This is a genomic window from Phytopseudomonas daroniae (assembly GCF_004327285.1).
Classification (GTDB): domain Bacteria; phylum Pseudomonadota; class Gammaproteobacteria; order Pseudomonadales; family Pseudomonadaceae; genus Aquipseudomonas; species Aquipseudomonas daroniae.
In genome coordinates, this window is sequence record NZ_QJUI01000017.1 from 1 (window position 1) to 115,343 (window position 115,343).

Genomic DNA, 115,343 nt, shown 5'->3' on the forward strand with positions numbered 1-115,343 from the left:
GAGCTCAAACAATGGTGGCCCGGAGCACCTGATGCTCCCTTGCTGAGGCCTGATACATAGATGCAACCGGGTTTCTCTGTTCAAAGCGGGTTGACAGGTAAAGGCGAGTCCATACATAGGATGGGTGAAACCCATCAATCGCCGATGGGTTTCACCTACGCGGCCCGATCCGTCCACTGCTCTGCGATCGCAATGGTGGATGAAAAGAGCGTCAGCTACGCGCCCCGATCCACCCTACGGCCGCTATCGCCTTGAAATGCTTATGGCGCTGGAGCGCTAACGTGGGTTGCGGGGAATTTCCAGGCCCAGGCTCTCGCGCAACGTGCTGCCTTCGTACTCACGGCGATAAACCCCGCGTTCCTGCAGAATCGGCACGACCTGTTCGGTGAAGCGGCGAAATTGCTCCGGGTGGCCGATGTAGATATTGAAGCCATCCAGCGCCTGGGCCTCGAACCAGCGAATCATTTCGTTGGCCACGGTTTCGGCAGAGCCGACGAAGCCGTTTGGCCTGAGTGTCAGGCCGTTGGCGACCGCCTGGCGTAGCGTCCAGCCCTTGCTCACGGCCATGTCGGTAGCGGCCTTGGCGGCGGTGTAGAAGCTGCTGCGGGCGTATTCCAGAGCCTGCACCGGGAACGGTGCATCGAGGTCGTACTGGCGGAAGTCATGCCAGCCGAAGGAGCGACCGAACTCGGCCAGGGCCTGGTCGAAACTATGGTCGACGTCGTGGTAATGCCGCTCGATCTCGCGGGCCTGCTCGTCGGTATCGCCGATGTAGATCTGCGCGCCCGGCAGGATGATGATCTCATCGGGATTTCGCCCCTGGCGCTGCGCCCGTTCCTTGATATCGCGATAGAACGCCTGGCCCTTCTCCACACTCGGCGTGTGGGTGAACACCACGTCGGCGATGCTCGCGCCCAGGTCGCGACCCTGTCGGGAATCGCCGGCCTGGAAGATCACCGGTTGGCCCTGGGGCGAACGCTGGATGTTCAGCGGGCCCACCACCGAGAAATGCTCGCCCTTGTGGTGCAGCGCATGCAGTTTGCTGCGGTCGAGGAACTGACCGGTTTCGCGGTTGCGTGGCAGGGCATCGTCCTCGTAGGACTGCCACAGCTTCTGCACCACCTGTACATGCTCCAGGGCACGACCATAGCGGGTGTCGTAATCGTAATGCTCGTCGCGTCCATAATTGCCGGCGGTACCGGCATCGCCACTGGTGACCACGTTCCAGCCGGCGCGACCCTTGCTGATCAAGTCCAGCGAGGCCAATCGGCGGGCGACGTTGAATGGCTCGTTGTAGGAGGTGGTCAGGGTGCCGACCAAACCGATATGCCGAGTGCTCACCGCCAGTGCCGAGAGCAGCGTGAGCGGTTCCAGCCGGTTGAGGTAATGCGGTGGCGAATCCGCGGTGATGAACTGGCTGTCGACGATGAAGATCAGGTCGAACAGCGCAGACTCGGCCTGCCGGGCCAGGTCGATGAACCAGTCGATGTTCACGCTGGCGTCCGCGGGAATCGCCGGATCGTGCCAGAGATTATGTCGCCCCGGCCCACCGACGCCCATGGGCACCGCACCAAGCTTTATCTGTCGTTTGCTACTCATATAGCCCATCCCAAAAGCCCTTTCACAGCCCTCATTAAATACTTATTACTGATATTTAAAAACATATTAGATAAGTAAATTACATAATTAGCTTAGAACCAGAAAGACTTTCACAGCAATTCCTTAGAGGGATAAGGTCAACCCCAGACCGACCCCTTTCCTGGTGGAGGCCGTCTTCCACGACCAATACCAGGAGCCTGTTCTGCTATGACCACCCGCCTTCCACTACTGCTGTCTGCCGACGTGCTGGTCATCGGCGGCGGCCTGGCCGGCACCTGGGCAGCGGTGGCAGCAGCTCGTGAGGGCGTACGGGTGGTGCTGGCGGAAAAGGGCTATTGCGGCACCAGCGGCGTGACCGCCACCGCTGGCCCCGGCCACTGGTGGGTACCGCCGGAGCAGCGTCAGGCAGCCATCGACAAGCGCGTGGCGAGTGCAGCCAGGCTGGGTGATGCGGGCTGGATGGCACGTATTCTGGAAACCACCTGGCAAACCCTGCCGAGCCTCGACCGTCTCTACGACTTTCCACGCAACGAGCGTGGTGAAAAACAGTATCGCGCCCTGCGTGGCCCGGAATACATGCGTGCCATGCGCCAACTGGCGGTGGAGCATGGCGTCACCCTGCTCGACCAGAGCCCGGCCCTGGAACTGCTGAAGAACGATCAGGGCGAACTGGCCGGCGCTCGCGGCCTGCAACGCCAGCAACAGCGTGAATGGCAGGTGCAGGCGCCCGCCGTGGTACTCACCACCGGTGGCTGCGCCTTCCATTCACGCCTGCTCGGCAGCCAGAACAACACCGGCGACGGCTACCTGATGGGCGTGGAAGCCGGCGCCGAGCTGTCCGGCATGGAGTTCTCCAGCTACTACTGCATCGCCCCGGCGAACAGCACCATGACCCGCTCGATGGTCTACACCTTCGGCCGCTACTTCGATGCCAGCGGCCGTGAACTGGCGATCGCCCAGGGCCCGGATTTCAACCAGTCACTGGCGCGCGCATTGCTCGAAGGGCCGGTGTACTGCCGGCTCGACCGCATTCCCGAGGACATCCGGGCACGCCTGCCGTATGTGCAGCCGAACCTGATGCTGCCGTTCGACCGCAGCGGCATCGACCCCTACCGCGACAAGTTTCCCGTCACCCTGCACGGCGAAGGCACCATCCGTGGCGTCGGCGGTTTGCGCCTGGTCGACAGCGACTGCCAGACACGCCTGCCCGGCCTGTTCGCTGCCGGCGATGCTGCCAGTCGCGAGGCGGTGACCGGAGCGATATCCGGTGGTGGCGCAGTGAACTCCTCCTGGGCGCTGTCCTCCGGACAATGGGCCGGACGTGGCGCCGCGAACCATGCGCGGCAGCACCCCGGCCATACCTCAAGCATCCACGGCACCGCACGTGTCGGGCTGTTGCCCATCGGCATCGACCGCGACGACAGCACCGAGCTGATCCGCGCGGTGCAGAACGAAATGCACCCCTACGACAAGAACCTGTTTCGCAGCGGCGAGCAGCTGCAGCGCTCGCTGAACGCGCTGGACAATGCCTGGGATCGGCTGCGCGAGCAGAGCCGTGCCAGCGATACCGGCGCCCTGCTGCGCTGGCGAGAAACGGCGGCGATGCTCGCCACCGCCCGCTGGTGCTACGGCAGCGCTCTGGCGCGCAAGGAAAGTCGCGGTATGCACCAGCGCAGCGATGCCCCGGCACAATCCACCCGCTTCGATCTGCACCTGCACAGCGGCGGGCTGGATGCGCCCTGGGTGCGCCGCGTGCCGCTGCCGATGAGCACCGCTCCCCGTGCGGAGATACCGGCATGATCGAACTGATCCTCAGCGACCGTTGCGACGGCTGCAATCAATGTGTCGCCGCCTGCCCCAGCGACGTGCTCGCGGTCGGCGCCGATGGCACGCCCGTCATCGCCCGCCAGGCGGATTGCCAGACCTGCTTCATGTGCGAGCTGTATTGCAGCAGCGACGCCATCTACGTGCACCCCGACAGCGAACACGCCGTCACCCTCGACCCCGAGCAGATCCGCGCCAGCGGCCTGCTTGGCCAGTACCGCCGCGACTCCGGCTGGAACGAATGGGCAAATGACCCGCGTTACGCCAACCAACACTGGCGCATGGAAGAAATCTTCGCCCTTGCCCGTAGCCAAGCCACAGCCAACGAAATTTAAAGGAGACACCACATGTTGATCCGTACCCTTATCGCCAGCGTCCTCGGTAGCAGCCTGCTACTGGGTGGTTACGCCAGCGCCGCCGACCTCGAACCGCTGCGCGTCGCCAACCAGAAGTCCGGCATCAAGTTGCTGCTGCAGGCAGCAGGTGAACTTGATGACGTGCCCTATACCATCGACTTCTCCGAATTCCCCGCCGCCGCACCGCTCGGCGAAGCGCTGAACGCCGGAGCCGTGGATATCGGCGGTCTGGGCGATGCGCCCTATGTGTTCGCTCTTGGTGCCGGGGCTCCGCTGAAGGTGGTGGAGATCATCAAGCGCGATGGTCGCTACACCACGTCGATCCTCGTGCCCAAGGACTCGCCGCTGAAGACCGTGGCGGATCTCAAGGGACAACGCATCGTCACCAACCGTGGTTCCGTCGGCCACTTCCTGGTGATCAAGGCGCTGCGCGAAGCGGGCCTGAAAACCTCGGACGTGACCTTCGTCAACCTGCTGCCCACCGACGCACGCAGTGCTCTGGAAAGCGGCGCAGCGGATGCCTGGTCGACCTGGGATCCCTACACCACCATCGCCATTACCCAGAATGACGCGCGCATTCTGCGCGACAGCAACGACCTGCTCACCAACCATTTCTACCTGGCCGCCACACAGAAAGCCGTCGATGGTAAACGCCCGCAACTGGAAGACTTCGTCAAGCGCGTGGAGCGTGCCTTTCTCTGGGCCAACGACAATCACCAGGCCTATGCCGAAGCCCAGGCTCGGGTAACGGGCCTGCCGGTCGCGGTGCATCTGGAGTCCGTCCAGGAAACCACCCACTCGCGCGCCGAGATCACCGATGAAGTCATCAGCAACCTGCAGCAGGTCTCGGACATCTACCTGGAAGAAGGCGTACTGACCCGCGCCGTGGATGTATCCCAGGGCTTCGACCCGAGCTTCAACGCCGCCCGTGCCGAACAACCGGGCAAAGCGGTTGCCCAGGCGCAACCTCAGTAAACCGACAGGAGAAACTTCCATGAGCAAACGACAGATCAAGCTCGGTGCCATGATTCATGGCGTTGGCCACGGCTGGGGCGAGTGGCGCCATCCGAACGCCCTGGCCGATGCCAGCGTGAACTTCGGCTACTACAAGCAGCAGGCCAAGCTGGCCGAGGGCGCCAAGTTCGACTTCGCCTTCATCGCCGACAGCCTGCATATCCACGCCAAGTCCAGCCCGCACTACCTCAACCGCTTCGAGCCGCTGACCATCCTCTCGGCGCTGGCTGCGGTCACGGAAAACATCGGCCTGGTGGCGACCGTCACGGTCAGCTACACCGAGCCGTTCCAGGTGGCGCGCCAGTTCGCTTCCCTCGACCACATCAGCGGCGGCCGCGCCGGCTGGAACGTGGTCACCTCGTGGCTCTCCGGCACCGCCGACAACTTCGGCAAGGCCGAGCATCCGCCGCATGCCGTGCGTTATCGGATCGCCCGCGAGCACGTGAACGTGGTCAAGGGCCTCTGGGATTCCTGGGAAGACGACGCCTTCACCCGCGACAAGGAAAGCGGCGAATTCTTCGACCCGGACAAGCTGCATACCCTCAATCACCAAGGCGAGTTCTTCAAGGTCAAGGGCCCGCTCAACATCCAGCGCTCACGCCAGGGCCAGCCGCTGATTTTCCAGGCCGGCACCTCCGACGACGGCCGCAACTTCGCCGCGCAGAACGCCGATGCGATCTTCGTCAGCCCCGAATCGTTCAGCGAAGCGCGGGCCTACTACCAGGATCTCAAGCAGCGCGCCGCCAAGGCCGGACGCAACCCGGACGAGCTGTTCATCCTGCCCGGCATCCGCCCGATCATCGGCCGCGATGCCGAGGAAGTGGAAAGCCGCTACCAGCAGGCCGTCGACCTGGTCAGCATCGAAGACGCCATCGTCGCCCTCGGCCGGCCGTTCAACGACTACGACTTCACCGGCCATGACCTGGACGCGCCCTTCCCCGACCTCGGCGACCTGGGCAGCAACAGCCACAAGGGCTCGTCGGATCGCATCAAACAACAGGCCCGCGAAGAGAACCTGACCCTGCGTGAAGTCGCCCTGCGCTTCTCGCGGCCACGACGCGATTTCGTCGGCACCCCGGAGGAAGTGGCCAACGCCCTGCAGGACTGGTTCGAAGATGGCGCCGCCGACGGCTTCATCGTCAACTCGCTGCTGCCCGACGGCCTGCAGTACTTCACCGAATACGTGGCGCCGCTGCTACAAGCGCGGGGCCTGCTGCGCCGCGAATACCAGGGCCAGACCCTGCGTGACAACTTCGGCCTGGCCGTCCCCGCCAACCGCAACACCCTGCGCCGCGTACAAGGAGAAGTGGCATGAGCGAATCCCTCAACCATCTGCTCGCAGAATTGCATGCCGAGCGCGTGCGTACCTGGGTGCCCGAGGCGCTGAAAGTGAATATCGACCAGCGTCAGAAACTGGTCGACGAGGCGCGCCATGAAACCTTCGTCAAAGCCGGCGACAGCGTCGAGCCGTTCGAGCTGCTCAAGGTCGAAGGCGGCACCCTGAGCCTCGAACAACTGGTCGCCAACGGCCCCGCGGTGCTGGTGTTCTTCCGCTTCGCCGGCTGCCCGGCGTGCAACATCGCCATACCCTACTACGAGCGCAACCTGCAGCCGGCGCTGCGCGAACGCGGCGTGCCTCTGCTGGCAGTGAGCCCGCAGGTGCCGGAGCGCCTGGTGGAAATTCGCGACAAGCACCAGTTGACCCTGCAGGTGGCCAGCGACAGGGACAACCAACTGGCCAGACGCTTCGGCGTGCTCTACGAATTCGACCAAGCCTCGCGCCGGGCCTCGCTGAGCAAGGGGGCGGGCATTGGCGAGGTCACCGGCACCGGTACCTGGGAACTGCCGCAGCCAACCGTGGTGGTGATCGGCAGCGACCGCCGCGTGCACTTCGCCGAAGTCAGCCCGGACTGGCTGGTACGCAGCGAGGCACAGCCGATCATCGATGCGGTGGATACCCTGCTCGAGCAACAAAACCTTCTGACCAAAAGCGCCTAGACAGGCACGACAGCAGCTACCAGCCGGGAACGCTGGCGCACCACAGACAGGATTCCAGTCACCCACCACGAGCCTGCGCCAAGCGCCCACAGGCTCGCGGGAGACTTCTTTTACTCAGTGAAGGAAGTTGTAGATGAATGCGTTCCCCCTCGCTCGACCGGGCAGATACTCGCCCACGCTTCTCGGCCTGCTGATCTGCAGCATGGCCAGCCAACTGCAGGCTGCCGAGTCGGACACCGTGCTCGGCACGGTGTCGGTGATCTCTACCGGCAACCGCAGCAACACCCTGACCGTGGCCGATAGCCCCTCGCCCATCGACATCATCAGCGGCGATCAGATCCGCAAGACCGGCAAGGCCAGCCTGCGTGAAGCACTGGGCCGCATCGTGCCGTCGTTCAGCGCCCCAGCCCAGGCCGGCGGCGGCACCTCGTCATCGGTGCGGCCAGTGTCGATCCGCGGCCTCAGCGGCGATCACCTGCTGGTGCTGGTCAACGGCAAGCGCCGGCACAACACCGCCGTCTACAACAACTTCGCCCGCATCGCCAGCGGTAGCGTGCCGGTGGATCTCGACCTGATCCCCACCTCGGCCATCGAGCGCATCGAACTGCTGCGCGATGGTGCCTCCGCGCAATACGGATCGGACGCCATCGCCGGTGTGCTGAATATCATCCTCAAGAGTCAGGACAGCGGCGGCAGCGCCAGCGTGACCGTCGGCCAGCAGGAAGACAAACCCGGCGACCTGACCCAGACCGGTATCAACAGCGGCTTTGCCCTCGGCGACAATGGCGGCTTCTTCAACACCTCACTGGATATACGCCTGCAAGGGCCGTCCTATGCTGCCGGCGATGCCCAGGGAGCCTGGTATTACCCGGTACTCAATGGCGAACCGGTGCCTTTCGGCACGCCAGGTGCACAGCCTGATCCTCGCGAGGAATCGGTCGGCCGTCTGTTATCGAAGGGCTACGGGCGCTCCAACCGCGACGAGGTCTACAACCTCTCGTACAACGCCGAACTGCCCATTCATGACGATCTGACGCTGTACTCCTTCTCGACCTACAGCGACCGTAGCATCGTCGACACTCGCGGCAGCTACCGCGCCACCGCCTTGTCCTCAATCCCGGAAATCTTTCCCGATGGTTTCAATGCCCAGCGGCTGATCGACGAAAAAGACTTTCAGTTTGCATTAGGCGGCAAGGGCGACTTGGCTGGCTGGGGTTATGACCTCTCCACCACCTACGGCAAGGACGATGTGCGCCTTGGCGCGCAGAACACCCTCAACTCATCGCTTGGCCCAAGCAGCAAGACGTCGTTTTACCTGGGCGATCTGAAGTTCGAGCAATGGACGACCAACCTGGACGTCACCCGCCCCTTTGAAATCGGCCTGCCCAAGCCGTTGCAGCTATCGGCAGGCATCGAGCACCGCTGGGAAAAATACCTGCAGACCGCAGGCGAACCGGACTCCTACCGTGACGGCGGCTATGCCTACCCCGTCGGTCACCCGCGTGCCGGGCAACGCCCCCTCGCTGGCTTGCAATCCTTTACCGGTACTTCGCCTGCCGACGCCGGCTCGCTGGATCGCGATAGCTACGCCTTCTACATCGATGCCGGCAGCAACCTGACCGAACGCCTGTACACCAGCGCCGCACTGCGCTTCGAGCATTACGACGACAGCTCCGGCAACACCGCCAGTGGCAAGCTGGCCACCCGTTACGAACTGGCCCCGGGCCTGGCCCTGCGCGGCACCTTCAACACCGGTTTTCGCGCGCCGTCGCTGGCCCAGCAGACCTTCTCGGTCACCCAGAATACCAGCGTGCGCCTGGCCGATGGCACTACCCAGAGCCTGCTCGCACGCTACCTGCCGCCCAGCAGCGTTGCCGCCCAGGCACTGGGCGCCAAGGATCTGGAACCGGAGAAGTCGACCAACTTCAGCCTCGGCATTTCCTGGGAGCCGACGCGCAACGCCCGCATCACCCTCGACGCCTACCGCATCGAAATCAAGGATCGTATCGTCAAGAGCGAGATCATTCGCGACAGCGGCACCTCCACGGTGATCCGCGACACCCTCGCCTCCCTCGGCATCAACGACCTGTACTCGGCGCAGTACAACATGAACGGCGTCGACACCCGTACCGACGGCGTCGATCTGGTCAGCGAACTGCACAGCGATTACGGCCGTTTCGGCCAGGTGCGCTGGTCGGCGCTGTACAGCTACAACCGCACCACCATCCGCGATATCAAGCAGAACGGTACGGTCAGCAACCTGCTCGGTAGCGACTACGTGATCTTCGGCCACCAGGCACAGACCGACCTGACCCAGGGAAGCCCGCGCGACAAACTGGTATTGGGCAGCAACTGGCGCATCGGCGATTTCATCACCGACCTGCAACTGACTCGCTACGGCAAGTACACCGAAGCTGGCGCTACAGCCGCAGCGGATCGGCAGTTCAGCGCCAAGTGGATCACCGACCTCGACGTCACCTATCTGCTTACCGACAACCTGTCCGTTTCCCTTGGTTCCAACAACCTGTTCGGCGTACGCCCTGACAGGCAGACCCCAACCCCAACGGTTACCGGCCTGGGCACAGCCAACCCCACCGAGATCAACAACCCGGACGAATACGGCGCATTCAGCCCGTACGGCCTCAACGGCGCGTTCTATTACGCGCGCCTTTCCTACGACTGGTAACAAAAAGAGGACAGCACCATGCCCGCAGAAAACGTCGTCGCACTCACCGAAACCCTCAAGGTCACCCCGCTGGAGCCGACCGTCGGCGCCGAAATAAGCGGTGTAGACCTGAGCAAGCCACTCTCCCCGCTGCAGCGGGACGAGATTCACGCCCTGCTGCTCAGGCACAAGGTGATTTTCTTCCGCGACCAACACATCAGCAGCGAACAGCAGATCGCCTTCGCCGCTCAGTTCGGCGAGCTGTATGAGCACCCGACCACCCAGAAGCAGGACAGCAACAAGCCCCAGGCGCACCTGATTCTCGCCAGCCAGGCCAAGGAAGCCTACGGCGATGCGCGCAAGGGTCGCTGGCACACCGACACCAGCTGGATGCTCAAGCCCACCTACGGTGCGGTGCTACGTGCCGTATCGCTGCCAGAACTGGGCGGCGACACAGTGTGGGCCGACGCCGGCCTGGTCTACCGCGGCCTGTCCGACGAACTCAAGGCACGTATCGACAACCTCTACATTACCCACAACTTCAAATCCTCGCTGGACAGGGTCGGCTATCACTACCCGATCCTCGCCCACCCGCTGGTACGCACCCATCCGGAAACCGGCGAAGACGCCCTCTTCATCAACTTCTCCATGTCGCCCCAGGTGATCGGCTGGTCGGTCGAGGAAAGCCGTGCCCTGGTCGCCGAGCTGCTCAAGGAATTCAGCAACCCGGAGTACCAGGTGCGTTTCAAATGGACACCGGGCACCATCGCCTTCTGGGACAACCGTGCCCTGCTGCATTACCCGGTCTACAACTACGGCGACTTCGACCGGGTGATGGAACGCGTACTGATCGCCGATGACGACATCCCCCACCGTGTGCGCAAGCAGGCGGCGGTCTGATGGCACGGCAACTGCACCTGGCGCTGTTCGTCAGCCATGCCGGCTCGCATCTGGCGGGCTGGCGTCTGCCCCAGGCCGAAGTCGGCAATGCCCTGGATATCCGTTATTACCAACGCCTCGCCGAACAGGCCGAAGCGGCCAAACTGGACATGCTGTTCGTCGCCGACAAACTGGCCCTGGACGACATCCACGGCGGCTCGTTCGATGCTGCGGTGACCTGGCGCCCCAGCGGTTCGCCGGAACCGCTGGCACTGCTGTCGGCGCTCAGTGTGCTGACCTCGCACATCGGCCTGGGCGCCACGGTGTCCACCAGCTATCACCAGCCGTTCCATGTCGCCCGCCAGTTCGCCACCCTGGATCACTTCAGCGGTGGCCGCGTTGCGTGGAACGCGGTGACTTCGGTGAACGACGGCGAAGCGCGCAACTTCGGCCTCGAGCAGCACCTTAGCCATGCCGAACGCTACACCAAGGCCGCCGAATTCCTCGATGTGGTGCGCACCCTCTGGGACACCTGGGAAGACGATGCTCTGCTGGTCGACAAGGCCAGCGGCCGCTATGCCGATGCCAGCAAGTTGCATTACGCCGATCACCAGGGGGACTGGTTCAAGGTGCGCGGCCCGCTCAACTTGCCGCGCCCACCGCAAGGTCATCCGGTGCTGATCCAGGCCGGCGTGTCGTCGGCGTTTCAATCCCTGGCCGCGCGCAATGCCGAGGTGGTCTTCCCGGTGCAATCGACGCTGGAAAAGGCCAAGGCGTTCTACCGCGAATTCAAGGCGCAGGTGGTCGCCGCCGGGCGCCAGGTCGACGACGTCAAGGTGCTGCCCGGTCTCTACCCGATCATCGCCGACACCGACGAACAGGCGCAGGCACTGGCCAATGAGCTGGACGAACTGATCCTGCCGATCGCCGGCCTGGCCTTCATGTCGGCGAGCATGAACTACGACCTTGCCCAGCATGATCCCAAGGCACCGGTACCGGATATCCGTGCGCACATCCGCGGCAGCAAGGGTCGCTTCGATGGGGTGATCGGCAACGCCATCGAAGCCGGCTGGACGCTGGAACAGCTCGGCCGCTGGTACGCCTCCAGCCTGGCCTTCGCCAAGTTCATCGGCTCGCCACAGACGGTCGCTGACCAGATGCAGCAATGGCTGGAACAAGACGCCGCCGACGGCTTCGTGATCATGCCGCCGTACATGCCCGGTGGCGCCGAACGCTTCCTCGAACAGGTAGTACCGGAGCTGCAACGGCGTGGAATCTTCCGCCGCGAGTATCAGGGCAGCACGCTGCGTGAACACCTGGGCCTGCGCTCACCGAGCTCGTCCCACTCTCCATCCATAAGCAACACCAGGAGCACACCGTGAGCCAATCCCATGGCCAATTGAAACTCGGCCTGCTGTTCAATGCGCCTGGCAATGACCCGGCCAGCACCAGCGCCGATGAGCGGAACCAGGCCCGGCAGACCGGTCTGGCGCACTACATCGAAACCACCCTGGCGATGGAGCGAGCCAGGTTCGACTTCGTCATGGTCGCCGACGTTGCCTTCCAGGAAACCGCCCACCCACAGGTACCGCGCCCCGAGCCGATCACCCTGTTCGCGGCTCTGGCCGGTGTTACCCGGCACATCGGCCTGGTGCCCACGGTATCGACCACCTTCACCGCGCCGTTCAACCTGGCCCGGCAGATGCTATCGCTGGACAACCTCAGCGGCGGCCGGGCGGCCTGGAACGTAGTGACCTCCAGCGCCGGCGAGCGCAACTTCGGCAACCAGCCGCTGCCCCTGCACAGCGAACGTTACCGTCGCGCCCTGGAGCACGTCGAGGTGGTGCGCAAACTCTGGGACTCTTGGCAGGACGATGCGCTGGTCAACGACCACGGCCGGCACATCGCCGTGGACGCCGGGCGCATTCACCGCATCGCTCACCAGGGCGAGTTCTATCAAGTCGAAGGGCCACTGAATCTATCCCGTTCGCCCCAGGGCCATCCGGTGCTGTTCCAGGCTGGCTCGTCCGCCGACGGCAAGGCCTTTGCCGCTCATTTCGCCGAGGCCATCTATACCGCTCAGCACAGCATTGCCGAGGGCAAGCAGTTCTACGACGATCTCAAGAGCCAGGTGCGCCACTTGGGCCGCGATCCGGCGCACATCAATATCCTGCCCGGCCTGAGCACGGTGATCGCCGATTCGGACGAAGCCGCCCGGCGCCTCAACGAGCAGATCCTCGACAACCTCGGCCCGCAAGCCCTCGATGCCCTGGCCAAGCAGCTTGGCGGCATCGACCTCAGCGACCTGGAGCCGCACCACACCATTCCAGCCGAGCGCCTGCCCGCAGTGCTGTCGGTCGAGGGCCGGCAGAGCCGCTACGAGGTGTTCCGCCAGCACGCCGTGGAACAACGCTGGACGCTGCGCCAACTACTGGAACTGCAGGCCGGCTCGGCTGGCCATGGACGCATCGTCGGCAGCCCCGAGCGAGTCGCCGATCACATCGAACGCTGGTTCCTCCAGGGCGCGGCCGACGGTTTCATCGTCATGCCCGGCCAGGGTCTGGAGGGCGCTCTGATTTTCGCCGAACAGGTGGTGCCGATCCTTCAGCGCCGTGGCCTGTTTCGCAACGAGTACCAGACCGACACCCTGCGCGGCCATCTGGGTCTGCCCATTCCTCGCAGCCGCTACAACCGCGATACCGAGCTCGCTGATCAGAAAGCTGGTGTTCCCGCGCAAAGCGCCCAGTGACTCATCGCCCTACCAATACGCCCCATAACCAGAAAGAGCCCTTGCATGCACACCTATACGCAGTCTGCGAGCCTTGCCCGCAAGCACCTGGCCGTGTCGATCAGCGCCGCTCTCATGAGTCTGATCTCCCACGGTTCGGCCAATGCCGCCAGCACCACATCGACAGAAGATGAAAACACCACCCTTGAAACCGTGGTGATCGAGCAGAAAAAACTCACCCCCACTGCAGAGGCCGAGACTCGGCTGCGCAACATTCCCGGCGGCGCCAGTGTGGTCAGTGGCGAGGAGCTGGAGAAAGGTCGCGCCGCGCCCCAGGACATCTTCGCCTATCAACCGGGCGTATTCGTACAGAATGTCGGTGGCAACGACGGCATCCACGTCTCCATCCGTGGTTCGGGCATTCTCTCCAACGTCGGCAACATGCCGCTGGGCATCAAGTACCTGGTCGACGGCCTGCCGTTGACCGGCCCAGGTGGCGCCTCTTACGAACTGTTCGAGCCGCTGGGCCTGGATCACACCGAAGTACTGCGAGGCGCCAACGCCTTCGAATACGGTGCACTTTCTCTCGGCGGTGCGGTGAACTTCGTCAGCCGCAGCGGCTACACCGCGCCCGGCACCCGCCTGCACCTGGAAGGCGGCAGTTTCGGCTATCACAAGTCGCAGATCGCCACCGGCGGCGTGATCGGCGATGCCGACTACTACATCAACATCACCGAATCGCGGCGCGACGGCTTCCAGGAACAGACCTTCAAGAAATCCGAAGGCTTCAGCTCCAACTTCGGCTACCGCTTCAATCCTAACCTGGAGAGCCGCGTGTTCCTGCGCTATCGCGAGGAATACCACGAAGCCTCCGGCGCACTGACCCGCACGCAATTACGCGACGACCGCAAGCAGACCAGCGCCGCCTTTCGCATCGGCCGCAACCTGGTCGACAAGTACGGCTCGCTCCAAGTCGGCAGCCGCACCACCTGGCAGATCGACGATACCTCCAGCCTGGAATTCGGCGTCGGTTACTACAAGATGCCGCAGCGTCTGAATACCTATAGCGCCGCACCCAGTTCTTCGGACTACCGTGACCTGAGCGCCACCGTGCGCTACCAGCGCAACGACGAACTGTTCGGCCTGGACAGCGAAACCACCCTCGGCTGGTTCCAGACCCGGCAGACCACTGGCCGTACCGACACCTACCGCCGCAACACCGACGGAACGCTGACGCGCACCAAGTACAACCGCTACAAGGGCTCGCTGGACAACGTCTTCGCCCTGGGCAATACCCTTAGCCTGACCCCCGATGTGAAGCTGCTCAGCGGCCTGTCGGCGATCCAGGTCAAACGCGACGTGTCCATCGAACAGAGCGCGGCGCCGATCAACACCGGCCAGTCCGGCGATGTGGATTACGACAAATGGAGCCTGGCGCCGCGCCTGGGCGTGACCTGGCAGGCCACCCCCGAACTTCAGTTGTTTGCCAACGTCAGTCGCTCGCTGAACCCGGCCGCTACCTGGCAATACTCTCCTTCGACCTACGCCACCAACCTCAACTACGTCAAACCGCTGGTGGATCAGAAGGCCAATACCGTGGAGTTCGGCCTGCGCGCCACCGGCGAAGGCTACGATGCCAGCCTGGCTATCTACCGCGCCTGGGTGAAGGACGAACTGCTGACCGTCGAACTGGCCCCGGCGACCGGCACCAGCGCCGCCCTGACCAGCGCTTTCAACGGTAGCCCGACCATCCACCAGGGCATCGAGGCAGGGCTGACCAACACCCTTTGGGCCAACGCCGGCGACCAGATTCTGCTGCGCCAGGCCTACACGTTCAACGACTTCCACTTCCGTGACGACAGCGTGTTCGGCAGCAATCAGTTGCCCGGCGTGCCGCGCCACTATTACCAGGCCGAGTTGCGTTACGAGCAGGCCAGTGGTTTCTCCGCCGGGCTCAACCTGACCGCCGCCTCGAGCTACTACGTGGACTTCGCCAATACCTTCAAGGCCAGCGGCTACGCCCTGCTCGGTGCGCGCCTGGGCTATGCGCCGAGCAAGCAATGGTCGTTGCTCCTCGACTTGACCAACCTCACCGACAAGACCTACGCCTCCGGCACCGCCACCGTCTACAACGCCCAGGGCAACGACGTGGCGGTGTTCTACCCCGGCGATGGCCGTGCGGCCGTGGCTGGCGTGAACTACACCTTTTGAGCGTAATGACCATGACCCGACAATTGAAACTCGGCGCTTTCCTCTTCGCTCCCGGCAACCACGCCGGCGGCTGGCGCCATCCCGACGCGCAGCCGCAAACCGACATGGATTTCGCCGCCTACCTGCATCTGACCCAAGTCGCCGAGCGCGGCAAGTTCGACACCGTATTCTTCCAGGACACCAGTGCGGTACCAGGTGACACTCTGGCCGACGGTGGTCGTACCGGCTTCGCCCGGGCGGTGTACCTCGAACCGGTGTCACTGATCGCCGCGCTGGCCAGCGTGACCCGCAACATCGGCCTGATCTCCACGGCGACCACCACCTACAACGAGCCGTATCACATCGCTCGCAAGTTCGCCTCCATCGACCATATCAGTGGCGGGCGCGCCGGCTGGAACCTGGTGACCTCGCAGATCGAGGACGAGGCCGGTAACTTCGGCCGCGACCACCACCTGCTGCACGCCAAGCGCTACGCCCGCGCCGAGGAATTCCACGACGTGGTACGCGGCCTGTGGGACAGCTGGGAGGACGACGCCCTGGAACGTAACAAGGCAGATCGTTATTTCGATCCGCAGAAGGTGCATCGCCTCGACCACCAGGGCGAACACTTCCGTGTACGCGGCCCACTGAACGTGGCGCGCACTCCCCAGGGCCACCCCATCGTGTCCCAGGCCGGAGCCTCGGAAGCCGGCCGCGAACTAGCTGCACGCACCGCCGACCTGGTATTCACCGCCGCCCTCACCCTGGAAGAAGCCCAAGCCTTCTACCGCGACGTGAAAGCCCGTACACGCAGGCATGGCCGCAACCCCGAGCACATCAAGATCATGCCAGGTCTGCTGCCCATCGTTGGCCGTACCGAGGAGGAAGCCAAGGCCAAGTACCAGCAACTCATCGACCTGCTGCCAGCGGATCTGGGCATCAAACCCATCGCCCGCCTGGCCGGCGACCTGGATCTGTCGCAGTACCCACTGGACGGCCCACTGCCCGACCTGCCGGCGAACAATTCTGCCATCGGACGGCAGAAGCTGCTGGTCGACCTGGCGCGCCGGGAGAATCTGACCATCCGCCAACTGGCCCAGCACTTCGCCTGCGCCGGTGGTCACCGGGTGGTCTACGGCACGCCGGTAACCATCGTCGACCAGATGCAGGAATGGCTGGAAAACGAGGGTGCCGATGGCTTCATCATCCAGTTCCCGTTCTTCCCCACACCGCTGGAAGACTTCGTCGAACTGTTGGTTCCCGAACTACAGCGGCGTGGTATTTACCGCCAGGAATACGAGGGCACAACGCTGCGTGAGAACCTCGGTATTCCACGTCCTGTTCACCCCGCGCAACATCGCGCACCCGAAGCATTACGGTGATCGTCATGCAGACACTCATACGAACTTCCATTGCAGCATTGCTCACATTCTCGCTCGGCGCCTGCGAGCAGACCGAGCCTCCCACCAGCAGCCAGTCGGCAAACCCGCAGAGCGATCTGTCCAAGGTCGTGCTGCGTGTCGGCGCGCCGAACAAGATCGGCAACCGTCCCTATCTGGAGGTGGCCGGGCAACTCGAGGACGTGCCCTACCGCATCGAATGGTCGGAGTTCTCTGCAACCCCAGCGCTGCTCGAAGCCCTGCGCGGCGGCAACATCGATATCGGCGGTAACGGCGGCGCCACGGGCATCCTGTTCGAGGCGGCCAACAACAACGCCAGCGGGGTCAAGGTGGTCGCTGCCGGCCGTCCCGTGGCCGCGGGTGCGGATGAAACCGGTGGCGCCATCCTGGTGCGCAAGGGCGCGCCCTACCGCTCCGTCAGCGACCTGAAGGGCGCGCGAGTATCGATAATGAAAGGTACCGGCACCCAGTACCTGCTCGGCCAGGCTCTCGAAAAGAACGGTCTCAACGCCAGCGACATCGAGCTACTGCATCTGACCAACGACGCGGCGCTTGCTGCGCTTCTGGCTGGTCATATCGATGCCTGGGGTACCTGGGATCCACAAGCCAGCGTGCTGCAATCGCATCCAGATCTACGTCTGATGGGTTGGTTGGGCAGCCGCGAGGATACCTACACCATTCAGTATGCTTCGGCGCAAGCTCTGGACGATCCGAGCAAGCGCGCTGCTATCGATGATTTTCTCCAGCGTCTGGCGCGTTCCACGGTCTGGGTTGCCGCACACCCGCAGGACTGGGCGAAGCTGAGCAGCCAACTGGCACGCGTGGACGAAAAGGTGATGCTGCAGATTGCGCGCAAGACGCAGACCGAATATGGCCTCGATACCGCTCGGCAGGATGTGCTGCAAGCCTCTTTCCAACGTGAAGCCGAGTTCTGGCATACGCTCGGCGTCACCGACAGAACGCCCGATATAGACAGTCTGTTCGACACTGGTTTCAACCCGAGCATGATCGCCGCAACAGAGGCTGCAAAGCGGCAATTGACGGGAGCCAGGGCAGATACGCCAGGCATACGGCCAGTGGCACATAGCGACAATTAGTAAAGCGTCATAGCAAGCAGCGTAGAAAGCAGCAGTGCCCTGCGCTGCTTGCGGAGTGACGACCCCACGTGTGAGCTCACTTGGCGAGGTCATTGCTGCAAACGCAAAAATAAAGTCATATAAATATTATAAGTATATTTTTATACGTTCTTTGCATGTTTATAAAGGCTTTTCTAGTATCCGGTCATTGCCCTGACGTGCATCCAGATGCCGCGCTCATCAAAGCGGCACCCCACCGAATGAACAGGAGTTCCCCGCAATGAGTCTCGAATTTATCGGCCTGATCGGCCCGCAGGAAGGCAGTGAGTCGCAAGCGCCCCGTGGCCCCGTCGTCGACGTGGAGTTCATCAAGGCTTTCGCCCAGGCTCAGGAGTATGGTGGCTTCGACAAGGCGTTGCTGGCAGTCAACACCAGCGCAGCGGATTCGATGATCCTGGCCAGCTACGTCGCGGCAGTGACCGACAAGCTGGGCCTGCTGGTCGCCCACCGCCCGGGCTTCCAGGCACCGACCTTCGCTGCCCGCCAGTTCGCCACCCTCGACCACCTGAGCCGTGGCCGCGCCTCGATCAACGTGATCACCGGCGGCGACAGCGGCGACCTGCAGCGCGATGGCGACTTCCTCGACAAGGACGCCCGCTACGCGCGTACCGAGGAATACCTGGATATCTTCCGCAAGGTCTGGACAAGCACCGAACCTTTCGATCACCAGGGCGAACACTACCGTGTCGAGGACAACCTGACGCTGGTCAAGCCGGTGCAGAAACCCCATGTGCCGATCTACTTCTCCGGCGCTTCGGATGCTGCCTTCGAAGTCGCCGCCAAGCACGCCGACGTGTACATGATGTGGGGCGAGCCGCTGGAGCAGGTTCGTGAACGCATCGCCAAGGTGCGTAAAGCTGCGGCCAGGTATGGCCGCGAGAAACACATCCGCTTCAGCCTGTCGTTGCGGCCGATCCTCGGCGCTACCGAGGACGAAGCCTGGGCACGTGCCGAGCGCATTCTGCAGGACGCTCGCGAGCTGATCCATCTGCGCCAGAACAAGCGACGCGACAAGAATTTCGGCACCAGCAACTCGGGCTCCTCGCGCCTGGTCGAGCTGGCCGGCCAGCGCAAAGTGCACGACAAGCGGCTATGGACGGAAATCGCCGCACTGAGCGGCGGTGCCGGCAACTCCACGTCTCTGGTCGGTACACCGGATCAGGTTGCCGATGCCGCGCTGGACTATTACAACGCCGGCATCACCACCTTCCTGTTCCGCGGCTTCGATCAACTGCGCGACGCGGTCGAGTATGGCCAGGATCTGCTACCGCGCATCCGTGCGCTGGTCGAGCAGCAAGGCAGCGCCAAGAAGGTTCAGAACGCCTAGGAGCCAGTGGCGGAAAAGACGCTACAAGGCGATAGCCGCCTTTCGTAGGGTGGACGACGCTTCACCTACGCGGCCCGACCCGTCCACCGCTCTGCGATCGCAATGGTGGATGAAAAGAGCGTCATCCACCCTACGGAGTGAGCGGCCGCTTCCGCCACATTGCAGCCGTACAGCCACATAGACAACTGTTGTGCCTCTCCTCCACCAACCATGGGCATCCGGTGCCCATGGGCCTTACTGCTCGGTTGCGGGCAAAGGATCGACCCATGACGCAACGACAACTGCATTTCGGTGCCATTCTCACCGGTGTGGGTACTAGCCAGCAGGAATGGCTGAACCCGGAAATTCCCGGCGACGCCAGCATCGACATCGACTGGTACAAGCAGCAGGCACGCGCAGCCGAGGCGGCCAGGTTCGACTTCGTGTTCATCGTCGACAGTCCGTACATCACCCCGCAATCCGCCCCGCACTTTCTCAACCGCCTGGAACCGCTGACTCTGCTCTCCGCCCTGGCTGGCGCGACCGACAGGATCGGTCTGGTGGCGACCCTGACCACCTCCTACACCGAGCCCTTCAACGTCGCTCGCCAGTTCGCCTCGCTGGATCAGATCAGCCATGGCCGTGCCGGCTGGAACGTGGTCACCACGGGCCTGGAGGGCGCCGCCGGCAACTTTGGCCGCGAGCGACATATCGACCATGCTGAACGCTACCGTCGCGCCCATGAGCACGTCGCGGTGGTACAGGGCTTGTGGGACTCCTACGAGGACGATGCCTTTCCACGCGACAAGGTCAGCAAGCACTTTCTCGATCCTGCCAAGCAGCACCGCCTGGATCACCAGGGCGAGTTCTTTTCTGTCACCGGGCCACTGAACATCTCCCGCTCGCCCCAGGGCCAGCCAGTGATCTTCCAGGCTGGCGTGTCCGAGTCCGGTCGTGGCCTGGCCGCCACCATTGCCGAAGGCATCTTCGCTGGCGTGGACAATTTCGAGGATGCCCGCGAGTACTACGCCGACATCAAGCGTCGCACCGCCGAAGCCGGCCGCAACCCCGATCATGTGCTGCTGTTCCCGGGCATCGAACCGATCATCGCCGACACCGATGAGCAGGCTCAGGCCATCCAGCGAGAACGCAAGGGCGAGCTGGATCTGCACAAGGCGCTGGTGCAACTGGGCCGCCCGTTCAACTACCACGACTTCAGCCAGTACGACCTCGATGCGCCCTTCCCGGAGCTCGGTGACCTGGGTAGCAACGGCTATCGCGGCCATGCCGAACGCATCAAGCGCGTGGCCCAGGAACAGAACCTGACGCTGCGCCAGGCCGCACTGCGCTTCGGCCAGCCCTACTCCAGCTTCGTCGGCTCGCCGCTTACGGTGGCCAACGAAATCGAACGCTGGTTCCGCGAAGGTGCCGTGGACGGCTTCAACATCCACGTCGGCGCACCGAGCGAATTCGCCCGTTTCACCAACGAAGTGCTGCCGATCCTGCGCGAGCGCGGCCTGTTCCGCGATGACTACGCACACCGCACGCTACGCGGTCATCTGGAGCTGCCGATACCCACGAATCGATACACACGATCCCCCAGGGTGCCCGAACGCATCGAGGAGCCAGCATGACTGCATCCACTTCCTCTTTTCAGGATCTTTGGCAGCAACGCTACGGCGGCGCAAGCGAGCCTGCCGCGCTATTGGCCAACCCGGTGATCGAGCACCTGCTCGCCCACCGTAGCGTACGTAGTTACCTTGAGCGGCCATTGCCAGCTGGCACCCTGGAAACGCTGCTGGCCGCAGCGCAATCGGCAGCTACGTCATCCAACCTGCAGGCCTGGAGCCTGCTGGCAATCGAAGACCCTGTGCGCAAGGAACGTTTGGCCACCCTGGCCAACGATCAGGCGCATATCCGCAAGGCGCCGCTGTTGCTGATCTGGCTGGCCGACTTCTCGCGAGCACAGCGCATCGCCGAGCAGCGCGATGTGCACTTGCAGGCGCCGGCCTATCTGGACAGCCTGCTGGTCGGCAGCATCGATGCCGCGCTGGCCGCGCAGAATGCCGTGGTCGCCGCCGAGTCGCTGGGCCTGGGCACCGTCTACATCGGCGCCTTGCGCAACAACCTGCAGGCGGTGATCGACGAGCTGCAACTGCCGCCCCTGGTATTTCCGGTGTTCGGCCTGTGCGTGGGTTACACCGATCCGCAGCAGCCAGCGGCGATCAAGCCACGCCTGCCCCAGGCCGTGACACTGCACCGCGAGACCTACCGCACCGAGGGCGAGCCAGAGCAGATCGCCGCCTATGAAGGAACCGCCGCAGCCTTCAGCCGCGCTCAGGGCCAGAACACGCCGGGCTGGAGCGAGCAGGTGATCAATCGCCTCAAGGGCGTGGAGTCCCTGCACGGCCGCGAGCGTATCAGCCATACATTGAACGAACAGGGCCTGGCGCTTCGTTAGTCGAGACCGCCCTCTATGAAGGCGCAAGCAGCCCTTCGTAGGGTGGACGACACTTGCCTACGCGGCCCGATCCGTCCACCGCTCTGCAACCGCAATGGTGGATGAAAAGAGCGTCATCCACCCTACGTCCGCTTACGCTTTATAACGCCCTTTGCCCTGTTCGAAACTTGAGTCCTGACAGCCAAACCACAAAAATCGTGAGTCCCCATGACCGTACTCGTTCTGGAAAAACCCCTCAGCGACACCGTCGACGCCGTCGATTTCAAGCTGGCCATGCGCAGCACCGCCGCCTCGGTGAACATCATCACCTGCGCTGGCGGCGATGCCGATTACGGGCTGACTGCCACCGCCTTCAGTTCGGTGACGGCCGACCCGCCCACCGTATTGATCGCCGTGAACAGCGGCGCCAGCATCTACCCGCATCTGATCCGGCAGAAGCGCTTTTGTGTCAACGTGCTGAGTGCCGACGCCGTGGATGCCGCCAATGATTTCGCCGGCCGCCTGCCACCAGAACAGCGTTTCAGCAAGCACGCCTGGCGCCGACTGGACAGTGGCAACCCGGCGCTGCTGGCCAGCACTGCTGGCTTCGATTGTCGAATCAGCGATTTCCACCATGTTGGCACCCACCTGGTGGCGATTGCCGAGGTGCTGGACTGCTGGCACAGCGATCAGGAGCCGTTGCTCTATTCTTCGGGCCGCTACGGCCGCTTCTCCTGAGCGGCGCGGGGGACAAACACCCCGATGTCGAGGCGCCGCGCCCGGTAAACAGCGGCGCGCCCAGCACCGTGGAGAACGACGCGACGTTCGACCGCAAAGTGCCGATGATCATCGGCTGCGCCTTGTTCATGGAACTGCTCGACTCCACCGCCGTGCTCACCGCGCTGGCGGAGATCGCCGAGGATTTCGGCGAGTCCAGCGTGCACATGAACCTGATCGTCTCCCTGTACCTGCTGGCCGTGGCGATGTTCATTCCCATCAGCGGCTGGCTGGCAGAGCGTTACGGCCCACGGCGTCTGTTCATTGTCGCCATCGCGTTGTTCATCATCAGCTCGCTGGCTTGTGCGCTGTCCACCTCGCTGCTGCAGCTTTCCCTGGCGCGCTTCTGCCAGGGCACCGCGGGGGCAATGATGGTGCCGGTCGGACAGATCATTCTGCTGCGCTGGATCAGCAAGGCCAACCTGATGCGCGCCATGGCCTTTCTCACCATGCCGGCGTTGCTGGGGCCGATGGTCGGGCCGCCACTGGGCGGCTTGCTGGTGACGACCCTGTCGTGGCACTGGATCTTTCTGATCAACCTGCCCATCGGCCTGCTGGGGATCGTGCTGATCCTTCGGCACATCCCGGACTACCCCGGACAGAAACGCCAGCCGCTGGATCTTGCCGGTTTTCTGCTCAGCAGCCTGGCACTCGCCAGCCTGGTACTGGCCTTCGAATCCCTCGGCCATGGCCGCTCGCTGGAGTGGTTCTGGTCATGCGCGCTGCTGGGCAATGGTCTGTTGTTCGGCCTGCTCTACACCCGTCATGCCCGGCGCTCGTCGGCACCTCTATTGGACTTTTCGCTGCTGCGTATTCCCACCTTCGGCATCGTGATGTGGGGCGGCACGCTGTTTCGCCTGGGCAGTGCTTCGCTGCCGTTTCTGCTGGTGCTGCTGTTCCAGGTCGGTTTCGGCCTCAGCGCCCTGGAAGCCGGTCTGCTGACTTTCGCCGGGGGCGCCGGTGCGTTGCTGATCAAGTTCATCTCCGTACGCCTGGTGCGGCGCTTCGGCTTTCGACGCATCCTGCTCTGCAATGCCGTCATCGGCGGCCTCTCGGTTGCGATCTGTGCGCTCCTGCAGGCCGATACTCCGGCACTGCTGGTGATCCTCATGCTGTTCGTCGGCGGCCTGTCCCGCTCCCTGCAGATGAGCACCATGGGCGCGCTGACCTACGCCGACATCAGCAGCTGTCGCGCCAGCAAAGCCAGCACCCTGTCCGCCATGGCGGTACAGCTGGGCATGAGCCTGGCGGTGTGCATCGCCGCCCTGCTGCTCGGGCTGATTCAGCGCGTACGTGGCCATGAAATGCCCAGTATCGAGGATATCGGCCTGACCATGGCGCTGGTCAGCCTGCTGTGCCTGTCCTCGGCTTTGCTGTTCCGGCGCCTGGATCGGGACTCGGGCATGGCGGTAACCAAAGGTTGATCCAGGACGGATCGGGAAGTCGCTGAAGAAGACAAAACATAATTAATATTACGCATCTTATATGCATACAACATAAAAATATTTAGATACTCGCTGCATTCCCCCTAGTATTCAGATCCGCCCTGCCGGCAGGTCTGCCAAGCAGCTTCCCGTCGGACTCATCCACTGGCCATCAGGAGCCTCTCATGCCGGCACGTCAACTCAGATTCGGCGCCATCCTCACCGGCGTCGGCAGCACGCAGAACGACTGGAAGCACCCGGATCTCAAAGGCGACGAAAGCGTCGATATCAACTGGTACCGGCGTCTTGCGCAACAGGCCGAGGCCGCCAAGTTCGACTACGTGTTCATCGTCGACAGCGTCTACATCACCCCAGACACCACACCGCACTTTCTCAATCGCCTGGAGCCCCTGACGCTGCTCTCGGCAGTCGCCGGCGCGACCGAGAAGATCGGCCTGGTCGGCACCCTGACCACCTCCTACAACCACCCGTTCAACGTCGCTCGCCGCTTCGCCTCGCTGGATCTGATCAGCAATGGCCGCGCCGGCTGGAACGTGGTCACCACCGGCCTGGAAGGCGCCGCCGGCAACTATGGCCGCGAACAGCATTTCGACCATGGCGAACGCTACCGCCGTGCCCACGAGCATGTCGCCGTGGTCAAGGGGCTGTGGGATTCCTACGAGGACGACGCCTTTCCCCGCGACAAGGCCAATGATCGCTTCCTCGACAAGAGCCGCCTGCATGCGCTCGACCACGAAGGCGAGTTCTATTCGGTCGCCGGGCCGCTCAATATCGCCCGCTCCAGGCAGGGCCAGCCGGTGATCTTCCAGGCCGGTATTTCCGAAGCCGGGCGCCACCTGGCCGGCGAAATCGCCGAAGGTATTTATGCCGGCGTGGATAATTTCGAGGAAGCACAGGCCTACTACCGCGACATCAAGCAACGGGCCAAGGCCGCCGGGCGTAATCCTGACCATGTATTGCTGTTCCCCGGTATCGTGCCGATCATCGCCGACACCGATGAAGAGGCACGGCGCATCGAAAGAAGCCTCAATAGCGAGCTGGATCTGGACAAGGCGCTGGTGCAACTGGGGCGTCCGTTCAACTACCACGACTTCTCCCGGTACGATCTCGATGCGCCCTTCCCCGAGCTGGGCGATCTCGGCAGTAATGGCTACCGCGGCCATGCCGAGCGCATCCAGCGTATTGCCCGTGACAAGGGCCTGACCCTGCGTCAGGCGGCACTGTATTTCTCGGAGCGCGCTTCGCCCTTCGTCGGCACCGCCCAGCGCGTGGCCGACGAAATCGAGCGCTGGTTTCGCGAGGAAGCCGTGGACGGCTTCAACATCCGCGTCACGGCCCATAGCGAGTTCGCCAAGTTCACCGACCAGGTATTGCCTTTGCTGCGCGAACGCGGGCTGTTTCGCGATGACTACCAGCACGATACCCTGAGAGGCCACCTCGGTCTGCCGGTACCGGGCAACCGGCATACCCTGGCACGTCAGCAATCCACCGTGGGCGAACGCACACCGGTGGCCTGAACCGCCCACCACAGAGGAGCAATGCACGTGCATTACCGTTCACTGGGTAAATCCGGCCTCAAGGTTTCGCCGCTGTCGCTGGGCACCATGATGTTCGGCGGCGCCACCGACGAAACCGAATCGCGCCGCATTATCGATCAGGCGCGGGACTTGGGCGTCAACTTCATCGATACCGCGGACGTCTACAACGCTGGTATTTCCGAGGAAATCACCGGTCGTGCGATTGCCGCCGACCGCGCCAACTGGGTGCTGGCCAGCAAGGTCGGCAGCCCACGCTCATGGTCGCATGCAGCCAACCAGGGGCTGAGCCGCAAATCCATTTTCGATGCGCTGGAAGGCAGCCTGCGTCGCCTCGGTACCGATTATCTGGATCTCTACTACCTGCACCGCGAGGATCACGACACACCGCTGGAGGAAACCATTTCCGCCATCGGCGACCTGATCCGCCAGGGCAGGATTCGCTATTGGGGCGTTTCCAACTTCCGCGGCTGGCGGCTGGCCGAAGCGGTGAACATCGCCCGCCGCCTCGGCGTCGACGATCCCGTGGCCAGCCAACCGCTGTACAACATCGTCAACCGTCAGGCGGAAACCGAGCAATTCACGGCGGCGCGCTACTACGGCCTCGGCGTGGTTCCCTACAGCCCGCTGGCCCGCGGCGTGCTCAGCGGCAAGTACCAGCCCGGCAGCGAGCCGGATGCCGGATCGCGTGCGGCGCGACAGGACAAACGCATCCTGGAAACCGAATGGCGCCAGGAATCACTGGCCCTGGCCCAGCAGGTCACCGCCCATGCACAACGCCGCGGCAGCGACCCGATCAGCTTCGCCATCGCCTGGGTGCTGGCCAATCCGCAGGTCAGCGCCGCCATCGTCGGGCCGCGCACGCTGCAGCAATGGCAGAGCTATGTCGGCGCCCTCGAACTGCGCCTGGATGGCGAGGACGAGGCATTCATCGACAGCCTGGTCACACCCGGCCACGCCTCGACCCACGGCTTCAACGACCCGGCCCATTTCGTCAGCGGGCGGCACTGATCGCCCGCACAGGAGTACTTAATGCACAAGCGCACACTCGGCCGTACCGACCTCGACGTCAGCGTCATCGCCCTTGGCACCATGACCTGGGGCGAACAGAACACCGAGGCACAGGCCTTCGAACAGATTCGTCTGGCCAAGGATGCCGGGGTCAACTTCCTCGATACCGCGGAAATGTATCCGGTACCGCCCAACGGCAAGACTTACGGCAGCACCGAAACCATCATCGGCAACTACTTCCGCCGCTTCGCTGACCGCAGCGACTGGGTGCTGGCCAGCAAGGTCGCCGGCCCAGGTCGCATGGAGCACATCCGCGATGGCAATCCGCGCCTCGATCGCCAGAACATCATCGCCGCCCTGGATGCCAGCCTCGACCGCCTGCAGACCGATTACCTCGACCTCTACCAACTGCACTGGCCGGATCGCAAGACCAACTTCTTCGGCCAGCTCGGTTTCAGCCACGACCCGGACGACCAGTCCGTCGCCATCGAAGACACCCTCGAGGTACTCGACGAGCTGGTCAAGGCCGGCAAGATCCGCCATATCGGCCTGTCCAACGAAACGCCCTGGGGCACAGCACGCTTCCTGCATCTGGCAGAAACCCGCGGCTGGCCCCGCGCGGTGTCGATCCAGAACCCTTACAGCCTGCTCAACCGTACCTTCGAGATCGGCCTGGCGGAAATCGCCCTGTGCGAGCGGATCGGCCTGCTCGCCTATTCGCCGCTGGCCTTTGGTGTGCTTTCCGGCAAGTACCTGGATGGTGCGCGCCCGGCGGGCAGCAGATTGGCGCTATTCGATCGCTTCCAGCGCTACAACAACCCGCAGGTCGAGCATGCGGCAAAAGGCTACGTTGAGTTGGCTCGCGAACGCGGCCTGGATCCGGCGCAACTGGCACTGGCCTTCGTCACCTCACGACCTTTCGTGACCAGCAACATCATCGGTGCCACCACCCTGGAGCAGTTGCGCAGCAACCTGGCCAGCGTGGAGCTGCAACTCGATGACGACTTGCTCACGGCCCTGGAAGCCATCCACCGCAACCAGCCCAACCCCGCGCCCTGAGCCTCGGGCGTGGGTTTTCTGGCTCACGCCTCTTACAACCTGTTCACATCGCTCAAGCTGGAACCCTGCTTGAGCGATGTGACGCCAGAAGGCGAAAGTAGCCGGTCGGTGACCCGCGTTGAACCATGGATCACGGCCTTCGGCCCCGGATTACGCCTGCGGCTAATCCAGGCTACGTTCGGGCCATGGATCCCGTAGGATGGGTGAAACCCATCAATTTGCCGATGGGTTTCACCCATCCTACGGGCTGGCGGATGAAAAGAGCGTCATCCACCCCTACGGCCGCTTGCGCCTTTTTTCGGTCGTAGATGAGCCTGACCTTGGCGCTGGCAAAGAAAAGCACTATCCGTTGCTGCATCACTGCACGCCGTATTGGGGAATTTTTCCGTCAAAGCAGCGTATGGTCATAGAGGATCGCCGTGCCCACACCGATCAACACCAGGCCGCCGATGATCTCGGCCTTGTGGCCAATGGCGGTGCCGATCACACGACCGAGCATCACGCCGATCGTTACCATGATCATGGTCGCCAGACCGATCGCCAGCGCGGCGATCCAGATATTGACCTCGACGAACGCCAGGCCTACACCCACGGCCAGCGCATCGATACTGGTGGCGAACGCGGTCACCGCCAGTACCCAGAACGAATGCGAGTCAGGTTTTTGCGGAGCTTCATCCGCCTCGGGGCGCAGGCCAGCGTAAATCATGTGCAGCCCCAGCAGCAGGAGTAACACGAAAGCGATCCAGTGATCCCACTCCTCGACGAAACTGGCCGCAGCCTGGCCAATGAACCAACCGACCACGGGGGTGATGCCTTCGATGACACCGAAGATCAGACCGGTGCGCAGGGCATCGATGAATCTGATTTTGTGCAGACTGGCGCCCTTGCCGATAGCAGCGGCAAAAGCATCGGTGGACATGGCGAAAGCCAGGAGGATGAGGGAAATGGGATTCACGGTTACGTCTCGGTCGGGCTATGAGTCAATGACGGATACACGCGCCCGACCTTAGGCACGTATCTGTCATTGGTCTCACCAACCGAACGGTGTTCGTACCACGGCTGCTGCCGAGAATGTTGATACGAACGCTCCTGAGCGGACTCAGAAGCAGGCTACTCCCCAAAGAGGCCCGCACTTTACCCAAAAGCGTGCGCCAAAAAAACCACTTTTTCTGCCGGGAAAAGCAGCCTCCCTTACGGACTCCAGGAGCCCAGCGGAAGGGGCAACGAATATCTGCCAGTCGTAAAACAGGGGCCGAACAACGGATCCGCGGCCCCAAAGAGCGGCTCAGCGAGAGCCGCCATCCGCAAAAAATTCCCGGAATGAACTCAGCCAGCGCCGCACCGGCAATCTGGCCGCTCTGCAAGGCAGCGACCAGATCGGCCTCGTTGACCAGCTTGCCGCGGGCGATATTGATCAGGTAACCAGACTATTCGTCGTGGATCAGCCACGGCCAACGAAGGGCATATTGGTGGCCATCACGGTCATGTTCAGCACGTTGGCCGAAAGCGGCAGCGCGGCGATGTAACGCACGGCATCGGCAACGTGCCTGACGTCGACCATGGGTTCGACGGCGATCTCGCCATTGGCCTGGCGTACGCCCTTGGTCATGCGCACCGACAGCTCGGTCAGGGCATTGCCGATATCGATCTGGCTGCAGGCGATGCTGAATTCACGGCCATCCAGTGCCAGGGATTTGGTCAGCCCCAGTACCGCGTGCTTGCTGGTGGTGTAGGCACTGCTGTGGGGCCTCGGCGTATGTGCCGAGATCGAGCCATTGTTGATGATTCGGCCGCCTTGTGGCGTTTGCCGGCGCATCAGGCGGAACGCGCCACGGGCGCAGAGAAAGACACCATTGAGGTTGGTGTCGATGACGTTGCGCCACTGCTCGACATCCAGCTCGTCGAGGGTCACGGCGGGCGTATTGACGCCAGCGTTGTTGAAAATCACGTCGAGCCGCCCGTAGACCTCCTCCACGGTGGCGAACAAGGCATCGACACTGGCTGGATCGCGTACATCGGTAGGCACCGCAATGGCGTCCTGCCCACGGCTGCGTGCGGCCTCGACCAGGGCCTGCAGCGGCTCGGGCCGACGCCCTGCCAGCACCAGAGAAAAGCCATCGACCAACAGAACCTCGGCAACGGCCTTGCCAATGCCGCTGCCGGCACCGGTTACCAGGGCGACTTTCTTCAGGGTTTCATGGGACATGTGTTTTTCCTCCAGAGAGCCTGTTCACGATCTCGCGAAGCAGAGCCCGAAATTGACCGATAAGACGTTATAAGGCGGTAGCAGCCACAAGCTTCAAGCGGCAAGTTAAAAGCGGCTCGGAGCGCTCCATTGCTCTTGCTTCTATCTTGTGGCTTGTGGCTTGTGGCTCAATGGCCGCTTCCGCCTTTTTGCGCTCGTACATGAAATGTCTGCAGGTGACACGCAGCAGATCGTGAACAGGCTCAATGGCCGATTGCCAACGCGCATTTCCAACTCGGTGACACCCTTGATCCCGGCATTGATCACATCGCCAGGGCTCAGGGCGGCACTGGCCGGCTTCATGAAAAATACCGGTGCGTCCGGTCTCTCGTCGCTGGCGCCCGGTCACGGATAGTTGCGGCCCACACGGCCAACGGTGCTTATGTGCCACTTGCCAGCTGAGCACCACGCAAACGACGTACATAGAGTACGCCCCAGACAAGCCCCAGAGTTGCCGAAGCCAGCGAGCCCAACAGCACACCTAGCTTGGCGGCATCCAACAAGTTGGCATCGCTGAAAGCCAGGTTGGCAATAAAGATCGACATGGTGAAACCGATCCCGGCCAGTAGGCCGATCAGGGTGACACCACGCCAGGAGACATCGTCTGGCAAGCGGCACACACCAAACCTCACCATCAGCCAGCTAACGCTGATCACGCCAATGGGTTTACCCGCCAACAGCGCGATGGCCACACCCAGCATCACCCAGTGCGACGTGCTCTGGGACAAGTCGACACCGCCCAGGCTTACACCGGCGTTGGCCAGGGCGAACAGCGGCATCAAACCGAACGTAACCCACGGGTGCAGCGCCAGTTGCACACGCACCACAGGCGGTAGCAGTTCCCGCTGGGCAATACGCAGCTCGCGCAACGACTGCGCCGCTTCATTGGACGCCACTGCGGTGCCACGATCATCCTCCAGCTCACGGGCGATACGGCTGACCGCATCACGCGGCAATTCGCGGGCAGGCAGGCAGATGACCGGCGTCATCAGACCGAGAATCACCCCGGCCAGGGTCGGGTGGGCACCCGTCATCAGCAGACCGCCCCACATCAGCGCCCCTGGCAGCACATAGGCATAGGCCGAACCGATGCCGATGCGTTGCAGTCCCAACACCGCTAGCGCACCAACACCGGCGACGGCGAAGCCGCTGTAGTCCAGCCCGTCGGAATAGAACAGCGCGATCAGAATCACCGCGATGACATCGTCGATGACCGCCAGGGTCAGCAGGAAGATGCGCACACCGGAGGGAATCCCCTTGCCCAGCAAGGCCAGTAGCCCGACGGCGAAAGCGATATCCGTAGCAGCCGGAATCGCCCAGCCATGCAGCCCGGCGCCCTGATGATTGAGACTGGCATAGATCAGCGCCGGCACTATCACCCCGCCACAGGCAGCAGCGATCGGCAGCGACGCCTGACGCAGATCGGCCAGCGCGCCGTCATGTATTTCGCGGCGGATCTCCATGCCGACGACCAGAAAGAACAGGGTCATCAGACCGTCGTTGATCCAGAAATGCAGGGACTGGGAAACTCTCATGCTCCCGAAGCCAAACGAAACAGGGGCATGCCAGAGCGCGTGATAGCTATCAGCGTAGGGAGAATTGGCCCAGATCAGCGCTGCCGCCGTGGCGAGCAGCAACACGACGCCACTGAAGGCTTCACGGTTGAAAAGACGGCGGATAAAAGCGAAAGCGTGCTCAGCCAAACGCTGGGCACGGGGAATATCCTGACGAAACGGGCGCGATTTCATGGACGAACGGACTCCGCGTGGCGGCCCGACCAACGTAACAGAACCTGTCACACCGCAACATGCGGCTAACACCCGGTGGTCATCCTACACAGTGAATGGAAGATGGTCGACTGTCGGCTTTTATGGAGCAGAAAGCATTGGGCCCACGCGACGGTGGGCCCAATGGTGAGTGGCTTGCTCTACGGAGCTCTACTGCCAGTTGGACGCTATGACCACATTGAGCTGATCTCTCTGCGCCGAAGACACCGAAGATCGGCTCTGCCGTTAGCGCAGCGATCAGTAGCAGGATCTCGATGCGGCGTGGGCAGCGGCTACGCTGCAGGTCGAAGCATCCGCGCACTGGTGAAGTGCGCGGGCTCGGCGTCGTACCGGCCATGGATGGCGCGCAAAGCCGCGATGCGACGCATGCTCGGACGCTCGTCGATGTCGCTCGCGAAGTCTGTCTGCTGGCGATCAAATGCGAGGGAACACGCAGCAGAGACTGCCGGCATGCCCTGCTCAACCTAGCTCGGTCGAATGCCTCAACCGCCAGTCTTGGCCTGGCTCATCCAGGCGTCGAAGGTCGCCTGGTTTTCACTGATCCAGGCATCGGCCAGTTTACGAATATTGCGCTCGCTGGCGCCCTCTTCACTGATGGACTTCTCCCAGTAGGACCAGGTGTCGCGAGAGAACGAAGCCTGCTCGGTAAAGGTCTTGACCGCCGGGTTGGCGGCGATGAAGTCCTTGTTGGCCACCGGCATCCAGTTCCAGGCGGCCATCGCCATGCGGCACGGATCAGCACCGCCGGCGCATCCCGGAACCCCCGGAGTCAATGCCGAGCCAGCATTCGGCACGCTGGATGGCAGCGCATCGAACGGCGTCGGCAGCCAAACCACGTCCTTGCCCGGCACCAGAGAATTGGTCATCCACGAAGGAATCCACGCGTAGAAAAACACCGGCTCGCCGCGTTTCTCGCGGGCGATCACTTCGAACATCAAGGCCTCGTATTTGCCGCGTACCGAAGAGATGGTGTCCTTGAGCCCGAACTCGTCCAACTGGTACTCCACGACATCGCCGCAACTCCAGCCCGGATCACAGTTGATCAGTTCAGCCTTGCCGTTCTTGCCGAAGAGACCGGCTATCTTCGGATCTTTCAGTTGCTCGAGGGAGGTGATGCCGTAGGCGTCAGCGGTCTTCTTATCGATCAGGTAGCCATTGTAACCGCCGCCCTGAATCAATCCCTCGCCGAGCGTTTGCGCGTACTTCTCGACCTTGTCGAAACCTGGCTTACGCTGTGGGAAATTCAGATCCATGGCGATGTCCAGATCACCTTGGGCAGCGGCCTGGAAAAACAGGTTCGAATTGATCGTACTCACTCTGACACCATAGCCCAGCTGCTCGAACGCCTGTCGGGTGATTTGGGTCAGCACGTAGTTGGCGCCCATGCTGTCAGACTGTGCCAGGCGGATCGTTTTGCCCTCTCCGGGCAGATCGGCCGCCGCTGCGCTGCCCAGTGTCGCGACGACGAAGAAGCTCGCGGCGACCGTTTCAAGCACGCTCTTGAACCTGTATTTCATGATGCCCCCTTGACCTATCCATTAGTGATGGCAGTTGCTTCTCGTAGCCAGATCGCGGCCATGAACACCGTCGCTCATTGTTATTCCATGGCTCAGCGGCCTCGTCTCCTCAGGCGTTGACCTGGTGGGGCCTGATGAGCCTTTTGAACAGCGACTTACGCTTGCCTCGCTTCACCGGATGGGCGAGCTTTTGCGTGATGCGGTCGAGCATCATGGCCAGCAGCACGATGGCGATGCCACCCACTGCCGCGCGTCCGACATCCAGCCGGCCCAACCCCTGCAGCACGACCAGTCCCAATCCTTCGGCACCGATCATCGCCACCACCACCGACATCACCATCGCCGTGAGCACGGTCTGATTGAGGCCGCCGAGTATGGTCGGGATGGCCATCGGTAGCTGGATTTCCCAGAGCAATTGACGTTTGTCGGCGCCGAATGCCAGCCCGGCCTCGACGATCTCCTGATCGACCATGCGGATGCCCAGGTAGGTGAAGCGAATCAGCGGCGGCACGGCGGCGATCACCACGGCGACTTCGCCGGACACGGTACCGACACCGAAGAGCATCACCACCGGCACCAGGTAAACGAAGGTCGGCGTGGTCTGCATGATGTCGAGGATCGGTCGCACCACACCCCAGACCTTCTCGCTGCGAGCGCAGAGAATGCCCATGGGAATGCCGATGATCAGGCAGAAAATAATCGCTGTGGTGATCAGCGAAAGTGTAGTCATCGCTTCATCCCAAACGCCCAGCATCGCGATAACGACCAGAGCCACGGCGCTGAACAGCGCGATCCCGATACTGGCGGCGCGATAGGCGATCAGAAACATCAGCACCACCATCACCGGGAACGGGATGGCATGCAGCACGTAATCGTTGAACGCCAGCAGGTTTTCAACCGGCCAGCGGATCGCCATGAAAACCGGTCGGAAATAGATGCCCAGCCACTGAACGCTGTCAGAAATCCAGCTATCCACCGGAAAAACGGCAAGGTTTTGTGCCTCAAGCATGTCGTGCCCCTTCTTGTAAGAGATTGCGCGGCGAGGAGACGGTGCCGATGCATTCGAGAATGTTTTCCGGCTCCAGGGTTCCAAGGAATGCTCCACCCTCGTCAATCACGGCCACCGGCTGATCATTTTTCAGCAAGCGCGCAACATCGATCAGCTTGGCGTCGGCCGCGACGCTGACGAAGTTGGTCGAGAGCAGATTGGTCGCTGGCTCGCCAGCGCGAACCTGGCGCAGCGACTGAGCATCGAGCACCCCTATCACGCGGTTGCTGGCAGTGAGCACAAACCCGCCCTGACGCAGCGCCTTCTGGTCGGCAACGATCCGGCCGGCATCGCTGTCCATGACGGTCGCCGCTGACTGCATGACCGAACGGGCGTCGAACAGCCGGGAACGATCGACTTCGCGGGTGAAGCCACATACGTACTCGCTGCCCGGTTCAAGCACGATGGACTGCGGCGTGCCTTCACGCACGACCTGCCCGTCGGCCATGATCGCGATGCGTGTACCGAGCTTGAGCGCTTCCTGGAAATCGTGGGTGATGAACAAAATGGTTTTCTTCAGGGTGCGTTGCAGGCGCAGCAACTCGTCCTGCATCTCGCTGCGGATCAGCGGATCCAGCGCACTGAAGGCTTCATCCATGATCAGCACATCGGCATCGGTGGTCAGCGCCCGAGCCAGGCCGACCCGTTGGCGCATGCCCCCGGAAAGCTCGTGGGGATAGTGATAGGCCCACTTCGACAGACCGACCACCGACAGCACTTCTTCGGCGCGCTGACGACGCTGGGCAAGCGGGATGCCACGCAGCTTCAGCCCGAACTCGGTGTTCTCGATAATGGATTTGTTCGGCAACAGCGCGAAATGCTGAAAGACCATGGAAATGCGCGTACGGCGAATCTCACGCAGGTCTTTGTCGTTCAGAGTGACGATGTCCTGACCATCGAGCAGAATCTTACCCGCCGTCGGCTCGTTCAAGCGGTTGATACAGCGTGCGAGCGTGGATTTCCCCGAACCGGAGAGCCCCATGATCATGTAGATCGCACCGCTGGGAACCGACAGCGAGACGTCGTTGAGGCCAACCACCATGCTGGTCTCGGCCAGTATCCGATCCTTGCTCGCGCCTTGCGCCAAGAGCTCCATGGCCCTCTGCGGAATCGAGGAAAAGACCTTGTACAGGTTCTCAATCTTCAAACGTTCACTCACCTGTGCCTCCATTTATTATGAGATGCAGAATTTTCCAGACCGCGATCTGTTGGCTATGGCAGTTACTGGCGACGGCGCCCGCCCCTTCAGGGGTCTACTAGGCACTGCGCTTTTCTATCGGTGAGCAAGCACGCATCAGCAAACGGGCTCAATGGCGTGGCCTCTTGGCCATGCTCTTTTATATTCATTGCAACGGGGAAAAGTCGGTCGGTAACAGGATGCGATTCTCCGAATTCTCGATAAGGGCCGTGAGCCTGGGAATGAACGCCTGCCAGCGAGGATCCAGAGCCAATAGCTGGCGGCGGTGTTGCCGATCCTCGAAGCTGTCGTAGGCCCACAAGTGGACGATATGGCTCAATGGGCCGATTTCAGTGACGAAGTAGCCGATCAGGCGCCCGAGTATCGGCTGCTGAATCGCCAGGCCTTCTTCGCGTACCAGCGCAAGGTACCGGCCCATCTGCCCCGAACGGATGCGATAGATGCGTTCTTCGAGGATCATGCCCGATCCCTGCTTGCCGTCGTCGCTTGCAGTAGGAAGCCCTGCATCATCGACGCCACCAGTTCCGGTGCCTCGGTCAGAATCGAATGGCGCAAGCCGGGCAGAATGCACAGGCGCGATCCTCTTATGCGCTCATGCATGAACGATGCCATACGAGGATTGGAGCCGGCATCGTCAGCCCCGGTGGCGATCAGGGTCGGGCAACGGATCTGCTCGATCACATCGCCGAAGTCGTTCTGCGCCAGTACCCTGTAGGCCGCCGCATAACACTCGGGGTCATTCTGCGCGTTGCGCTGGCGTAACTGCGCGACCAGCTCAGGGTTCTTCATCTGAAAGTCTTCGCTCAGCCAGCGCGACAGCGAAGCGTCGTAATGCGAGCCGGGATCCCCCGTCTGCAAGGCGTCCAGTCGCGCCAGCACGCGCGCTTGTTCATCCTCGTTGCGCCCAGCGACGGTGGACAGCAACACCAGCCGACGAACCCGCTGCGGATGACTCAAGGCAAGCCGTTGCGCGATCAGGCCACCCAAAGAGAACCCGGCCAGATGAAACCTGAGAAAGCCAACGGCATCGGCCAGCGCCAGTGCTTCATCGACCATCTCGTCGATCTCATAACGGCCCTTGAGCCGCGTCGAGTCGCCGTGACCGCGCAGGTCAAAGGTCAATACCGTGAAATGTTCCTTGAGCCGCTGAACCACGCCCTCCCAGGCCAGCAGGCTGGATCCGACGCCATGAATGCACAGCAGCGGCTCGGTGCCGGCACCGTCGACACGATAATTCAAGGTGACCTTGCCGACATTCAGTCGGCGATCCCGTGCGAGGCCGCTCATAGGCTCAGCGCCCGTTGCCGGTCGCGCTGATGCCCACGCTCGGCGAAGAACGGCATGACTTCATCGATGAACAGGCGCAACGTCTGCCTCTGTTGCTCGAACGGCAGGTTGAAACTCAGTCCCAGGCAGTACTGGTCGACCCCGGCCGCCTCGTAGTCCAGCAATTTCTCGATGACCTCCTCGGGCGTACCGAACATCAGGTTGCGACGAATGCTTTCCGGGTTGTAGTTCTCCTTGCCCTTCACGCTCTCGAAGGATACGGCTTCAGGAAAACCATCCCTCACCGTGCCGATGTTCTGCATGAGGTTCTCGAAGGTGCGCCCGAAATCCATGCTGTGGCGCACCGGCACCTCCCAGTCATCGGGTTTGGCGTACACACACGTACGCCGCTGCATCATGAAACGCGGACGCGGCATTTCGGGATGATCGGCCACGGCCTTTTCGAACTTCTCGCTGAGCACCCGGATTTCAGCGGCAGGCAGAGAAAGCGGCGTGGACATGATGTTCGCACCGATACTCAAGGCCCAGTCGAAGGTGCCCGGATCACGGGCCGCCACCCAGATCGGCGGGGTCTTCTGCAAGGGCTTGGGCACGGCCGCGGTCAGCGGGAAATTCCAGTAATGTCCCACATGGGCGTAATCTCCCTGCCAGAGCTTCTGCACCGCCGGCAGCAGTTCCTTCATGTAGCCGACGCCTTCACGCTGCTGCACACCGGGGTTCATGCGGTCGAATTCATACTGGTAAGAGCCGCGAGCGATACCGAACTCCAGACGGCCATCGATCAAGTGATCGCACAGCGCGGCTTCGGCAGCCAGGCGGATCGGATTCCAGTACGCCGCCGCGAGCGTGCCGGTGCCGAGACGAATCCGCTGGGTGTGCTGGCCGAGCCAGACCAGGGTCTGGAACGGGTTGGGCGCAATGGTGCACTCGAGCGTGTGGTGCTCGGATGTCCATAGCGTTTCGAAACCACCTTCATCGGCCATCCGCGCAAGCTCCAGCACGTTGGCGATGACGGTTTTCATGGACACATTCGGCGACGAGCGTTCCATGCTGATGGCAACTGCGAATTTCATGCGTATCCCCCTGGGCAGACGCTTGGTGGAGAATCAGCGCAGACGGATCACGAACGGATCCTGCATAGCGCCGGAATAATCAATGACGATGTTCTTCGCGCGCGAGAATTCGCGCATCACGTCGAAGCCGCCGCGGCGCCCGTAGCCGCTGTCCTTGAAACCGCCATTGGCGGACATGTAGGCGGCCGAGCGATAGGTGTTGATCCATACCGTGCCGGCATCGATGCGGCTGGCGAAGCGCATGGCACGATCGATGTTCTGGGTCCACACGCCCGAGGCCAGACCGTAGGGTGTGTCGTTGGCCAGGGCGATCATTTCCTCTTCCGAGGAGAACGGCGCCACACCCACCACCGGGCCGAACAACTCGTCGCGCATGAAAGTCATGTCGTTGCTGGCATTGGCCATCACCGTGGGCTCGAAATACCACCCCTGGGCCAACTCGGAACTGGCTGGCCGCTTGCCCCCGACGGCTACGCGCGCGCCCTGGCTCGCGCCCGAGGCCACGTAATGCTGGAGCTTTTGCAGTTGTGCCTGCAACGCCAGCGGGCCGATGTCAGTACCCTCCTCCATCGGATGACCGACGGTGATACGTTGCGTACGGGCTACCAGCGCCTCGACGAAGCGCTCGTAGATGCTGGCCTCGACGAAGCAACGTGATCCCGCCACGCAAGTCTGCCCGGCAGCGGCGAATACGCCGGAGACCACACCGTTGACCGCTTTTTCGATATCGACGTCGGCGAACACCACATGGGGCGATTTACCACCCAGCTCCATCTGACAAGGTGCCAGGTTGTTCGCCGCATTGCCGGCGATGCGCCGCCCGGTGTCAGTGCTGCCGGTGAAGACGTACTTGTCGACATCCGGGTGCCGGGTCAGGGCTTCACCGGTGACGGCGCCACCGCCGCTGACCACGTTGACCACGCCCGCCGGGAAGCCGGCCTGCATGATCAGCTCGGCCAGCGCCAGGGTCGACGCAGTGGCATGTTCGGAGGGCTTGATGACCACGGTGTTGCCGATGGCCAGGCATGGCGCGAGGGTGCCGGTCAGCAGCATCAGCGGTGAATTCCACGGGGTGATCATGCCGATCACACCCAGCGGCTCGCGAATATTGAAGTTCAACTGGTCGAGCTTGTTCACCGGAATCGTGTCGCCTTGCAGCTTGTCCGCCATTCCTGCGAAGTAGGTGTACGAGTCCGGCAAGGCCCGCATCTGAGCACGCATCTCACGTAGCAGCTTGCCGTTGTCCCGAGTTTCCAGCAGGGCCAGTTGCTCGGCGTTCTCCAGCACCAGCTCAGCCAGACGGCGAACCAGCTTGCCACGCTCGGTCTGGGTCATGCGCCGCCAGGCGGGGCTGAGGAATGCCTGGCGGGCGGAGCGCACGGCACGATCCACATCACCGGCATCGGCCTCGGCAAACTGATACCAGGCCTGCCCGGTGGTGGGGTCGAAGCTGTCGACATAGCGGCCGCTGCCGGGGGCTGTGTATAGCCCATCGATGAACAGGTCGAGGCGCTTACCTTCGAGTGAGTGAACCGTCGTTTTCATGAGCCTTCCTGCTGTCACAGTTGTTGGTCGCGGGCGAAATCCGCCCAGGTTCGGGCCGTCCCATCGATCACCGCCACTCTTCCGCCATCGCTTGAGCCCATGTAAATGCTGAAACGCTGGTCTTTGCGTTCACGCACGTAGCGGCGCACCACCGAACGCAACTCATTGCTCGGCATGAGCTCGTAGGGAAGCTCGTCGATAGAGAAGAAACGCAGTGAATCCGGCAACTCTTGCAACGAGCTGCTGGTATCCAGCTGCGCGCGGTAGACCAGATAGCCCGGGTCGATATCGTCGACATCGAATACCGAATAAAGAAAGGTGGACTCCGGCAGCAGCATCAACGAGCCCTGTTCCACCGGCAGCTCGGTATTGCCGCGGCTGCGCCCCGAGACCGGCAACTCCCAGCCACCCTTGCCATCGGTGCGGAATAGGATCGAATCGTCGCTTTCTATCAGGTATCCGCGGATCATGCCGTGGGAATCCAGCCACTTGGCAGGCAACGGCTCCTTGATGCTGGCGTAGCTACCGCGGCAGAAGCACAGCGGCCGTTTCGGACTGGTGCCGAACGCACGAACCTGACCGATCAGCACAATGTGATCCCCGGCTTCCATGCGCTGATCCACCGTGCAGTCGAACCAGGTCAGGCTGTCGACCAGAATCGGCGCTCCCGTGTGCACGATGTCGTGCTTGACGTTCTGGAATTTATCAGGCGATTTGGAAGCGAATATCGCCGAGGTATCCGTCTGTCCTTCGTGCAGCAGATTCACTGCAAAGCAGTCGCTGCTGGTAAAGGCTCCGTAGCTCAGCGCCGTCTTGCCGACGCACACCAGCAGCAAAGGCGGGTTCAGCGAAACGGAGGTAAAGGAATTGGCAGTCATGCCACGTGGCTGGCCGTCGACATCGTGAGTGGTGATGACAGTCACTCCGGTGGCAAAGGTGCCAAACGCCTGGCGAAGCGCACCAGGATCGATTGTTGCGTCGTTAGCGTGGGTGGTCGTACTCGACATCGAATCTGTCCTTTGTACTCGGGTATGAAAAAAGCCTAATCCCCTGCCTGCGCCTGCGCGTCCTGCGGAACGCCCCCTGTTCTTTACTAGCGCCACGAGCATTGGAAGCACGCTGCACATGGTCGATAGCGCGGTTTTCCACAACCCCAGGAAAGAACCGGAAGCCAGCTCAGCGATCAGCTTCCGGGTCATTCAGGTCGCTGGCGTAGCGGGCTCAATGGTTCTACCTTTGCGCTTCCATCTCGGCCATGTCCTGGAACCGGTCGGCAATACGCGGATGCGGGCGCGAACCATCGGCCGCACCAATGGCGATCAGCACCTCGTCAGGCCCCGGGGCATCGGCGATTTGGAAATTGGCGGTAAGAAAGTGCGAGCGCTTGCCGGTAGCGCTCTTGTGCACCATGGGTAGCGAGATCAGCGCGCCCGGTGCATTTCGCACGTTGGTAAAGCTCAGAAACGCCGTACCGTCGACCGCCTCGCGGAACATGTTGCCAAAGCGCAGGGTATGGATCAGCGCGGATGCATGTTCGATTTCGCCGTTGACGCCAACACAGGCAGCCTTGCCATAGGCTTCAACCTTGTCGGCCGGCATCAATGCCACCAGACGTTTGGTCAGCTCTTCACCCAGCGTCGGTGCCAGACGCAGGATTTCCGGTCGCAGGTCTTCGACGAAGCCCTGGCCGGCCCACGGGTTTTTCAACACCGCAGCCACGACGATCATGGTGATCGGTTGCTCGGCCTCCTTGCCACCTTCGATGAACGTCTGTTCGATGAAGGTGGAATACTTTCTTACGCGGGGATTCATGATGATCGTCGCTCTCTGGTCGATGAGTCGGTTTGCCGTTGGCAATGACCATCAGGTTAGGGAGCGCAAAACGAGACGTCTTCCTGCGTTTCGGCGCATAAATAGCACTAACGCTGCTACGAAAAGATGCAAACATTAACCTTATCGGCCACGCTAGCTTTATTTCCTGCCAGCCCGGTGAGGTAACCCGCTTGAATAGAACCATGCAATTGCAGTCCCTGCGCGATGTTGCCAGTCAGATCAACTCAGGGGGCGATCTGGGCGCCACACTGCGCCAGCTGGTGCGAGTCAGTTGCCAGCACACCGACTGGACGCTGGGCTCCATCATGTCGATCGATATGAGCCAGGGCTACGCCTACGTGGTCGCCCGTCACGATCCGACCTTGCTGCATCGTCCACTCAGCGATCGCTGGGAACTGACTTCGAGCCCCTCCGTCATCGCGTTGCAACGCAACGAACCGGTCTATATCCGCGACGTCCGCGAAAGCGAGTACGCGGGATATCGCATGGAATCCTACGAACGGGATTACCGCACCGTGCTGGTCATGCCGATGAGCTGCCGGGATTTCGAAGGGCGGCCAATGGTGCTGAGCGTGGTGTCGCGCGAGATCAAGGATATCAATGATGACGACCAAGCATTTTTGGGGATGATCATCCATCTGGGTGCCATCGCCGTGGAGCGCGAACGGCAATTCGAAGCTCAACGCCTGGCTGCCGAACAGCTGCAACAGGCACTGCGCGTGCACACTACCCTGCTGGAGCATGTGTTGGCGGAGGACTCGGTTTCTTCGCTGTCGTTGATGGTCTGCGACCTGCTGCCAAGTCCGTTGATCGCGGTTGACTTCACCACCAATCAGGTCATCGCCGGGCGCTCGCCAGATGCCTTGCTGTTCGATGATCCGGGCTGGCAGAATGCCGCCGCCGGGGTACTCAATTCGCAGATATCGAAAGCCTGCCGCGAAGCCCTGAACAGCTCACTGCGCAGCTCGGTGAACCTGTTCCTCGACGACGGCACGCGCACCTTCACGTCCAAGGTGCAGATCGAGCCATTGACTGTCGATCACGAACTGGTCGGTGCGCTGATACTGTTCTCGGTGGCCCCGTCATTGAGCGAGCTGGATCAGGCGCTGCTGGACAGCGCGAAGTTCGCGCTGAGCGTGCAGATGATGCGCAGTTTCATTCGTTTCCGCTTCGAAACGCGCACGCAAACCGAACTATTCTTCGAGGTCATCGAGCGCCGCTGGCGTGACGCCGACGATGTCCAGCAGCGGGCTCAGCGCCTCTACATGACCTTCAATGCGCCGCAGCAAATGATCGTCGTCGACTTCTCCGATGGCGCCAAAAAGCCAGGTAATCAGTCCAACAACCTGCACCACAATGCCACCCGTATTCTGCAGCGGGCCGGAATTGCGTCCACCGTGATCGCCATCGACAAGGGCCTGGTCTGCCTGCTGCCGTTCGAGGGCGGCGCAGACAGGATCAACAAAGTCATGCGGCGCATGAGTGATGACCTGATGCACTATCTGGATGTCGAACCGATCATGGTGATCAGCACATGCTGCACAACGCTGAACGACTATCCCACCGCCTGGACACGCTGCCGCCGAATGATCGATATCGCCCGCTCCTTCGGACGAACCGGACCTCAGTCGGGCCAGGACTTCGGCCCAATGCCCTTGCTCATCGCAGCTGCCGGCGGAGAGGACATCCGTGCTTACGTGGCCGACAGCGTGGGTGCGATGATCGCCCACGACCGCCAGCACGGCACGCCCTACCTGGAAACCTTGTCGACCTATTTGCAACAATGCTGCCGTAACCAGGCCTGTGCCGACGCCATGGGCGTGCATGTCACGACTCTGCGCTACCGCTTGGCCCGTATTCAGGAACTGTTCGACATCGAGGTAGGTACGCCGGAACGAAGATTTGCTATCGAACTGGCAATTCGCCTGCAGAGGGTCATGGAAAACTGATAGAACCACGTTCAGTATTCGCTCAGCCGGATGAGGCCGGAGCTGCACGACGCCGCATAACCATATACCACCCAATACTACAGCGAGTTTGTCGAGTGCTAGAATGCAGCGCCAAATGCGGAAGCCGCCTGAGAATATCCGACGTACCGAAATGCAGCCAAACCCAACCTCAACACTAGCAACCCCGCATCCCGAACCATCCCGCCGCTTCTCCGTGGCGCCGATGATGGATTGGACGGATCACCATTGCCGTTACTTTCTGCGCCAGCTCTCGCGGCATGCCCTGCTGTATACCGAAATGGTCACCACCGGCGCGTTGCTGCATGGCGATACCCAGCGGTTTCTGCATTATCACGAAACGGAGCACCCGCTTGCGCTGCAGCTGGGTGGCAGCAACCCGGCTGATCTGGCCGCGTGCGCGCGGCTTGCCGAACAGGCAGGTTACGACGAGGTGAACCTCAACGTCGGCTGCCCCAGCGACCGGGTGCAGAACAACATGATCGGTGCCTGCCTGATGGCCCATCCGGCGCTGGTCGCCGAGAGCGTCAAGGCGATGCGCGATGCGGTGAGCATTCCCGTTACGGTCAAGCACCGGATCGGCATCGATGGGCGCGACAGCTATGAGCAGCTCCGTGATTTCGTCGGCCAGGTGCGCGACGCCGGTTGCTGCAGCTTCACCGTGCACGCGCGCATCGCCATTCTTTCCGGCCTGTCGCCCAAGGAAAACCGCGAGATCCCGCCGCTGCGCTACGACATCGCCGCACAGTTGAAGCGGGACTTCACCGAGCTCGAACTGGTGCTCAACGGCGGCATCAAGACCCTGGAAGCCTGCCAGCAGCACCTCGAAATCTTCGATGGCGTGATGCTGGGTCGCGAGGCCTATCACAACCCTTACCTGCTGGCCGAAGTCGATCGTCAGCTGTTCGGCAGCGAACGCCCGCCAATCAGCCGTTACGACGCCATGCTCACCATGCGCCCCTATATCGAACGGCACATGGCCGCAGGCGGTTTGATGCACCATGTCACCCGCCATATGCTCGGGCTGGCCCAGGGTTTCCCCGGCGCTCGACGCTTCCGCCAGCTGCTTTCGGCGGATATCCACAAGAGCGATCAGCCGCTGGCCATTTTCGATCAGGCTGCCGAACTTCTGCTGGGGCGCTAAGCCATTAGTTGAGCGCTACCTGAGGCTCAGGTAAGGTCATGGCACCCGAATCGACAAGGCCGCGCCATGACCTCCAAACTGGATCAACTCAAACAGCTCACCACCGTGGTCGCCGACACCGGTGACATCGACGCTATCGCCCGCCTCAAGCCAGTGGACGCCACCACCAATCCTTCCCTGCTGCTCAAAGCTGCAGCACTGCCGCGCTATGCCGAGCTGCTCAAGCAGGCGGTCAGCGCCAGCAAGGGCGATGTCGACCTGGCCAGCGACCGTTTTGGCGTGACCGTTGGGCGGGAAATTCTGCAGGTGATTCCGGGGCGTATCTCCACCGAGGTGGATGCCCGTCTGTCCTTCGACACTCAGGCGACCCTGAGCCGCGCTCAGCGCCTGGTCGAGCTGTACGAGCAGGCAGGCGTCACCCGCGAGCGCATCCTGATCAAGATCGCCTCAACCTGGGAAGGCATCCGCGCCGCCGAGCAATTGGAAAAGGCCGGCGTACAGACCAACCTCACCCTGCTCTTCTCCTTCGCCCAGGCCCGCGCCTGCGCCGATGCCGGTGCCTTCCTGATCTCGCCATTCGTGGGCCGCATCTACGACTGGTACAAGAAAGCCGAAGGCCGCGATTATGTCGGTGCCGAAGACCCAGGCGTGCAGTCGGTCGCCCGCATCTACGAGTACTACAAGGCTCATGGTCACAAGACCGTCGTGATGGGTGCCAGCTTCCGCAATGTCAGCCAGATCGAACAACTGGCCGGCTGCGACCGCCTGACCATCAGCCCAGAACTGTTGCAGCAACTGGCAGATGACAACGGCACGCTGGAGCGCAAGCTGAGTGCCGAGATTTCCGGCAAGGGCGAAACGCAGATCGGCGAAAGCCAGTTCCGCTGGGAAATGAACGAAGACGCCATGGCTACCGAGAAACTCGCGGAAGGCATCCGTCAGTTCGCCCGCGATCAGGAAAAACTGGAAAAGCTGCTGGCAGCCAACACCTGAGCCGAAATGGAAACGGGGCGCCGACTCTATCGACGCCCCGCTATCGGCGGCAGTCGATCATCAGGGATGCTGTTCGAGGGCGCTGACCAGGTCATGAAAGGCCGCGCGGTTCGACTCGTTCAACCCCATCAGAATGCGGTGCGCTTCGAGCACGTGAGCCCGCACCACCTCTTCCGACTGATCCTGCGACGGCAGGTCGGCCAGGCAGTTCGGGCACTCATAGGGCTGGTCGATGATATTGAAAACCTGATCGAAGCCCATCGATTGCAGCAGACGGGTGATATCGGCGTGGGTGGTCACCACGGTCGGCAGCAGGCCAACCTTCTGCCGCGACAGAATCGATAGTTTGGCCAACAGCCCCAGGGTGGTGCTGTCGATGCTGCGCGTTTCCGTCAGGTCGATGACGATGGCGGAAAAATTCAGCGCGGTGAAAATCTTTTCGATTGTGGAATCCAGAGCCGAACACAAGGTCAGGCGCACTTCGCCGACGAACTTCAGGACGAAGGTACCGTCCTGCTCGGCGAACTGGATTCTACCGGGGCTTATCCCAGGATTCATGCAAGGTTCCTGCTTAACACCAGCAAGGCGATATCATCCGGCATCTCCGCCAGATTGGCCAGTCCAAACACGCTGCGCAACCCGTCCAGGGTTCCACCTGCTTCGCTCACCAGTTTCGGCAGCAAGGCTTCTTTTTCCTGCAGAGTGTCGCCAGGCAGCAGGTCAAGAATGCCGTCCGACAACAGGGTCAGGCTGAACGACTCCGGAAGATCGATTTCCAGATCGGTGTAATCCGCTTCGTTGAACAGACCGACGGGCAAGCCGCGGCCTTCCAGATAATGCGCTTCGCCACCGCTGTACATCACCGGCAGCGGCAGATGGCCGCCAATGCTGTAGGTCAGGCGATTGTTCTCTTCGTCGATCACCCCGCCAAGCATGGTCACGTGCTTGCCCAGCTTGCAGTTGATCAGCCCCCGGTTGATATGGCCGAGCACGTCCGACGGTTTGAACTCCGGAAGCATGCCATTGCGTCGAGACTCGTAGAGCAGGCGCGTGGTCATGAACTTGAGCAACACGGTGACGAACGCCGAAGAAGCGCCGTGACCGGAAACGTCTGCCAGATAAAAGGCGACTCGCCGCTCATCGACACGGAAATAGTCGACGAAATCACCAGAAAGGTAGAGCGAGGGAATGATCTGATGAGCGAAGGACAACCCTTCGTTTTCCCAGGGCGTGACGGGCAGCATGTTCATCTGCACCTGGCGCCCGGCGTTCTGGTCTTCCTGCAGCAGGTGCAGGCTGGCCTGCAACTCGCGGTTGGCGGTTTCCAGCTTTTCCCGGTAACGCTCGTTCTCCTGACGCAGATGCACGCGATCCAGGGCTCGACGTACCGAATGCTCGAGCACCGCGAGGTCTTCCAGAGGCTTGATCAGGTAATCGGCAGCACCGAGGCGCAAGGCTTCGACCACGTCGGCCATCACCCCGGCACCGGAGACCACGATGATCGGCGCGGCGATGTCCAGGGCATTGATCCGGCGGATCAGCTCGAGACCATCGACCTGAGGCATGCGCAGGTCGCAAATGACCAGATCCGGTCGTTCGCGCTCGAAGACTTCAAGACCTTGCGTGCCATTGCCGGCGAGCAGGATATTGAAGCCGCTGTCTTCCAAGTAGGCTGCAATGCTGGCGCGGACGACTTCATCGTCATCGATCAGCAGCAACGTGGCACTGGTTTTGTGCATGGGGTGTCCAGGCAAACTGCGCCGGGGATGGTTAGCGTAAACGCAGCCAACAACCTGCGCGGGTACACGGTTCGCGTCAAGGCGCAGACGGTACTCCCATCCTCAACACGATTCAACAGGCGCCGCTCGCTGCCGGGCGACTTTACACCTTAAATCAGTGAGGGTTATAAGAACCGCAGCAAAGCCCCACCACAATGAGGATAGCTTGATGAGCCAAAGTGATCGTGATTACGAGGAAAAGCGCGATTACATTCGCATGCGCCTGGAAACACAGGCGACGCTCCATCATGGCGGCCAGGCAATCCCGGCGCTGTGTCGCGACCTGTCGAGCACCGGTATGCAACTCGAGGCACAGTGCCAGGTGCAGGTTGGGGACAAGGTGCGCGTACTGATCCCTTCCGGGCACGAGGAGTTGAAAGGGCTGGAAACCGAAGCGGAAGTGGTGCGGGTGACGGATCTGGAAGGTGGCCGACAGATTCTCGGCCTGGCCGTGACCTCGATGAACTGAAATGAGCTGTAACGCGATGGTAGCCCCTCCATCGCGTCGCCATCCCAGCATCTATCCTTGCCTTCGAGCATTACCGTAGCGGTAATGCCTTGGCATCAGAAATCGTCTTCGACCTCACCATCACGCACCCGGAACTCACGGTTCTGCAGATAGGCGTTACGGATGAAAATGTACTTGTCCCCACTGATCATGCGTTCGGCATCCAGCAGGCTGGCGCGCGTGTCCACCACGTTGATGCCGCGGGTGACGTTGCGACTCGGCACGTGATCCATATAGGGATAAGGCGTGAGGAAGTTGTCCGGAATCCTGCTCGGCGCATCGCGCAGCGAGCTCGGGCCGAGCAACGGCAGCACCAGATAAGGGCCACTGCCCACGCCCCAGACGCCAAGGGTCTGGCCGAAGTCTTCATCGCTGCGCTGCAGGCCCATGCGGCTTGCCACGTCGAAGAAGCCAAGAACGCCCAGGGTGGTGTTCAACAGCAGACGGCTGGTATCCACACCGGCGTCATACGCCTTGCCCTGCAGCAGGTTGTTGGCCAGGTTGCCGACATCGCCGACGTTGCGGAACACGTTGTGCACACCGGTTTCGAGGAACTGCGGCGTCACCGCCTGGTAGCCCTGGGCCAATGGCTTGAGAGCGTAGGTATCCACCGTATCGTTGAAGCGGAAGATGGGCCGGTTGACCGACTCCCATGGATCTTCCGTAGCCGCCTGGCCTGCCAACGGCAGCACCATCAAGCCGGCACAGGCCAGCATCCGGCCGAAGTTCCCGATCCAATCCGATCCAATCAAACGCATTGCTGTTCTCCTAGGCTAATGAGCACGGTCTCTCCGGCAGCAGCGGCGTAGTATAAAGCCGCACGCGGGCAATAGGCAGAGCACTGATGCCCGACACCCTACGCGAGCCTGAGCCACTTCACATTACCGGCATCAGCAATCACCAGCGTCACGGCATCGTCATATTGGCTTGTCATGGTAGACGCGATCATCGCCAGGGAACGACATTGCATGCCCCAGCCAGCACTCTCCGCAATCACCCCCTCCTTCACCGCCATCCTGTTCGGCCTCTCCGGTTGCCTGGTGGATTTCGGGGCCCGTAGTGCATCGCTGGCCGGCGCTCGCCATCTCACCCTGATCCGCGAAGATGGCGGCCCGGCACGCAAGCCCGATGCCAGCGGCCCGCATGATATAGAAATCTGCGCCGAGCCGACCCCAGGGGCGCTGGCGACCCTGCGCAGCCTGCACGAGCAGCGCGTACCCTGCGCCTGGCTGGATGAGTTGCCGGAAGCACTCGCCACGAAACTGACAAGCCAGCTGCCCGAATGGCTGGCGGCCTCCCCGCTCTGCTCACAGCGCAACTGGCCGGCGCCGGATGCCTGCTGGCAAGCGTTGAGCACCCTGCAGATCGACCGCCTGGATGGCTGCGTGCTGGTCAGCGGTGAACCGCGCCTCCTGCAGGCGGGCCTGAATGCGGGATTGTGGACAGTAGGCCTGGCCGCCTGCGGCTCCCTGGGCGGTCACGCTCTCGCCGACTGGGAAATGCTGGACAGTATCCAACGCGACCGCCTGCGCGCCGAGGCAACGCTGACGCTCTACCGGCTGGGCGCCCATTCGGTAATCGATCAATTGACCGACCTGCCCGCCTGCCTGGACGATCTGCAGATTCGTCGCAGCAAGGGCGAAAAACCCTAGGGCCTGTTGGCGTTTCAGCGCAAGCTGCTGCAATGCGGTGCAATAACTGCGTTGCTTCAGGTCAAGCGCAATGCTTTGGGCTGGATTATCTTGAAGATGAAGTAATGACCTTTCGTCGTCCTGCACGGTCAATTGTTTTGCCTATCAAGAAAGGGAGAGTCCCATGCCTGCGAACCATCTGCAGCAGCAACTGGAAGAGCTGCACAAGCAACTGGCGCAGAATCCGCCAATAAGCGAGGAAGATCGCGAGTCGCTTATCCTGTTGGCCCGTGACATCGAGCTGCAACTGGCTGCTCAACCAGTCACCACGCCCGATGCCTCGTTGATCGACGGGGTCAATCTGGCCGTGGAGCGCTTCGAAGTGAGCCATCCGACCCTGGCCGGGAGCCTGCGCAATATCATGCAAAGCCTGGCAAACATGGGCATCTGATACAGCGGCGCAATAAAAAAACCAGCCTGAAATGGCTGGTTTTTTTATTTGTGAGACGCTTACTGCCTGACCAGGCGCCGGTTCTCCGGCAGTTGAGTCAGTGTCGTCCGATAGGGATTGATATCCAGCCCACCACGCCGTACGTAACGTGCGTAGACGGTGAGGTACTCCGGCCGCAGCAATCGCTGCAGATCCAGGAAAATGCGCTCCACGCATTGCTCATGGAAGTCGGCGTGCTGACGGAAACTGACCAGGTACGCCAGCAGGCTCGCGGATTCAAGCGCCGCACCACGATACTCGACCACCACACTGCCCCAGTCCGGCTGGCCGGTCACCGGGCAATTGGATTTGAGCAGATGGCTGTGCAGGCTTTCCTCGACGACGCGTGAAGTATCGCAATGCAACAGCTCAGGCCGAGGAGCCGTGTAGTTGCTGATGCTGACGTCCAGATCGTCGATACAGGTACCTGGCAGTGTGGCCAGGCCCTCCTGCTCTACCTCGTCCAAACGGCGCACACGCACACCAACGGGCTTGCCGGCAGTCGCGGAAAGATCCTTCTCCAGCACCGCCACCAACTCTGCCTCAGTGGCGAATACAGACTGATTCAGCGAGTTGAGGTAAAGCTTGAAGGACTTGGACTCGATGATGTTCGGCGAGTCGGCGGCAATCGTGAATTCACCGATCGCCACCACCGGCTTGCCGGACGGCAACAGCCAGGACAGTTCGAAACAGTTCCAGAAATCCACACCCCGATACGGCAGGGTTTCCGCGCTCAACCCCAGCTCGGCCCACTTGGCCACTCGCGGGATGGGAAACAGCAGTTCGGGCGAATAGGTGGCGATGTACTCGCTGCTCTTGCCTAGCGGCGAATGTTCCACGGAATGCATGACGGTTTACCTGCAACGCAATGAATGCGGCGACTGAATCGCCGCCGTACAAGAATGGATGGACGGATCAGCCCAGCTCGGCAACCAGTTTGGCCAGCGCGGCGGCTGGGTCAGCGGCCTGACTGACCGGACGGCCGATCACCAGGTAATCGGAACCGGCTTCCAGCGCCTGACGCGGCGTGAGAATGCGCCGTTGATCGTCCTGCGCGCTGCCAGCCGGGCGGATGCCCGGCGTGACCAATTGCAGCGCAGGTTGAGCGGCTTTCAGCGCTGGCGCCTCCAGAGCCGAACAGACCAGACCGTCCATACCAGCTTTCTGGGCCAGCGCAGCCAGGCGCAACACCTGCTCCTGAGGTTCGATATCCAGGCCGATACCGGCCAGGTCTTCACGCTCCATGCTGGTCAGCACGGTCACGCCGATCAGCAGCGGCACCGGGCCATTGAACTTGTCCAGCGTCTCGCGGCAGGCACTCATCATGCGCAGGCCGCCGGAGCAATGTACGTTGACCATCCACACCCCCATCTCGGCCGCGGCCTTGACGGCCATGGCAGTGGTGTTGGGGATATCGTGGAATTTCAGGTCGAGGAACACCTCGAAACCGCGCTCACGCAACGTGGCGACGATATCCGACGCACAACTGGTGAACAGCTCCTTGCCCACCTTGACCCGGCACAGCCTGGGGTCGAGCTGGTCAGCCAGGGCAAGCGCAGCCTCCCGGGTCGGGAAATCCAGGGCAACGATGATCGGGGTCTGACAAACGGACATGGGACAATTCTCGAAGGAGCCAAATTCGGCGCGCATTGTAGCCTAAGCCACTGTCGATTGCCGTCGCCCTTTACAGATGGCGGCACAGCCGCCGAGCCGCGTCACTGACACAGTTGAGCTGCACCTCGCCCAGGCCCAACCAGGCCGCCATGTCACGCAACGCCCGGGCCAGCGCCGCCATGCCCTCCTCATCCAGCCCCTTCGGTTCGAGGTGCACGGCATGCACGGCCAGGCGCCCCAGCTTACGCTCCGCACGAATATCCAGGCGCGCGGCGATATGCTCGCCGTACAGGAACGGCAACACATAATAGCCATACACCCGTTTGTGCTGCGGCGTGTAGATTTCCAGGCGATAGCGGAAATCGAAAAGACGCTCGGTACGCGCCCGCTCCCAGATCAGCGAGTCGAACGGCGACAGCAACGCACAGGCCATCACCTTACGAGGAAGCTTGAAGGATTGCTGACAGTATGCAGGCTGCGTCCAACCGCGCACCTCGACGCGGCTCAAGGTGCCCTCCTCGAGCAGTTCATGGATGCGCGCCCGACTGTCCGCGGGCTCCAGGCGGAAGTAGTCGCGCAGATCCCGTTCCGTGGCGACACCCAGTGCGCGCGCCGCCTGCAAAACCAACTGGCGCTGCGCGTCTGCCACATCCACTTCCGGGCACTGCAACAAGGCAGCTGGCAGCACGCGCTCCGGTAGATCGTACAGGCGCTCGAAGCCACGGCGCCCCGCCACCGTCACGTCACCGGCGGCGAATAGCCATTCCAGTGCCAGCTTCTCGGCACTCCACCCCCACCAGGGGCTGTTGCGCGGCCGCTCCTGCACCAGGCTGCCCGCACCCAATGCACCGCGCTCACGCACGGCCTGCAATACTTGACGAATCAGCGGCTGCTGCTCACGGCCGAACAATGCCAGCCCCTTGTAGATACCGCGCCCTTGCCGAGCACGCTGCATACGCCAGCGCATCAGCGGGAAGGACTCCAATGGCAGCAGCGAAGCCTCGTGGCCCCAGTATTCGAACAGCGTACGCCTACGTCCCTGGCTCCAGGCCGCCTGTTGCAGCAATAGCGGATCGTACTGACCGAGGCGCGAATACAGGGGCAGGTAGTGCGAGCGTACCACGGCATTGACCGAGTCAATCTGCAGCACACCCAGGCGCTCGATCAGGGCGTTCACCTGCCGGGCACCCGGTGCCGCGGTGCGTGAGCGCCCGGCAAAGCCCTGAGCCGCGAGCGCAACACGACGGGCCTGGGGCAATGACAGGGAGTCGATCAGGGGCATGGGGCTACCTGGAATATGACGACGCTCCCACACAGTAGATCATCACCGCGCGCAGACCAAGCCGGCAGTCCAGCCGTTCATATGCACAGCGGTCGTCCCGCAATGGGCTCTCGGTTTCCTGAAACGCCTTGGCGCGGTTAAGCCGCGGATCCTTCAGGCGCGTCGTTCAACGATGCCAGCGTCATGCGGCTGCGCAACGAACCCGCTCGCAGGCCAGCGAAACACTGATCGACCAAATCGTCGAAGGCTTCAGACTTTGATCCCGAGCATCAGCGCGCAGATCAGCAGAAACACGGTGAACAGTACCCGCAACAAGCGCTCCGGCAAGGCATGGGCCAGACGCACGCCCCAACTGATGCTCAGTAGCCCGCCAATCGCCAGGGGAATGGCCAGCGCCCAATTGACATGACCATGCAGCGCATAGGTCACCAGGGTCACGCCGGTACTCGGCGCCGCCAATGCCAGCGACAAACCTTGCGCTACCACCTGAGAAGTGCCGAACACACTGGTGAGAATCGGCGTGGCGATGACGGCGCCACCAACCCCGAACAGCCCACCAAGCAGCCCCGAACCACTGCCCAACACCGCCAGCCAAGGCCAGGGATGACGTAGTTCGCCCGAGGCTGCCGGCGGCCGCAGGCACATGCGCAGCAGATTGTAGAAAGCCAGCGCGACCAGAAAACCGACGAACGCCAGGCGCATGGATTCCGGATCGAGATTCACCGCCCAGCCGGCGCCAAACAGCGCACACACGAAGCTGCTCAGGGCCAGCGCCAGGGCGTGACGCAGATCGATGCGGTTGCGCTGATGGTAGCGCCACAGCGCCAGCAGCACGTTAGGTACCACCATCACCAGCGCCGTACCCTGAGCCAGTTGCTGATCCAGCCCGAACATCACACCGAGTACCGGAATCGCAATCAGACCACCACCGATACCGAACAGACCACCGATGGTACCCAGCAGCAGGCCAAGTACGATATTGAGAGCGAATGCGAGCAGATCCATGAGGCAGTCCGAGGAAAGCGAAGTGTGCGCATCCTACCCGCTGCCGATTGGCGGGGTAACGCACAGCCCGGCATAATGGTTGTGCGAATCACGCAAAGATAGATACATCATGAACCCAGATGCCCTGACCGACCAACTCAGCCTGTTCCTCGACGTACTGGAAAGCGGCAGCTTTTCCGCAGCGGCCAGACTGCACCCGCTCACGCCCTCAGCGGTATCGCGGCGTATCGACGCGCTGGAGCGCTCCCTCGATTGCAGCCTGTTCAGTCGCAGCACCCACGCGGTGCGTGCAACACCCGCCGGACTGGCCTTTGCCGAACGGGCCAGGCGGATTCTTGCCGAGCTGCATCTGGCGCGCGCCGAGGCGGTGTCGCTGAGCAGCGCCCCGGAGGGCCTGATCCGTATTGACGCTCCAGCCCCCTTCGGTCGCCGCCACCTGGCGCCCGCCATCGCCGATTTCCTGACTGCCTATCCGGGGCTGGATGTGCAACTGCGGCTGATCGACAGCTTTATCGACCTGCATGGCGCCCATTTAGGCGAGGTGGATCTGGTACTGCGTATCGGCCCGCTGGCTGACACGCGTCTGGTCGCCACTCCGCTGTCGCCGCTGATCCGCGTGGTCTGTGCCAGCCCAGTCTACCTGGAACGCCACGGTGTACCGCGAACGCCTGCAGAACTGCTGGAACATGACGGCCTGGACTGGGATGGCCTGGCGCCCGCCTATGCCTGGCGCTTCGAAAGCGAAGGAAAGCTTGCCATGTATCGCCCCCGCCGCCTGCGCATGACGGCCAACAATGCCGAAACGCTGGTATTCAGCCTGCTTGCCGGACTCGGTGTGGCCCACCTGCCAACCTGGCTGGTCAGCGAATACCTGGCCCGTGGCGAACTGGTCGCGCTGTTTTGCGAGAACGGCTTGCCGGCTCCGGAGCCCAGCGGCATCTATGCCTTGCGCCTGGAGCGCGATGCCGATTCACGCAGCCGCCTGCTCCTGGAGTTTCTGAAGAACCGTTTCGGGCCGATTCCGCCCTGGGATATCCCCCTGCAAAGCGGCTTGCAGCGTGGTGCCGGCAACTGAGACACCAATAAAAAACGCGGCCGAAGCCGCGTCGTGATTATTCTGCTTCTGCCTGGCAACACCTCGGCAGCCGGCACACCAGTGCATGTGCCGGCTGATCGACGCCTCGATCAGAAGAAGCCCAAAGGATTGATGTCGTAGCTGATCAACAGGTTCTTGGTCTGCTGATAGTGGTCGAGCATCATCTTGTGGGTTTCGCGCCCGACCCCGGACTTCTTGTAGCCGCCAAAGGCAGCGTGCGCCGGATACAGGTGATAGCAGTTGGTCCATACGCGGCCGGCCTTGATGCCGCGGCCCATGCGGTAGGCGCGGTTGATGTCGCGCGTCCACACACCGGCGCCCAGGCCGAACTCGGTGTCGTTGGCGATGGCCAGGGCTTCGGCTTCGTCCTTGAAAGTGGTCACGCCGACCACCGGGCCGAAGATCTCCTCCTGGAACACGCGCATCTTGTTGCTGCCCTTGAGCAGGGTCGGCTGGATGTAATAACCGCTGGCCAGGTCGCCCTCGAGTTTTTCCGTGGCGCCGCCGGTGAGCAGCTCGGCCCCTTCCTGCTGAGCGATCTCCAGGTAGCTGAGGATCTTGTCGTACTGCTGCTGCGAGGCCTGGGCGCCGACCATGGTCTCGGTGTCCAGCGGGTTGCCGCGCTTGATGGCCTTGATCTTCTTCATCACCTCGACCATGAACGGCTCGAAGATCGACTCCTGCACCAGCGCCCGGGACGGGCAGGTACACACCTCGCCCTGGTTGAAGAAGGCCAGCACCAGGCCTTCGGCAGCCTTCTCGATAAAGGCCGGTTCGGCCTGCATGATGTCTTCGAAGAACACGTTCGGCGACTTGCCGCCCAACTCCACGGTGCTCGGAATGATGTTGGCGGCCGCGCATTTCATGATATGCGAGCCGACCGGGGTGGAACCGGTGAAGGCGATCTTGGCGATACGCGTGCTGGTGGCCAGCGCCTCGCCGGCTTCACGGCCGTAGCCCTGAACGATATTGAGCACGCCCGGCGGCAGCAGATCGCCAACCAGTTCGGCGAACACGCTGATCGACAGCGGCGTCTGCTCGGCGGGCTTGAGCACCACGCAGTTGCCGGCCGCCAGGGCCGGGGCCAGTTTCCAGGCGGCCATCAGCAGCGGGAAGTTCCAGGGGATAATCTGCCCGACCACGCCCAGCGGTTCGTGGAAGTGATAGGAGGCGGTGTGTTCGTTGATCTCCGCAGCGCTGCCTTCCTGGGCACGGATGCAGCCGGCGAAGTAACGGAAGTGGTCGGCGGCCAGCGGCACGTCGGCATTGAGCGTCTCGCGCACGGCCTTGCCGTTGTCCCAGGTTTCCGCCACGGCGAGCAGTTCGAGGTTGGCTTCGATACGGTCGGCGATCTTCAGCAGGATCAGCGCGCGATCCTGTACCGACGTCTTGCCCCAGGCATCGGCGGCGGCATGGGCGGCGTCCAGGGCCTTGTCGATGTCCTTGGCGTCGGAACGGGAGAATTCGCCGATCACCGAGGCATCCACCGGACTGGTGTTGGTGAAGTACTGGCCGCCTACCGGCGCGACGAACTCGCCACCGATGTAGTTGCCGTAGCGCGGTTTGAGGGTGACGACGGCGCCTGCGGTACCTGGTTTGGCATAAATCATGTGAGTGACCTCTACTTTTTATGGAAGCCTGTCCTCTGAGGAGAGAGACAAGTCTTGGTTCGATTCCGGATAGCGCCTGACCGCAATGAGCCCTGGCAGAGATCGCCTGGTCATTGGCAGTAGCCGCAGAGAGGCATGGCAGAGCGCATGGGTGCCAGCCTGCTATCAGGGTAGACGCTCGCCAGCGCTTTCGCCGCTGACACCCTGCTCGCTGCATGTGGCCTTGAGGCGGCGCACCTTCGGGAAGATTCAGTGAACATTGCGCCACGCCAGCCGGTCACCTGATCACAGTACGAAGCCTGGGAGACGACGATGAAAACACTCACTGGATCGGTGGTTTTGCTTGCTGCCCTGTTCATCACCGGTGTGCAGGCCGACGATGACGGCCTGTCGTTGCAGCAGCAACGCGAAAAGATCGGCGATGACATGGTTCGCGATCGCACCGGGGCGCCTCCCGCTGACGGAGGCGGTGTCGGCCAACCGGCAACGGATCAGAATCAGCAGCAACAGCCCAACCAGGTGCCTGACCAGCAAGCACCGCGCAGCACGGTCAACTCCCCTGCCCGGCAGAATCGCTCTGCCGAACCGGCGGGCAACCCGGCCGTCGAGCGACAGCCCTCGAATCTGACGCCAGGGGCACCCGCTGATAATGGACAGCGTTCACCGACCATTCAGGGTGGTTCGACAGATACGCCTACCGCGCCGAGCGCACCGGGAGCCGCTGGTAGCACGGGCGGTTCGGCGACAGGTGGCGCGAGCAATTGAGGCGGGAATCCGCCAAGCCGAGCGCTGTTCTTGTGAGCAAGAGGCGGATTTTCGCCATCTGCCTCACGAAAACATGACAAACATATTGATACAGATCACCAGTTCATTGACCTGCGCTCGTTTCGGCATCGGTTTTGCTTGCTGCCGGCCGCCTGCGACGAATGCGCGCACTTGAAGGTAAATCACCCGGTGTTTCAAAAAAATCACCGGGGCTGACCGGTTTCGCAGAACGGAACCTGGCAGCACGCAACAGGCGATGCAGCTTCGCTACCCAGGGTTGTACAGAGCCGGTCGTGCCGTCATGCAATTACATTAATGAAATGGTCTGTCTAATGAAAAAACTCCTGCTGTCCCTACTGTGCTTGAGCGCGCTCGGCTGCGCCAAGCAGCCCGAACCGGAAAAATCCGTGGACGTCCTGCTGATCGGCGGGGGCATCATGAGCGCAAGCCTCGGCACCTACCTCAACGAGCTGGAGCCGACCTGGAAAATCGACCTGTACGAACGCCTGCCGCACGTTGCCGACGAAAGCTCCAACCCGTGGAACAACGCCGGTACCGGTCACTCGGCTTTCGCCGAACTGAACTACACCCCGGAAAAGGCCGACGGCAGCATCGATATCAGCAAGGCCGTGGCGATCAACGAATCCTTTGAGATCTCCAAGCAGTTCTGGGGCTATCAGGTCGAGAAAGGGATCCTCAACAACCCGAAATCGTTCATCAACAACGTGCCGCACATGAGCTTCGTGTGGGGTGACAAGAACACCGAGTTCCTGAAGAAGCGCCACGCGGCTCTGCAACACAGCTCGTTGTTCCGCGATATGCAGTTCTCTGATGACCCGGAGCAGATCAAGCAGTGGATCCCACTGGTGATGGAAGGCCGTGAGCCGGGCGAGAAGCTGGCTGCCACTCGTGTGGAAATCGGCACCGACGTCAACTTCGGCGAAATCACCAACCAGTTGCTCGACTCGCTGTCGCAGAAAGACGAGTTCAATGTGCACGTACAGCATGAAGTACGTGACATTACCCGCGCCGACGACGGCAGCTGGAACGTCACCGTGGCCGACCTGGCCAATGGCGACAAGCTGAGCACCATCAACGCCAAGTTCGTGTTCATCGGTGCCGGTGGTGGTGCCCTCAAGCTGCTGCAGAAATCCGGCATTCCGGAAGCTGACGGCTATGCCGGTTTCCCGGTCGGTGGTTCGTTCCTGGTTACCCGTAACCCGGAAGTGGTCGCCAAGCACCAGGCCAAGGTCTACGGTCTGGCCTCGGTCGGCTCGCCGCCCATGTCGGTTCCGCACCTGGATACCCGTGTGATCGATGGCCAGAAAGTCATCCTGTTCGGGCCATTCGCGACCTTCTCCACCAAGTTCCTGAAAAACGGCTCGCTGCTGGATCTGTTCAGCACACTGACCACCCACAACATCATGCCGATGACCCACGCCGGTCTCGACAACATGTCGCTCAGCACCTACCTGATCGGCCAGCTGATGCTCAGCCAGGAAGATCGCATGCACTCGCTGCGTGACTACTTCCCGGAAGCTCAGGACAAGGACTGGGAACTGGTGCAGGCTGGCCAGCGCGTACAGATCATCAAGAAAGACCCTGAGCTGGGCGGCGTCCTGCAGTTCGGTACCGAAGTGGTCAGTGCCGAAGATGGCTCCATCGCTGCGCTGCTCGGCGCTTCGCCAGGTGCTTCCACTGCCGCGCCGATCATGCTTCACCTGATGGAAAGAACCTTCAAGGACAAGATCAAGACCGCAGAGTGGCAGGCCAAGCTGAAGGAGATCATCCCCTCCTACGGCCAGACCCTGAACAACAACCTGGAACTGACCAACAAGACCCGCGCCTGGAGCAGCGAGCGCCTGCAGTTGACCTTCGTCGAGGTCAAGCCTGAGCAGGAGCAAGCTGAAAAACCCGTAGAGGTCGAGGCTGAAGCCCTGTAATACCGCTTGAACGGGTGCCTCCACGCAAGGCCCTGCACCTACAACAACGGCCCGTCAGGGCCGTTGTCGTTTCTGGCATCCAAACCAGGGGGGCTCGGCTATAGGCTTACGCCGGCTCGGCGTTGCGCCCGTTGGCGATGAAACGCAGCATCCACTCACCGACCGTGCGCCCGTGGTGGATCTCGTGCAGGCTGTCCACGGCGACGCGGTACACCGACTCGCCGATGTGCTGCTGGCGGATATCGAGCAAGGCGCGCGAGTACTCGGGCACGAACTCCGGATGCCCCTGGAAGCACAGCACCTGATCACCGATACGGTAGGCTGCATGCGCGCAGAATGGGCTGGAGGCCAGCAGCGTGGCGTTTTCCGGCAGGCGAGTGATCTGATCCTGGTGGCTGATCAGTAGCGTCAGCTCTTCGAGCGACGGCGTCATCCAGTCCGGTTTTTCGGCCAACTGGTAACGGTGGATACCCACACCCCAGCCACCGCTCGCACGCTCGGCCTTGCCGCCCAGCAGCAGCGCCAGCAACTGGTGTCCGAAACAGATGCCGAGCAGCTTGTCACCGGCCTGATAACGCTCGAGCAGATAAGCCCTGAGGGTCTCGATCCACGGATCAGTGGCGAACGAATCGGCTTTGCTACCGGTGACCAGGTAGGCATCGAAGCGCACATCGGCCGGCGGGTAGTCGCCGTTCATCACGTTGAACACACTGAAGGTGGCAGCAATGGCCTGCCCGGCAAAAAGACGTTCGAACATCCTGCCGTAACCCTGGTACTGGTCGACCAGCTCGGGACGCAGAATATCGGTTTCCAGAATGCAGATCTGCAACGACATGGACAGTACCTGAAAAGAATAATGACGCCGCTAAAGCGTGCCTGTGCCCGCCGAGCAAGGCAAGAGGCCAACTGCCAAAGGCGTCATCAGTCGTTTCGATAGCTGCCATGAAGAACATTTACTTCTGTCGGGTACGCCCGAAGAAGATGATTCGCTCATCGGCCACCGACCCCTCGAAGCGAGCGCCGCATCATGCACAGACAGACCGTCAGATATGCACGCAACGGCGCCTTTGGCGCTATCGCCCTCTACCTGCTGATCGCCGTACCGCTGCTTGGCCTGAGCATGCACAGCGGCTCGAGTGCCGGGCGTTATGCGTCGATACCAGGCACGTCGACCACCGCGCAGCCAGTATCCGCAACAGCGATCCAAGCGAGCCATTGAACGAAGCAGTTTTCCTGAACCTGCAGCGAAAAGGCGTACTCGAAGCTTCAACGCCTGAAAGCAGGCGTATCTTCCCGAAGAAAAAGGAGTTTTACGATGCTCAAGAAGACCCTGACTGCCCTCACCGCTGCCGCCGCCCTGAGTGCCGGTTTCGCCATGGCCGATCGTCCTGGTGCTGACTGGATCAGCATCGAACAAGCCCTGAGCAGCGCCAAGCAGGCTGGCTTTACCCAGGTTCACAAGATCGAGGCCGACGACGACGGTTACTGGGAAGGCAAAGGCATCAAACAGGACAACCGCCTGTATGAATTCCGTATCGACGGCAAGTCGGGCAAGGTCATCCGCGAGCAGTTGGATGACTGAGCTGAGGTAATCCGAAAAACCGGCCGTCTGGCCGGTTTTTTGTTGCCTGCCATCCCTGGCGGCAACCCTGCGGGCCGTCGCAAGCGACGTCAAAAATAGCTCCCGGCCATTTTTTGTTGCCTGCCATCCCTTGCGGCAACCCTACGGGCCGTCGCGGAGCGACGTCAAAAATTGCTCCCGGCAATTTTTTGTGGGTTTCCCCTTGGATCTTGCCGATCCTGACGAACGGTAAACGAGCATTGCAAGGCATGAACCAAGCCGCGCGGCGTCTGGCGCAGGGGTATGCGAAAGCGGCCAAGGGTTCCATAACTGTGCGGCACTCTCAGGCACTATGCTAGGAACCAACTGATATAAAAAAACAGAACATCCGCTCTACAGTGAATACATGCGCCGCCGGGTCTTGCTGGGGCGATCGCTGGGGGATACGGCACTCACCGGCCCACACGACAACAATCAAAAGGTAACGGCCATGTTCAAGAAGCCCAAATTCCGTCAGGCGGGACTGATCCTCTTTGCGACTGCAGTGCTTTTGATCCTGCCCAACCTGAGTCGGATGATCGGCTGAGCGCGCTGTCAGTTCACCAGTGGCATCCACCAGGCCAGAATCAGCGGTAGCAAACCAACCGCCAACACGGTTGAGCACAGCACCAGGCTGGCAACCTGTTCGGGCGAACGATTGGCGCGCACGGCAAACAGATAGTTGAACACCGCGACCGGCATGGCTGACTGCACCACCAGCACCGCGTGAGTCAGCGGCTCCAGTGCGAGTGCCGCACCGACTCCCCAGCCGACCCCTGCCCCCAGCAGAATGCGCAGCGCGCCAAGCAGCAGCCCGGAACCGAGGTGATGCAGGCGAATGCTGGCGAGCGAGACACCCAGGGTCAGCAACATCAAGGGAATCGTCATACCGCCCAGCAGGCTCACGGTATTGCCCAGCCAGCGTGGCAGTTGCAGGTCGAAGAAAATCATTGGCAGTGCCAGCAGCAGGCTGATCATGATGGGGTTACGCAGCAGATCCCGAAACGATGCTGCATTGCCCGACAGCGCGATACCTACGCTGAACTGGAAAATCGACAGGGTCAGAAAGAACGCTACAGCCAGCGCCAGACCGTGTTCACCAAAGGCATACAGGCTGATTGGCAGCCCCATGTTGCCGGTGTTGGGAAACAGGAAGGCCGGCACCAAGACCTTCCACTGCTGGCGAAACAGCCGGCTGAACAGCCAACCGAACAGCCCCATGCAACCAGTAGCCAGCACACACCCCACAGCCATGCTGGTGAACGCCTGCGGGTCGAGGTTGGTACGACTCAGGGTCGCCAGCACCAGGCTTGGCGTGCCGATGGACAGCACCAGGCGGGCGATGAAATCCGTGGGGTAGCTCTGGCCGCTGCGGGCCCAGGCATAACCGATGCCGGCGACGATGACCACCGGCGCCAATACAGCGAACAACTCGGCCAACATGGCCATTCCCCTCGGGGCAAAACGCCCATCCTAGGAGGGATAGGCAACTTGTCGCAAGTCGTACAAGTGCAATCGACCAATCCTTGATGCCGCTATCGGGCCTGGAGCCCGACGCAGAAGCGCACGAAGGTCACGATCGCGGGCAGAGCATCAGATCCCTGCCCTCACCCGATTACTGCTCCTGCGCGACAATCAGCGGTTCCACATCGACCCGCGCCATCATCCGTTCACCACCACCGCCACGGCGCATGCCGCGTACCGGGCAGGCATCCAGGTAATCCAGCCCTACCGCCAGTTTCAGATGTCGCTCGGGTCTGGCCAGGCAGTTGGTCACATCGAAGCTGTACCAGGCGCCCTCCAGCCATGCTTCGGCCCAGGCATGGCTGGCCAGGTGATCACGGCTATCGGTGAACAGGTAGCCCGATACATAGCGCGCCGGAATGCCCAGGCTGCGGGCGCAGGCGATGAAGGCATGCGCATGATCCTGGCAAACACCCTGGCGGCCGGCAAAAGCCTGCGCGGCGCTGGTTTCCACCTCGGTGACGCCCGGCAGGTAGCTGATATGGCCATTCAGGCCGTGCATCAGATCGATCAAGGCGTTGCGGTCACGGCGACGCGCGCATTGCACGGCGGCAAAATCACGCAGCGCCTCGTCCGCTTCGGTCAGGCGCGTGAAGCGCAGGAATGGCAGCGCCGACTGGCTTTCGTGCTCGGCGTCGCTGGACTCGTCGATCTCCACCTGGCCACGGGCGCCAATGACGATCGACTCGTGCGGCTCGTCCAGGGTCAGCACATGCAGGATGTTGCCGTACGGGTCACGCTGCGCCCGCACCGGACGCGGCAGATCCAACTGCCAGCTGAGTACCTGCTGGCGCTCGCTGTCGTGGGGTGTGAGACGCAGATACTGGATGCTGGCACGTACCTGATCTTCGTAGTGATAGGTGGTGTTGTGGCGGATGGACAGTCTCATGCGACCTCCAGATAGGACGTGTGAATGGCGCGACCCAGTTCGTGCACCTGCCCGATGAAGTCAGTCAGCCAGGCGTGCAGGCCCTCCTCCAGCACCTCATCGATGCTGGTGTAACGCAACCGCGCGTCGAGTTCGGCAGCCAGGCGCTGTGCCGGGCGGCCGTTTTCACCGGGCAGGTTGTCGAGCATCAGGTACAACTCGTCCATGCAGGCACGCAGCGAACGCGGCACTTCAGGACGCAACAACAGTAATTCGGATACCTTGCGCGCGCCTGGAGAGCCGCGGTAGACCTCGGCGAACGCCTCGAACGACGACAGCGCGCGCAGCAACGCGCTCCACTGGTAGTAGCTGTGGGCCGGGCGGCCATCGATCTCGTCGATGTCCTCGCCCAGCAGCTCGTAGCGCGAATCGAGCAGGCGCAGGGTGTTGTCGGCTCGCTCGATGAAGGTGCCAAGGCGAATGAACCGATAAGCCTCGCCACGTACGATGGTGCCGAAGGTGGCGCCGCGAAACAGGTGCGAGCGTTCCTTGACCCACTCGCAGAAACGACTGATGCCGTAACGGCCCAGGCCCTGCTCGGCGATGCCGCGAATCTCCAGCCAGGTGGCGTTGATGTTCTCCCACATATCCGCGGTGATGCGTCCACGTACCGCATGGGCGTTGCTACGTGCAGCACCCAGGCAACTGTAGATGCTCGCCGGGTTCTGCGCATCCAGCGCGAAGAAATGCAGCATGCGCTCGGCGTGCAGCGGGCCATGGCGCTCCTGGTATTCCTCCAGGGTGCCGGTGATGAGCAGTGGCATCGCCAGCTCATCGAGGCCGTCGCGGCGGCCGTCCTGCGGCATCAACGACAGCGAATAGCTGACATCCAGCATGCGCGCGAGGTTTTCCGCACGCTCCAGATAGCGGGACATCCAGTACAGATCGGAGGCAGTTCTCGATAGCATAATCAGGGCGCCCTCATGCTAAATGGCGAGCCGCGTTGGCGCTGTGAGCCTGCCAGGCAAGGCGCGGGACGCAGGCGATGGCCACTCCCTCGTCAAGTCCCGCAACGCAGCATGGCGGGCTCACAGCGCCAACCCGAAGGGCCACGCCTCGCAAGGCGCAATCCGGCGTCATTCGTCGTTCATTTGGAATAACCAAATCTCTCTCCTCATTCCTTGTCTTGCGCCTTGCGGGGCAGCGGCGCGGCCGTCATTTAGCGTGAGGGCGCCCTGTTAGTCCTCCACCACCCAGGTGTCCTTGGTACCGCCGCCTTGCGACGAGTTGACCACCAGTGAGCCCTCACGCAGGGCTACACGTGTGAGCCCGCCGGGTACCAGGCGGGTTTCCTTCCCGGACAGCACGAAGGGTCGCAAATCGATATGCCGCGGCGCGATGCCGTTTTCGACGAAGGTCGGGCAGGTCGACAGGCACAGGGTCGGTTGCGCGATGTACGCTTCCGGCCGGGCGATCAGACGCAGGCGAAACGCTTCGATCTCCGCCTTGCTGGCGGCCGGCCCGACCAGCATGCCGTAACCGCCGGAGCCCTGGGTTTCCTTGACCACCAGATCCTTGAGGTTGGCCAGCACGTGGGACAGTTCGCTGGGCTTGCGGCATTGCCAGGTCGGCACGTTCTTGAGGATCGGCTCCTCGTCGAGGTAGAAGCGGATCATCTCGTCGACATAGGGATAGATCGACTTGTCGTCAGCCACACCGGTGCCAATGGCATTGGCCAGCACCACGTTGCCGGAACGGTAGGTGGACAGCAGCCCGGGCACGCCGAGCATCGAATCGGGATTGAAGGCCAGTGGATCGAGGAAGTCGTCGTCGAGACGGCGATAGACCACATCGACCTGCCTGGCGCCGGAGGTAGTACGCATGAACAGTTTGTCGTCGCGCACGAACATGTCTGCGCCTTCGACCAGTTCCACGCCCATCTCCCGGGCCAGAAAGGCATGCTCGAAGTAGGCGCTGTTGAAACGGCCCGGCGTCAGCACCACCACGGTCGGATTATCCAATGGGCTGGAGCTCTTCAGGGTATCGAGGAGCAGGCTCGGGTAGTGGTCGATCGGCGCGATGCGCTGGTTGGCGAACAGCTCGGGGAACAGACGCATCATCATCTTGCGGTCTTCGAGCATGTAGCTGACACCGCTGGGCGTACGCAGGTTGTCTTCAAGCACGTAATAGGTGCCGTCGCCATCGCGCACCAGATCGACACCGGCGATATGGGCATACAGGTCGCGGTGCAGGTTCAGCCCCTGCATCGCCATCTGATAGCCGTCGTTGGCCAGCACCTGCTCGGCGGGAATCAGCCCGGCCTTGATGATGCGTTGATCGTGATACAGATCGGCGAGAAACATGTTCAATGCCTGCACCCGCTGGATGCAGCCACGTTCGACGATGCGCCATTCGCTGGCAGGAATACTGCGTGGAATGATGTCGAAAGGAATCAGCCGCTCGGTGCCCTGATCGTCCCCATAGAGCGTGAAAGTGATGCCAGCGCGATGAAAGAGAAGATCCGCCTCGCGACGCCGTTGAGCCAGCAACTCCTGTGGCGTGTCCGCCAGCCAGCGGGCAAAGGCCTGATAATGCGGACGACACGCGCCATCCGTCAGGTGCATTTCGTCATAAAAGGTGCGGGCCATGCCGAACTCCATTGCCACCCGGGACTACATGATCCGTAGCAAAGCCCGAGCCATCAAAATTAATCCTTTAAAATCAATCGCTTCAAACAAACAAAAGCAGACAACGCACCAAACAGGGGCGAGCAGTAATCGACAGACAGGCACCATGCCCCAAACCGTGGCGTAGCCACGAATCACTCTGTTCAGTTCGACCTGCATGCAGCGCGATACGCGCAATAAAAAAGTAACAGGAGGCTACGGCTAACGCCCGTGACCATGGTCTGGGAGGCAGCCTTCTAAAAGATGGCAGACCATAAAAAATGGCCGGGAGCCATTTTTAACGTCGCTTGCGACGGCTCGCAGGGTGGCCGCCAGGAATGGCAGGCCATAAAAAAGACCAGCACGAGGCTGGTCTGTTGGTGATGGGGGTATCAGCGATGCGGCAGCGATACTTCCTGAGTGACACCCCAGCCATCCAGCTTGCCGCCTAGCGGTGCTACCACCGCCTCCATGTCCTGCTCGAAATCATCTATCCCCGCATAGGTGACATGCATCACTTTGCTCACCTGCAGGTGCCACCCACCCTCATCGCGTTCGGTCACCAGGGCATGCAGCGATTCGCCACGAAAATTGCGTGTCGCCTTCAAAGCGCCATCTTCATCAGGGAAGATCGCGTAGAACTCGATGGGATGGACACTGGCGAAATCGAACCCTCCTTTTTTCATCCGACCTAAAACGCCACCACTGACATCATCGTGCAAGACTGTGCTCATAACGTTGATCTCCATCAGGTGAAAGGTTGGATCGCCGAACCAACGGCTCCCCATTTGCCTGGTCTGGATGGTCGGTGCAGGCCGTAGAAGTCGGCCCTGCCACTCAGGATAGACCGCCCAGCGGCTTGCGTCGTTCCTGTCGCATTGCCATGCTATACCCATTCATGAAAGCAACGCCCGCTTGCCGGTGTGTTTCGATCAGGGATCGTCGTGCAGCCTCTGCGGGCCAGACTACACGAGGTATCACTTATGAGTACGCTACAGTGCACCCACCGCGACCACCGCATCAGTGCCGAGGTCATGGAGCATCCGGGTATTCCGACTCCATGGGCCGGCGGCTGCCGGATTACCGCGCCGGACGGACGTACCACCCGACGTATGGCTCTGCCGATGAACGGAGCCTTTCTCGAAGACCTGGACAAGGCCCAACACGCCTCCATTGCCCATGGCAAATGGCTGGTCGATCAGTATCTCGATAACGGGCGGGATCTTTTCCCCGATAACGCGGCCAAACACCACGCAGCATGAGGCCGTAACGAGTGGCCCGCATCCGCAGCGGGCCACTCCATTTCAAAGCCAAAGCGCGCAAGCGCCCACTCCAGCCGGTCTCATGCCAGACAGATCCGGTCGCAGCCGTATGCGGCCGTTCCCATTCGAGACGAAGGTTGGATTTCATGGCGAAACGCACGCTTTTCATTTCCACAGTTCTGATGACCGGCATCCTGGCGCTCAGCGCCTGCAGTGACGCCGACAAGATCCCCGCCAAGACCGCCTCCGCCACCCAGAGCAGCCCGCCAAAACTGCAGGAAAAAGAGGATCTCAGCCCGTTCAGCGGTTTCGCCAGCGCTCGCTTCGGCAGTGATGAAACCGCGGTACGTGCGGCCTGGAAGGGTTCTCTGCGCGACGGGGGTGGCACCTCCGACACCTGTCGTCAGCTGTTCCAGGATCCGCGGCCAGCCGATGGCTTCGGTATCTCGTTCATGCTGGAGAACGGGATTTTCGTACGTTACGACATCGATACGCGCGAACGTAAGGCACCACGAGGTTTGCAGGTCGGCAGCAGCGCCCAGCAGATTCGCGCCACCTTCCCCGGCCACTTCGAAGAACAACCGCACAAGTACGTCGAAGGTGCCAGCGATTTTATCGTCAAGCCCTTCATCGACAGCGAAGCCCGCCTGGTTTTCGAGACCGATCCCAACGGTCTGGTAACCCGCTGGCGAATCGGCATGCCGCCCGCCGTTTTCTATGTGGAAGGCTGCAGTTGAAGTGACGATAAGGCGAGGCGCTGATTCGTCTCGCCCCGCGCGTAGGAGCCCCGCCCCGGGGCGATTCGATTGCTGATATGCAGCCTAACTCGCGGTGTGGCCACCAATCGCCACGGGAGCACGGCTCCTAGTGATCGTATGTAGGAGCCCCATCCACTATGGCTTATCGGGCATGCCATCCACCACGCCAGCAGTGTTATCCAGCAGGCTCTTGGTAGCTGTTTGCAGAAAACCTTCGAGACGCTTCTTCAACGCTTCATCGACCGGCCCTTCGATGCGCTCGGCAATCGGCTTGGCACCCAGACTGTAGCGATACAGGCGCGGTTCGAAGCCCTTGGGCTGCACCAACACCTGATCGGGCGTGACGATAGCCACCGTCTGGTCACCGCCCGATGGCTTGATCACCCCGATGCCGCCATCGCCTTCAGGCAGATTGAGCAGATCACGCCCCCAGCACTGGTGGCGTACCTCGCCGCCGAGGCGCCCCATGATGGTCGGTACGATGTCGACCTGAGTACCAACGGTATGGCTGACCTTGCCGAACTTCTCCTGGATACCGGGCGCGATCAACAGCAACGGCACGTTGAAACGTTGCAGATCCATCTCGGTGACCTGATCGAAGCCACCAAAACCATGGTCACCTACCACCACGAACAGGGTCTCCTTGAAGTAAGGCTCCGTGCGCGCCTTCTCGAAGAACTGCCCAAGCGCCCAATCCGAATAGCGCATCGCAGTGCGGTGCAGGTTTTCCCGGCCATCGATCAGCACCGGCTCTACCGGCAGATCCCTGGGCAAGGCGTAAGGCGTGTGGTTGGACAGCGTCTGCAACAGTGCATAGAACGGCTTGTCGCCGTAATGGGTCTTCAGCTCCAGCGCGCCACGGTCGAACATGTCCTGATCGGAAACGCCCCAGGTGGGATCCATGAACACCGGGTCGACGAAATCTTCACGACCAATGAAGTTGGTCATGCCCTGGTTACTGAAGAAGCCGGACTGGTTGTCCCACTGGAAATTGCCGTTATAGACGTACAGGTTGTCGAAACCACGGCCGCCAAGCAGCTGCGGCAGCCCGGAGAACTTGTGGGCGCCTTCCGGCGTACGCATGAGGTACTCGAAGCCCGGCAGATTGGGAAAACAGGCCATGGTGGCGAACATGCCCTGATGGGTATGGGTGCCATTGGAGAAGAAGCGGTCGAACAACAGCCCTTCCTGGCTCAGCTTGTCGAAATAAGGGGTGATATTGCCCGGCGCGCCGAGGGCTCCGACGGAATGCCCGGCGAAGCTCTCCATCAGGATGACTACCACGTTGCGGATCGGCAGCGTGCCGTCGGCGGGTGGCGTGTAGACGCGGCGGATAGCGGCACTGTCGGCATCGACCAGCTCGTCATCCTGGGTCAGCAGCATGTCACGGGTGATCTGCCGGGCCTGGTCGTCTTCCATGGTCGACTGCCAGGTGTTGTCGCGATGCGGGCCGAAGCTGGCCTGGGCGGCTGTGAACAGCGTCAGCGTACCGTTCAGGCCCAACTGGTTGGCGAACATCGACTCGGTGGTGTAGGCATCGCCCCAGCGCAGCGGCGGGCCTTGGCGCAAGTGGCCACGAGCGGCGACCACCGCGATCAGCAGGCAGAGGAAGAACACCGAAACGCGCCAGTACCAGGCCACCCTTGGACGTACGGTGGCAGCGCCAACTGGCGTCCTGGCGCGGCTGGCACGATCCAGCAACGTGAACATCCACCACAACAGGCCGGTGATGACGAACCAGACGATCAGGTAGCGCACCACCGGAAAACCGTTCCAGAGCATACCCATCACGGTGGCCTGGTCTTCCTGCAGGTACTGGAACACCAGGCTGTTCAGGCGCTGGTGAAATTCCTTGTAGAAATCCAGCTCGGCCAGGCCGAGAAACAGCGTCACGCTGGCGAAGAAGGTCAGCCAGACACGCTGCCAGCCGCGCGCGAGCATGGCGCGGGTGCTGAGCAAGGCGATCAGTAAGGGCGCGCAGGCGTACACCACCACGCGCAGGTCGAAACGCAAACCGTTGAAGAAGGCTTCAGCGAACACCGTAACCGGCGTGTCGCCGATCAGGTCGCGGTTGTAGGCCAGTAACGCGGCGCGCAGCACGGTGTACATCACCAACAACGTCAGGGCGCTGAACAGAGTGAATAGCAACTGGCTGCGTAACGGCTGGAAGGAATGCGAGGTGCTGGGAGGTGTGCCCTGAACTGCAGTAGGGGTCATGCTTGATCATCCACAAAAGACTTATGCCGCCCAGCTCACCTCGAATAACGGCGACTGGTGGCGCGCGAGTGTGTTCGTGTGGATGTGAAAATTTTGTCGATAAGGATTCTCAGCGTGCTGAAGGCCAGCTTCCCGGCAGCCCTGGGCGCCCTGTTTGAAAGTCATTTTCCACGCTGACAAGACAGCGTCCTGCGGTTATCGTCAGCGCCATGACACAGAACAAAACCATCCTGCTGCCCTACCAGGCGCCCTGGAGCTGGCAACAGTTCCACGATCATTTCAAATTACGCGCCATCACCGGGCAGGAATGCCTGAGCGAACGGGGTTATTGCCGCAGCTTTCGTCTGGATGGCGTTAGCGGCTGGTTCCGCGTCAGTGCCCCGTTCGACCGGGATGCGCTGGAGCTCGATTACAGCGCCTCGGCCACAGCCTGCATGCCGCAGCTGACTCGGCGCGTACGCCGCATGTTCGATCTGGATGCCGACCCGGCCATCATCGCCGCCCACTTCGCGGCAGATGAACGCCTCGCGCCGATGCTCGCGCGCAATCCCGGTTTGCGTCTGCCTACGGCTTTCGATGCCTTCGAACAGGCCGTGCGGGCCATCGTCGGTCAGCAGGTCACGGTCAAGGCAGCGGTGACCATCACCGGCCGCCTGGTCAATCGCCTCGGTGAATCCCTGGCGGACGCACCAGCCGGCATCGACCGTTTATTCCCGACACCCGCCGCCATCGCAGCCGCCAACCTCGATGGCATCGGCATGCCCGGCAAACGTGTGCAGACCCTGCAGCACTTCGCCGCTCAGGTCGCAAGCGGCGCTTTGCGCCTGGACATCAGCCAGGGAGCGAGCGAGCTGATCGCACGCTTGTGCGCCCTGCCCGGCATCGGCCCCTGGACAGCGCAATACATCGCCCTGCGGGCCTTCGGTGACGCAGACGCCTTTCCCACCAGCGACCTGGGTTTGCTGAAAGCGCCGATCTGGGGCGCCGGGGGCATCGATGTTCGGCAACTACAGGCCCACGCTGAAGCCTGGCGGCCATGGCGCGCCTATGCGGCGGCCCATCTCTGGCACAACTACTCAGGAGGTTGAGATGTTCTACCGTTACCACGACAGCCCTATCGGCCGCCTGTTCATGGCTGGTGACGAGCAGGGGCTGCAACAGTTGCTCATGGACGTGGAGCGCACGCCCTGGCAGATCGGTGAAAACTGGCGTGATACAGGTTCCGCACTGGATGCTGCCAGCCGCCAGCTCGACGAATACTTCAGCGGCCGCCGTCAGCGCTTCGAGTTGCGACTCAATCCTCAGGGCACGCCGTTCCAGCAGGCCGTCTGGCGTGCCTTGCTGGAGATTCCTTTCGGTCGCCTCGACAGCTACAGCGCCCTGGCACAGCGTATAGACAGACCCAAGGCGGTACGCGCCGTCGGCGCAGCCAATGGCGCCAACCCGATCTGCATCATCATCCCCTGCCACCGGGTCATCGGCCGCGACGGCAGTCTGACCGGTTTTGCCGGCGGCCTGCCGCGCAAGCAACTGCTGCTGGAACTGGAAGGTGCCGTACCCAGGCCGCAGGCTTCGCTGTTCGACTGAAGCTCCGGCTCAGTCTTCCAGCCGCGGGAAGGAAGCGGCGATCCCGTCGCCGCTCGGCGTTCCCTCTGCCGCGATCCCAGCCGACAAGCGAACCATCGCACAATGAGGGAACTCGCCCAGATCGAACCAGTGGCGGGTGCCGGCCGGTACCGAGACCAGGGCGTTGCGCTCACCCAGTAGCGCATACACATATTCGCCGACATGCAGGCTCAACAGCCCCTGCCCGGCCAGAAACAGATAGAGCTGTGTGCTATCCACAACGACTTCCTGCGGTGGACTGACGGGCTTGTCGTCTTCCCTTGGCCAGCGGCGCTGGTCGATGCTGATCACCTCCACGTGACCCAGATCGTGATCACGCTTCAGCTGTTCCAGCGGCCCGCCAATCGCGGCGAGGATATCCTCTTGCGCCGCGCCGGCCTGCAACCTGACGTCGAGTTCCAGAACGCTGAAATCGATACCGGCCACAGCCAGCGTACTGGTAATGTCCTCGATGTGCCCCAACACCTTGTTGGGGATATCGGGGCTGGACTGATGATGAACGCTCAGGCGGCTCATGGAAGAAATCCCTTATTAAGTGCTCGCCGCCTCGCGGGCAGCTTGATTTGACCCGTAACTCAGGCAGCCATCATGGTCGCGCCGGATCGGCTGTGCGTCTGGCCATGATAACGGCTGCAGCCAATGCGGCCAGCCCCGCCAGGGCGAATGTCCACTCCGGGCCAAGCCCTTTCCAACTGTAACCCGCATACAGAGCGCCCAGGGCGCCGCCGATACCGGCCAGAGAGGCATACAGCGCCTGTCCCTGCCCTTGCTGGCGAGCACCGAAACTGCGTTGCACGAAGCTGATCGAGGCGGCGTGAAAGCTGCCGAACGTCGCCGCATGCAACAATTGCGCGAACAGCAGTACCAGCAGGTGGTCGGCCAGAAAGCCCATCAGTACCCAACGCAGCGCGGCGATGAAGAAGCTGACCACCAGCACCTGGCGCACGCTGAAATGCCTGAGCAGGCGTGCCATGCCCATGAACATCAGCACCTCGGCCACCACTCCCAGGGCCCAGAGCATGCCGATCAGCCCGCGACTGTAGCCGAGCTGTTCCAGGTGGATGCTGAGGAAGGTGTAGTACGGCCCGTGGGACAGCTGCATCAGCGCCACGCACAGGTAAAAGGCCAGCACGCCGGGTTGTTTCAGTTGCTGCACGAAGCCGCCGCGGTTTACCGATTGCGAAGACGCCAGCGGCTGGGCGTCCGGCACCCAGAAGCTGCTCAGGGCGATGCCGGTGATAATCAGCAACAGCGCCCAGGGATAGATATCCAGGCTGAACCAGTCGAAGGCCTTGCCCAGGCCGACCACACTGAGAATGAAGCCGATGGAGCCCCACAGGCGGATCTGCGCATAACGGGCCGACTGCTCGCGCAGATGCGCCAGGGTGATCACCTCGAACTGCGGCAGCACCGCGTGCCAGAAGAACGCGTGCAAAGCCATAACCATGGCCAGCCAGGCGTAACTCTGGCTGACGAAGATCAGGCTCAGGCTGAGCAGCGTGCACAAGGCACCAAGGCGCACGATCAACAAGCGCCTGCCGCTGTAATCGCCCAGCCAGCCCCACAGATTCGGCGCGATGCAACGCATCAGCATCGGGATGGCCACCAGTTCGCCGATACGCGCCGGCGAGAACCCCAGATGTGCGAAATACAGGCCCAGGAACGGCGCCGTGGCACCGAGCAGCGCGAAGTAGAACAGGTAGAAGCCGGACAGGCGCCAGTAAGGCAGGGAGTCAGCCATAAGCCGCCAGCTTCAAGCCGCAAGTAAAAGCAGAGCAACAGCCCTGCTCATGACTTGCCGCATGAGTTTCAAAGCTGCTTCAGCACCGGCGTACTCACGCGCACATCGACATTCTGGGCACGCTGGCGCAACAGGTGATCCATCAGCACGATCGCCATCATCGCCTCGGCGATCGGCGTGGCGCGGATGCCTACACACGGATCGTGACGGCCCTTGGTGATCACATCCACCGGGTTGCCGTCGACGTCGATGGAGCGACCCGGCGTGGTGATGCTGGAGGTCGGCTTGAGCGCCAGGTGAGCGACGATCGGTTGGCCACTGGAAATACCGCCGAGAATGCCGCCGGCATGATTGGACAGGAAACCTTGCGGGGTCAGCTCGTCACGGTGTTCTGTACCGCGCTGCGCCACCGAGGCGAAACCGGCGCCGATCTCCACCCCCTTGACCGCGTTGATGCTCATCAGCGCGTGGGCCAGCTCGGCGTCCAAACGGTCGAAGATCGGCTCGCCGAGACCCGGCATCACGCCTTCGGCGACCACGGTGATCTTCGCGCCGACAGAATCCTGATCGCGGCGCAACTGATCCATGTAGGCCTCCAGCTCCGGCACCTTGTCCGGGTCGGGGCTGAAGAAGGCGTTTTCCTCTACCGAGTCCCAGGTCTTGAACGGAATTTCGATGGGCCCGAGCTGGCTCATGTAGCCACGGATGACGATGCCCTGGCTGGCCAGGTACTTCTTGGCGATGGCACCGGCGGCCACGCGCATCGCGGTTTCCCGCGCCGAGCTGCGGCCACCGCCACGGTAGTCGCGGATACCGTACTTGTGGTGGTAGGTGTAGTCGGCATGCGCTGGGCGGAACAGATCCTTGATCGCCGAATAGTCCTTGGACTTCTGGTCGGTATTGCGGATCAGCAGGCCGATGGCGCACCCCGTGGTCTTGCCTTCGAACACCCCGGAGAGGATTTCCACCTCGTCGGCTTCCTGACGCTGGGTGGTGTGGCGGCTGGTGCCGGGCTTGCGGCGGTCGAGGTCACGCTGCAGGTCATCCAGGGAAATGTCCAGCCCAGGCGGGCAGCCGTCGACGATGGCGACCAGCGCCGGGCCGTGACTCTCGCCGGCCGTGGTGACGGTGAACAGCTTGCCGAAGGTATTGCCGGACATTGCGCGAGGCTCCACGTAAGTTCGATCAGCAGCCTGCGGCGAAAAGGCAGGCCCAAGAGGAAAGCCGCTGAGTATACTCCGTCGCAACTGCGGAGATCACCCGCGAGCGAACCTTTGGCCAATCGCCAGCGTCCAACGAACCCCATCACAGACCTGTTCCTATCATGCTGCGAGCCCTGCTCTTGACCCTATCCCTCTTCACCGGCCTGGTTCAGGCAACCCCCATCCTGCGCGAGCAGGTCAGCCTGGATACCGGCCAGGGCGTGCTGCATGGCTCTCTGGTGCTGCCGCAACGTACCGAGGCCGTACCGGTGGTGCTGCTGGTGGCCGGTTCAGGGCCAACCGACCGCAACGGCAACAACCCGGGCGGCGGGCATAACGATGCCCATCGCAAACTGGCCCAGGCGCTGGCCCAGCAAGGCATCGCCAGCGTGCGTTACGACAAGCGCGGCATCGCTGCCAGCCATGCCGCCACGCCCCATGAACGCGACCTGAGTGTCGAACGCTACGTCGCCGATGTGGTGGCCTGGAGCCGCAAGCTGCATCAGGACAAACGCTTCAGCCACGTCATCCTGATCGGCCATAGCGAAGGCGCGTTGATCGCCAGCCTTGCAGCCCCCGAAGCCGACGCCGATGCGTTGGTGTCCATCGCCGGCAGCGCCCGCCCCATCGATCAGTTGCTCCAGGAGCAACTGCGCAACCGCCTGCCGCCGCGTCTGCGCGCCGAGAGCGACGCTTTGCTCGAAGCCCTGCGCGAGGGCCGTCAGGTTGCCGAGGTGTCGGACGAACTGACCGTGCTGTACCGCACCAGCGTGCAGCCCTACCTGATTTCGCTGTTCCGCCAGGATCCGGCCGCTGCTTTTGCCCGAGTGCGCGTACCGGCGCTGATCGTCCAGGGCAGCCACGATATCCAGGTCAGCGTGCAGGATGCCGAGGTGCTGCATGCGGCCAATCCGGACGCTCAGTTGCAGATCGTCACGGGCATGAACCATGTGATGCGCATCGTGCCGATGGATTTCGAGGCGCAACTGGCTTCCTACGATAATCCGGACTTGCCCTTGGCTCGTGGCCTCACCAGCCGTATCGTCAGTTTCATTCAGGCATTACCGCCTGTAGAAACCGATATTGCTGCCGATAGCCATTAGGGTCTGCTGCCGTTTCAGCGCAACAGGCCCTACGCCAGCGCTCAACTTCGCGGTGGCTTTTCGAGGAATGCACCATGACCGACAGCGAAACGCCAGCCGTCGCCGCGCCGGAAACCGAACAGGCCGAGCCGTCCCATCCGTGGGCGACGCTTGGCCCCGAGCACTTTCGCCTGCTGCGCCTGGCCCCCTTGCCCATCGACCGCCACACCGGCGTGCGGCCGCTGCGTTTCGTGCAGTTCGGGCGGGTCGAGCGGCATAGCAAAGAGCAAAGCCTGCTGCGCCTGAGCCTGCAATTGCCGGGGCAGAAAGTCCGCAAAGAACAGAACGTGCTGGAGCTCTGGCTCGACCACCGCAACAAGGAAGCCCGCTTCGGCCCGGACAGCGGCCTGAGCCTGGAGCCGCAGAACCGTGGTCTCGGCCGCTTTCTGCTGGCCCAGGCAGCCGCATGGGCCAAACAGCATTGCGCCCATTACACCGTCGAAACCGGCCCGCTGCCGAGCCGCGATGCCTTGAACGAAGAAGCCCGTGCACGTCGCGATCATTGCCTGAAAGCCCAGGGTTTCGCCGTCGACTATCAGGACGGTCAACTCAAGGCGCACTACAGCGCGCCGCGTCTCAGCGCCCTGCACAGCGACTGGAACGGCGAAAAGGTCATGTTCATCGAGCAGTTGGACGCCGCGCAGATGCTGCAGCAGGCGGATCAGAACCTGCACGAGCAGGATCTGCAATTGCGCAAGCAGCATGAACGCCTCGAACAGCTCAAGCGCGAAGACGGCGGCCTGCGCTTCACCATCGCCTGCCTGGTGGCATTCAGTCTGTTTCAGGCCGGCCTGCTGATCTGGATCGCGACCCACTAGAAGGGCGTGGCTCATACGACAGCCAGTGCCCATGACGAAAAAAGGCCGTTGCCCCGGGGCAACGGCCTTTCTCATTTCAACAGACGCCGGTTGATCAGACGCGGAAATGGCTGACCATCATCTGCAGCTGGTTACCCAGGCGGGCCAGCTCGACGCTGGACTTGGCGGTTTCCTCGCTCGCGGCGGCGGTCTGTTCCGACACATCGCGTACGTTGAGGATACTGCGGCTGATTTCCTCGGCCACGGCGCTCTGCTGCTCGGCCGCGGCGGCTATCTGCTGGTTCATCGACTGGATGTTCGACACCGTACGGGTGATGCTTTCCAGTGAACCACCCGCCTTGCGGGTCAGCTCAACGCTGCTGTCGGTCAGGCCACGGCTGCTCTGCATGATGTTGGCCACCTGCTGGGTGCCCTGCTGCAGACCGGCAACCAGGCCTTCGATCTCTTCAGTGGATTTCTGGGTGCGTTGCGCCAGACCACGGACTTCGTCGGCAACCACCGCGAAACCGCGACCCGCCTCGCCGGCACGGGCGGCTTCGATGGCGGCGTTCAGCGCTAGCAGATTGGTCTGCTCGGCCACCGCCTTGATCACATCCATCACGCTGCCGATTTTGTTGCTCTCGCTCTGCAGGTGGGTCATCGCCTCGGTGGAACGGCTGACCTCGGCGGCCAGGCGTTCGATCTGTGCGATAGCCTCAGCGACCACGCGATCTCCCTGGGTAGCTTCACGATCTGCATCGGAAGCAGCCTGGGACGCATCGGCAGCATTGCGTGCGACCTCCTGCACGGTGGCGGACATTTCATGCATGGCCGTGGCCACCTGATCGGTTTCCACCTTCTGGCTGTTGACCCCGGCACTGGTCTGCTCGGTTACCGCCGACAGTTCTTCGGCAGCGCTGGCGATCTGCGTGACACCATCACGGATGCCACCGATCAGTTCGCGCAAGGTGGTACCCATGCGCTGAATGCCCTGCTGCAGCACGCCGATTTCGTCACGACGAGACACTTGCAGGGTCTGGCTCAGATCGCCACCGGCAATACGCTCGACCGCTAGCAGCGTGTCCTGTAACGGACGGGTGATCTGCCGGGTAATCAACCAGGCGGCGAGGATGCCGACCAGCAGCGCCAGCAGCGTAGCGCCGAGCTGCAGGGTGCGGGCGGCAGCACTTTCGCTGTCACGGCGCTCCAGCTGGATGGCGGTGAGCTCCTTGCTCAACTTGACGATCTCGTAGCCTTGCTCGGTCAGCTCCTTGCGCGCCGCGGCGATGGTTTCGATGGTCGCCTTGAACGTCATGACCGCTGTACGGTAATTTTCCAGCGCTGTGCTGACCTGGCTGACTCGCTGCGAATGCTCGGCAGCGAACGCCTGGCGAAGTTGACCGAGATCGGCGATGGTCGAATCGATCTGGGTGATTGCCAGGCGCTCGGATTCGGTGCCGGGGTTGGCAGTGTAGCCACGCACCTGATAGCGCACCATCTGCCACCCTTCCTTCACCTTGGTGACCGCCTCGAACTGGGCAGCGCGGCTTTCGTCATACAGCGGCAGACTCACCACGGCGCTGTTGATCTCATCGACCAACTGGCCGGCGGTCACCGCATTGCGGGTCATTTCCTGACGCGCCTCATCGGCGGCGCGATAACCGCTGCGCATCTTGTTCAGCGATAGCTGATACGCATCGATCTGCGTACCCTGCGCCTGCAGTCGGCGAACGTTTTCAGGGCTCTTGAACATCGCCAATACTTCGGCATGTTGCGCCTTGAAGCCATCCAACGCTTTCTGCACGGGTTCGGCGGCTTTCTCGTCACCGTTCGTCAACATGTATTGCAAACGGGTAATGCGCAAATCGGTCAGCGTGTCGTTGAGACGGGAGATTTCCGTCATCCAGTCGCTCCGCTGAATCAGGCTGCCCAGGCTGGTCCAACCAGCCAGCGCGAGTACGCAGGTGAGAACCAGCACGAGGCCGAAGCCCAAGGCAAGTTTCAAGGTGACGCTGATATTGGCGAACCAGCTGTTCATAGTGTTCTCCGACCTTTTTTGAAGGGATTGCATGTAGCTGGAGAATTGTTTTTATGACCCAGCGGATTTAAGCGGCAGGCATTCTATCGGCAGGAAAACAAATAACTAGAACGACCCGTGTCGATTGTTCAGCCGGGTAGCGGAAAGCATCCGCAAAAGGACAGGTAAACGAGACATAAAATATTAATTTTCAATTACATACGATCACTACAAGGATAGGTTTTGCGAGGCGTCAGATTTCGCACTGCGACATAAAACCGCATCAGCCCGGGCTAAGCAGCCAGACGCCGTCATCCAGCGTGCCATAGATCGCTCGCCCTGGCGCCGCCTCGATGGCCATACCACCGGTGAACTCACCGAAGGCCGGCAACAGCGTGATGTTTTCTTCCACGCTGAAGCACGGCATGCGCACACGATCGCGACCCCGGCCGCGCAGCACGAATACCGGATGCAGATGCCCGGCCAGCACGTGCAGGCCCGGACACTCCAAAGGTTCATGACACAGCGCGAAGGGGCCAAAACGCCAGGGCTCGCTCACCACCTCGACGCCCAGATCAGCCGGTGGATCGCCGGCACTACGGTCATGGTTGCCACGTACCAGCAGGATCTTCAGCTCGGCATGCCGCTTACGCCACGACTGCAATGCCGCCAGAGTGCTACCGACGCGCGCAGGACGCGCATGGAGAAAATCACCCAGCAGGATCAGGCGGCGAGTCGGGTAGCTCGCCAGCATGTCATCCAGCCGTTGCAGATTACGAGCCGTGGTGCCCTGCGGTACTGGCTGGCCCAGGGTGCGATAGGTGGCGGCCTTGCCAAAATGCGCGTCGGCAATCAGCAGGGCCTGCTCGGCGGGCCAGTACAGCGCCTTGCCCGCCAACAACCAGAGCGTTTCACCAGCAATCTCCACGGTCAGGTAAGGCGTACCACTCATGCCTCATTGCCCCTGGCCTTGCTCCGAGGGCGGCCGTCCTTGCGCTTGCGTTCGCCACGGCGAATCGCCGGTTCGACTTCGATCAGCGGTTCGGTGATGGCCTGCCCGCCCGGCCCTGCGGCACGTTCCAGTTCGCCAAGCATGCGGGCGATGCGGTCGGCGAGCTTTTCCGAACTGAGCCGCTCACGGAAGCGCTCGACCATCAGCGGAAAGGCTAGCGGCGTCGCCCGGCGCAATGCATGCAGGTTCAGACGCGCCGCGCGCATATCGGCCAGGGTGCGCTGCAACTGACTGACATCCAGTTCCTGGCTGAGCACTTCATCGTGCGCCTGGGTGAGCAGCAGGTTGTCCGGGTCGTACTGGCGGAACACGTCGAAGAACAGCCCGCTGGAGGCCTGCACCTGACGCAGGCTCTTGCCCGCACCGGGGTAACCGCCGAACACCAGGCCGGCGATACGGGCGATCTCGCGAAAACGCCGCTGAGCCAGTTCGCCAGCGTTCAGGCTGGCAAGCACGTCATGCAGCAGATCGTGATCGCCGAACAGATCGCCGCCGAGCAGGCCCGTCCAATCCACCTCGCTGGCACACAGCAACTCCAGGCCGTAGTCGTTGACGGCGATGGAAAAGCTCAGCGGCTGCCGCTGGCCCAGTCGCCAGGCCAGCAGACTGGCCAGCCCCAGGTGCACATTGCGCCCGGCGAAGGGATACAGGAACAAGTGCCAGCCTTCGCGCGAATGCAGGGTTTCAGCCAGCAAGGTGCCTGGCGCCGGCAGTGCCGACCACTGCGCCTGTACCTCCAGCAGCGGCTGCAGTATGCGCATTTCCGGCCCATCGAAGCGTCCCTGAGCCGCTTCACCGAAACGCGCCACCACGGCCTCAGTCAGCGCGCTGGAGAGCGGCATGCGCCCACCGTTCCAGCGCGGCACACTGGCTTTGCTCGCGTTGCTGCGGCGCACATAGGCCGTCATGTTCTCCACACGCACCAGCTCCAGGGGTCGCCCGCCGAACAGAAACACGTCGCCTGGGCGCAGGCGAGCGATGAAGCCCTCCTCGATGCTGCCCAGAGATCCACCGCTGCCGCCCTTGCTCCACCACTTCACAGCCAGGCTGGCGTCGCTGACGATGGTGCCCACGCTCATCCGGTGGCGCCGTGCCAGGCGAGGGCTGGGCACGCGCCAGACGCCCTCCTCGTCCGGCGCCACACGCTGATAATCGGGATAGGCACTGAGCGACTCACCACCCTGACGCACGAACGCCAGCGCCCAGCGCCACTGCGCGTCATCGAGATCACGATACGCCCAGGTACTGCGCACTTCGCGCAGCAATTCATCGGGGCGAAAGCCGCCGCCCAGGGCCACGCTGACCAGATGCTGAACCAGCACGTCCAGCGGCTGATACGGCGACTCGCGAGCCTCGATGCGCCCAGCCGCCACGGCATCTTGCACGGCTATGGCTTCGATCAACTCAAGGGCATGTGTCGGCACCAGTGTGATACGCGACGTACGCCCCGGCGCATGGCCGGAACGCCCGGCGCGTTGCAGCAGGCGGGCTACGCCCTTGGCCGAGCCGATCTGCAAGACCCGCTCGACGGGCAGGAAGTCGACCCCCAGATCCAGGCTGGAGGTGCAGACCACAGCTTTCAACATGCCCTGTTTGAGCCCTGTCTCGACCCAGTCGCGGACTTCGCGCGCCAGCGAACCATGGTGCAGCGCGATCAACCCGGCCCAGTCCGGTCGCGCTTCGAGCAGCGCCTGGTACCAGAGCTCGGACTGCGAGCGGGTGTTGGTGAAGACCAGGGTGACGCTGCTGCTTTCCAGCTCCTCGACGACCTGGGGCAATAGCCGCAAGCCCAGGTGGCCAGCCCAGGGAAAGCGCTCCATCGCCGCCGGCAGCAGCGTATCGATTTGTGGCGCAGCGCCCAGCTCGCCGCGCACCAGGCAACCGCCGCCGTCCGGTAGCAGAACCTCCATGGCATGCGGCTGATTGCCGAGCGTGGCCGACAGCCCCCAGACGATCAGTTGCGGGTTCCACTGCCGCAGCCGCGCGAGAGCCAATTGCAACTGCACGCCGCGCTTGTTGCCGAGCAGTTCATGCCACTCATCCACCACCAGCATGCCCACATGGGCGAACTGCGCTTTCGCATCACTGCCGGTCAGCAGCAGGGTCAGGCTTTCGGGAGTGGTGACCAAGGCGGACGGCAGCCGGCGTGCCTGGCGCTGACGCTCTGCGCTGCCGGTATCGCCAGTGCGCATGCCCAGGCTCCAGGGAATCTCCAGGCCATCCAGCGGCGCCTGCAAAGCGCGCTGGGTGTCGGCGGCCAGGGCACGCATCGGCGTGATCCAGAGTACGGTGAGTGGCACGACCGGCGGCGCACGCTTGCCGCTTACCGCCTTCTTCGGCGCGCCTTTACCGGCGAAGCGATTGAGCGCCGCCAGCCATACGGCATAAGTCTTGCCCGCGCCGGTCGACGCATGCAGCAGGCCGCTACGTCCCTCGGCGACCGCCTGCCACACCTCCTTCTGAAAATCGAAAGCCTTCCAGCCGTTGCGGCGCAGCCAGGTACTCGCCAGGCTCATTGCAGCAACTCCTGCAGCAGCGCCAGGGTGTCGGCCTCCTCCACCGTCTTGTCATGGCGCCAGCGCAACATGCGCGGAAAGCGCACGGCGATGCCACTCTTGTGACGCGGGGAACGGGCGATCCCTTCGAAGCCCAGTTCGAACACCAGGCTTGGCGTCACGCTGCGCACCGGGCCGAATTTCTCCACCGTGGTCTTGCGCACGATGGCGTCGACCTTGCGCATTTCCTCGTCGGTCAACCCGGAATAGGCCTTGGCGAAGGGCACCAGGTGCCGCTCGGGATCGCCTGGCGCACCGTCCCATACGGCGAAGGTGTAGTCGCTGTACAGGCTGGCTCGCCGGCCATGCCCTCGCTGGGCGTAGATCAGCACGGCATCGACGCTCAACGGGTCGATCTTCCACTTCCACCAGACGCCGACATCCTTGCTACGCCCCACTCCGTAAGCGGACTCACGCGCCTTGAGCATCATGCCTTCCACGCCCAGAGCGCGTGAGGCCTCGCGCTGTTCGGCCAGCGCCTGCCAGCTATCCCCGTGCAGCAGTGGCGATGGCATCAGACGCGGGCTGGCGCACGTGGCCAGCACATGTTCCAACTGAGCGCGTCGTTCGTGCTGCGGGCGCATGCGCCAATCATCCCCCCGCCACTCCAGCAGGTCGTAGGCCAGCACGGCGACTGGCACCTCGTCGAGCAGCTTGCGGCTCAGGGTCTTGCGGCCGATGCGCTGCTGCAACAGCGCGAAGGGTTGAATACCGTATTGCTCGAGCTGCGCTTCGACCTGGTCGTTCAGCCGCTCGGGAGACTCCTCGGCAGCATGGGCCATCAACTCGCCCTGCTGAGCGGTGGCCTCTGGTGCGTGGCGCCAGACCACCAGTTCACCATCGATCACCGTGCCGTCCGGCAGCGATGGCGCCAACGCCTGCAATTCGGGAAAACGCTCGCTGATCAACTCTTCACCCCGTGACCAGACCCATAACTGGCCGTCGCGCTTGACCAGTTGCGCGCGGATTCCATCCCACTTCCATTCGATCAGCCAGTCGGCGGGCGACCCCAGGCTGGTTTCGAACTCCTCCAGTGGGCGCTGCAGCGGATGGGCGAGAAAGAACGGATAGGGCTGACCACCGCGCTGGGCGTGTTCGTCATCCGACTCGGCGGCGATCAGGCGCTTGTAGGATGCAGCCGTGGGCCGGTACGACAGGTCGGTATAGCCCACCAGACGCTGAGCGACGCGCTTGGCGTCGACCTCGGCAATACTCGCCAGGGCGCGGGTTACCAGCAGCCTGGAAACACCGACCCGAAAAGCCCCGGTGATCAACTTGATGCTGACCATCAACGACTGCGGATCGAGCTGCGCCCAGAGCGTATCGAGGCGCAGCGCGAGCTCGTCCGGCGGCAGGCCACGCAGCGGCAACAGTTTGTCTTCGACCCACACCGCCAGCCCATCCCGGGAGGTGCTGGTCGCCTCCGGCAGCAACAGTGCAATGGTTTCGGCCAGGTCGCCGACCGCCGAGTAGCTTTCTTCGAACAGCCAGGGAGAAAGGCCGGCCCGCTGCATGGCCAGTTCGCGCAGTTGACGCGAAGGCACCAGTTGCCGCGGGCGGCCACCGGCGAGAAAGTACACCGCCCAGGCCGCATCGGCCGGTTCGGCGCCGCGCAGATAATCCTGCAGCGCCGCGAGCTTGGCATTGCTCGAAGTGGTGGCATCGAGGCGCGCGTAGAGCTGCGCGAAGGCGATCATGCCGCTGGCTCCGCAGCCGCATCGTCTTCCTCGCCGTACTCGGTTTCGAAGGCCTGAGCATCGAGGCCCTGCTCGCGCAGGTGACGCACCAGAATGTTCACCGAACCATGGGTGACCATGACCCGCTCGGCACCGGTCTGCTCGATAGCCCATAGCAGGCCGGGCCAGTCGGCGTGGTCGGAGAGCACGAAGCCGCGGTCGACACCGCGCCGCCGACGCGTGCCACGCAGCAGCATCCAGCCGCTGGCGAACGCATCGCTGTAGTCCCCGAAGCGGCGCATCCAGGTGCTACCGCCTGCCGAAGGCGGCGCCAGAATCAGGGCCTGGCGCAGCAGCGGGTCGCCCTTTGCCACCCCACCGGCATAGCGCGTTTCGGGCAGGTAAACGCCAGCATCACGATAGACCTGATGCAAGGGTTCCATGGAGCCGTGACCGAGAATCGGCCCGATGTTCGCATCGATACCGTGCAGGATTCGCTGGGCCTTGCCGAAGGCGTAGCAGAACAGCACGCTGGCCCGCCCGGCTTGCTGATTCAGTCGCCACCAATCATTGATGCCAGCGAAGATCTGCGCCTGGGGTTGCCAGCGATAGATCGGCAAGCCAAAGGTGGATTCGGTGATGAAGGTGTGGCAGCGCACCGGTTCGAAGGGATCGCAGGTACCGTCCGGCTCCACCTTGTAGTCGCCAGACGCCACCCAGACTTCGCCGCGATACTCGAGGCGTACCTGGGCCGAGCCCAGCACATGGCCGGCGGGATGAAAGCTCAGGGTGACGCCGTGGTGATCGATGGGCTCGCCATAGGCCAGGGTCTGCAGGTTGATATCGCGACCCAGGCGGGTTCGCAGGATGCCCTCACCCGGCGCGGCGGCCAGATAATGGGTGCTGCCTGCACGGGCATGGTCACCGTGGCCATGGGTGATGACGGCCCGCTCAACGGGGCGCCAGGGGTCAATATAGAAATCTCCGGGAGGACAGTACAGACCTTCAGGCCGTGCAATCACCAGATCCAAGCAGGCGACCTCCGGAAATGAAAACAGGGGAGAGAAAGGACAATCGGAAACTGGCCTTGACCAGCTCAGCCGTCAGCGGCGAGCGCCGCCGACGGTGACTACCTACATCAAAGATGTAGGCGCTGGCTCATAGGTAGCCGAGTAGCAACAGCACCAGCACGATGACCAGCACCAGCCCAAGCCCACCAGTGGGCCCGTAGCCCCAGCTGCGGCTGTGCGGCCATGCCGGGATGGCACCAATCAGCATGAGGATCAAAATGATCAGCAGTATGGTTCCCAAGCCCATGGCTATCTCCTTGCGTATCTGTCGGCGAGCCACTCGAAGTGGCACGCCAGGCATCAGAAGCCTGTGCAGGCATCCGTTCGGATGCAGGGCATGGCGCTGCGGCGAAGCCAGCGTCTGGCAGAGCGTTCGTCGCAGCGCCATGCCCTACCTCTTTTACGACTGAGCAAGGAAACGGAAAGTGCAAACTTTAAATCGGCGGTGCCAAGTCAGGCCGTGAAGGTGAACGACAGGCTGGCGGGCTGGGGCAGCTCCGATTCTTACGACACCCCCGCGGCGAATCGTCTTCTGACCCACGCAAAACTCGCGGTACGGCCACCATCGTTCGCGCCGAGGTCGACGCGCCTACACGTATCGCCCCACAGACGCGCTATTCGGCCAGGGCAAAGCGTGCGGCGCGCGCGATCAACTCGGCATCGGGCCGCACGCCGGTGTACAAGGCAAACTGCTCCACGGCCTGCAACACGATCACTTCGCCGCCGGTGATCACAGGCTTGTCCAGGGAACGGGCCAGCCGGATCAGCGGGGTTTCCACCGGCACGGCAACCACGTCGAAGACCCACTGCGCAGAAGCGACGGCGCGTTCGTCGAAAGCCAGTTGCTCGGCCTCCGGGCCGCGCATGCCCAGAGGTGTGACATTGACCAGCAGATCGGCGCCCTGTCCATCCAGTGCCGGGCGCCAATCAACGCCGCACTGCTGTGCCAATGCCCTGCCCGCCACCTCGTTACGGGCGACGATGCTGCCGTTGCCGAAGCCGCTGTCGCGCAACGCGCAGGCCACCGCCTTGGCCATGCCGCCGCTACCGCGCAGGGCGTAGCGGATGTCGCTGGGCACGCCGTGCTGTTCGAGCAGATGCACCACCGCGCTGTAGTCGGTGTTGTAGCCGGTCAGGTGGCCATCATCCGCGACGATGGTGTTGACCGACTGCAGCGTCGCCGCCGATTCGTGCAGGGCGTCGAGGTGCTCGATGCAGGCTTCCTTGAACGGCATCGACACCGCACACCCGCGAACGCCCAGTGCGCGGATACCAGCGATGGCAGCCGGCAGATCCGTGGTGGTGAACGCCTTGTAGAGGTAGTCCAGCTCCAACGCCTGATACAGGTAATTCTGGAAACGCGTACCGAAATTTCCGGGGCGGCCGGACAGTGACATGCACAGGCGCGTGTCTTTGCTGATGTTGAGTGTCATGCAGAGAACCTCAGAAGCTGCTCAAAGTCTGCTGCGCGTTTGCATTGCTCCAGCTCGCGAGACGTCGAACAGGCTCTCAGAAAATGTAATCGGTGGTCAGGAAATTCGACGAGCGCTGGCGGATCACCTCACTGACCAGCGCCTTGTTGTCCTCCGTGAAACGGGTCGCTACCAGGGTGCGGATGGAGAAGGTACGCAGGGCGTCGTGCACCGACAGCGTGCCTTCGGCGGAATCCTTGCGCCCGTTGAACGGGAAGGTATCCGGCCCGCGCTGGCACTGAACGTTGATATTGATGCGCCCAACCTGGTTGGCGAAGGCGTCGACCAGGCGACCGATCTGCTGCGGGTCGTTGCCGAACAGGCTGAGCTGCTGGCCGAAATCCGACTGCAGCACGTAGTCGATCACCTCTTTCACATCGCGATACGGCACCACCGGCACCAAGGGGCCGAACTGCTCTTCACCATACAGGCGCATCTGCGGACTCACCGGGCACAGCAACGCCGGGTAGAAGAAGCTCTCGCGGTGTTCGCCGCCGCCCGGGTTGATGATCTTCGCACCCTTGTCGATGGCATCGGCCATGACCGTTTTCAGGTAATCCACTTTGCCCGGCTCGGGCAGGGGCGTCAGGGCGACACCGGGCTCCCAGGGCATGCCCGGCTTGAGCGTGGCAAGGCCGGCACTGAATTTGTCGAGGAACGGCTGCAATACGTCCTCATGGACGAAAAGAATCTTCAGCGCCGTGCAGCGCTGGCCATTGAACGACAGCGTGCCGGTCAGTGCCTCGCTCACCGCGTTGTCGAGATCCACATCGGGCAGCACGATGCCCGGGTTCTTGGCATCCAGGCCCAGCGCCGCGCGCAGGCGGTGCGGTTTGGGGTGCAGTTTCTTCAGGTCGCTGGCGCCCTTGTGGGTGCCGATGAAGGCGAACACATCGACCTTGCCGCTTTCCATCAAGGCACTGACCGTTTCGCGTCCACGGCCGTAGATGATGTTGATCACGCCCGGCGGGAAGCTGTCGCGAAACGCTTCCAGCAGCGGGCGCATCAGCAGCACGCCGAACTTGGCCGGCTTGAACACCACCGTATTTCCCATGATCAGTGCCGGGATCAGCGTGGTGAAGGTTTCATTCAGCGGGTAGTTGTACGGTCCCATGCACAGCGCCACACCCAGTGGCACGCGGCGGATCTGCCCCAACGTGCCCTGCTCCAGTTCGAAACGGCTGGAGCGACGATCCAGCTCCTTGAGCGCACCGATGGTGTCGACGATGTAATCGCAGGTACGGTCGAACTCCTTTTCGGAGTCCTTGAGGTTCTTGCCGATCTCCCACATCAGCAGCTTGACCACTGCCGTACGCTGTTCGCGCATGCGCGTCAGGAAGGCTTCCACATGAGCGATGCGCTCGGCTACGCGCAGCTTCGGCCACAGCCCCTGGCCGTGATCATAAGCCGCGACGGCGGCATCCAGCGCGGCCAGGGCGGCATCGGCGTCCAGCAGCGGCGTACTACCGAGCACCACCTGACGCTCGCCGTCATCTTCGACGAGGTAGATCGGGCTGTGTACCTGAGCCAGCGGTCCTTGCCAGTGGCGTAGCTCGCCACCGACCAGGTATTCGCGTTGCTCGACCGGGGCATCGGGACGGTAGGCTTCGGGGATATCGTGCAGACGGGGAAACAGCGCAGCGGGGTCGAATGGACGGGACATGAGAGTTCCTGAACGCAAAGAGGCCCGGCCCCACGGCGCGGGCTATGACGAGGTATGTTCGCTCAATTCAGCAGCGCCAGTGCCTCGGCGCTGGTACGACGAACGCTGTCCCAGCCAGCGGAGCTGTCCAGCATCCAGCTGCCGCCTACGCACATCACGTTGGCGAGGGCCATGTAACGCTGCAGGTTGTCCGGATTGACCCCGCCAGTGGGGCAGAAACGCACATCCCCGAATGGGCCGCCAAGAGCCTTGAGCGCGGCAGTGCCGCCACAGATCTCGGCAGGGAACAACTTGAAGCGGCGATAGCCCAGGGCGTAACCGATCATGAGATCCGAGGCGCTGGACACGCCGGGCAGCATCGGTACCGGGCTGTCGAGGGCGGCGCGCAGCAGTTCATCGGTGGAGCCAGGGCTGACGATGAACTGTGCGCCGGCCTTCTCCACCGCATCGAGCATGTGTCGATCGAGTACCGTGCCGGCACCGACACACAGGTGCGGACGCTCTTCGCGCAGGCGGCGGATGGCGGTCAGCCCGTGCGCCGAACGCAGGGTTATTTCCAGCACCTGCAGGCCGCCGGCATCCAGGGCATCGGCCAGCGGCAGAATGTCTTCCTCGCGGGCGATGGTGATCACCGGCATGATGCGCGCCCGAGCGCAGAGCGCGTCGATGCTGGCGATCTTCTCAGCCATGGTTGGGTTTGGGCGGCTGATGGCGTGTGTCATGTCTTTTGATCCTTTTGGCCTAAGGGCACCAGTAAATTTCTAAAGGCGCGCCAAGAAACGCGCTGATCGGCATTTTTTTGTGGTCACGGTGTTGTAGCGCCTGCTCCAGCACGCTCAACTTGCCCTGCCCCTCGATCGCCAGCAGCGGCAGACGTGCGGCCTTGAGCAGCGGCAGAGTCAGGGTCAGGCGCTGATGCGGTACCGAGGGTGCCAGCATCGGCAGGCAACGGCGCGGGCAATCGTCCTGCAGCGCTTCATGCAGACTCGGGCTGTCGGGAAACAGCGAAGCGGTATGCCCGTCATTGCCCATGCCCAGCACCAGTACATCGATGGGTGGCAGGTCGCTCAGCGTTTGTTCGGTCAGCCTGGCCGCCTCCTCGAGGCTGCCGGCACTATGGTACAGGCCAAGCAGTCGCGCTTCGGCTGCCGGCCCCTGCAACAGGTGCTGACGCACCAGCGCCTCATTGCTGTCGGCGTGGCTAACCGGCACCCAACGCTCATCGGCCAGGCTCACCAGCACCTTCGCCCAGGGCAATGGCTGCTGGGCCAACGCCTTGAAGAAGGCGATCGGGCTACGTCCGCCAGACACCACCAGCGTAGCGTGGTCATGGCTATCGATGGCATCGCGTAATGCATCGGCAACGGCCTGCGCCAGAGATGTGGCCAGATGCTGTGAGTCGCTGTGGCTACGAGCGACCACACCCACTGGGAATTCGAGGTCAGAGATCGCCATACCAGGCCCTCCCGTCGCGAGTGATCAGGGCGATGGAGTTCATCGGCCCCCAGGTGCCGGCGACGTACGGTTTGGGTGGGTCGCCGAGTTTCTTCCAGCCGGCGATCAGTTGATCGCACCATTGCCAGGCATGCTCGATTTCATCCTTGCGCACGAACAGGTTCTGATTGCCACGCATGACCTCCAGTAGCAACCGCTCGTAGGCATCGGGAATGCGCGAGCTGCCGTACGTCGCCGAGAAATTCAGTTGCAACGGGCCGCTACGCAACTGCATGCCTTTGTCCAGCCCCTGATCCTTGGTCATCACCTGCAGGGAAATGCTCTCGTCCGGCTGCAGGCGGATGATCAGCTTGTTGCCGATCAACTGGCGCTGTTCGGGCGCAAAGATGTAGTGCGGCGGCTCTTTGAAGTGGATGACGATCTGCGACAGCTTCTGCGCCATGCGCTTGCCGGTACGCAGGTAGAACGGCACGCCGGCCCAGCGCCAGTTGCGGATATCGGCACGCAGCGCGACGAAGGTTTCGGTGTCGCTGCGGGCGTTGGAATTCTCTTCCTCCAGGTAGCCGGGAACCGGTTTTCCGTCACTGGTGCCGCCTACGTACTGCCCACGTACCACATGGCGAGAGAGCTGCTCGGCAGTCATCGGCTCCAGCGCCTTGAGCACCTTGACCTTCTCGTCGCGGATGGCATCCGCGGAGAGATCGCCTGGCGGATCCATGGCGATCAGGCAGAGCAACTGCAGCAGGTGGTTCTGGATCATGTCGCGCAGTTGCCCGGCCTTGTCGAAGTAACCCCAGCGGCCTTCGATGCCGACCTTCTCCGCCACGGTGATTTCCACATGGGTGATGTGGTTCTGGTTCCACTGGGTCTCGAACAAGCTATTGGCGAAGCGCAGGGCGATCAGGTTCTGCACCGTCTCCTTGCCCAGATAGTGGTCGATCCGATAGACCTGGGTCTCTGGAAAGAACTCCGCCACTGCGTCGTTGACCGCTCGGGAGGATTCCAGATCATGACCGATGGGTTTTTCCAGAACGACCCGCGTACCTTCGGCCAGGCCGACCGCTGCCAGGTTGGTGCAGATGCCGCCATACACCGAGGCTGGCGTGGCGAAATAGGCGATCAACTGGCGTCCGCTGCCAACCGCTTCGGCCAGTTGCGGGTAGCCGTCGGGCGGCAGGAATTCCATGCTCAGGTAACGCAAACGCGCCTGGAAGCGTTGCATCACCGCCTCGTCCAGCTCGTTGGCCGGCAGGTAGCGGCGCAGGTGATTGTCGATGGCGCTCAGGTGCGTGGCGGGATCACCGCCTTCGCGTGCCAGAGCGAGGAGATGGGTATCCTCGTGCAGCAGCCCGGCGCGATCGAGCTGATAGAGTGCTGGGAACAGCTTGCGCAGTGCCAGGTCGCCCAGGGCGCCGAACAAAGCGAAGGTACAAGGCTCAACGGGAGTCACAGACATGATCTTTGTTCTTCTAACAAGTTACCCTATTGATAGCGGTTAACCGCCAATTCTGCAACCGGAAATGTAGTAATAAAAACAACATTTTTATAGACTGCGGTTAACGATAGCCAGTAGACAAGAGCAGGTTGAGGGTCTGTTGCCGTTTCAGCGCGACCGCGCCGGAGCCCGTTTTGCCGCGAGGCAAGGCACGAGCCGCGAAGTTTAGCTGGCTAAATGAGCCGGCGAGAAACGCAGCGTCGCGGCAAAACGGGCCCGGCCCTTCGGGTTGCGCGCAAAATCCCGCCATGCGTTGTTGGAGGACTTGAAAAGGGAATGCCATTCCCTGCGTCCTCCGCCTAGCCTGGCGGGATTTTGCGCAGCAACGCGGCTTGTGCTGAAACGGCAACAGACCCTAGGATTAACCCGGCATTTCATCGGACAAGGACAATAATGGATCGCGTGCGCAATCTTCTCGAGCAGATCCAGGGCCGCCTCGACAGCCTGAACAAGGCCGAACGCAAGGTCGCCGAAGTGATACTGCACAATCCGCAGCAGGCCACCCGCCTGAGTATCGCCGCCCTCGCCCAGGCTGCGCAGGTCAGCGAACCGACGGTGAATCGTTTCTGCCGTTCCTTCGGCGTCAACGGCTATCCCGAGCTGAAAATGCAGCTGGCACAGAGCCTGGCCAGCGGCGCGGCGTATGTCAGCCGTGCGGTGGAAGCGGATGATGGCCCCGAAGCCTATACCCGCAAGATCTTCGGCAGTGCCATCGCCTCGCTGGACAGCGCCTGCCAGAGCCTCGATCCGCAACTGATCAGCCGCGCCGTCGATCTGCTGATCCAGGCACGGCAGATCCACTTCTTCGGCCTCGGCGCTTCGGCGCCGGTGGCGCTGGATGCCCAGCACAAGTTCTTCCGCTTCAACCTCGCGGTGTCCGCCCACGCCGACGTGCTGATGCAGCGCATGCTGGCCTCGGTGGCCCACACCGGCGACCTGTTCGTGATCATTTCCTACACCGGACGCACTCGCGAACTGGTCGAAGTGGCGCGCCTGGCACGGGAAAACGGTGCTTCGGTACTCGGCCTGACCGCCGCCGGCTCGCCCCTGGCGCAGACCAGCACCCTGAGCCTGGACATCCCACTGCCCGAGGACACCGACATCTACATGCCGATGACCTCGCGGATCATCCAGCTCACCGTGCTCGACGTGCTCGCCACGGGCATGACCCTGCGCCGCGGAGTGGATTTCCAACCCCATCTGCGCAAGATCAAGGAAAGCCTCAACGCCAGCCGCTATCCGGCCAGCGAAGAGCCAATCTAAACAGCCGCAAGCTGCAAGCGGATCGTAGGGTGGGTTAGGCGCCTGCTGCCGAACATGACGACAGCACAATTTCACGGTGCGCCGTAACCCACCAGGCATCACCGAATACCGCCTGATGGGTTACGCGGCGCGCCACTACCGCAGTTACCAACAATTCCCGCAATGGCGCCACTAACCCACCCTACGAAACGGCACGCCTGACCATCATTTCCACCAATACTCCACCTGCACGCCGAAATTGGAACCATTGCGCGAGCTGCCGAAGGCGCCGGTGTCGGACAGTGCAGAACCTTCTGCAAGCAGGTTCGCCGCTTCCTGCGCGGCGCGGTTCCAGCTGGCGTAGGTGTAGTACAGACGGATTTCCGGGCGCTCCCAGAAACCAGGGCCGGCTGGCGACCAAGTCGGGGCGACGGTGAACTTGGTCAGTTTGCGCGTACCGCCGGTGGCGTCCACCTGATCATGGCCGATCTCGCCAACCAGCTTGAACTGCTGCGTGAAGGCGTAGCTGGTACGCCCGCCCACCGACCACCAGTCCTGATCCGCACCGTCATCACGCTTGTCCTTCTGGTAAACAGCCTGAACCTGCCCACCTAGGCGCGGCGTCACCTGGAAGTCGAAGAACTCGACGACACGCCAGCTCTTGGCGCTGCCATCAAGGGTCGGATCGCCGGTGTAGCCCAGGCCGGTTCCTGGCCCCTCGCCATATTGCAGCGCAAGCTTGTTGTCACCACCGAGCCCGAGGAAGTTCTTCTGCACATGCTGACCCGTCACCGCCCAGCCGCTGTGCGCATCATCGCTGTCGGGCTTGTCGATGTAGCTGACGCCAACCTCGATCTCACCGCCCGGATTGGGCGTGAAGCCACCGACGTTGAAGTCATGGCGGTTGATGTACTGCTTCTGGTCGTAGCTGTCCTTGCGAGAGAACACGTAGCTGTACTTGTAATCGCCGATCTTCATCTCGTCGATACCGAAACCGGTAGCGCTCTGGTTCCAGTAGTAGAAGTCGGAGATATGGATGTCGTTTCGTTTGTAGAAACGTCGCCCGGCCCACAGCGAGCCGCCGTTGAGCGCCGGCATGTTGCTCCATTCGGCGTACATCTGGTTCATCCGGGCGGTACCGTGATCGCCAGTGAATTTCGGCGTGTGGCCATACTCGTTGAAGAGCTGCGCCATGCCCTCGATGCTCAGCACCGAACCATCGTCGAGCGTGAACAGATCCTGGCGCAGATCCAGCTCGGCGTACTGCTCGCACTCGTTACCCAGACGATACTTGGACTGCGCCCCCGGCAGTTGGAAGCATGACTGTCGGCCGTTGCCGTCGGCACTGCCGACACCGCTGCGCACATAGCCGCTGAACTCCAGCGCCATTCCCGTGGCCGGTAACGTCAGGGAACCCAACGCCATGGCCAGACCGATACCCGTTGATCGTTTCATACCCTCTCCTGCTGTTTTTATTGTTGTTACCGCTTTGCATGCCGGCATCAGGACAACCGAGGCCAGGACGGCGCTCGCGAGACCGACTCCTTTTCAATGATTCTTGAGCTGAGTGACATTGCTCTGTGGGGGACATGGGCTTCGGGACGCACGCGCTCGCCACTGTCGGCATCGAACAGCAGTACCCGCGATGCATCGATATGCAGCTCGACGCTCTGCCCGACCTCTGGTGCCTGATCCGGCGCCAGGCGGCAGCACAGCTTGCTGTCATTGACGCTGACGAAGACCAGGGTGTCCGGGCCGGTGGGTTCGGTGACCTCGACCACGGCCGGCAGTGAAGCCTCCTGGCCGGATGCGCTGGCCGGCTGAATCTGTTCGGGACGGATACCGAGCAGCAACGTGCGTTGCTCGGCGCCTTCGGGCAAGTAGCCGAGCGGCAGTTCGCAGCGGCCGCCCGACGAGGTCAGGCTGGCCCATACCTGGCCAGCACGCCGCTGCAATTGCACGGGCACGAAATTCATCGGCGGCGAGCCGATGAAGCTGGCCACGAACAGGTTGGACGGGTCGTTGTAGATCTGTTGCGGCGTGCCGAATTGCTGGATCACGCCCTCCTTCATCACCGCCACCTTGTCGCCGAGGGTCATGGCCTCGATCTGGTCGTGGGTGACGTACACCGTGGTGGTCTTCAGGCGCTGATGCATCAGCTTGATTTCGGTGCGCATCTCCACCCGCAACTTGGCGTCGAGGTTGGAAAGAGGCTCGTCGAACAGGTAGATCTTCGGCCGCCGCGCCAGCGCCCGGCCCATGGCCACGCGCTGCTGCTGGCCACCGGAAAGCTGACCGGGCTTGCGCCCCAGCAAGTGCTCGATCTGCAGCAGCTTGGCCACCCGTGCCACTTCTTCGTCTATGGCAGCCGGTGCCATCTTGCGCATCTTCAAACCGAAGGCGATGTTGTCGCGCACGCTCATGGTCGGGTACAGCGCGTAGGACTGGAACACCATGGCGATGTCACGATCCTTGGGGCTCATGCCGCTGATGTCGGCGTCGTCGACCAGGATCGCGCCGTTGCTGATGCTCTCCAGCCCGGCGATGCAGTTCATCAGGGTGGATTTGCCGCAGCCCGAGGGGCCGACCAGGATCAGGAATTCCCCGGCATCGATCTTCAGGTCGATGCTCTTGAGGGTGTCCGTCAGGCCACTGCCGTAGGACTTGTTGACGTTGCGCAGTTCAAGCGTTGCCATTTACTTCTCTCCACGTTGAAAGCGCAGCTTTCAACCCTTGACCGCACCGGCCGTGAGGCCGCGCAGGAAATACTTGCCCGCCACGATGTACACCAGCAGGGTCGGCAGCCCGGCGATCATCGCCGCGGCCATGTCCACGTTGTATTCCTTGGCCCCGGTGCTGGTGTTCACCAGGTTGTTGAGGGCCACGGTGATCGGCTGCGCGTCGCCACTGGCGAACACCACACCGAACAGAAAATCGTTCCAGATCTGGGTGAACTGCCAGATCAGGCAGACCATGATGATCGGCAGCGACATGGGCAGCAGGATGCGCCCGAAGATGGTGAAGAAGCCGGCACCGTCTAGGCGCGCCGCCTTGACCAGGGCATCCGGCACGCTGACGTAGAAGTTGCGGAAGAACAGCGTGGTGAAGGCGATGCCATAGACCACGTGGATCAGCACCAGGCCCGTGGTGGTATTCGCCAGGCCGAACTTGCCGAGGGTGAACGAGGCTGGCAGCAACACCGTCTGGAACGGCAGGAAGCAGCCGAACAGCAACAAGCCGAAGAACAGCTGCGAGCCACGGAAGCGCCACATCGACAGCACGTAGCCATTCAGGGCGCCGACCGCCGTGGAAATCAGCACGGCCGGCACGGCGATCTTCACCGAGTTCCAGAAGTAGCCACCGACCACATCCCAGGCCTTGACCCAGCCGATCAGGGTGAACGCTTCGGGCCAGGACAGCAGGTTACCGGCACGCACATCCTCGGGGGTCTTGAAGCTGGTCAGCAGCATCACGATCAGCGGCACCAGGTACAGCGCCGCGGCGAACAGCAGGGTGGCGTAGATCGCCACACGGCTTGGGCTGAAGGCTCTAGTCATGGCGTTTACCCCGCAGTTCCGAGTAGAGATAGGGCACCAGAATCGCCAGGATCGCGCCGAGCATCATCATCGCGCTGGCCGAGCCGATGCCCATCTGGCCGCGGCTGAAGGTGAAGTTGTACATGAACATCGCCGGCAGATCGGAGGCGTAGCCGGGACCGCCCGCAGTCATCGCCGCCACCAGGTCGAAGCTCTTGATGGCGATATGGGCGAGGATCATCACCGCGCTGAAGAACACCGGCCGCAGACTCGGCAGCACGATGCGCAGGTAGATGGTCGGCAGGCTGGCGCCGTCCACCTGGGCCGCCCGGATGATCGATTGATCGACGCTGCGCAGCCCCGCCAGGAACAGCGCCATGACGAAGCCCGAGGCCTGCCACACGGCAGCGATCACCAGGCAGTAGACGACCCGATCCTGATCCACCAGCCAGTCCAGGCGAAAGCCTTCCCAGCCCCAGTCGCGCAGCATCTTGTCCAGCCCGAGGCCGGGGTTGAGCAGCCACTTCCAGGCGGTACCGGTGACGATCATCGACAGCGCCATGGGATACAGATAGATGGTGCGGATGAAACCTTCACGACGAATGCGCTGATCCAGCAACACCGCGAGCAACACGCCGATGACCAGGCTGATGCCGATGAACATGCCGCCGAACACCATCAGGTTCTTGCTCGCCACCCACCAGCGGTCGTTGTCCATCAGCCGCACGTACTGCTGCAGACCAACCCACTTGTAGCTGGGCATGAAGCTGGAGTTGGTGAACGACAGCACCAGCGTCCAGAGGATGTAGCCGTAGAAGCCGACCAGCACCACCAGCATGCTCGGCGCCAACACCAGCTTGGGTAGCCAGCGCTGCAGCGCGTCGAAGGGTGAAGCCTTGCCGATTACCGTCGTGACACTCATCGGGCATTACCAGTGTGAAGATGAAATTCGGGTCGAACGCCGCCTACGACAGCGCTGAACGCCTGTCGCAGGTGGGCTTGGGAAAGATGCGCGGGCCGTCGATGGCGGCCCGCATCACGCCTATTGAGCGGACTTGATCGCGGCGTAGATCTGCGCGCCGGCCTTGCTCGGGTCGGCGTTCTTCTCGCTCATGAAGTTGGTCACCACATCGAAGATCGCACCCTGCACCGCCAGGTTGGTGGCCATGCTGTGGGCCATGCTCGGCTCCAGCTTGCCGTTCTCGTCGGCTTCCTGGAAATCCTTCATGGAGGCCTGGGCGCAGCTGTCGAACTTGCTCATGTCCAGATCGGAACGTACCGGAATCGAGCCCTTGTTCTCGTTGAAAACGTACTGGAACTCGGGCTCCAGCGCGATACGCGCCAGTGCGTGCTGGGCGGCGACGTCACCTTCGTTCTTGAGCTTGAACATGGCCATGGAGTCGATGTTGTAGGTGTAGCTGCCGGCAGTACCGGGCATCGGTACGCACTGGTAGTCCTTGCCCGCGACCTTGCCGGCGGCCGTCCACTCGCTCTTGGCCCAGTCGCCCATGATCTGCATACCGGCCTTGCCATCGATGACCTCGGCCGTGGCCAGGTTCCAGTCACGACCAGCGCGGTTGTCGTCCATATAGGTGGAAAGCTTTTTCAGGGCGGTGAACACTTCGGTCATCTGCGCACTGGTGAGGGTCGCCTCGTCGTTCTCGACGAACGCCTTGTGATAGCCATCGGCCCCCATGATGCCGAGCACCAGCCCTTCGAATACGGTGCTGTCCTGCCACGGCTGGCCACCATGGGCCAGAGGCACGAAACCAGCGGCCTTGAGTTTGTCGCCAGCGGCATAGAGCTCGTCGAGGGTGGTTGGAGGCTTCTCGATACCGGCCTTCTTGAATACTTCGGGGTTGATCCACAGCCAGTTGACGCGGTGGATGTTCACCGGCACGGCCACGTAATGACCGTCGTATTGCATGGTGTTGGAGACGGTCTTGGAGAGCAGCCCGTCCCAGTTGTTGGCCTTGGCGACATCATCCAGCGGGCTGAGCAGATCCAGCGCACCCCACTCCTGCAGATCCGGCCCCTTGATCTGCGCGGCGCCGGGCGGATTGCCGGAAACCACACGGGTCTTCAGCACGGTCATCGCGGCAGAGCCTGCGCCACCGGCCACGGCGCTGTCCTTCCAGGTGAAGCCGTCCTTCTCGACCAGCTCACGCAGAACCTTCACGGCCGCAGCCTCGCCGCCGGACGTCCACCAGTGCACGACTTCGACCGTACCTTTGGAGTCGGCTGCCAGGGCAGTGAGTGGGAACAACGAGGCGAGAGAAACGGCAGTAGCGAGACGGGTGATCGCGTTCATCGGAGTACCTTTCTTGTTGTTATCGGGCAAGTCGTGGTGCTTGCGTTGCAGGGAGTTTAATCAGGCTTTGCTGGCAGCCAGGTAACGAAGGGATGCGCAAATGTCACCGCCCCGTTACATGGCCGCCAATGCCGTGGCCAGGCTCGGTGCCAGCGCCAGGCGCGGCAGTAGAACCGCCTGGTAAGCGTGATAGAGATCGGGCTTTCCGGGCCAGATGCTGGCAGCCGGGTGGTTGTCGTTGTCGAGTTCGTGATGCCAGCTGCCGCCCTGCAGGTCGATGAAATAACTGGATGTGAATTCCCAGAACCGTCGATACCACTGCTCGTAGATGGCCTCGCCGGTGCGCCGCAGCAGCGCGGCGGCGGCCGCACTGGCTTCGGCCTGCACCCAGTGCAGCCGCGCCCGCACCACCGGCCGCCCCAACCAGTCGAGGTTGTAGACCAGTCCCGGCTCACCATCGGCATGCCAGGCGTCCCGACAGGCACTGGCGAACAGCCCGCGGGCATCCTCCAGCAGCCAGTCGGGCACGATGAGCCCGGCCTGCGCCAGCGCTGCCTCGAGATGCAGCAGCAAGCGCGCCCACTCGAAGCTGTGACCTGGCGTGCTGCCATAGGGCCGAAATGGATCGGCGCGGTTATCGGCGTTGTATTCCGGTAAGGCCTGCCACTGCCGATCGAAATGCTCGACCACCACATAACCACGGGAGGCGGCATGCTCGTGGATCAGACGCTCGACGATACGCAGCGCACGCTGCAGCCAGAGGGTATCTCCGCTGACGTCGGCCAGAGCGAGAAAGGCTTCGGTGGCGTGCATGTTGCTGTTGGCACCGCGGTAGGCTTCTTCCTGCGTCCAGTCGCTACTGAAACTCTCACGCAGCGCCCCCTCCTCCTCGCTCCAGAAATGTCTCTCGAGGATGGTGATCGCCTCATCCAGCAGCACCTCGGCTCCAGGCCTGGCGGCGGCTTGCGCGGAGCTGGCGGCCAGGGCCACGAAGGCATGCAGGTAGGCCGATTTGTCACCGCTACGGCTAGCATCGGCGAACCAGCCGCCCGCCACCTCGTCGCGCAACGCACCTTGCAGCGCGGCGACGCCGTGATCGACCAGGTGGGCATAGCCGGGAACACCCTGGATATGGGCCAGGGCGAAACAGTGGGTCATGCGGGTGGTGTGGATCAACTCGGCAATGGCGCCTGACGGCAGTCGGCCATGGGAATCGAGGGCGGCGAAGCCCTGCTCGACAGCCGAGGCCCTGGCGAACGGCAGGAGCCGCAAACCTTCGGTGTTCAGCCAGGCCCGGTGAGCCGGTTTCATCAACCAGCTGTCGGAGGGCAATGCAGGTGTTTTCATTGTTGTTATTCCGTAATGCGTGAACCGTAGGGTGGGTGACGCTTCATCCACCCACCAACCCACTCCCTCAGGGCTCCATGACAAGAGTCTAATGGCGACTCCGCATCATTCGAGTAACGAAGGCTGGCGGCTTTGTCACCATCCGGTGACATTCACTCAGGCGAACGTGGCAGTTGCAGCGTTACCCGCAACCCACCCTCGCGCAGGTTCTGCAGACTCACCTCGCCGCCATGGCTATGGGCGATATTGCGGGCGATGCCCAGCCCCAGGCCGTAGCCCTGCTGCTGCCCGGCCAGGCGGAAGTGCGGCTCGAACACCTGTTCCAGGCGCTGCTCGGGAACGCCCGGCCCTTCATCGTCGACGTGCAGCACATAAGCACCGTCGTCATCTTCAACGTACAGATGAGCGTTGTGGCCGTACTTGAGGGCGTTATCGATCAAGTTGCCAATGCAGCGCCGCAGCGCCAGGGGCTTGCCCGGGTAGGCGATGCTGGCCTCGCCATGCAAGGTCACCCGGCCATTGCCGCCGGGCGCCAGGTAGGGCTCGACCAGGCAATGCAGCAACTGGTTGAGATCCACAGGCTCGATATTTTCGTGGATGTCGGTGTCTTTCACGCACTGCAGAGCGCCCTTGACCAGCAGTTCCAGCTCATCCAGATCCCGGCCGAACTTGGTCTGCAGCCCCTCGTCGTCGAGCAGTTCCACGCGCAGACGCAGGCGCGTGATCGGCGTGCGCAGGTCGTGGGAAATGGCGCTGAACAGTTGGGCACGCTCGGTCAGGTAACGGCTGATGCGCTCACGCATGGCATTGAAGGCGCGCCCTACTTCGACCACTTCACGCCCGCCGCCTTCGACCACCGGCTCGACGTCGGCACCCAGCGACATATGCCGCGCCGCCCGCGCCAGACGCTTGAGCGGACGGCTCTGCCAATGCACCAGAATGCCGATGAACAACAGCAGGAAACCACTGCTGAGCAGGATGAACCACAGCTGCTGGGTCGGCAGCACCGGTTCCTCCAGGCTGGTATAGGGTTCGGGCAACAGCGAGGCGATATACAGCCACTCGCCGGGCGCCAGCTGGATCTGCGTGACCAGCACCGGTGGATTGACCGGCTCCAGGGTCAGCGCGTAATGCGCCCAGGAGCGCGGCAATTCGTCGAGCTTCAGGCCGCCATTGAAGATACGCAGGTCGTCCGGGCTGACGAAGGTCACGGAAATGTCCGCGCTATTGCCCAGGGACTCGCGCAACACCTCGCTCACCGCCTGGGTCACCGCCTGCTTGCGCGGCGTGACCGGCAGCAGATGCATCGACAAGGGCCGGTCATTGAGGCTGACGACGAAACGCGTGCCGCCCATGCTGCGCAGCTGGTCGAGCACCAGGGGGCGGTAGGCCACCGGCAGCGAGCGAAAATAACGCACGCTGGCCGACATCGAATGGGCCAGGCTGCGCGCCGTGGTCACCAGCCCCTCGAGTTGCGTCGCTCGCAGCTGGGACAGCCAGATGGCGCTGGACAGCGCCTGGGCGACCAGCACCGAGAGCAGTGTCAGCAACAACATGCGCCCCAGCAACGAACGCGGAATCGGCAGCAGCCGACGCCAGTCAGCGCGCATTGCCAGCCTGGGCGGTAACGGCGGCGGCCAGTTGGTAACCGCTACCGCGCACGGTACGGATCAGGCGTGGTGGTTTGTCGGTATCGCGCAGGCGTTGACGCAGGCGGCTCACGGCCATGTCGACGATCCGCTCCAGCGGCATCACCTCGCGTCCGCGGGTGGCATTGCCGATGGTGTCGCGGTCGAGGATCTGCTGCGGATGATCGAGAAACAGCTTGAGCAGCGCGAAGTCGGCACCGGATAGCAGCACCTCCTCGCCGTCGAGATGGAACAACCGATGGCTGACCATATCCAGGCGCCACTCATCGAAGGTCAGCACGTCTGCAGCGCGCTCCTGGGAAAAGTGCACACGGCGCAGCAAAGCCTTGATGCGCGCCAGCAATTCGCGAGGGCTGAAGGGTTTGCCGAGGTAATCGTCAGCGCCCAGCTCCAGACCGATCACCCGATCGGTCTCGTCGGAACTGGCGGTGAGCATGATGATCGGCACCTGGGCGAAACGCTGGTGCTCGCGCGTCCATCGGCACAGGCTGAAGCCGTCTTCGTCGGGCAGCATCACATCGAGAATCACCAGATCCGCACCGCCTTCGCACAACGCCTGGCGAAAGCCGGCGCCATCGGCCACGGTGCGCACCTGCAGGCCGGCACGACCGAGGTAGGTTTGCAGCAGCTCACGAATATCCTGGTCGTCGTCGACCAGCAGGATGGATTTTCCAGTTGGGCTCACATCGATAATCCTTGTTTTTGTTATCAGCGATGCTTGGACAAGCGAATCGAGTCTCTAACTCCGTAACAGATGCTGTTGTGCTGCAACCCCCGCGCCCATCAGACCAGGATACTCGGCAGTCACCAGCCACACCGGCAAATCATCGAAATAGTCGCTCATGCAGCCCTTGTCCCGCAGGCTGCGGGAGAAGCCGCTGGCCAGGAAGAAATCGGCAAAACGCGGCACCATGCCTCCGGCGATATACACACCGCCACGGGCACCCAGGGTCAGCACGTTGTTCCCGGCGACGCGACCGAGCAGGCAGCAGAAAAGCTCCAGCACGTTGACCGCCAGCGGCTCGCCCTCCAGCGCGGCGCGAGTCACCTGTGCCGCGCTCTGCAGCGCTGCGGGTTGACCGTCTACCGCGCAAGTCGCGCGGTACAGCGCCAGCAGCCCATTGCCACTCAGCGCGCCAGCCTCGGCGCTGACGTGCCCGAGCTGGCGATGCAGGGCCTGCCAGATCTGTGCCTCGCGGGCACTGCCAACCGGCAGATCGACATGCCCGCCCTCGCCCGGCAGCGCGTGCCAGCTGCCATCCGGCAATGCCAGCAGCGTGCCGACACCCAGGCCGGTGCCAGCGCCAATCACCACGGCCGGTCGCTGCGGCTGCGCCACGCCTGGGCAGACGGTGATGTATTCATCATTCTGCAGACGGGTCATGCCCAGGGCCATGGCCGAAAAATCGTTGATCAGCAGCAGCTCGCGCACCTGCAACTCGGCGCAGAACGCCGCGCGACTGATGCGCCATGGGTTGTTGGTGAAACGAAACGGGTCGACCTCCACCGGGCCAGCGCAGGCCAGGCAGATGGTCTCTACCTCGCCAGGCACCAGGCCTTCGGTAGACATGTAGGCCTGGATGGCCTGTTCGACCGTCGCATGATCGGCGGTGGCCGACACGCGCACCGACTCCAGGCGCTCATCGCGCCACAAGGCGAAGCGCGCGTTGGTGCCGCCGATGTCGCCGACCAGCGCCAAACTCATCGCAGCGACTCCAGCTCGGCAGTGAAAGCACTGGCGCCCTGCTCCGCCGGGCTGAAGGCGGCACGCATGAAGGCGAACAACTCGCGGCCACAACCGATGCCGGTGCCTTGCGGGCGCGATGCGGAGTCGCGGGCAGCCCACTCGATCTCGTCGACCAGGATCTGCAAGCGTCCTTCCACGCCATCGACGCGAATCACATCGCCATCGCGTACCCGAGCCAGCGGCCCGCCATCCCAGGCTTCCGGGCTGACATGAATCGCCGCCGGCACCTTGCCCGACGCGCCGGACATACGTCCATCGGTAACCAGCGCCACCTTGAAGCCACGATCCTGCAGCACGCCCAAGTACGGCGTGAGCTTGTGCAGCTCGGGCATACCGTTGGCCTTGGGTCCCTGGAAGCGCACCACGGCGACGAAATCCCGCTCCAGTTCGCCCGCCTTGAAGGCATCGGCCAGATCAGCCTGAGTTTCGAATACCCGAGCTGGCGCTTCGACGATCTGGTGCTCTGGCGCCACTGCCGAGACCTTGGCGACGCCGTTGCCGAGGTTGCCCTGCAGCACACGCAGCCCGCCTTCCGGCGAGAAGGCTTCCGGCACACTACGCAGGATATTGCGATCCAGGCTCTGCTCCGGGCCCTGGCGCCAGACCAGACCGTTGTCGCCGAGGAACGGCTCCTGGGTATAACGCGACAGACCTTGGCCGGCCACGGTGTAGACGTCCTCGTGCAGCAGGCCGGCATCGAGCAGCGTGCGCACCATGAAGGGCACACCGCCGCAGGCATGGAAGTGGTTCACATCGGCCTGGCCGTTGGGGTAGACCTTGGCCAGCGTCGGGGTCACGGCGGAGAGATCGGCCATGTCCTGCCAGGTCAACTGAATGCCTGCGGCGCGGGCGAAGGCCGGAATATGCAGCGTGTGGTTGGTCGAGCCGCCCGTCGCGTTGAGCGCCACCACCGAGTTGACGATGGCCTTCTCGTCGATGATCCGGCACAGCGGTGTGTACTCGCCGCCCTGACGGGTCAGACGCACCACCTGATGCGCCGCTTCGGCGGTCAGCGCGTCACGCAGCGGCGTGTACGGGTTGACGAACGATGAGCCCGGCAGGTGCAGACCCATGATTTCCATCACCACCTGATTGGTGTTGGCGGTGCCGTAAAAGGTGCAGGTGCCGGGGCTGTGGTAGGACTTCATCTCCGACTCCAGCAACTGCTCGCGGGTCGCCTTGCCTTCGGCGTAGAGCTGGCGAACTTCGGCCTTTTCCTTGTTGGGAATGCCCGACGGCATCGGCCCGCCCGGCACGAAGATCATCGGCAGATGACCGAAGCGCAGGGCGCCGATCATCAGCCCCGGAACGATCTTGTCGCAGATGCCCAGCAGCATCGCCGCATCGAACATGTTGTGCGACAGCGCCACGGCGGTGGACATCGCGATCACTTCGCGGCTGGCAAGGCTCAGCTCCATACCCGGTTCGCCCTGGGTGACGCCGTCGCACATCGCCGGCACGCCGCCAGCGACCTGGCCGACCGAGCCCACAGCGCGCAGCGCCTGCTTGATCAGTTCGGGATAGTGTTCGTAGGGCTGGTGGGCGGAAAGCATGTCGTTGTAGGCAGTGACGATGCCGACGTTGGCCTCGTTCATCAGCCGCAACCGCTGCTTGTCTTCGCTGGAACCACAGCCGGCAACGCCGTGGGCGAAGTTGGCGCATTGCAGCCCACCACGGTGTGGGCCTTCACTATCGGCGGCGGCCATTTGCGCCAGGTAGCGTTCGCGAGTCGCGCGGCTGCGGGCGATCAGGCGGTCGGTTACCTCGAGAATGCGGGGATGCATGGTGTCCACTCCAGGCTAACAGGTAGCAATTCGAATTGTATTTTTATCAAAATACTGACAGCTAAAACGCTTGATTTCTACTTCCATGAGAATAATCTTGTTTTTAAAACAACATATAAGGATCAGCGCTCATGACATTGCGAATTGCCATCAATGGTTTCGGTCGCATCGGCCGTAACGTCCTCCGTGCACTCTATACCCAGAGCTACCGCGAAAACCTGCAAGTCGTCGCGATCAACGACCTGGGTGACAGTGCAATCAATGCGCACCTTCTCAAATACGACAGCGTACACGGCATTTTCGATGCGTCCGTCGAGGTCGACGGGCAGAACCTGATCATCAATGGCGATCGCATTGCCGTCAGCGCCATCCGCAACCCGGCCGATCTGCCCTGGAAGGATCTCGACGTCGACGTGGTGTTCGAGTGCACAGGCCTGTTCACCGACCGTGACAAGGCCGCCGCACACCTGACTGCCGGCGCGCGCAAGGTGATCATCTCCGCACCCGCCAAAGGCGCTGACGCCACGGTGGTCTACGGCGTCAATCACGACAGCCTGCGCGCCAGCCACCAGATCATCTCCAACGCCTCCTGCACCACCAACTGCCTGGCGCCGGTCGCTCAGGTGCTGCAGCGTGAGCTGGGCATCGAGAGCGGGCTGATGACCACCATCCACGCCTACACCAACGACCAGAACCTCTCCGACGTCTATCACAGCGACCCCTTCCGCGCGCGCTCGGCCACGCAATCGATGATTCCCACCAAGACCGGCGCCGCCGAAGCGGTCGGCCTGGTACTGCCGGAACTGGCTGGGCGTCTGACCGGCATGGCGGTACGGGTGCCGGTGATCAACGTGTCGCTGGTGGATCTGACGGTGCAGGTGCAACGCGATACCAGCGTCGAGGAAGTCAATGCCCTGCTGCGCACTGCCAGCCAGCAATCGACCGTACTGGGCTACAACGAACTGCCGCTGGTGTCCTGCGACTTCAACCACAACCCGCTGTCGTCGATCTTCGACGCCAACCACACCAAGGTGAACGGCCGGCTGGTCAAGGTACTGGCCTGGTACGACAACGAGTGGGGCTTCTCCAACCGCATGCTCGACACCTGCCTGGCTGCCTACGCGGCCGAATAAGGCAGCGGCCACCAGTGCGGCGATGCGTCAAGCGCGATCGGGGAGCCGATTACGCTCGGTAAATCGCCGTGAGCGGATTACAATTGCTGCCCGCTTGAACCTCAATGCCGGCCAAAGACGCTCGATCGCGCCGGTCGGCGTCGCCAGCCGGGTCGGCAGGCAGCAGGTACATTGACATCCGAACATCACTGGAAGCCGCATGGACTCTAGCCGCAACACACTCGAACAGCACTACACCGCCATCCTCGGCCAGCTCGGCGAAGACGTTTCCCGCGAAGGCCTGCTCGACACGCCCAAGCGCGCAGCCAAGGCCATGCAGTATCTGTGTAATGGCTATGAAAAGACCCTGGAAGAAGTCACCAACGGTGCGCTGTTCAGCTCCGACGCCAGCGAGATGGTGCTGGTCAAGAACATCGAGCTGTATTCCCTGTGCGAGCATCACCTGCTGCCCTTCATCGGCAAGGCCCATGTCGCCTATATCCCCAACGGCAAGGTACTGGGGCTGTCCAAGGTAGCGCGCATCGTCGACATGTATGCCCGCCGCCTGCAGATTCAGGAAAGTCTGAGCCGGCAGATCGCCGAAGCCGTTCAGCAGGTCACCGGCGCACTCGGCGTGGCGGTGGTCATCGAAGCGAAGCACATGTGCATGATGATGCGCGGCGTGGAGAAGCAGAACTCCTCCATGGTCACTTCGGTGATGCTCGGCGAATTCCGCGAAAATGCCGCGACCCGCAGCGAGTTCCTCAGCTTGGTCAATAACTGAGACCCGACGCTCGGGGTGGCCAACCACGATCATGCAGGAGCCCGTTTGCGGGCGATGCGAGGGTGGCCGTTCTGCGAAATTGCGGCATGGCGGCCAATCGCCGGCAAGCCGGCTCCTACGGGATCGTAGTGGATCCTCCGCACCATGCAGGAGCTGCGGGGGCGCCTAGCCTTGCGGGCGATGCGATGGCAGGCACTCAACCGAGCTCTCGGCATGTCCACCATCGGCCGTCACGACAGCTCCCCGCCTCTACGTCTTCTCCACGAACTGCAGTTCGGCCAACCGCGCATACAGTGGATTGCCGGCGACCAATTCGGCGTGTTTGCCCAATGCGACCAGCCGCCCCTGATCGAAGACGGCGATACGATCGGCGCTTTTCACCGTGGCCAGACGGTGGGCGATCACCAGGGTGGTACGGCCGCGCATCAGTTCCGGCAGTGCCTGCTGGATCAGGTGCTCGCTCTCGGCATCCAGGGCACTGGTGGCCTCGTCGAGCAACAGGATCGGCGCATCCACCAGCAGGGCACGGGCAATCGCCAGGCGCTGACGTTGACCGCCGGACAAGCCCAGCCCGGCATCGCCCAGATGAGTCTGATAGCCCTGCGGCAGTCTCTCGATGAATTCATGGGCATGCGCCGCACGAGCCGCGGCTTCCACTTCGGCGCTGCTGGCGTCCAGGCGCCCGTAGCGGATGTTGTCTTCCACGCTGCCGAAGAACAACGCCGGGTGCTGGGAAACCAGAGCGAAGCTCTCGCGCAGGATCTGGGGGGCGAGGCGCTCGATCGGCAGCCCGTCGATCATGATGCGCCCCTGCTGAGGATCGTAGAAACGCAGCAGCAGATCGAACAGGGTCGACTTGCCCGCCCCGGATGGCCCGACGATGGCCAGGGTTTCGCCGGGGACGACAGTCAGATCGATGCCCTCCAGCGCGAGACTTTGCGGACGTGTCGGGTAAGCGAAGGATAGACCCTGTACCTCGATGCGGCCCTGCACCGGCTGCGTGGGAATCAGCGCACCCTCGAGCGGGGCATGAATCTCGTTGCGCGCGCGCAGCAATTCGGTGATGCGCTCGGCGGCGCCGGCCGCACGCTGCAACTCGCCGATAACTTCGCTGAGGGTGCCGAACGAGGAGCCGACGATCAGGCTGTAGAACACGAACGCGGCCAGCTCGCCACCGCTGATGCGCCCGGCGATCACGTCCATGCCACCGACCCAGAGCATCACACCCACGGCGCCCAGTACCAGAACGATGACCACGGTAATCAGCCAGGCGCGCTGGGCGACGCGCTTGCGCGCCGTGTCGAACGCCGCTTCGGCGGACAGGGCGAAACGGCGGCGGTCTTCGGCCTGGTGGTTATAGGCCTGTACCGTCTTGATCTGCCCCAACACCTCGCTGACGTAGCTGCCCACGTCGGCGATGCGATCCTGGCTGAGTCGCGACAGTTCACGTACCCGTCGGCCAAACAGCAGGATCGGCGCCACCACCAGCGGCAACGCCGCCAGCACGATAGCGCTCAGCTTGGGGTTGGTGACCACCAGCAGAATCATGCCGCCGACCAGCATGATCAGGTTGCGCAGCGCCATCGACAGGGACGAACCGATCACCGACTGCAACAAGGTGGTATCGGCGGTCAGCCGCGACTGGATCTCCGAGCTGCGGTTGTGCGCATAGAACCCGGGGTGCAGGCCGACCAGGTGATCGAACACGCGCTTGCGGATGTCCGCCACCACCCGTTCGCCAAGCCAGGACACCAGATAGAAGCGCGTGTAGGTACCCACCGCCAGGGCGAGCACCAGCACGAAGAACAGCAGGATCGAATGGCGCAGCGCTTCAGGCGACTGGGTGGCCAGGCCCTGATCCACCAGCAGTTTGATGCCCTGCCCCATGGACAGGGTGATCGCTGCGGTAAACAGCAACGCCAGCAGCGCGCCGACCACACGGCCACGATAAGGGGCGATAAACGCCCACGACATGCGCAAGGCCGCGCGCTGGCGGGAAGACAAAAACAAGGTCATGGTGGGCTCGAAGGCTGATGACAGAAGGGCTCTAGCACATCAGATGGGGCCGCGAGCGGTAAACATCAAGCGCAGGAGCCTATGTTGGCGGCAGCGTATCGTTCAAATTAATATATGGAACACGATTCCAAAAACAATCATAACCCCGTCAGGAACCCAAGATGCCCGCCACAGCTTCCACCCCGCTCCCTCAAGAATGCGACCTGCTGGTGGTCGGCTCCGGCGCTGCCGGGTTGGCTGCAGCGGTGACCGCCGCCTGGCACGGCCAGAAGGTCGTGCTGGTGGAAAAGGACGCCGTATTCGGTGGCGCCACCGCCTGGTCGGGTGGCTGGGCCTGGGTACCGCGCAATCCGTTGGCGCGTCGCGCCGGCATTGAAGAAGATATCGAGCAGCCGCGCACCTACCTGCGCCACGAACTCGGCGAGCACTACGATAGCGCTCGCGTCGACGCTTTTCTCGAGGCCTGTCCGCATATGGTGGCGTTCTTCGAACGGCACACCGCTCTGCAGTTCGCCGACGGCAACGCCATTCCCGATATGCACGGCGATACGCCCGGTGCCGCCACGGGCGGCCATCAGGTGATTGCCGCGCCCTATGATGCCCACGAGGTACTGGATCTGTTACCTCGCCTGCGCAAGACCATGCGGGAAACCTCTTTCATGGGCATGCCGATCATGGCGGGCGCCGATCTGGCGGCGTTTCTCAGTATGACCCGCTCGCCGAAATCGCTGTGGCACGTGATCCGCCGCTTCAGCACTCACCTCTATCACCTGGCCCGCTATGGCCGCGCCATGCACCTGGTCAACGGCGTCGCACTGGTGGCGCGGCTGGCACGTACGGCTGCCGATCTCGGTGTCGAACTGATCGAGTCCACTCCGGTTGTTCGCCTGCATCAGCAGGATGGCCGGGTGAACGGCGCCACGCTGCTCCGCCAGGATGGCGAGCATTTCATCAGCGCCCGCGCAGTGATCCTCGCGGCCGGTGGTTTCCCGAACGACCCACTGCGACGCCAGCAGCTGTTTCCCCGCGATGCCAGCGGCCAGGACAACCTGGCGCTGCCGCCAGCATCCTGCTCCGGCGATGGACTGCGTCTGGGCGAAGCGCTGGGTGCCCAGGTCGACACCGCGCTGAAGTCACCCGTCGCCTGGGCACCCGTTTCCAAGGTACCCCATGCGGACGGCAGCGTCGGCCACTTCCCGCATATCATCGAGCGCGGCAAGCCAGGCATCATCGGTGTGCTGGCCAACGGCAAACGTTTCGTCAACGAGGCCCATGGTTACTACGACTACGTATCGGCAATGGTCGAGCAGGTGCCGGAAGACCAGGCAGTGTGCTCCTGGCTGATCTGCGATCACCGTTTCCAGCGCCGCTACGGCCTGGGCTTCGCCCGCCCCGCTCCCGTGCCGCTCTGGCCGGCGTTGCGCAACGGCTACCTGCAACGCGCCGCCACTGTGGAACAACTTGCACTGCAGTGCGGTATCGATCCGGTTGCGCTCGCGACCACGGTAGCTACATTCAATCAGCACGCGCGGGCTGGCGAGGATCCCGAGTTCGGCCGCGGCAGCACCGCCTTCAACCGCAAACAGGGCGATCCGTTGCATCCGGGGCCGAATCCCTGTGTCGCGCCAATCGAACAGGGGCCCTTCTATGCAGTCAAAGTACAACCTGGCTGCTTCGGCACTTTCGCCGGTTTGAAGACCGATGCGGCGGCCCGCGTACTCGACGCCGAAGGTCAGCCGATCACCGGCCTGTATGCCGCTGGTGCGGACATGGCCAGCGTGTTCGGCGGTCATTACCCGTCGGGCGGCATCAACCTGGGCCCCGCCCTCACCTTCGGCTACGTCGCCGCGCGCCATGCCGCCGGCATCAGCGCCTACGAATAGCCATCCGTTGTCATCAGGAGGATTCACATGCAGGCCATCCGCAATCGTTACCAACTGAACATGCCGAAACTCGGCCTGGGCACCTGGCCCATGAAGGACGACGAATGTACCCGAGCGGTGCGCCAGGCTCTGCAGATCGGCTACCGGCATATCGATACCGCCACCGCCTATGAGAACGAGGCGGCAGTGGGCAAGGCGCTGGCCGAGACCGACGTCGAGCGCGAGAAGATTCACCTGACCACCAAGGTCTGGTGGGACAAGCTGCAACCCGACGCCATCCGCGCTTCGCTCGCCGCCAGCCTGCAGGCGCTGCGCACCGAGTATGTCGACCTGTTCCTGATCCACTGGCCGGGCAACGCCGGCAGCCTGGCCGGTGATGACCTGCGCCGCGCCCTGGAAACCCTGGCGGCTCTGCGCGACGAAGGGAAAACGCTGAACATCGGCGTCGCCAACTTCCCGCTGCCGCTGCTGCGCCAGAGTATCGAGGAGTTCCAGGCCCCCATCGCCGCGATCCAGGTGGAGTATCACGTGCTGCTCGACCAGCAGCCGATGCTCGATTATGCCCGCGAACACAACCTGGCGTTCACCGCCTATTGCCCGCTGGCCCGCGGCGAAGCCGCGCAATTGCCGGAAATCCGCCAGATCGCCGCCAAGCACGGCGTGTTCCCCAGCCAGGTGGTGCTGCAGTGGCTGCTCGCCCAGGACAATGTGGCAGCGATCCCCAAGGCCAGCGGCGTGGAAAATCAGCGGGCCAACCTGGCCGCCCTGGATATCCGCCTCGACGACGAAGACCGCGCCCTGATCGCCAGCCTGCCGAAGGATCGGCGCCTGGTCAGCCCGGATTTCGCGCCGAAGTGGTAAGCGGAAAATGAAGAGCCCCGCCTGGTGCGGGGCTCAAACCGTAGCCTGGGTGAAGCACAGCGATACCCGGGAGCGGTTGGTGGAAGAAAACAGCGTCTTCCACCCTGCGGGATAGCAACGCCCGCGTAGGAGCCCCGCCCACGGGGCGATGCGATTAAGGCAACCCGCAACACCAACGCCGAACACCCACCCGTAGCCCGGGTCAAGCGCAGCGATACCCGGGAATGCACCGATGCACGCTCACTACTTGTCGAGGGACTCGACGCCGACTTCGTCCCACAGCTCTTCGGCAAGGTGGAAGGTGGCATTCGCCGCTGGGATACCGCAGTAGATCGCGCTCTGCATGATCACTTCCTTGAGTTCCTCACGGGTCACGCCATTGTTCTTGGCAGCCTTGAGGTGCAGCTTCAGCTCGCCTTCGCGGTTCATTCCGATCAGCATGGCGATGGTGATCAGGCTGCGGGTGTGGCGCGGCAAGCCCGGACGCGTCCAGATATCACCCCAGGCATGACGGGTGATCATTTCCTGAAACTCTTGGTTGAACGGCGTGATGTTCTGCAGGCTGCGATCGACATGGGCATCGCCCAGCACCGCACGGCGTACCTGCATGCCGGCTTCGTAACGTTGTTTCTCGTCCATCAGTAGCTCCAACTATCAGTCGTGCACGGGGCGCAGGGTGGGTCACGCTTCATCGACCCACCACTGGTACCGCGGTCAAAAGGGGGATGAAAAAAGCAAGTAGGATGGGTGCAACCCATCAATTGCCGATGGGTTTCACCCATCCTACATCCCTTTAAATACCATTATTAATCAATTACTTATCAGGTCATTGCCGGAGAGAACGGCGCTGGATCGCGGCTAAAGCGGCACACCGCCCGTCTTGCGCTGATCAGGCCTGCAGGAAACCCAGCACGCGCTGAGTGAACAGCTCGCCAGCCTGCACATTGGACAGGTGCGCGGCGTCGAACTCGACCAGCTCTGCATCGGCGATACGCGCCTGCATGAAGCGACCGTGTTCCGGCGTGGTCACCGCATCGCCGGTACCGCAGACGATCAGGGTCGGCGCGCTGATCGACGCAACCTGCTCGCGAAAGTCGGCGTCGCGCACCGCTGCGCAGTTGGCCGCGTAGCCCTGGGGCGAGGTCTGCGCCAGCATGGTGACGATGGGATCGACCTTCTCCGGGTGCTCGGCAGCGAACGGTGGCGTGAACCAGCGCTCGATGGAGGCATCGCGCAGATCGCGCATGGCCTTCTCGCCCCCCTTGAGTACGGTGTCGATGCGTGTGTTCCACACCTCGTCCGTGCCGATCTTGGAGCCGGTGTTGCACAGCACCAGGCGCTGCAGGCGCTCGGCCGCGTTGATACCGAACCACTGGCCGATCAAACCGCCCATGGACAGGCCGCAGAAATGCACCTTGTCGATATCCAGCGCATCGAGCAGTGCCAATACGTCGTGACCGTTCTGCTCGATGCTGTAAAAGCCCGGGCTGACCAGTGACTGGCCATGGCCACGCGTGTCGTAACGCAACACGCGAAAATGCTCGGTGAACGCCGGAATCTGCGCGTCCCACATATGCAGGTTGGTGCCCAGGGAATTGGACAGCACCAGTACCGGCGCATCCGCCGGGCCTTCGAGTTGGTAGTTCAGGTCGCCATCGGCGAGGGATACCACAGGCATGACAATCTCCTAACGAGAAGCGTTTTTTTGTTCCAGTTGACGGCTCTGCGCCACGGCACGCTCGACCCAGCGGCGAGCCTGGCCCAGGTAATGGGCGGGATCGAGCAGGCGATCCAGCTCTTCTGCGGATAGCTGAGCACCGACCTCGGCATTGCCGCCCAGCACCTCACGCAGATGAGCGCCCTCCTTCACCGCCTGTTTGCAGCATTGCTCGACGAGATGGTGAGCCGCGTCGCGACCGATTCGTTGCGCCAGGGCGATGCTCACCGCCTCGGCCAGCACCAGGCCACGGGTCAGATCGAGGTTGCGAGCCATACGCTCGGCATCCACCTCAAGCCCCGGCACGACCAGCAGTGCCTGCTGCAATGCACCGGAAACCAGGCAACAGAGTTCCGGCAGGGTTTCCCACTCGGCATGCCACAAGCCGAGGCTGCGCTCGTGCTCCTGAGGCATGGCCGTGAACATGGTGGCAACCAGACCGGGCGCGCGGGTGGCGGCACCGATCAGCACCGCAGCACTGACCGGGTTGCGCTTGTGCGGCATGGTCGAGGAGCCACCCTTGCCCGGCGCGGAAGGTTCGAACAACTCACCGGCCTCGGTCTGCATCAGCAGACTGAGGTCACGGCCCAGCTTGCCCAGGCTGCCGGCGATCAGGCCAAGCAGGCTGGCGAACTCGACCAGGCGATCGCGCTGGGTGTGCCAGGGCTGCTCCGGCAGTTGCAGATCCAGCTCAGCGGCCAGGGCTTCGGCCACGGGCCAGGCCTGGTCGCCCAGCGCCGCCAGGCTGCCGGATGCGCCACCGAACTGCAGGCAAAGCAGTCGTGGTTTGATTTCCTGCAAACGCTGACGATGACGGTCGACCGCACCCAGCCATCCGGCGATCTTCATGCCCAGGGTCACCGGTGTGGCGTGCTGCAGCCAGGTGCGCCCAGCCATGGGGGTGGCGGCATGTCGCTCGGCCTCCTCGGCCAACAGCCGACTCAGGGTATTCAGATCGGTCTCCAGCAGCTCGATGGCAGCACGTAGCTGCAGCACCAGGCCGCTGTCCATGGCGTCCTGGCTGGTGGCGCCCAGATGCACATAGCGCTCGGCCTCTTCGCTCTGCGCCGCGATGCGTTTGCCCAGCGCCTTGACCAGCGGAATCGCCGAGTTGCCGGCGCTACCGATGGCTACCGCCAGGGCATCGAAATCATAGAGTTCAGCCCGGCAGGCGGCTTCGATATCCGCGACCACCGTCGCAGGAATCACACCAACCGCAGCCTCGGCCCTGGCCAGCGCCGCCTCGAAGTCGAGCATGCCCTGCACGCGACCATGGTCGCTGAACACCTCGCGCATCGGCGCACTGGTGAAATAGGCATCGAACAGTTGGCTGCAGGGCCTTGAACTCATACTGCGATAACTCCGTGGTCAATGATCGTGGTGTAGATAACTGGCCTGTCGCGGCAGACGCAAGCTGACCAGAAAGGCCAACACCATCATTCCCGACACGTACCAATAGAAGGTCTGCTCCAGGCCAATGGACTTCAGCCCCAGTGCCACGTATTCGGCGGACCCACCGAATAGCGCATTGGCCACCGCGTAGGCCAGACCGACGCCCAGGGCGCGTACTTCCGGCGGGAACATCTCGGCCTTTACCAAGCCACTGATCGAGGTATACAGGCTGACGATGGCCAGGGCCACAATGATCAGCAGGAAGGCAATCACCGGGCTATGTACCGTTTGCAGCAGCGCCAGGATGGGCCAGGTGAAGATCGCGCCCAAGGCGCCGAACCAGAGCATCGAGGTGCGCCGACCGATACGGTCGGACAAGGCACCGAACAGTGGCTGCATGATCATGAACAGGAATAGCGCGCCAGTCATGATGCCGCTGGCGGTCTTGGCTGTCATGCCTACCGAATTGACCAGGTACTTCTGCATGTACGTGGTGAAGGTATAGAAGATCAGCGAGCCGCCGGCTGTATAGCCGAGCACGGTGAAGAACGCCGCCTTATGGTGCTTGAACAGGTAGGCGATGCTGCCTGACTCCTTGCTGCCGATCTGGTCTTTCTTGGCGGTCTCGTCCAGGGAACGGCGCAGGTAGAAAGCCACCACGGCAGCCAGGGCACCGATCACGAACGGGATGCGCCAGCCCCAGGCACGCAGCTCATCTTCGGTGAGCAGTTGCTGCAGAATCACCACCACCAGCACCGCCAGCAACTGGCCGCCGATCAGGGTGACGTACTGGAACGAGGCGAAAAAGCCGCGCTGCCCCTTGAGCGCCACTTCACTCATGTAGGTGGCCGTGGTGCCGTACTCGCCCCCCACCGACAACCCTTGGAACAGACGGGCTAGCAACAGCAGCAGCGGCGCCAGGGTGCCGATGCTGTCATAGGTCGGCATGAAGGCGATGGCCAGCGACCCCAGGCACATCATCAGCACCGAGATCATCATCGAGACCTTGCGTCCGTACTTGTCGGCGACGCGGCCGAACACCCAGCCGCCGATCGGCCGCATCAGGAAGCCGGCAGCGAATACGCCTGCGGTATTGAGCAGTTGCACGGTGGGGTCGTCGGAGGGAAAGAAGGCCGGCGCGAAATAGATCGCGCAGAAGGCGTAGACGTAAAAGTCGAACCACTCGACCAGGTTGCCGGACGATGCGCCGACGATGGCGAAGATACGCTTGCGCCGTTCTTCGGCGCTGTAGTGGGGTGCTTCATACACCGCGCTGGCATCAGAACTCATCATGGATACTCACTGGTAAGGGAAGGAAAGCATCCCTTACTCCGACTCATATGTAACCAAATGATTCGAGCATTATTGCCCTGCTTGATCGCTTGCAACAGTAGCGAACATGGTTACGCGGAACCCTGTCCGA

At 62.5% G+C, this 115,343-nt stretch carries 99 protein-coding genes, 1 pseudogene and 1 riboswitch; of the genes and pseudogenes, 42 read left to right on the forward strand and 58 right to left on the reverse strand.

Annotated features, from left to right (window positions below; all coding sequences use genetic code 11):
• Positions 1-276: 276 nt before the first annotated feature.
• A complete protein-coding gene (locus tag DNK06_RS18555) occupies positions 277-1,599 on the reverse strand; it encodes an LLM class flavin-dependent oxidoreductase (protein WP_131181483.1) in 1,323 nt (440 codons plus the stop codon).
• A gap of 207 nt (positions 1,600-1,806) precedes the next feature.
• Here DNK06_RS18555 and DNK06_RS18560 point away from each other — a divergent pair, with 207 nt between their 5' ends.
• The 20 genes from DNK06_RS18560 (at position 1,807) to DNK06_RS18655 (ending at position 27,362) form a co-directional block, all read left to right on the forward strand.
• The gene (locus DNK06_RS18560; protein ID WP_131181484.1) at positions 1,807-3,399 is read left to right on the forward strand and encodes an FAD-dependent oxidoreductase; all 1,593 of its coding nucleotides are present in this window, start codon (positions 1,807-1,809) and stop codon (positions 3,397-3,399) included.
• Entirely contained in the window at positions 3,396-3,758 is a 363-nt protein-coding gene (locus tag DNK06_RS18565; protein WP_131181485.1) for a 4Fe-4S dicluster domain-containing protein, read from the forward strand. The genes DNK06_RS18560 and DNK06_RS18565 overlap by 4 nt, the downstream gene beginning before the upstream one ends.
• A gap of 12 nt (positions 3,759-3,770) precedes the next feature.
• Positions 3,771-4,754 (forward strand): ABC transporter substrate-binding protein, encoded by a 984-nt coding sequence (locus tag DNK06_RS18570; protein ID WP_131181486.1) that lies wholly within the window; start codon positions 3,771-3,773, stop codon positions 4,752-4,754.
• Between the two features lie 19 nt (positions 4,755-4,773).
• Entirely contained in the window at positions 4,774-6,108 is a 1,335-nt protein-coding gene (locus tag DNK06_RS18575) for an LLM class flavin-dependent oxidoreductase (RefSeq protein ID WP_131181487.1), read from the forward strand.
• Complete coding sequence (locus DNK06_RS18580) at positions 6,105-6,791, forward strand: peroxiredoxin-like family protein (RefSeq protein WP_131181488.1); 687 nt, start codon at positions 6,105-6,107, stop codon at positions 6,789-6,791. Before DNK06_RS18575 ends, DNK06_RS18580 begins: the two co-directional genes overlap by 4 nt.
• Before the next feature lie 133 nt (positions 6,792-6,924).
• Entirely contained in the window at positions 6,925-9,477 is a 2,553-nt protein-coding gene (locus DNK06_RS18585; RefSeq protein ID WP_131181489.1) for a TonB-dependent receptor plug domain-containing protein, read from the forward strand.
• A gap of 18 nt (positions 9,478-9,495) precedes the next feature.
• Entirely contained in the window at positions 9,496-10,356 is an 861-nt protein-coding gene (locus DNK06_RS18590) for a TauD/TfdA dioxygenase family protein (protein ID WP_131181490.1), read from the forward strand.
• Entirely contained in the window at positions 10,356-11,717 is a 1,362-nt protein-coding gene (locus tag DNK06_RS18595; protein WP_207390010.1) for an LLM class flavin-dependent oxidoreductase, read from the forward strand. The genes DNK06_RS18590 and DNK06_RS18595 overlap by 1 nt, the downstream gene beginning before the upstream one ends.
• On the forward strand, positions 11,714-13,084 hold the full coding sequence (locus DNK06_RS18600) for an NtaA/DmoA family FMN-dependent monooxygenase (protein WP_131181491.1): 1,371 nt from the start codon (positions 11,714-11,716) through the stop codon (positions 13,082-13,084). The genes DNK06_RS18595 and DNK06_RS18600 overlap by 4 nt, the downstream gene beginning before the upstream one ends.
• 45 nt (positions 13,085-13,129) lie before the next feature.
• Positions 13,130-15,274 (forward strand): TonB-dependent receptor family protein, encoded by a 2,145-nt coding sequence (locus DNK06_RS18605; RefSeq protein ID WP_242674719.1) that lies wholly within the window; start codon positions 13,130-13,132, stop codon positions 15,272-15,274.
• 11 nt (positions 15,275-15,285) lie between these two features.
• Positions 15,286-16,635, forward strand: coding sequence for an LLM class flavin-dependent oxidoreductase (locus DNK06_RS18610; RefSeq protein WP_207390009.1), 1,350 nt, complete (start codon positions 15,286-15,288; stop codon positions 16,633-16,635).
• Positions 16,636-16,640: 5 nt separating this feature from the next.
• Positions 16,641-17,750 carry an ABC transporter substrate-binding protein gene (locus DNK06_RS18615; RefSeq protein WP_131181493.1) on the forward strand — a complete coding sequence of 370 codons (1,110 nt, stop codon included), beginning with the start codon at positions 16,641-16,643 and terminating at the stop codon, positions 17,748-17,750.
• A gap of 259 nt (positions 17,751-18,009) precedes the next feature.
• Positions 18,010-19,116, forward strand: coding sequence for an LLM class flavin-dependent oxidoreductase (locus tag DNK06_RS18620; RefSeq protein WP_131181494.1), 1,107 nt, complete (start codon positions 18,010-18,012; stop codon positions 19,114-19,116).
• 266 nt (positions 19,117-19,382) lie between these two features.
• On the forward strand, positions 19,383-20,729 hold the full coding sequence (locus DNK06_RS18625; RefSeq protein ID WP_131181495.1) for an LLM class flavin-dependent oxidoreductase: 1,347 nt from the start codon (positions 19,383-19,385) through the stop codon (positions 20,727-20,729).
• Entirely contained in the window at positions 20,726-21,556 is an 831-nt protein-coding gene (locus tag DNK06_RS18630) for an NADPH-dependent oxidoreductase (RefSeq protein ID WP_131181496.1), read from the forward strand. Before DNK06_RS18625 ends, DNK06_RS18630 begins: the two co-directional genes overlap by 4 nt.
• Positions 21,557-21,763: 207 nt before the next feature.
• Positions 21,764-22,273 (forward strand): flavin reductase family protein, encoded by a 510-nt coding sequence (locus tag DNK06_RS18635; RefSeq protein WP_131181497.1) that lies wholly within the window; start codon positions 21,764-21,766, stop codon positions 22,271-22,273.
• Between the two features lie 104 nt (positions 22,274-22,377).
• Complete coding sequence (locus DNK06_RS18640; protein WP_131181584.1) at positions 22,378-23,736, forward strand: MFS transporter; 1,359 nt, start codon at positions 22,378-22,380, stop codon at positions 23,734-23,736.
• A gap of 185 nt (positions 23,737-23,921) precedes the next feature.
• Positions 23,922-25,274, forward strand: a complete 1,353-nt coding sequence (locus DNK06_RS18645; RefSeq protein WP_131181498.1) for an LLM class flavin-dependent oxidoreductase — start codon at positions 23,922-23,924, stop codon at positions 25,272-25,274.
• 27 nt (positions 25,275-25,301) lie between these two features.
• On the forward strand, positions 25,302-26,303 hold the full coding sequence (locus tag DNK06_RS18650) for an aldo/keto reductase (protein ID WP_131181499.1): 1,002 nt from the start codon (positions 25,302-25,304) through the stop codon (positions 26,301-26,303).
• A 21-nt stretch (positions 26,304-26,324) separates the two neighbouring features.
• A complete protein-coding gene (locus DNK06_RS18655; protein WP_131181500.1) occupies positions 26,325-27,362 on the forward strand; it encodes an NADP(H)-dependent aldo-keto reductase in 1,038 nt (345 codons plus the stop codon).
• Between the two features lie 388 nt (positions 27,363-27,750).
• Here the strand turns inward: DNK06_RS18655 and mntP are convergent, their stop codons facing one another.
• From mntP to DNK06_RS18720, 13 genes and pseudogenes are all read right to left on the reverse strand, one after another.
• On the reverse strand, positions 27,751-28,317 hold the full coding sequence (mntP, locus tag DNK06_RS18660; RefSeq protein ID WP_131181501.1) for a manganese efflux pump MntP: 567 nt from the start codon (positions 28,315-28,317) through the stop codon (positions 27,751-27,753).
• Positions 28,316-28,488: riboswitch (yybP-ykoY riboswitch) on the reverse strand. It overlaps the preceding gene by 2 nt.
• Before the next feature lie 193 nt (positions 28,489-28,681).
• Positions 28,682-28,786: pseudogene (locus DNK06_RS18665) on the reverse strand (NAD(P)-dependent oxidoreductase); the annotation flags it as partial.
• A 17-nt stretch (positions 28,787-28,803) separates the two neighbouring features.
• Positions 28,804-29,568, reverse strand: a complete 765-nt coding sequence (locus DNK06_RS18670) for an SDR family oxidoreductase (RefSeq protein ID WP_131181502.1) — start codon at positions 29,566-29,568, stop codon at positions 28,804-28,806.
• Between the two features lie 419 nt (positions 29,569-29,987).
• Positions 29,988-31,355 (reverse strand): Na+/H+ antiporter NhaA, encoded by a 1,368-nt coding sequence (nhaA, locus tag DNK06_RS18675; RefSeq protein ID WP_131181503.1) that lies wholly within the window; start codon positions 31,353-31,355, stop codon positions 29,988-29,990.
• Positions 31,356-31,876: 521 nt separating this feature from the next.
• A complete protein-coding gene (gene proX / locus DNK06_RS18680) occupies positions 31,877-32,911 on the reverse strand; it encodes a glycine betaine/L-proline ABC transporter substrate-binding protein ProX (RefSeq protein ID WP_131181504.1) in 1,035 nt (344 codons plus the stop codon).
• Between the two features lie 109 nt (positions 32,912-33,020).
• Positions 33,021-33,920 (reverse strand): ABC transporter permease, encoded by a 900-nt coding sequence (locus tag DNK06_RS18685; protein ID WP_131181505.1) that lies wholly within the window; start codon positions 33,918-33,920, stop codon positions 33,021-33,023.
• Positions 33,913-35,118 carry a quaternary amine ABC transporter ATP-binding protein gene (locus DNK06_RS18690; protein ID WP_242674720.1) on the reverse strand — a complete coding sequence of 402 codons (1,206 nt, stop codon included), beginning with the start codon at positions 35,116-35,118 and terminating at the stop codon, positions 33,913-33,915. Before DNK06_RS18690 ends, DNK06_RS18685 begins: the two co-directional genes overlap by 8 nt.
• Before the next feature lie 184 nt (positions 35,119-35,302).
• Entirely contained in the window at positions 35,303-35,617 is a 315-nt protein-coding gene (locus tag DNK06_RS18695) for an NIPSNAP family protein (RefSeq protein WP_131181506.1), read from the reverse strand.
• On the reverse strand, positions 35,614-36,444 hold the full coding sequence (locus DNK06_RS18700) for an alpha/beta fold hydrolase (RefSeq protein ID WP_131181507.1): 831 nt from the start codon (positions 36,442-36,444) through the stop codon (positions 35,614-35,616). The genes DNK06_RS18695 and DNK06_RS18700 overlap by 4 nt, the downstream gene beginning before the upstream one ends.
• Positions 36,441-37,517 (reverse strand): LLM class flavin-dependent oxidoreductase, encoded by a 1,077-nt coding sequence (locus tag DNK06_RS18705; protein WP_131181508.1) that lies wholly within the window; start codon positions 37,515-37,517, stop codon positions 36,441-36,443. The genes DNK06_RS18700 and DNK06_RS18705 overlap by 4 nt, the downstream gene beginning before the upstream one ends.
• 33 nt (positions 37,518-37,550) lie before the next feature.
• A complete protein-coding gene (locus DNK06_RS18710; protein ID WP_131181509.1) occupies positions 37,551-39,062 on the reverse strand; it encodes an aldehyde dehydrogenase in 1,512 nt (503 codons plus the stop codon).
• A 14-nt stretch (positions 39,063-39,076) separates the two neighbouring features.
• Positions 39,077-40,261: a flavin reductase family protein gene (locus DNK06_RS18715; protein ID WP_242674721.1), complete on the reverse strand. Its 1,185-nt coding sequence runs from the start codon at positions 40,259-40,261 to the stop codon at positions 39,077-39,079.
• Between the two features lie 31 nt (positions 40,262-40,292).
• The gene (locus tag DNK06_RS18720; protein ID WP_131181510.1) at positions 40,293-40,874 is read right to left on the reverse strand and encodes an amino acid synthesis family protein; all 582 of its coding nucleotides are present in this window, start codon (positions 40,872-40,874) and stop codon (positions 40,293-40,295) included.
• A gap of 203 nt (positions 40,875-41,077) precedes the next feature.
• Between DNK06_RS18720 and DNK06_RS18725 the strand changes: the two genes are divergently transcribed.
• The 3 genes from DNK06_RS18725 (at position 41,078) to tal (ending at position 44,999) form a co-directional block, all read left to right on the forward strand.
• Positions 41,078-42,844 (forward strand): helix-turn-helix domain-containing protein, encoded by a 1,767-nt coding sequence (locus DNK06_RS18725; protein WP_131181511.1) that lies wholly within the window; start codon positions 41,078-41,080, stop codon positions 42,842-42,844.
• 151 nt (positions 42,845-42,995) lie between these two features.
• On the forward strand, positions 42,996-44,006 hold the full coding sequence (dusA, locus tag DNK06_RS18730; protein WP_131181512.1) for a tRNA dihydrouridine(20/20a) synthase DusA: 1,011 nt from the start codon (positions 42,996-42,998) through the stop codon (positions 44,004-44,006).
• A 66-nt stretch (positions 44,007-44,072) separates the two neighbouring features.
• Entirely contained in the window at positions 44,073-44,999 is a 927-nt protein-coding gene (gene tal / locus DNK06_RS18735) for a transaldolase (RefSeq protein WP_131181513.1), read from the forward strand.
• 60 nt (positions 45,000-45,059) lie between these two features.
• Here the strand turns inward: tal and rssC are convergent, their stop codons facing one another.
• On the reverse strand, positions 45,060-45,545 hold the full coding sequence (gene rssC, locus DNK06_RS18740) for an anti-sigma factor antagonist RssC (protein WP_131181587.1): 486 nt from the start codon (positions 45,543-45,545) through the stop codon (positions 45,060-45,062).
• Between the two features lie 8 nt (positions 45,546-45,553).
• The gene (rssB, locus tag DNK06_RS18745) at positions 45,554-46,738 is read right to left on the reverse strand and encodes a two-component system response regulator RssB (protein ID WP_131181514.1); all 1,185 of its coding nucleotides are present in this window, start codon (positions 46,736-46,738) and stop codon (positions 45,554-45,556) included.
• A gap of 208 nt (positions 46,739-46,946) precedes the next feature.
• Between rssB and DNK06_RS18750 the strand changes: the two genes are divergently transcribed.
• Positions 46,947-47,246 (forward strand): PilZ domain-containing protein, encoded by a 300-nt coding sequence (locus DNK06_RS18750; protein ID WP_131181515.1) that lies wholly within the window; start codon positions 46,947-46,949, stop codon positions 47,244-47,246.
• A gap of 95 nt (positions 47,247-47,341) precedes the next feature.
• Here the strand turns inward: DNK06_RS18750 and DNK06_RS18755 are convergent, their stop codons facing one another.
• Entirely contained in the window at positions 47,342-48,001 is a 660-nt protein-coding gene (locus DNK06_RS18755; RefSeq protein WP_423228070.1) for an MlaA family lipoprotein, read from the reverse strand.
• A 252-nt stretch (positions 48,002-48,253) separates the two neighbouring features.
• On the opposite strand from DNK06_RS18755, the gene pcrP reads away from it, so the two are divergent.
• Both pcrP and DNK06_RS18765 read left to right on the forward strand, forming a co-directional pair.
• Positions 48,254-48,937, forward strand: coding sequence for an HAD superfamily inactivated hydrolase PcrP (pcrP, locus tag DNK06_RS18760; protein ID WP_131181517.1), 684 nt, complete (start codon positions 48,254-48,256; stop codon positions 48,935-48,937).
• Between the two features lie 163 nt (positions 48,938-49,100).
• Positions 49,101-49,367, forward strand: a complete 267-nt coding sequence (locus DNK06_RS18765) for a DUF4404 family protein (protein WP_131181518.1) — start codon at positions 49,101-49,103, stop codon at positions 49,365-49,367.
• A gap of 59 nt (positions 49,368-49,426) precedes the next feature.
• Here the strand turns inward: DNK06_RS18765 and queF are convergent, their stop codons facing one another.
• The 4 genes from queF to DNK06_RS18785 form a co-directional block, all read right to left on the reverse strand.
• On the reverse strand, positions 49,427-50,254 hold the full coding sequence (queF, locus tag DNK06_RS18770) for an NADPH-dependent 7-cyano-7-deazaguanine reductase QueF (RefSeq protein ID WP_131181519.1): 828 nt from the start codon (positions 50,252-50,254) through the stop codon (positions 49,427-49,429).
• A gap of 67 nt (positions 50,255-50,321) precedes the next feature.
• Entirely contained in the window at positions 50,322-51,020 is a 699-nt protein-coding gene (gene pyrF / locus DNK06_RS18775) for an orotidine-5'-phosphate decarboxylase (RefSeq protein ID WP_131181520.1), read from the reverse strand.
• A 70-nt stretch (positions 51,021-51,090) separates the two neighbouring features.
• Positions 51,091-52,302, reverse strand: a complete 1,212-nt coding sequence (locus tag DNK06_RS18780; protein ID WP_131181521.1) for a winged helix-turn-helix domain-containing protein — start codon at positions 52,300-52,302, stop codon at positions 51,091-51,093.
• A 249-nt stretch (positions 52,303-52,551) separates the two neighbouring features.
• Positions 52,552-53,307, reverse strand: coding sequence for a sulfite exporter TauE/SafE family protein (locus DNK06_RS18785; RefSeq protein WP_131181522.1), 756 nt, complete (start codon positions 53,305-53,307; stop codon positions 52,552-52,554).
• Between the two features lie 109 nt (positions 53,308-53,416).
• On the opposite strand from DNK06_RS18785, the gene DNK06_RS18790 reads away from it, so the two are divergent.
• Entirely contained in the window at positions 53,417-54,382 is a 966-nt protein-coding gene (locus DNK06_RS18790) for a LysR family transcriptional regulator (protein WP_131181523.1), read from the forward strand.
• A 110-nt stretch (positions 54,383-54,492) separates the two neighbouring features.
• Here DNK06_RS18790 and exaC read toward each other — a convergent pair whose 3' ends face one another.
• Positions 54,493-56,013, reverse strand: coding sequence for an acetaldehyde dehydrogenase ExaC (gene exaC / locus DNK06_RS18795; RefSeq protein ID WP_131181524.1), 1,521 nt, complete (start codon positions 56,011-56,013; stop codon positions 54,493-54,495).
• Between the two features lie 312 nt (positions 56,014-56,325).
• Here exaC and DNK06_RS18800 point away from each other — a divergent pair, with 312 nt between their 5' ends.
• Together DNK06_RS18800 and mqo are read left to right on the forward strand one after the other, a co-directional pair.
• Positions 56,326-56,778 (forward strand): hypothetical protein, encoded by a 453-nt coding sequence (locus tag DNK06_RS18800; RefSeq protein ID WP_131181525.1) that lies wholly within the window; start codon positions 56,326-56,328, stop codon positions 56,776-56,778.
• Positions 56,779-57,110: 332 nt separating this feature from the next.
• Positions 57,111-58,721 (forward strand): malate dehydrogenase (quinone), encoded by a 1,611-nt coding sequence (gene mqo, locus DNK06_RS18805; protein ID WP_131181526.1) that lies wholly within the window; start codon positions 57,111-57,113, stop codon positions 58,719-58,721.
• Between the two features lie 106 nt (positions 58,722-58,827).
• On the opposite strand, the gene DNK06_RS18810 is transcribed toward mqo, so the two are convergent.
• Complete coding sequence (locus tag DNK06_RS18810; RefSeq protein ID WP_131181527.1) at positions 58,828-59,556, reverse strand: amidotransferase; 729 nt, start codon at positions 59,554-59,556, stop codon at positions 58,828-58,830.
• Between the two features lie 192 nt (positions 59,557-59,748).
• Here DNK06_RS18810 and DNK06_RS18815 point away from each other — a divergent pair, with 192 nt between their 5' ends.
• The gene (locus DNK06_RS18815; RefSeq protein ID WP_131181528.1) at positions 59,749-59,940 is read left to right on the forward strand and encodes a hypothetical protein; all 192 of its coding nucleotides are present in this window, start codon (positions 59,749-59,751) and stop codon (positions 59,938-59,940) included.
• A 96-nt stretch (positions 59,941-60,036) separates the two neighbouring features.
• On the forward strand, positions 60,037-60,303 hold the full coding sequence (locus DNK06_RS18820; RefSeq protein ID WP_131181529.1) for a PepSY domain-containing protein: 267 nt from the start codon (positions 60,037-60,039) through the stop codon (positions 60,301-60,303).
• Between the two features lie 573 nt (positions 60,304-60,876).
• Here DNK06_RS18820 and DNK06_RS18825 read toward each other — a convergent pair.
• The 5 genes from DNK06_RS18825 to DNK06_RS18845 all read right to left on the reverse strand — a co-directional run bounded on the left by DNK06_RS18825 (position 60,877) and on the right by DNK06_RS18845 (position 66,113).
• Complete coding sequence (locus DNK06_RS18825) at positions 60,877-61,764, reverse strand: AEC family transporter (RefSeq protein WP_131181530.1); 888 nt, start codon at positions 61,762-61,764, stop codon at positions 60,877-60,879.
• A gap of 172 nt (positions 61,765-61,936) precedes the next feature.
• Positions 61,937-62,734 carry a transglutaminase family protein gene (locus tag DNK06_RS18830; RefSeq protein WP_131181531.1) on the reverse strand — a complete coding sequence of 266 codons (798 nt, stop codon included), beginning with the start codon at positions 62,732-62,734 and terminating at the stop codon, positions 61,937-61,939.
• Positions 62,731-63,681: an alpha-E domain-containing protein gene (locus DNK06_RS18835; RefSeq protein WP_131181532.1), complete on the reverse strand. Its 951-nt coding sequence runs from the start codon at positions 63,679-63,681 to the stop codon at positions 62,731-62,733. Before DNK06_RS18835 ends, DNK06_RS18830 begins: the two co-directional genes overlap by 4 nt.
• Positions 63,682-63,951: 270 nt before the next feature.
• Positions 63,952-65,361, reverse strand: a complete 1,410-nt coding sequence (locus DNK06_RS18840) for a circularly permuted type 2 ATP-grasp protein (protein ID WP_131181533.1) — start codon at positions 65,359-65,361, stop codon at positions 63,952-63,954.
• A gap of 410 nt (positions 65,362-65,771) precedes the next feature.
• Positions 65,772-66,113, reverse strand: a complete 342-nt coding sequence (locus DNK06_RS18845) for a ribonuclease E inhibitor RraB (RefSeq protein WP_131181534.1) — start codon at positions 66,111-66,113, stop codon at positions 65,772-65,774.
• Positions 66,114-66,362: 249 nt separating this feature from the next.
• On the opposite strand from DNK06_RS18845, the gene DNK06_RS18850 reads away from it, so the two are divergent.
• On the forward strand, positions 66,363-66,641 hold the full coding sequence (locus DNK06_RS18850; protein WP_131181535.1) for a hypothetical protein: 279 nt from the start codon (positions 66,363-66,365) through the stop codon (positions 66,639-66,641).
• A 146-nt stretch (positions 66,642-66,787) separates the two neighbouring features.
• Positions 66,788-67,378, forward strand: coding sequence for a lectin (locus DNK06_RS18855; RefSeq protein ID WP_131181536.1), 591 nt, complete (start codon positions 66,788-66,790; stop codon positions 67,376-67,378).
• A 156-nt stretch (positions 67,379-67,534) separates the two neighbouring features.
• Here DNK06_RS18855 and DNK06_RS18860 read toward each other — a convergent pair whose 3' ends face one another.
• The gene (locus DNK06_RS18860; protein WP_131181537.1) at positions 67,535-69,616 is read right to left on the reverse strand and encodes an LTA synthase family protein; all 2,082 of its coding nucleotides are present in this window, start codon (positions 69,614-69,616) and stop codon (positions 67,535-67,537) included.
• Positions 69,617-69,825: 209 nt separating this feature from the next.
• Here DNK06_RS18860 and DNK06_RS18865 point away from each other — a divergent pair, with 209 nt between their 5' ends.
• Both DNK06_RS18865 and DNK06_RS18870 read left to right on the forward strand, forming a co-directional pair.
• The gene (locus tag DNK06_RS18865) at positions 69,826-70,704 is read left to right on the forward strand and encodes a DNA-3-methyladenine glycosylase family protein (protein ID WP_131181538.1); all 879 of its coding nucleotides are present in this window, start codon (positions 69,826-69,828) and stop codon (positions 70,702-70,704) included.
• A 1-nt stretch (position 70,705) separates the two neighbouring features.
• Positions 70,706-71,203, forward strand: coding sequence for a methylated-DNA--[protein]-cysteine S-methyltransferase (locus DNK06_RS18870; protein ID WP_131181539.1), 498 nt, complete (start codon positions 70,706-70,708; stop codon positions 71,201-71,203).
• 9 nt (positions 71,204-71,212) lie between these two features.
• Here the strand turns inward: DNK06_RS18870 and DNK06_RS18875 are convergent, their stop codons facing one another.
• The 3 genes from DNK06_RS18875 to aroC all read right to left on the reverse strand — a co-directional run bounded on the left by DNK06_RS18875 (position 71,213) and on the right by aroC (position 74,143).
• Positions 71,213-71,758: an acireductone dioxygenase gene (locus DNK06_RS18875; protein ID WP_131181540.1), complete on the reverse strand. Its 546-nt coding sequence runs from the start codon at positions 71,756-71,758 to the stop codon at positions 71,213-71,215.
• A gap of 70 nt (positions 71,759-71,828) precedes the next feature.
• Positions 71,829-72,983, reverse strand: a complete 1,155-nt coding sequence (locus DNK06_RS18880) for an MFS transporter (RefSeq protein WP_131181541.1) — start codon at positions 72,981-72,983, stop codon at positions 71,829-71,831.
• A gap of 68 nt (positions 72,984-73,051) precedes the next feature.
• Positions 73,052-74,143: a chorismate synthase gene (aroC, locus tag DNK06_RS18885; protein WP_131181542.1), complete on the reverse strand. Its 1,092-nt coding sequence runs from the start codon at positions 74,141-74,143 to the stop codon at positions 73,052-73,054.
• A 164-nt stretch (positions 74,144-74,307) separates the two neighbouring features.
• On the opposite strand from aroC, the gene DNK06_RS18890 reads away from it, so the two are divergent.
• Both DNK06_RS18890 and DNK06_RS18895 read left to right on the forward strand, forming a co-directional pair.
• Positions 74,308-75,288 (forward strand): alpha/beta hydrolase, encoded by a 981-nt coding sequence (locus DNK06_RS18890; RefSeq protein ID WP_131181543.1) that lies wholly within the window; start codon positions 74,308-74,310, stop codon positions 75,286-75,288.
• Between the two features lie 74 nt (positions 75,289-75,362).
• A complete protein-coding gene (locus DNK06_RS18895; RefSeq protein WP_131181544.1) occupies positions 75,363-76,145 on the forward strand; it encodes a hypothetical protein in 783 nt (260 codons plus the stop codon).
• 94 nt (positions 76,146-76,239) lie between these two features.
• Here DNK06_RS18895 and DNK06_RS18900 read toward each other — a convergent pair whose 3' ends face one another.
• The 11 genes from DNK06_RS18900 to zwf all read right to left on the reverse strand — a co-directional run bounded on the left by DNK06_RS18900 (position 76,240) and on the right by zwf (position 90,500).
• Positions 76,240-78,162, reverse strand: a complete 1,923-nt coding sequence (locus tag DNK06_RS18900; protein ID WP_131181545.1) for a HAMP domain-containing methyl-accepting chemotaxis protein — start codon at positions 78,160-78,162, stop codon at positions 76,240-76,242.
• A gap of 262 nt (positions 78,163-78,424) precedes the next feature.
• On the reverse strand, positions 78,425-79,093 hold the full coding sequence (gene pdeM, locus DNK06_RS18905) for a ligase-associated DNA damage response endonuclease PdeM (protein WP_131181546.1): 669 nt from the start codon (positions 79,091-79,093) through the stop codon (positions 78,425-78,427).
• Positions 79,090-81,669: a ligase-associated DNA damage response DEXH box helicase gene (locus DNK06_RS18910; RefSeq protein WP_131181547.1), complete on the reverse strand. Its 2,580-nt coding sequence runs from the start codon at positions 81,667-81,669 to the stop codon at positions 79,090-79,092. The genes pdeM and DNK06_RS18910 overlap by 4 nt, the downstream gene beginning before the upstream one ends.
• A complete protein-coding gene (locus DNK06_RS18915; protein ID WP_131181548.1) occupies positions 81,666-83,405 on the reverse strand; it encodes an ATP-dependent DNA ligase in 1,740 nt (579 codons plus the stop codon). Before DNK06_RS18915 ends, DNK06_RS18910 begins: the two co-directional genes overlap by 4 nt.
• Positions 83,402-84,415 carry a ligase-associated DNA damage response exonuclease gene (locus DNK06_RS18920; protein WP_131181549.1) on the reverse strand — a complete coding sequence of 338 codons (1,014 nt, stop codon included), beginning with the start codon at positions 84,413-84,415 and terminating at the stop codon, positions 83,402-83,404. The genes DNK06_RS18915 and DNK06_RS18920 overlap by 4 nt, the downstream gene beginning before the upstream one ends.
• A gap of 127 nt (positions 84,416-84,542) precedes the next feature.
• On the reverse strand, positions 84,543-84,701 hold the full coding sequence (locus tag DNK06_RS18925; protein ID WP_131173629.1) for a DUF3309 family protein: 159 nt from the start codon (positions 84,699-84,701) through the stop codon (positions 84,543-84,545).
• Positions 84,702-85,068: 367 nt separating this feature from the next.
• Positions 85,069-85,887: a shikimate 5-dehydrogenase gene (locus DNK06_RS18930; protein WP_131181550.1), complete on the reverse strand. Its 819-nt coding sequence runs from the start codon at positions 85,885-85,887 to the stop codon at positions 85,069-85,071.
• Between the two features lie 76 nt (positions 85,888-85,963).
• Positions 85,964-87,589 carry an NADP-dependent glyceraldehyde-3-phosphate dehydrogenase gene (locus tag DNK06_RS18935; RefSeq protein ID WP_131181551.1) on the reverse strand — a complete coding sequence of 542 codons (1,626 nt, stop codon included), beginning with the start codon at positions 87,587-87,589 and terminating at the stop codon, positions 85,964-85,966.
• A gap of 62 nt (positions 87,590-87,651) precedes the next feature.
• Positions 87,652-88,311, reverse strand: coding sequence for a bifunctional 4-hydroxy-2-oxoglutarate aldolase/2-dehydro-3-deoxy-phosphogluconate aldolase (locus DNK06_RS18940; protein ID WP_131181552.1), 660 nt, complete (start codon positions 88,309-88,311; stop codon positions 87,652-87,654).
• A 19-nt stretch (positions 88,312-88,330) separates the two neighbouring features.
• Entirely contained in the window at positions 88,331-89,044 is a 714-nt protein-coding gene (gene pgl / locus DNK06_RS18945; protein WP_131181553.1) for a 6-phosphogluconolactonase, read from the reverse strand.
• Entirely contained in the window at positions 89,031-90,500 is a 1,470-nt protein-coding gene (gene zwf, locus DNK06_RS18950) for a glucose-6-phosphate dehydrogenase (RefSeq protein WP_131181554.1), read from the reverse strand. Before zwf ends, pgl begins: the two co-directional genes overlap by 14 nt.
• 432 nt (positions 90,501-90,932) lie before the next feature.
• On the opposite strand from zwf, the gene DNK06_RS18960 reads away from it, so the two are divergent.
• Positions 90,933-91,802: a MurR/RpiR family transcriptional regulator gene (locus DNK06_RS18960; RefSeq protein ID WP_131181556.1), complete on the forward strand. Its 870-nt coding sequence runs from the start codon at positions 90,933-90,935 to the stop codon at positions 91,800-91,802.
• Between the two features lie 204 nt (positions 91,803-92,006).
• On the opposite strand, the gene DNK06_RS18965 is transcribed toward DNK06_RS18960, so the two are convergent.
• From DNK06_RS18965 to edd, 10 genes are all read right to left on the reverse strand, one after another.
• Complete coding sequence (locus DNK06_RS18965; RefSeq protein WP_423228071.1) at positions 92,007-93,206, reverse strand: maltoporin; 1,200 nt, start codon at positions 93,204-93,206, stop codon at positions 92,007-92,009.
• Positions 93,207-93,283: 77 nt separating this feature from the next.
• Entirely contained in the window at positions 93,284-94,477 is a 1,194-nt protein-coding gene (locus DNK06_RS18970) for an ABC transporter ATP-binding protein (RefSeq protein ID WP_242674722.1), read from the reverse strand.
• A 30-nt stretch (positions 94,478-94,507) separates the two neighbouring features.
• Positions 94,508-95,338, reverse strand: coding sequence for a carbohydrate ABC transporter permease (locus tag DNK06_RS18975; RefSeq protein ID WP_131181558.1), 831 nt, complete (start codon positions 95,336-95,338; stop codon positions 94,508-94,510).
• A complete protein-coding gene (locus tag DNK06_RS18980; RefSeq protein WP_131181559.1) occupies positions 95,331-96,239 on the reverse strand; it encodes a carbohydrate ABC transporter permease in 909 nt (302 codons plus the stop codon). Before DNK06_RS18980 ends, DNK06_RS18975 begins: the two co-directional genes overlap by 8 nt.
• A gap of 120 nt (positions 96,240-96,359) precedes the next feature.
• Positions 96,360-97,628: an ABC transporter substrate-binding protein gene (locus tag DNK06_RS18985; protein ID WP_131181560.1), complete on the reverse strand. Its 1,269-nt coding sequence runs from the start codon at positions 97,626-97,628 to the stop codon at positions 96,360-96,362.
• A 114-nt stretch (positions 97,629-97,742) separates the two neighbouring features.
• Positions 97,743-98,975, reverse strand: coding sequence for a D-mannose isomerase (locus DNK06_RS18990; RefSeq protein ID WP_131181561.1), 1,233 nt, complete (start codon positions 98,973-98,975; stop codon positions 97,743-97,745).
• A 152-nt stretch (positions 98,976-99,127) separates the two neighbouring features.
• A complete protein-coding gene (locus DNK06_RS18995; RefSeq protein WP_131181562.1) occupies positions 99,128-100,585 on the reverse strand; it encodes an ATP-binding protein in 1,458 nt (485 codons plus the stop codon).
• On the reverse strand, positions 100,575-101,309 hold the full coding sequence (locus tag DNK06_RS19000; RefSeq protein WP_131181563.1) for a response regulator: 735 nt from the start codon (positions 101,307-101,309) through the stop codon (positions 100,575-100,577). Before DNK06_RS19000 ends, DNK06_RS18995 begins: the two co-directional genes overlap by 11 nt.
• 54 nt (positions 101,310-101,363) lie before the next feature.
• The gene (locus DNK06_RS19005; protein ID WP_131181564.1) at positions 101,364-102,329 is read right to left on the reverse strand and encodes a glucokinase; all 966 of its coding nucleotides are present in this window, start codon (positions 102,327-102,329) and stop codon (positions 101,364-101,366) included.
• The gene (edd, locus tag DNK06_RS19010) at positions 102,326-104,155 is read right to left on the reverse strand and encodes a phosphogluconate dehydratase (RefSeq protein ID WP_131181565.1); all 1,830 of its coding nucleotides are present in this window, start codon (positions 104,153-104,155) and stop codon (positions 102,326-102,328) included. The genes DNK06_RS19005 and edd overlap by 4 nt, the downstream gene beginning before the upstream one ends.
• A gap of 131 nt (positions 104,156-104,286) precedes the next feature.
• Between edd and gap the strand changes: the two genes are divergently transcribed.
• Together gap and folE are read left to right on the forward strand one after the other, a co-directional pair.
• Positions 104,287-105,288, forward strand: coding sequence for a type I glyceraldehyde-3-phosphate dehydrogenase (gap, locus tag DNK06_RS19015; protein ID WP_131181566.1), 1,002 nt, complete (start codon positions 104,287-104,289; stop codon positions 105,286-105,288).
• 199 nt (positions 105,289-105,487) lie between these two features.
• Positions 105,488-106,051, forward strand: a complete 564-nt coding sequence (gene folE / locus DNK06_RS19020) for a GTP cyclohydrolase I FolE (protein WP_131181567.1) — start codon at positions 105,488-105,490, stop codon at positions 106,049-106,051.
• A gap of 249 nt (positions 106,052-106,300) precedes the next feature.
• Here the strand turns inward: folE and DNK06_RS19025 are convergent, their stop codons facing one another.
• Complete coding sequence (locus DNK06_RS19025; protein ID WP_131181568.1) at positions 106,301-108,067, reverse strand: ABC transporter transmembrane domain-containing protein; 1,767 nt, start codon at positions 108,065-108,067, stop codon at positions 106,301-106,303.
• Positions 108,068-108,228: 161 nt separating this feature from the next.
• On the opposite strand from DNK06_RS19025, the gene DNK06_RS19030 reads away from it, so the two are divergent.
• Together DNK06_RS19030 and DNK06_RS19035 are read left to right on the forward strand one after the other, a co-directional pair.
• A complete protein-coding gene (locus DNK06_RS19030; RefSeq protein ID WP_131181569.1) occupies positions 108,229-109,950 on the forward strand; it encodes an FAD-dependent oxidoreductase in 1,722 nt (573 codons plus the stop codon).
• Positions 109,951-109,977: 27 nt separating this feature from the next.
• The gene (locus DNK06_RS19035; RefSeq protein ID WP_131181570.1) at positions 109,978-110,811 is read left to right on the forward strand and encodes an aldo/keto reductase; all 834 of its coding nucleotides are present in this window, start codon (positions 109,978-109,980) and stop codon (positions 110,809-110,811) included.
• Between the two features lie 243 nt (positions 110,812-111,054).
• On the opposite strand, the gene pcaC is transcribed toward DNK06_RS19035, so the two are convergent.
• The 4 genes from pcaC to DNK06_RS19055 form a co-directional block, all read right to left on the reverse strand.
• Positions 111,055-111,450, reverse strand: a complete 396-nt coding sequence (pcaC, locus tag DNK06_RS19040; RefSeq protein ID WP_131181571.1) for a 4-carboxymuconolactone decarboxylase — start codon at positions 111,448-111,450, stop codon at positions 111,055-111,057.
• 250 nt (positions 111,451-111,700) lie between these two features.
• Positions 111,701-112,489, reverse strand: coding sequence for a 3-oxoadipate enol-lactonase (gene pcaD, locus DNK06_RS19045; RefSeq protein WP_131181572.1), 789 nt, complete (start codon positions 112,487-112,489; stop codon positions 111,701-111,703).
• Between the two features lie 9 nt (positions 112,490-112,498).
• The gene (locus tag DNK06_RS19050; RefSeq protein ID WP_131181573.1) at positions 112,499-113,878 is read right to left on the reverse strand and encodes a 3-carboxy-cis,cis-muconate cycloisomerase; all 1,380 of its coding nucleotides are present in this window, start codon (positions 113,876-113,878) and stop codon (positions 112,499-112,501) included.
• An 18-nt stretch (positions 113,879-113,896) separates the two neighbouring features.
• Entirely contained in the window at positions 113,897-115,210 is a 1,314-nt protein-coding gene (locus DNK06_RS19055) for an MFS family transporter (protein ID WP_131181588.1), read from the reverse strand.
• Positions 115,211-115,343: the final 133 nt, after the last annotated feature.

Bases quoted from the DNA above. Each gene is read 5' to 3' on its own strand.
- DNK06_RS19050 (WP_131181573.1), bottom strand. From the start codon at position 113,878: ATGAGTTCAAGGCCCTGCAGCCAACTGTTCGATGCCTATTTCACCAGT.
- DNK06_RS18755 (WP_423228070.1), bottom strand. From the start codon at position 48,001: ATGCTGGCCTGTGCCGGCTTGATGGTGCTGCCGTTGGCAGGCCAGGCG.
- tal (WP_131181513.1), top strand. From the start codon at position 44,073: ATGACCTCCAAACTGGATCAACTCAAACAGCTCACCACCGTGGTCGCC.
- DNK06_RS18925 (WP_131173629.1), bottom strand. From the start codon at position 84,701: ATGGGCTTGGGAACCATACTGCTGATCATTTTGATCCTCATGCTGATT.
- DNK06_RS18960 (WP_131181556.1), top strand. From the start codon at position 90,933: ATGGATCGCGTGCGCAATCTTCTCGAGCAGATCCAGGGCCGCCTCGAC.
- DNK06_RS18615 (WP_131181493.1), top strand. From the start codon at position 16,641: ATGCAGACACTCATACGAACTTCCATTGCAGCATTGCTCACATTCTCG.
- pcrP (WP_131181517.1), top strand. From the start codon at position 48,254: ATGCCCCAGCCAGCACTCTCCGCAATCACCCCCTCCTTCACCGCCATC.
- DNK06_RS18900 (WP_131181545.1), bottom strand. From the start codon at position 78,162: ATGAACAGCTGGTTCGCCAATATCAGCGTCACCTTGAAACTTGCCTTG.
- mqo (WP_131181526.1), top strand. From the start codon at position 57,111: ATGAAAAAACTCCTGCTGTCCCTACTGTGCTTGAGCGCGCTCGGCTGC.
- DNK06_RS18580 (WP_131181488.1), top strand. From the start codon at position 6,105: ATGAGCGAATCCCTCAACCATCTGCTCGCAGAATTGCATGCCGAGCGC.
- DNK06_RS18855 (WP_131181536.1), top strand. From the start codon at position 66,788: ATGGCGAAACGCACGCTTTTCATTTCCACAGTTCTGATGACCGGCATC.
- gap (WP_131181566.1), top strand. From the start codon at position 104,287: ATGACATTGCGAATTGCCATCAATGGTTTCGGTCGCATCGGCCGTAAC.
- pyrF (WP_131181520.1), bottom strand. From the start codon at position 51,020: ATGTCCGTTTGTCAGACCCCGATCATCGTTGCCCTGGATTTCCCGACC.
- DNK06_RS18560 (WP_131181484.1), top strand. From the start codon at position 1,807: ATGACCACCCGCCTTCCACTACTGCTGTCTGCCGACGTGCTGGTCATC.
- DNK06_RS18815 (WP_131181528.1), top strand. From the start codon at position 59,749: ATGCACAGACAGACCGTCAGATATGCACGCAACGGCGCCTTTGGCGCT.
- DNK06_RS18780 (WP_131181521.1), bottom strand. From the start codon at position 52,302: ATGCCCCTGATCGACTCCCTGTCATTGCCCCAGGCCCGTCGTGTTGCG.
- DNK06_RS18625 (WP_131181495.1), top strand. From the start codon at position 19,383: ATGACGCAACGACAACTGCATTTCGGTGCCATTCTCACCGGTGTGGGT.
- DNK06_RS18710 (WP_131181509.1), bottom strand. From the start codon at position 39,062: ATGAAAACGACGGTTCACTCACTCGAAGGTAAGCGCCTCGACCTGTTC.
- DNK06_RS18590 (WP_131181490.1), top strand. From the start codon at position 9,496: ATGCCCGCAGAAAACGTCGTCGCACTCACCGAAACCCTCAAGGTCACC.
- DNK06_RS18595 (WP_207390010.1), top strand. From the start codon at position 10,356: ATGGCACGGCAACTGCACCTGGCGCTGTTCGTCAGCCATGCCGGCTCG.
- DNK06_RS18725 (WP_131181511.1), top strand. From the start codon at position 41,078: ATGCAATTGCAGTCCCTGCGCGATGTTGCCAGTCAGATCAACTCAGGG.
- DNK06_RS18555 (WP_131181483.1), bottom strand. From the start codon at position 1,599: ATGAGTAGCAAACGACAGATAAAGCTTGGTGCGGTGCCCATGGGCGTC.
- DNK06_RS19035 (WP_131181570.1), top strand. From the start codon at position 109,978: ATGCAGGCCATCCGCAATCGTTACCAACTGAACATGCCGAAACTCGGC.
- DNK06_RS18565 (WP_131181485.1), top strand. From the start codon at position 3,396: ATGATCGAACTGATCCTCAGCGACCGTTGCGACGGCTGCAATCAATGT.
- DNK06_RS18910 (WP_131181547.1), bottom strand. From the start codon at position 81,669: ATGAGCCTGGCGAGTACCTGGCTGCGCCGCAACGGCTGGAAGGCTTTC.
- DNK06_RS18820 (WP_131181529.1), top strand. From the start codon at position 60,037: ATGCTCAAGAAGACCCTGACTGCCCTCACCGCTGCCGCCGCCCTGAGT.
- DNK06_RS18645 (WP_131181498.1), top strand. From the start codon at position 23,922: ATGCCGGCACGTCAACTCAGATTCGGCGCCATCCTCACCGGCGTCGGC.
- DNK06_RS18585 (WP_131181489.1), top strand. From the start codon at position 6,925: ATGAATGCGTTCCCCCTCGCTCGACCGGGCAGATACTCGCCCACGCTT.
- DNK06_RS18715 (WP_242674721.1), bottom strand. From the start codon at position 40,261: ATGACCCGGAAGCTGATCGCTGAGCTGGCTTCCGGTTCTTTCCTGGGG.
- folE (WP_131181567.1), top strand. From the start codon at position 105,488: ATGGACTCTAGCCGCAACACACTCGAACAGCACTACACCGCCATCCTC.
- DNK06_RS18790 (WP_131181523.1), top strand. From the start codon at position 53,417: ATGAACCCAGATGCCCTGACCGACCAACTCAGCCTGTTCCTCGACGTA.
- DNK06_RS18850 (WP_131181535.1), top strand. From the start codon at position 66,363: ATGAGTACGCTACAGTGCACCCACCGCGACCACCGCATCAGTGCCGAG.
- DNK06_RS18975 (WP_131181558.1), bottom strand. From the start codon at position 95,338: ATGACTAGAGCCTTCAGCCCAAGCCGTGTGGCGATCTACGCCACCCTG.
- DNK06_RS18840 (WP_131181533.1), bottom strand. From the start codon at position 65,361: ATGGCCCGCACCTTTTATGACGAAATGCACCTGACGGATGGCGCGTGT.
- DNK06_RS18605 (WP_242674719.1), top strand. From the start codon at position 13,130: ATGCACACCTATACGCAGTCTGCGAGCCTTGCCCGCAAGCACCTGGCC.
- DNK06_RS18670 (WP_131181502.1), bottom strand. From the start codon at position 29,568: ATGTCCCATGAAACCCTGAAGAAAGTCGCCCTGGTAACCGGTGCCGGC.
- DNK06_RS19030 (WP_131181569.1), top strand. From the start codon at position 108,229: ATGCCCGCCACAGCTTCCACCCCGCTCCCTCAAGAATGCGACCTGCTG.
- DNK06_RS18995 (WP_131181562.1), bottom strand. From the start codon at position 100,585: ATGCGCGCTGACTGGCGTCGGCTGCTGCCGATTCCGCGTTCGTTGCTG.
- DNK06_RS18890 (WP_131181543.1), top strand. From the start codon at position 74,308: ATGCTGCGAGCCCTGCTCTTGACCCTATCCCTCTTCACCGGCCTGGTT.
- DNK06_RS18700 (WP_131181507.1), bottom strand. From the start codon at position 36,444: ATGAGCGGCCTCGCACGGGATCGCCGACTGAATGTCGGCAAGGTCACC.
- DNK06_RS18980 (WP_131181559.1), bottom strand. From the start codon at position 96,239: ATGAGTGTCACGACGGTAATCGGCAAGGCTTCACCCTTCGACGCGCTG.
- edd (WP_131181565.1), bottom strand. From the start codon at position 104,155: ATGCATCCCCGCATTCTCGAGGTAACCGACCGCCTGATCGCCCGCAGC.
- DNK06_RS18965 (WP_423228071.1), bottom strand. From the start codon at position 93,206: ATGGCGTTGGGTTCCCTGACGTTACCGGCCACGGGAATGGCGCTGGAG.
- DNK06_RS18800 (WP_131181525.1), top strand. From the start codon at position 56,326: ATGAAAACACTCACTGGATCGGTGGTTTTGCTTGCTGCCCTGTTCATC.
- DNK06_RS18825 (WP_131181530.1), bottom strand. From the start codon at position 61,764: ATGTTGGCCGAGTTGTTCGCTGTATTGGCGCCGGTGGTCATCGTCGCC.
- DNK06_RS18830 (WP_131181531.1), bottom strand. From the start codon at position 62,734: ATGAGACTGTCCATCCGCCACAACACCACCTATCACTACGAAGATCAG.
- DNK06_RS18655 (WP_131181500.1), top strand. From the start codon at position 26,325: ATGCACAAGCGCACACTCGGCCGTACCGACCTCGACGTCAGCGTCATC.
- aroC (WP_131181542.1), bottom strand. From the start codon at position 74,143: ATGTCCGGCAATACCTTCGGCAAGCTGTTCACCGTCACCACGGCCGGC.
- proX (WP_131181504.1), bottom strand. From the start codon at position 32,911: ATGAAATACAGGTTCAAGAGCGTGCTTGAAACGGTCGCCGCGAGCTTC.
- DNK06_RS18930 (WP_131181550.1), bottom strand. From the start codon at position 85,887: ATGACACTCAACATCAGCAAAGACACGCGCCTGTGCATGTCACTGTCC.
- dusA (WP_131181512.1), top strand. From the start codon at position 42,996: ATGCAGCCAAACCCAACCTCAACACTAGCAACCCCGCATCCCGAACCA.
- DNK06_RS18970 (WP_242674722.1), bottom strand. From the start codon at position 94,477: ATGGCAACGCTTGAACTGCGCAACGTCAACAAGTCCTACGGCAGTGGC.
- DNK06_RS18695 (WP_131181506.1), bottom strand. From the start codon at position 35,617: ATGATCCTCGAAGAACGCATCTATCGCATCCGTTCGGGGCAGATGGGC.
- DNK06_RS18990 (WP_131181561.1), bottom strand. From the start codon at position 98,975: ATGAAAACACCTGCATTGCCCTCCGACAGCTGGTTGATGAAACCGGCT.
- exaC (WP_131181524.1), bottom strand. From the start codon at position 56,013: ATGATTTATGCCAAACCAGGTACCGCAGGCGCCGTCGTCACCCTCAAA.
- nhaA (WP_131181503.1), bottom strand. From the start codon at position 31,355: ATGAAATCGCGCCCGTTTCGTCAGGATATTCCCCGTGCCCAGCGTTTG.
- DNK06_RS18875 (WP_131181540.1), bottom strand. From the start codon at position 71,758: ATGAGCCGCCTGAGCGTTCATCATCAGTCCAGCCCCGATATCCCCAAC.
- DNK06_RS18685 (WP_131181505.1), bottom strand. From the start codon at position 33,920: ATGCTTGAGGCACAAAACCTTGCCGTTTTTCCGGTGGATAGCTGGATT.
- DNK06_RS18705 (WP_131181508.1), bottom strand. From the start codon at position 37,517: ATGAAATTCGCAGTTGCCATCAGCATGGAACGCTCGTCGCCGAATGTG.
- DNK06_RS18940 (WP_131181552.1), bottom strand. From the start codon at position 88,311: ATGACACACGCCATCAGCCGCCCAAACCCAACCATGGCTGAGAAGATC.
- queF (WP_131181519.1), bottom strand. From the start codon at position 50,254: ATGCATTCCGTGGAACATTCGCCGCTAGGCAAGAGCAGCGAGTACATC.
- DNK06_RS19055 (WP_131181588.1), bottom strand. From the start codon at position 115,210: ATGAGTTCTGATGCCAGCGCGGTGTATGAAGCACCCCACTACAGCGCC.
- DNK06_RS18880 (WP_131181541.1), bottom strand. From the start codon at position 72,983: ATGGCTGACTCCCTGCCTTACTGGCGCCTGTCCGGCTTCTACCTGTTC.
- DNK06_RS18620 (WP_131181494.1), top strand. From the start codon at position 18,010: ATGAGTCTCGAATTTATCGGCCTGATCGGCCCGCAGGAAGGCAGTGAG.
- DNK06_RS18845 (WP_131181534.1), bottom strand. From the start codon at position 66,113: ATGAGCACAGTCTTGCACGATGATGTCAGTGGTGGCGTTTTAGGTCGG.
- DNK06_RS18575 (WP_131181487.1), top strand. From the start codon at position 4,774: ATGAGCAAACGACAGATCAAGCTCGGTGCCATGATTCATGGCGTTGGC.
- zwf (WP_131181554.1), bottom strand. From the start codon at position 90,500: ATGTCTGTGACTCCCGTTGAGCCTTGTACCTTCGCTTTGTTCGGCGCC.
- DNK06_RS18610 (WP_207390009.1), top strand. From the start codon at position 15,286: ATGACCCGACAATTGAAACTCGGCGCTTTCCTCTTCGCTCCCGGCAAC.
- DNK06_RS18860 (WP_131181537.1), bottom strand. From the start codon at position 69,616: ATGACCCCTACTGCAGTTCAGGGCACACCTCCCAGCACCTCGCATTCC.
- pdeM (WP_131181546.1), bottom strand. From the start codon at position 79,093: ATGAGTGGTACGCCTTACCTGACCGTGGAGATTGCTGGTGAAACGCTC.
- rssB (WP_131181514.1), bottom strand. From the start codon at position 46,738: ATGCACAAAACCAGTGCCACGTTGCTGCTGATCGATGACGATGAAGTC.
- DNK06_RS19025 (WP_131181568.1), bottom strand. From the start codon at position 108,067: ATGACCTTGTTTTTGTCTTCCCGCCAGCGCGCGGCCTTGCGCATGTCG.
- DNK06_RS18985 (WP_131181560.1), bottom strand. From the start codon at position 97,628: ATGAACGCGATCACCCGTCTCGCTACTGCCGTTTCTCTCGCCTCGTTG.
- pcaC (WP_131181571.1), bottom strand. From the start codon at position 111,450: ATGGACGAGAAACAACGTTACGAAGCCGGCATGCAGGTACGCCGTGCG.
- DNK06_RS18810 (WP_131181527.1), bottom strand. From the start codon at position 59,556: ATGTCGTTGCAGATCTGCATTCTGGAAACCGATATTCTGCGTCCCGAG.
- DNK06_RS18765 (WP_131181518.1), top strand. From the start codon at position 49,101: ATGCCTGCGAACCATCTGCAGCAGCAACTGGAAGAGCTGCACAAGCAA.
- DNK06_RS18640 (WP_131181584.1), top strand. From the start codon at position 22,378: ATGATCATCGGCTGCGCCTTGTTCATGGAACTGCTCGACTCCACCGCC.
- pcaD (WP_131181572.1), bottom strand. From the start codon at position 112,489: ATGCCTGTGGTATCCCTCGCCGATGGCGACCTGAACTACCAACTCGAA.
- DNK06_RS18915 (WP_131181548.1), bottom strand. From the start codon at position 83,405: ATGATCGCCTTCGCGCAGCTCTACGCGCGCCTCGATGCCACCACTTCG.
- DNK06_RS18785 (WP_131181522.1), bottom strand. From the start codon at position 53,307: ATGGATCTGCTCGCATTCGCTCTCAATATCGTACTTGGCCTGCTGCTG.
- DNK06_RS18570 (WP_131181486.1), top strand. From the start codon at position 3,771: ATGTTGATCCGTACCCTTATCGCCAGCGTCCTCGGTAGCAGCCTGCTA.
- DNK06_RS18720 (WP_131181510.1), bottom strand. From the start codon at position 40,874: ATGAATCCCCGCGTAAGAAAGTATTCCACCTTCATCGAACAGACGTTC.
- DNK06_RS18635 (WP_131181497.1), top strand. From the start codon at position 21,764: ATGACCGTACTCGTTCTGGAAAAACCCCTCAGCGACACCGTCGACGCC.
- DNK06_RS18895 (WP_131181544.1), top strand. From the start codon at position 75,363: ATGACCGACAGCGAAACGCCAGCCGTCGCCGCGCCGGAAACCGAACAG.
- DNK06_RS18870 (WP_131181539.1), top strand. From the start codon at position 70,706: ATGTTCTACCGTTACCACGACAGCCCTATCGGCCGCCTGTTCATGGCT.
- DNK06_RS18630 (WP_131181496.1), top strand. From the start codon at position 20,726: ATGACTGCATCCACTTCCTCTTTTCAGGATCTTTGGCAGCAACGCTAC.
- pgl (WP_131181553.1), bottom strand. From the start codon at position 89,044: ATGGCGATCTCTGACCTCGAATTCCCAGTGGGTGTGGTCGCTCGTAGC.
- DNK06_RS18865 (WP_131181538.1), top strand. From the start codon at position 69,826: ATGACACAGAACAAAACCATCCTGCTGCCCTACCAGGCGCCCTGGAGC.
- DNK06_RS18835 (WP_131181532.1), bottom strand. From the start codon at position 63,681: ATGCTATCGAGAACTGCCTCCGATCTGTACTGGATGTCCCGCTATCTG.
- DNK06_RS18935 (WP_131181551.1), bottom strand. From the start codon at position 87,589: ATGTCCCGTCCATTCGACCCCGCTGCGCTGTTTCCCCGTCTGCACGAT.
- DNK06_RS19005 (WP_131181564.1), bottom strand. From the start codon at position 102,329: ATGAGTTTGGCGCTGGTCGGCGACATCGGCGGCACCAACGCGCGCTTC.
- DNK06_RS18750 (WP_131181515.1), top strand. From the start codon at position 46,947: ATGAGCCAAAGTGATCGTGATTACGAGGAAAAGCGCGATTACATTCGC.